Genomic DNA, 109,824 nt, shown 5'->3' on the forward strand with positions numbered 1-109,824 from the left:
GACGGTGCTGCCGGTCTGCGCCCCGTCGCTGATGGTGGGGGACAAGCCCATTCGCAAACCCGCCGATCTGATCGGCCACACCCTGCTGCACGACATGTCCAACGACGGCGACCCCAGCCGCCCGGACTGGGCCATGTGGCTGAAGGCGCGGGGCGTGCGCCATCCCGATCCGCGCCGGGGCTCGCGCTTCAACCAGTCCAGCCTGTTGATCGAGGCGGCGGCGTCGGGGCGCGGCGTGGCCCTGGCCAAACGCACCCTGGCCCAGGCAGACCTGGCGTCCGGCCGGCTGGTCGCCCCCTTCCCGGATGGATCCGAGGCGGTCGGGTTCGCCTATTATGTGGTCCAGCCGCGCGACCGGCCGGCCTCGCCCAGCGCGACCGCCTTCGTCGGCTGGTTGAAGAAACAGGCCGTGGACCACGACAATACGATGGGTCAGCTGTAGGCTGGCCTCGTATCCGCAACGAAAGCTCCCCGTCATGGCCAATGGAAAGCCCGCGCGCCTCGCCATCCTGATCGACGCGGAGAACGCCTCGCCCCGCATCGCCGAGGCGCTGTTCACCGAGATCGCCTCCCTGGGCGAGGCCTCCGCGCGGCGGGTGTACGGCGACTTCTCCAGCCCGCAGATCGCCGGCTGGACCAAGGTGCTGGCGCGCTGGGCGATCCAGCCGCAGCAGAACTTCGCCAACACCAAGGGCAAGAACTCGGGCGACATCGCCCTGGTGATCGACGCGATGGACCTGCTGCATTCGGGCCGGTTCGACGGGTTCTGCCTGGTGTCGTCGGATTCCGACTTCACCCGCCTGGCCGCCCGCATTCGCGAGGAAGGCGTGGACGTCTATGGGTTCGGCGAACAGAAGACGCCGGAAAGCTTCCGCCAGGCCTGCACCCGCTTCATCTACACCGAGAACCTGACCACCCAGGCCGAGCCGGACGGCGACACCGGCAAGAAGACCGCCGCCGAGCCCGCGCCGGCCAAGCGCAAGCCAAGCGAAGCGACACGGCTGATCGCCTCCGTCATCGCCGACATGGACGAGGACGGCGACGGCTGGGTTCTGGCCGGGGCCATCGGCAATCGGCTGCGCAACGCCTATCCCGACTTCGACCAGCGCACCTATGGCTACGCCAAACTGTCGGACCTGATCCGCGCGACGGGCCGGTTCGAGGTTGAGAGCAAGGGGCCGGGCGGAATGCGGATTCGCGACCGCGCCTGACGAGGTTTCCGGTCAGGCCCGCGCGGCGCGGCTGGCCGGCACGCCCAGGGCCTGCAGGGCGGAGGCGGCGATATGGTCGGCGTTCAGTCCGGCCTGGGCGTACATTACGGCCGGGGCGTCCTGATCCTGGAAGACGTCGGGCAGGTTCAGGGTGCGGATCTTCAGGCCGCCGTCCAGCGCGCCCTTTTCCGCCAGCAGTTGCAGCACGAAGGCGCCGAATCCGCCCATGGCGCCCTCCTCCACCGTGATCAGACACTCATGCTCGCGCGCCAGACGCAGGATCAGGTCGGCGTCCAGCGGCTTGGCGAAGCGGGCGTCGGCGACGGTGGCCGACACGCCCTTCGCCGACAGCAGGTCCGCCGCCTTCAGCGATTCCTGCAGACGGGTGCCCAGCGACAGGATGGCGACGGACGTGCCCTCGCGCACGATCCGGCCCTTGCCGATCTCCAGCGGCGCGGCCAGTTCGGGGATATCCACCCCCACGCCGTCGCCGCGCGGATAGCGGAAGGCGCTGGGCCGGTCGTCGATGGCCAGAGAGGTCGAGATCATCGCCGCCAGCTCCGCCTCGTCCGAGGCCGCCATCAAGACCATGCCAGGCAGGGCGCCCATGAAGCCGATGTCGAACGATCCGGCGTGGGTGGCGCCGTCGGCCCCGACCAGCCCGGCCCGGTCCATGGCGAACCGCACCGGCAGGGACTGGATCGCCACGTCGTGGACCACCTGATCGTAACCGCGTTGCAGGAAGGTGGAATAGATGGCGCAGACCGGCTTCATCCCGTCCGCCGCCAGACCGGCGGCGAAGGTCACGGCGTGCTGTTCGGCGATGCCGACATCATAGGTCCGCTCGGGGAAGGCCTGACCGAACAGGTCCAGCCCCGTGCCCGACGGCATGGCGGCGGTGATGGCGACCACAGTCGGATCGACCTTGGCGTGTTTGATCAGCTCGGTCCCGAACACCTTGGTGTAGCTGGGGGCGTTGGAGATGGCCTTGGCCTGTTTGCCCGACACCACGTCGAACTTGACCACCGCATGGAGTTTGTCGGCGCTGCTCTCGGCGGGGGCGTATCCCTTGCCCTTCTGCGTCACGACGTGGACCAGGACCGGCCGGTCCTCGATGGCGGCCGCCTTCTTCAGGATCGGCACCAGATTGTCCATGTCGTGACCGTCGATGGGGCCGACGTAGTAGAAGCCCAACTCCTCGAAGAAGGTGCCGCCGGTCACCATGCCGCGCGCATACTCCTCGGCCTTCTTGGCCGCCTTGCGGAACGGGCGCGGCAGGTGCTGCGCCACCGATTTGCCCAGCCGACGCACGTTCTGATAGGCACCGCCCGACACCAGCCCGGCCAGATAGGCGCTCATCCCGCCGACCGGCGGCGCGATCGACATGTCGTTGTCGTTCAGAATGACCATAAGCTGGCCGCTGGTCGCCTCGGCGGCGTTGTTCATCGCCTCATAGGCCATGCCGGCGGACATGGAGCCGTCGCCGATCACGGCCACCACGCGGTTCTTCTCGCCCTTCTGATCGCGTGCGGCCGCGAAGCCCAGGGCGGCGCTGATCGAGGTCGAGGCGTGGGCGGCGCCGAACGGATCGTATTCGCTCTCGCTGCGCTTGGTGAAGCCCGACAGGCCGCCGCCCTGGCGCAGGGTGCGGATGCGGTCGCGCCGTCCGGTCAGGATCTTGTGCGGATAGCACTGGTGCCCGACATCCCAGATCAGGATGTCCTTTGGGGTTTCAAACACATGGTGAAGCGCGGTGGTCAGCTCGACCACCCCCAGGCCCGCGCCCAGATGCCCGCCGGTGACGGACACCGCGTCGATGGTTTCGGCCCGCACCTCTTCGGCCAGCTGTTTCAGCTGGGCGATGTCGAAGCTGCGCATATCGGCGGGAAACTTGACGGTGTCGAGAAGCGGGGTGTCGGGCATCAGCCGAAAAACCTTGGAAAGTCTGATTGATCAACCCGCAGGTCGCGTCAACGTTTCGTATCAGGACCGGCGCTTTAGCACAAAGTCCACGCTGGCCCTGAGGATTTCCGCCTCTTCGCCGAACGGCTCAAGGTGCGAACGGGCCTGATGGGCCAGATGCGCGACCCTGTGCCGCGCCGCCTCCAGCCCCAGCAGGGTGACGAAATTGGTCTTGCCCAGCGCGGCGTCCTTGCCACCCGCCGCCTTGCCCATCTCCTCGGCCGACCCTTCCGCGTCCAGCAGGTCGTCGACGATCTGATAGGCCAGGCCGACGTCGTGGGCGAAGCTGATCAGGGCGTGGCGATGCTGGGCCGAGGCGTCGGCGACGATCAGCGGAATCTCGAAGGCGTAGGCGAACAGGGCGCCGGTCTTCAGCCGCTGCATCCGCGCCACCCCGCCCAGATCGTCACGCACGCCCAGAAGGTCGATCATCTGACCGCCAGCCATCCCGCGCGCGCCCGAGGCCAGCGACAGCCGCGCCGCCAGTTCGCACCGCACCGCCGCATCCTCATGCGTGTCTTCATGCAGGATGATGTCGAAGGCGGCGGTCTGCAGCGCATCGCCGGCCAGAACCGCCGTCGCTTCGTCATAGGCGCGGTGGACGGTCGGGCGGCCACGCCGCACGTCGTCGTCGTCCATGCACGGCAGGTCGTCGTGAACCAAACTGTAGGCGTGAACGCATTCCAGGGCGCAGGCGGCCCGCAGCACCGAGCGTTCGTCGATGTCGAACAACCGCGCCGCCTCCAGCGCGAAGAAGGGCCGCAGACGCTTTCCCGGCCCCAGGGCGGCGTAGCGCATCGCCTCGGTCAGGCGCGATTCCGGCCCCTCGGCGCGCGGCAGCAGTTCGTCCAGCGCGACCGTGACCAGATCGGCGACCTCGCCGACACGGTCGATCACCGCCTGTTCGGGCGAGTTGGCGGCGATGACGCGGGTCAAGACGACCGACCGCCGATCATCGCCACGGGACGACGCTGGTTCATTCGAACGACGCCGCCTCGACGCCCTTGGCCTGGCCGTCCGGCCCGACGACGATCTTTTCCACGCGCAGCTGGGCGGCCTTCAGCCGCGCCTCGCAATGCGCCTTCAGCCGCGCGCCCTCTTCGTACAGGGCGATGGATTCCTCCAGCGGGGCCTGGCCGGATTCCAGGCGGGACACGATGGTCTCCAGCCGCTGCAGGGCGTCTTCGAAACTGAGGTCGGCGGGGGCGGCGTCGGTCATGGCGCGGACCCTAGAGGGGGTCGCCGCACGCTTCAACGTCAGAAGCGGCTATCGCTTCTCGTAGCGACGCTGGGACCAGTATTTGAAGCCCTGATTCTGGACCAGCTTCCAACCGTCCTCCTTCAGGGCGCGGCCGACCATATGGTTGAAATAGCCGTGGGCGAAGACCAGCACGTCCTGGCCGCCTTCGGCGCGAGCGATCAGCTTTCGAGCCGCCTGATCGGCGCGCGCCTCGGCCTGGGCGCGGGTCTCCTGGCCGTCGTGGTGGTCGAAGGCGTGCCACCAGAACCGCGACACCACGCCCCACCATTTGGGCGACAGCCTGATCCATTCCGGCACGGGCGGCGGCGGCAGCGGCGCCTCGATGAACATGACGTCCGACATCACCTCGCGCCCCGCCGAGACGGCGGCGGCGGTCTCCTGCGCGCGCTGGCGGGTGGAGGCGTAGATGGCGCCGGCGCCCTGGGCCGCCGCGACCAGTTCGGCGGGCGGCGTCTGGCCGGCCAGCAGGCCGCCGATCTCGTATTTCGCCCACCAGTCGCCATACTGGCGCGCCGTGATCAGGCATTTTCGCGACAGGGCCGGCTCGCCGTGGCGGGTCAGGATGATGGCGCCGGGACGGGTCGCGACCAGGGCGCCGACGGAGGGCGCGGCGGTCGGAGCCACGGAGGGTTCGGTCGAATCGAGGGACAGGGCGGGGACAGACATGACGAGCGGACGGGCCTTTGATTTCAAGGCTTTGAACGTCCTCGGTCCTCCCCCAGCGCGGTGACGTATGCGACCGCAGAACGGCCTGATGCTTCAAGGTCGTAGCCCCCCTCGCGCGCGGACACAACCTCGCCTGAACACCTCCGTCTCGCGACCTCCAGAACGGCGACATCGGCACATCGGTCTTGCCGGCCGTGATTTCTCGCGCGCGCCTTGCGCCCGGCCTGTCGCAAGCCGATCTGGAGGACCACAAACCAAGCCCGAGGAGATCGTCATGAAGGCCATCGGCACGACCGGCCCCCGCCCCGCGACCGACCCCGCCGCCCTGGTCGCCTTCGACGCGCCCGAACCGACCTTGCGTCCCCGCGACCTGCTGGTTCAGGTCAAGGCAGTCAGTCTGAACCCGGTCGATACGAAGGTCAGAAACAGCCGTCAGCCCGAGGCCGGCCAGACCAGCATCCTGGGCTATGACGCGGCAGGGGTGGTGATCGGCGTCGGCGACGAGGCCAGTCTGTTCAAGGTCGGGGACGCGGTCTTCTACGCCGGTCAGATCGACCGTCCCGGCTCCAACGCCGAACGCCAGGCGGTGGACGAGCGGATCGTGGGGCCGAAGCCGACGTCCCTGACCTTTCCCGATGCCGCCGCCCTGCCCCTGACCGTGATCACGGCCTGGGAGCTGCTGTTCGACCGGATGAAGGCCGGGGCCGACGAGGGCGAGACCCTGCTGATCGTCGGCGGCGCGGGCGGCGTCGGTTCAGCCCTGATCCAGATCGCGCGGGCGACGACCCGGCTGCGCGTCGTCGCCACGGCCTCGCGCCCCGACACCCGCCAATGGTGCCTGGACCTGGGCGCCCATGCCGTGATCGACCATTCCGGCCCGATCGACGAGGCCCTGACCGCCGCCGGCGAGCGCGCGCCCCGCTACATCGCCGCCCTGACCCACACCCAGTCGCATTTCGAGGCCCTGACCCGCGCGGTCGCGGCCCAAGGCGTGATCGGCGCCATCGACGACTTCAAGGGTCTGCCGGTCGAACTGCTGAAGCCCAAGGCCGCCGGCTTCGTCTGGGAGTTCATGTTCACCCGTCCGGTGCAGCAGACGCCGGACATGGTCCGGCAGCACGACATCCTGGCCGAGGTTTCTCGCCTGGTCGATGCGGGCGCGATCCGCACCACATTGACCAAGAACCTGGGTCCGCTGTCGGTTCAGACCCTGCTGGACGGTCATCGTCGGCTGGAAAGCGGCGCGACCATCGGCAAGATCGCGCTGGACGGGCTCTGACCCTTGCCCTCTAAGGGCGAACCATGACCGCGCCCGAGATCCGCCCTGCCCGCCCCGAAGACGCCGCCGCGCTGGGCGCCCTGGGGCGCCGGACCTTTGTCGACACCTTCGTCGCCGGCTTCGGCATCCCCTATCCGCCCGCCGATCTGAACGCCTTTCTCGACGCCAGTTTCGATCTGGAGCCGACGTTGAAGAAGCTGGCCGAGCCCGGATGCGCCTGGTGGGTGGCCGAGCGCGACGGCCAGCTTCTGGCCTTCGCCAACGCCGGTCCCAACGGCCTGCCCCATGCCGAGGCCAGGAGCGGCGATCTGGAGCTTCGCCGCCTCTATGTGGCCAAATCGGCGCAAGGTCTCGGTCTGGGCACGGCGTTGCTGACCCTGGCGCTGGACTGGATGCAGACGAACACCGCCGGCCCGCTGTGGATCGGCGTCTGGAGCGGCAACGACAAGGCCCAGCGCCTCTACGCCGCCCACGGCTTCGAAAAGGTCGGCGAATACGACTATCCCGTCGGCGCCTGGCGCGACCGCGAGTTCATCTTGCGGCGGGGATAGACTATGTTGCCGACATGACCCGCGCCGAACTGCTGGAAAAGCTGCGCGACCTGAAGCCCTGGCTCGAAGAGCAGGGCATCGTCAACGTACGCCTGTTCGGCAGCTACGCCCGCGACGAAGCGGGACCGGACAGCGACGTCGATCTGTTGGTTGACGAAGCCGGTCCTGTCGCCGCGTGGGGCGCGTCGCCGGTGGAGGAGGCGTTGAGCCACAGGCTTGGCGTCAAGGTCGAACTGATCCTGGATCGTTCTTTGACCAATCCTTACATTCGCCACACGGCCGAAAGAGACGCCCTTGTGGTCTGATCCCCGAGACGCCGCCCATGTGCATGAAATGATGGCGCGCATCGGCGCGATCGAAAGCCTGGTCGCCGGTCAGGACCGTGACGCCTTTCTCTCGGACATCGCCCTACCTCACGCCTTGGCCCTGCATTTTCTGGTTCTGGGCGAAACGGCCAACAGGTTGTCCGAGCCGTTCCGGGCGGCGCTGCCACAGATAGAGTGGCGTAAGATCGTCAATCTCCGGCATTTGATCGCTCACGAATACCGTCGAATCGATCACGCCGAGCTCTGGCGTCTTTCGCTGACGCATATTCCAGAGCTGAAGTCAGCTTTGCCGTCGCTACCACCCCCTTCCGAAATCTTCTGATGCTCCTGCCCTTCTTCACCGCCCTGCGCGACGCCAAGATTCCGGTGTCGATGAAGGAATGGCTCCATCTGATGGAGGCCATGGATCGCGACTTGGCGGGACGCGAGGTGGAGAGCTTCTACCACCTGTCGCGCGCGGTGCTGGTCAAGGACGAGAAACACTATGATCGGTTCGATCAGGTGTTCGGGACGGTGTTCAAGGGCGTCGAGACGGTCGGTGCGGGCGAGGACCTGACCACCGACATCCCGGAAGACTGGCTGCGACTGCTGAACGAAAAATATCTGACCGACGAAGAGAAGGCCCAGATCGAGGCCTTGGGTGGGTTCGACAAGCTGATGGAGACGCTGAAAGAGCGGCTGGAGGAGCAGAAGGAACGCCATTCGGGCGGCTCGAAATGGATCGGCACGGGTGGAACCAGCCCCTTCGGACACGGCGGCTATAACCCCGAAGGGGTGCGGATCGGCGGGCCGGGCAAGCATGGGCGGGCGGTCAAGGTCTGGGAGAAGCGCGAGTTCAGGAACCTCGACGACACGGTCGAACTGGGCACCCGCAACATCAAGGTCGCCCTGCGCCGTCTGCGCCGTTTCGCGCGGCAAGGGGCGGCCGATGAACTGGACATCGACGGCACCATCGACGGCACGGCGCGCCAGGGCTGGCTTGACATCCAGATGCGGCCCGAGCGGAGAAACACGATCAAGGTGCTGCTGTTCCTGGACATCGGCGGCTCGATGGACGGCCATATCAAGATGGTCGAGGAGCTGTTCTCGGCGGCCAAGACCGAGTTCAAGAACCTGGAGTTCTTCTACTTCCACAACTGCCTCTACGAAGGGGTCTGGAAGGACAACCGCCGTCGGCATACCGAACGGATTGCGACCTGGGACCTGCTGCACAAATATTCCGGTGACTGGCGCGCAATCTTCGTCGGGGATGCGACGATGAGCCCCTATGAGATCACCATGCCCGGCGGATCGGTCGAACACTGGAACGAAGAGGCGGGCGCCGTCTGGATGAAGCGGGCGCGGGATCAGTGGGAGCGTTCGGTCTGGCTGAACCCGGTGCAGGAACGCTACTGGAGCTACACCGCCTCGGTCGGCCTGCTGCGCGAGGTGATGGATCAACGGATGTATCCGCTGACGCTGGACGGGCTGGACAAGGCGATGCGCGCCCTGACAAGGTGAGGCTGGCGCACACGGCGAACGGCCAAGGCGCTGAACGAGGGGTTCGACCGATGATCGCCGCCGCCTTCGCCATCCTGCTTCTGCAACAGACCGCGCCGATGGTGGTGTGGGATACGCCCGCCGCCGCGCCGACGGCCGCGCCCTCTGAGCCCGCCGCAGCGCATTCCGTACCGGCCTGGGGTCTGGCCGATCCGTTCGGGTTCGAGCGGGCCCGGTGCAGCCCGCTGGTGCGCGGCGATACGCCGATGCAGACCTGCCAGGCCGAGGTGCGCGCGCAACTGGCCCTGGCCATGGGACCGGACCTGCCCGAAGCGCTGCGGCCCAGCGGCATGGCCGGCGATTGCCAGATGATGCAGGCGTCCGCCGGGGGCTCCTCCTATGCGATTCAGTGCGGTCCCCAGTCACGGACGGCCAATGCGCCCTCCGGCCTTCGCGAAATGGACTGTCGCCCGCGCCCGACGCAGGGCGGTTTCACCTCGGAATGCCGGCCCGTGGATGGAGCGGACAAGAAGGGTCTGTCGCTGACGCTCTGGGGCGACAAGACCGACTGAACCAAAGAAAACGCCGCCCGCTTTCGCGGACGGCGCTTCACGCATTCAGTGAGATAGGCGGAGGATCAGCCCTTGTCGCGCAGGCTGTCCTTTACGCCGCCGACGGCGTTCTGGACCTTGCCCTCGACCTGGTCGGCCTTGCCTTCGGCCTGAAGCTTGGTGTCGCCGGTCACCTTGCCGGCGGCTTCCTTAACCTTGCCGCCGATGTTCTTGGCGGCGCCTTCGATGCGGTCGTGATCGGCCATGATCTGTCTCCTGATCCTGCGCCGCCGGTATGGCGTCGCGCGTTGATCTGAAAACGGAATCTCGTCGGCCTTGTTCCGTAAGGCTCAGCTTGCGCGGCGCAGCCAGACGGCCACCGCCCAGGCGTGCGAATCGTGGCGCAGTCTGGACAGGGCGAACGTCGGGTCCAGCCAGACCAGCGTATGATCGTCCTCGCATTTGGCGGTCGGGTCTTCCGCCACGACGCGCGCCGTCCAGAAGCCGCCGACATTGTTCAGCGGCTCGTCGGTGGAGCGTATGAAATACTGGCTGGCCTCGGCGATGCGGTTCAGGGGCGTGATCGTCAGCCCGGTTTCCTCGACGAACTCGCGCCGCAGGGCTTCGACTTCGGTTTCCTCGACGTCCAACCCGCCGCCCGGCAGGTCGAAATAGGGGCCGGTCGCGCGCTCCACGCGCACGCAGGCGATCAGGCCCTCGCGCTCGACCACGCCGAAGGCGACGGCGCGGTGGCGATAATCGGTTGCGGGTTTTCGAACGCCGAACTGCAGCATGAGAACGCCAACCCTAGAGGTCGAAGGCCAGTCTGGCGCGTACGCCCTTGTGCGCGCCGTCGAACTCGACCGCCGAACGCAGGCCGGACGCCATGGCCGAGATGATCTTGGCCCCCAGTCCCGTGCCCTTGGGCGCGCCGTCGCCCATGCCGGGACCATCGTCCTCGACCGTCAGGACGACACGACTGTCGCCCTCGCGGTCCAGATGAATGCGGATTTCGCCGGCCTGGCCCGGCGAATAGGCGTACTTGACCGCATTGGTGACCAGTTCGGTCACGATCACGCCGATGGATACGGCCTGGTCGGTCGTGACCGACAGCGGCGTGGCCTCCAGCCGCAGACGCGGCGAACTGTCGTCCGGCCCGATGGATTTGGACAGTTCGTCCATCAGTCCTTCCAGATACTCATGCATGGCCACCTGGCTCATGTCGCCAGACGTATAGAGGCGGCGGTGAACGTGGGCCACGGCCTCGATCCGGGCCTGCGATTCCCGCAGCGCGTCCTTGGCGCCCTGGTCCGACACATGACGCATCTGCAGCGACATGAAGCTGGACACCAGTTGCAGCGAGTTGCCGACGCGGTGGTTCACCTCGCGCAACATCGCTTCGGCCCTGTCGCGGGCCAGGCGGATTTCCTCCTGCGCCAGATCGTTCTCGCGTTGCAGGCGTCGGCGCAGCAGCGCGTCTTCGAGCGCCGCGCGCAACAGCGAGGTGAAGTCCTCGGACACGTCCTTGATGACATAGTCGGCCGCCCCGGCGCGCAGCGCGGCCACCGCGATGCGCCCTTCCTGCGCGCCGGTGACATAGACGACCGGCGGCGGCGCGGTCAGCGCCATGATGTCGGGCAGAACGTCCAGCCCGTCCCGCGTCGGCATATAGTGATCCAGCGCGCAGACATCGTATTCGTGCTGCTGCAACAGCGCCAGCCCGGCGTCGCCGTCGGGCGCGCAGGTGACGGCATAGCCGTGACGCGCCAGTTCCTTCTCGACCAATCGGGACAGGCCCCGATCGTCGTCGATGTAAAGCAGGCGAATGGGCTGGTGCGCCTCGATCACTCGATCTCCGGGGCCTGGATCACCGACAGGAACAGACCCAGTTGGCGGATCGCGCCGGCGAAGGATTCATAATCGACCGGCTTGGTGATGTAGACGTTGCAGCCCAGATCGTAGCACCGCTGAATCTCAACCTTATCGTCGGTGGTGGTCAGCACCACCACGGGCGCGCGACGCAGCCGCTCGTTGCCCTTCACCTTCTCCAGAATGTCGGTTCCCGACATGTCCGGCAGGTTGAGGTCCAGCAGGATCAACAATGGTCCGTTGGCCAGGATCTCGTCGCTGAACAAATACTCCAGCGCCGCGCCGCCTTCGTCGAAATGTTTGATTTCGTTATTGATGTTCGCGCGACGAATATTCTTTTCGATCAGTTTGGCGTGACCGTGGTCGTCTTCGACCATGATGATTTTGACGGGATGCGTCACATCGCGACTCCGGGTTCGGCTAGGATCAGTCGTTTGGGGAATTTCAGCAGGAAAGTCGAGCCTTTGCCCAGCTCGGATTCCACGTCGATCGTGCCGCCCAGCCGGCGAACGCTGTTGCGGACGAAGGCTAGGCCCAGGCCCTCGCCCGAGCGGTCCTGCTTGCCGGAGCGGCGGAACAGCTCGAAAATCCGCTCATGGTCGCGCGGCGCGATGCCCCGGCCATTGTCGGCGATGCGATAGACGACCCAGCCGCCCGGCACGTCCTCGCCGGACACCACGATCTCGCCCGGCCGGCCATGGTCCAGATATTTGACCGCATTATCAATCAGATTGCCGACGATCTGCTCCATCGAAATCCGGTCGCTTTCGACCTCCGGCAGGGGCTGGACCTCGATGCGCGCGCCCGACGCCTCGGTCTGGTGGTGGACGCTCTTGGCGATGTTCTCGGCCATCCCCGTCATGTCCAGGGTCTCGGGCAGCAGATTGCGCCGCCCTTCGCGCGAGAGCTTCAGGATGGCGTTGATCAGACGGTCCATCTTTTCCGTCGAGGCGCGGATGAAGCCGATGGCCTCGGGCATGTCCTCGCGTACGGCCATGACGACCTCGGCGTCGACGGACCGCGTCTTCTCCGCATCGGCGATGGCCCGGTCCACGACCTTGCCGGCCTGCTCCAGTTCGGAGGTGTAGCCCATGACGTTGACCAGGGGCGCGCGCAGGTCGTGGCTGACGATATAGGCGAAGCGCTGGATTTCCTCGTTGGCGCGCATCAGGTCGCCGGTCCGCTCCTTGACCTTGTCCTCCAGACTGGCGTTGGCGGCGTCCAGCGTGGCGCGGGCGGTCTGGATCTCGCCGACGTAGCGGCGCACCATCCAGGCCGACAGAAGCGCCAGAACCACCACCAGAAGCCCCGTGATCGCGTTCATCACCACGGTCAGCGTGCCGTATCGCTCCGACTTGATGGTGCGATCGGCGATGCGGCGGGACTTGATGGCGTCGAAATCGTCCACCGCCGCCCGCAACTCGTCCATATAGCGTTTGCCTTCGCCGGAGCGGACCGACTGGATCGACTGGCCGATGCGGCCCTGCTGCGCCAGCGTCAGGGTGTTGTCCATCTCCGCCCATTTCTGATCAGCCAGCCGATGAATGCGGTCGACGGGGGCCTTCAGCGTGGGGTCGCGCGCGGCGCCCTCGTCCAGAAAGGCGACGGCAGGGGCGATCTCGGACTGCGCCCTGCGATAGGGCTCCAGGAAGTCGCTGCGGCCGGTCAGCAGGAAGCCGCGCTGGGCCGTCTCTGCGTTCAGCATGGCGATCAGGGTCGTGCGTGACGCGCGCCGCATCTGCTGGGCGTGTTCGATGGTGTCGTTTACCGCAGCCGTGCGCTGGATCATCACGAAGGTCGTCACATTGACCACGATCAGCAGGGCGAACGCCAGAACCAGCATGGCCGAGATCGAGCGCGCCAGGGACGGCGTTCGCGCGAAGTCTCTGAAACGTAAAAGGCTGCGTCGCGAAGTGGGGATCATGGCGCAGCTTTAGCCGCGCTTGCTCCCACATGAAAGGCTTTGAAAGACGCCAAAAAATCTAACTAAAAATGCGCGCGTCGTTCCTTCAAAATCGTGAGAGTTTGACAACCTGAATTATTCATTGCCATCTATCCGGATGAGAAAGGGAGTGTAAAAATGAAGGCTATTATGATTGGCGCGACTTTTTCCGCTTTGTTGGCTGGAACAGCGTCTGCTCAAGCGAGCCCTACAATGCCGGATGGCTCTCAGCCCCAAGTGCCGTTGAAACCGGTTTTTGGATACATGCCGGTGGGCACCGCATCTTTGGACCGCGTTCGTTTCAACAGCTTGGTGTTAGAAAGCAGACCGACAAGTGTTGCTGCGCAAGAACGTCGAACGCGAATGGAACGTGCTGAACGGTTGGCCGCTCTCGTCAATCTTGGACGGTGTCACGATGCACGTGACACCGCGCTGGCGGAAAACGACCAACCTATGGCTGATCGGATCGTGGCCGTGTGTAGAGGCGAGCACTAGTTTTTATCGCTGAGCCGTCTCAAACCTGACCCAGCGTGCGCAACCGCGCCTTGGGGTGGATTTCGTTCTGGCTCATGACCACCGTCTGGCCCCGGAAGCGTTCGATGATGGAGCGGACATAGGGGCGGGTAATCGGGCCGGTCAGCAGGACCGGATTCTCGCCCGTCATGGCGATGCGTTCGAAGGTGTCGCGCACGGCGCGGATGAAGTCCTGCAGGCGCGATGGGGCCATAGCCAGTTGCTTGTCCTCGCCATTGCCGATCAGGCTTTCGGCGAAGGCGGCCTCCCACTCGGGCGACAGGGTGACGATGGGCAGCGCCCCCTCCCCGTCCTTGTTCTGCCAGCACAGCTGGCGGCCCAGGCGCGCGCGGACGTGTTCGACCAAGGTGGTGACGGACGCGCTGTGCGGCGCGGCCTCGGCCAGACCTTCCAGAATGGCCGGCAGGTCTCGGATCGACACCTTTTCGCGCAGCAGGGCCTGAAGCACCCGCTGCAGCGTGGTGACGGTGACGACGCTGGGGACCAGTTCCTCGACCAGCTTCTTCTCTTCGGCGCCTAGGTCCTTCAGCAGCTTCTGCACCTCGGCATAGGACAACAGATCCGCCATATTCTCCTTGAGAATCTCGGTCAGGTGGGTGGTCAGCACGGTCGACGGATCAACCAGCGTATAGCCCCGGAACGTCGCCTCTTCGCGCAGCCCCTCTTCGATCCAGGTGGCTGGCAGGCCAAAGGCGGGTTCGCGCATGTGTTCGCCCGGCAGTTCGACCTGACGCCCCGACGGGTCCATCGCCATCAGATGGCCCAGCCGCACCTCGCCCGCCCCGCTTTCCATCTCCTTGATGCGGATGGCGTAACCCTGGGTCGGCAGGCGCATATTGTCCAGGATGCGCACCTGCGGGATGACGAAGCCGTATTCCTGGGCCAGGGACCGGCGCAGGGCGCGGATCTGATCGGTCAGCCGGCGGCCTTCCAGATCGTTGATCAGGCTGAGCAGCGAATAGCCCAGCTCGATCTTGACCTCGTCTATGGTCAGGATGTTGGCGATCGGCTCCTCGACATCCTCCTTGGGCTTGGCGGCGGTCTCGGCGGCGGCGCGTTCGGCTTCGGTCGGCTGGGGCCTCAGCCGATTACGACCCAGCCGCCAGGCCATGAAGCCCGAACCGATGGCCAAGGCGGCGAAGGGGATCAGCGGCATGCCGGGGATCAGGCCGATCAGGCCCGCCGCCCCGGAAACGACGCCCAGCGACACCGGGTTGGTGGCCAGTTGCGTGACCAGGGCCTTGTCGGCGGTGCCCTCCACGCCCGCCTTGGACACCAGGAAGCCGGCGGCGATGGAGATGATGATGGCCGGCACCTGCGTCACCAGGCCGTCGCCGATGGTCAGCTGGACATAGGTGTTGGCCGCGTCCGGCAGGGCCATCTTGTGCTGCAGCGTCCCGATCAGGATGCCGCCGATCACATTGATGAAGGTGATGATCAGGCCCGCGACCGCATCGCCGCGCACGAATTTGGAGGCGCCGTCCATGGCGCCGAAGAAGGTCGATTCCTGTTCCAGCTCCTTGCGGCGGATCTTGGCCTGGTCCTCGGTGATCAGACCCGACGACAAATCGGCGTCGATGGCCATCTGCTTGCCGGGCATGGAGTCCAGGGTGAAGCGGGCGGACACTTCCGCGATCCGCGTCGACCCCTTGGTGATGACCACGAAGTTCACCACCAGGATGATGGCGAAGATGATCACGCCGATGATGAAGTTGCCGCCCATCATCAGCTGACCGAAGGCGTTGATGACCTGGCCGGCGGCGTCGTGCCCCTCCTGGCCGTGCGTCAGGATCAGCCGCGTCGAGGCCAGGTTCAGACCCAGGCGGAACAGGGTCGAGACCAGGAGCACCGTCGGAAAGATGGCGAAGTCCAGCGGCCGCTTCATCATCACGGCCGTCATCAGGATCAGCACGGACGAGACCAGCGAGATCGCCAGCAGCAGGTCCAGCAGCATCTTGGGGACCGGCAGGATCAGCAGCATGATCACGCCGATCACGCCGACGGCCATCAGCACTTCGCCGCGATTGATCCAGCCCAGGACGTCGCGCCCGGTGGGGCGCGCCATGCCGTCCTTCATCATGATGGGCGTATCAGTCACGGCCCAGCGCCCTGAAGACGCGACGGGTCGCCTCGGCGATCACCGCGTCGCGCTGATCGTCGCTCGCCTGGGTCGCGCCGGTGAAATAGGTCGCCAGGATCACCGGGGCCCCAGACAGGGGGAAGGCCACGCCGACATCGTTGGCGGTTCCGTTCGCACCCGTGCCGGTCTTGTGGGCGACGGTCCAGCCCTGCGGCGCGCCGGCCTTGATGCGGTTCGGGCCGGTCGGCGAGGCCGTCATCCAGCCCTGGATCATCTGGTCGTGCGTCGGGATCAGCCGGTCGCCGAAGGCCAACTCGCGAATATTGGCGAGACTCTGGTCCGGCAGGCAGGTGTCGCGCGGATCATTGGGCAGGGCGGTGTTCAGGTCCGGCTCCAGGCGCGAGATCAGTGTGGTGGTGTCGCCGAACGTCGGCCACCACGAACGCCATACGGCGATTCCGCCCATTTCACGGATCAGGATGTTGGCGGCCGGATTGTCGCTGACCTCCACGGCGGCCTGCATCAGCTCGCGGATGGTCAGGGTGCGGCCGATGGCCTTTTCGGTCACGGGCGCATGGGGGATCATGTCGGCGCGAACGACCGGCACGGCGCGGTCCAGCTGCTCCTCGTCGCGCTGCACCCGCTCCAGGACGGCGACGGCCAGAAAGGCCTTGAAGGTCGAGCAGAAGGGGAAACGCTCCTGCCCGCGCCAGGACACGCGGCGCTGGCTGCCGACGTCGAGCGCCGCCACGCCCAGCCGACCGCCGTGGCGCGCTTCCAGATCGGCGAGTAGAAACTCGGGCTGGTCGTCCTCGGCCTGAGGCTTTTCGCGCTTCGGATAGCAGCCGACGAGCGTCATCGCGCCCGCGCCGCCGATCAACGTCCTGCGATCAAAGCCCCGTCCCATGCCGTCAGGCCGCATAGCCCGAGGCGGAAACCCCGCTCTGGGGCGCCGGGATGGCCGCACCCTCGTCGGCGTATTCGTTCAGCTTGTTGCGCAGGGTGCGGATCGAGATGCCCAGGATGTTGGCCGCATGAGTGCGGTTGCCCAGACAGTGGGTCAGTGTGTCCAGGATCAGGGTCTTCTCCATCGCCGCCACCGTCTGGCCGACGAAGCTGCGGGTCACGGCGTCGGCGGCCTGGGCCGCGCGGGCGGCTATTCCGCCTTGCGGCGCCTCATAGGCCTGGCCCGCCATCACGCCCCCGCCCATGCCGCCCAGCGGCTGACCATCCGGCAGGCGGATGGCGTCCACGTCGATCTCCGGCCCGACCGCCAGCAGCACCGCCCGGTGCATGGCGTTTTCCAGCTCGCGAACGTTGCCGGGCCAGCGATGGGCGACGATGGCCTGGCGCGCGGCGGCCGACATGGGGCGAACCGGCACGCCATTGGCGGCGGCGTATTTCTTGATGAAGTGATCGGCCAGCACGCCGATGTCGCCGGGCCGTTCGCGCAGGGACGGCAGGCGCAGGTTCACCACGTTCAGCCGATACAGCAGGTCTTCGCGGAACACGCCTTCCGCCACGGCCTTGGAGAGGTCGCGGTTGGAGGTGGCGATGATGCGGATGTTGACGGAGACGGGCTTGGAGCCGCCCACACGGTCGATGACCCGCTCTTGAATCGCGCGCAGCAGTTTGGCCTGCAGCCGGGCGTCCATTTCGCTGATTTCGTCCAGCAGCAGGGTGCCGCCGTCGGCCTCCTCGAACTTGCCGATCCGGCGCGCGACGGCGCCGGTGAAGGCGCCCTTCTCATGGCCGAACAGTTCGGATTCCAGCAGATTGTCGGGAATGGCGGCGCAGTTGACGCTGATGAACGGGCGTTCGGACCGGCGCGAATGCTCGTGCAGATAACGCGCCATCACCTCCTTGCCGACGCCGCTTTCGCCGGTGATCAGGATGGAGGCTTCCGAGCGCGCGACCTGGTCGGCCAGTTGCAACACCGCCTTCATCGACGGATCGGCCGAGATCATCGGCTTTTCGTCGTCGGCGACGGCCGACAGGACCGCGGCGATCAGTTCGGCGTCGGGCGGAAGCGGGATGAACTCCTTGGCCCCCGCCTTGATGGCCGCCGCGGCCTCGCGGGCATCGGCGTCGACGCCGAAGGCCACCACCGGAATGGTGATCCGCTCGGCCTCGTTGGCGGCGATCAGTGCGGCGATGTCCAGCTGATAGTCGACCATCAAGAGGTCCGCGCCCTGCCCCCGCCGCAACTGCTCGGTCGCCTGATCGGCGCGCTCGACGTGATTGACCTTGGCGCCGTGCGCCATGGCCATCTTGACCGCCGAAGCCAGCTGGCCGCTCAGTCTGCCTACCACCAGAAGACGCATCGTTCTTCTCCTCTAATCTCTAAAGCCGGTCGCCGTCGTTCCTGCTGCGCAATGCCTGCGCGGCATTGCTTCAGACGCCCGAATCCTCGGTCTTGATGATTTCCGTCATGGTCACGCCCAGCCGGTCGTCGACGACGACGACCTCGCCGCGCGCGATCAGGCGGTTGTTGACGAAGATGTCGATGGCCTCGCCGACCTTGCGGTCCAGCTCCAGCACCGACCCCTTGTTCAGCTTCAGCAACTGGGCCACCGACATGTGGGATTTGCCCAGCACGGCCGAGATGTTGACCGGCACGTCGAAGACGGTGGCCAGATCGGCGGCGGTCTTTTCGCCCGCGTCGTCCACCGCCGGCAGATCGGACAGGGCGGAGAATTCCTCCAGGGCCAGATCGTCGGACGCCATCAGAACATACTCCGGTCGACGGGAAGGGTTTCGGCGTGTCCGGCCTCGGCCGCCAGGGCGGCGGTCAGGGCCTCGGCGACGCGCTGGGCGGACATCTGCGGATCATGATCGGCGCGGCCGTCCGCCCATTCCAGTTGGAAGGCGGCGGGATGCAGGCCCGGCTCGTCTCGGAAGGCGACCGCGCCGGTGAAGCCGCTGTCGGCGCAGGCCTGTTCGATCAGTCCGCGCGCGGCCTCGTCCAGGCTCGAGGCGCGGACCACCAGACGGGGCGAGGCGTCGATCTCCTGCGCCAGCATCTCCAGCGCGGCCTTCAACGGCGCATGGGGGAACCGATCCAGCGCCGCGCCGGCGATGGCGCGGGCGGCGGCCAGGGCCAGGTCGGCAGACTGTTCCCGATGCGCCTGGGCCGCAGCCCGCAGGGTCGGCATGGCCGAGGCGACCGCCTGGGCGATGTTGGTCAGGGCCATGGCGCGGATGTTTTCGATCTCGCCCAGGGCCTGCTGACGCGCCTCCAACCGCCCTTGCGCCACCAGGGCGTCCACCTCTGCGGGCAGATAGGCGCGCTTGGTCGGCGTCCAGGCGCTGGGGCGCACGACGGCGCCGTCCGCGTCGAACTCGGTGTCGAAGACGAAGGGGCGGCGATCGGGGGCGGGGGCAATCATGTCAGTAGATCAACTCGTCGTCGACGCCTTGGCCGGCCAGCATGATGTCGCCCTTGGCGGCCAGATCCTTGGCGACCTGGACCATGGCCATCTGGGCGGCGTCCACATCCTTCAGACGCACCGGCCCCATGGATTCCATGTCCTCGCGCATGATCTTGGAGGCGCGCTCGGACATGTTGGAGAAGAACATCTCGCGCAGCCCTTCCGAGGCGCCCTTCAGCGCCAGACCCAGCGAATCCTTGTCCACGCCGCGCAACAGGGTCTGCACCCCGCCGGGGTCCAGCTTGGACAGGTCCTCGAACACGAACATCAGGGCGCGGATGCGTTCGGCGGATTCGCGGTTGCGTTCCTCCAGCGCGCCGATGAAGCGCGCCTCGGTCTGACGGTCGAAGCTGTTGAAGATGTCGGCCATCATCTCGTGGCTGTCGCGCTTGGAGGTGCGCGCCAGGTTGGACATGAACTCGGTGCGCAGCGTCGCCTCGATCTTGTCCAGGATTTCGCGCTGCACCGGCTCCATGCGCAGCATCCGCTGCACGCATTCCAGGGCGAAGTCCTCGGGCAGGCTGGTCAGCACGCGGGCGGCATGGTCGGTGCGGACCTTGGACAGGATCACCGCCACGGTCTGGGGGTATTCGTTCTTCAGATAGTTGGCGAGCACCGCCTCGTTCACATTTCCCAGCTTGTCCCACATTGTGCGGCCGGCCGGACCGCGGATCTCCTCCATCAGCCCATCGACGCGCTCCTTGGGCAAGAAGGCGGCCAGCAGTCTTTGCGTCTGCTCATAGCTGCCCATCACCGAACCGGAGCCGGACAAGCCGGACACGAACTCGATCAACAACGCCTCGACCGCCTCGGCCGTGACATTGCCCAGGGTCGCCATGGCCTGGGAGATTTCCTTGACCTCGTCGTCGTCCAGCCGCTCCCACAGGGCGGTATGCTCCTCGCCCAGCGCCAGCAAGATGACGGCCGCCTTCTCGGGGCCCGACAGCTTGTTGGCGTCGTCGATCGAGGCCTTCTTGTTGACCAGCTTCGCCATCAGCCTTCGGCCACCCAGGTGCGCAGTATGCCGGCCGCGTCGTCAGGATGCGACTGGACGAAGTCGGCGACCTTCTTGACCGAGGACGCCTTCACCTGACCCTCGATGCGGGCGATGTCGATCTTCTGCTCCATCTCGCTGGGCGAAGGCAGCTGGACCAGCTGCGGCTGACCGTCCGGGCCGATGATGGTGGTCGTCACCGCCGTCACCGGCACGCCGGCCGGGGACACCACCGCCGGCAGGTTCGTTCCGCCCGCCGCCGTCTTCAGCAGCGGCCGAAGGACGAAGAAGATCAGCAGCACGCCGGTGATCAGCAGCACCAACAGTTCGACGCCCCGCATGATGTCGTCCTTGGAGAAGTCGAACATCGACGAGGCGCCCTCCAGACCGCCGGCGATGCCGGTGTCGTGGTTGAAGCGGACGTTGATGACCTCGATCTTGTCGCCACGGCTCTCGTCAATGCCGGCGGCGGCGGCGACCAGGGACTTGATCTGGTTGATCTCCTCGGCCGAGCGGGGGGCGTAGATCGCCTCACCCTTGCCGTCCTTGGCGGGCGTCCACTTGCCGTCCACGGCGACGGCGACGGCCAATTTCCTGACCTCGCCCGGCTCCTTGGTCGTGGTCGTGGTGGTGTTGGAGATTTCGTAGTTGGTGGTCTCGGCGTTCTGGGCGTTGGTCGAACCGGCCGGGGTCGCGGCGGGCGCGGCGCCGCCGGGGATGTTGTTGGTCGCCGTCACTCCGCCGTCCGGCTGCCCCGTCGTGTCGCTGGACTGCGAGCCGTTGGTGGTGGTCGAACGCACCACCTGGCCGTCGGGATCGAACTTCTGCTCCTGGGTGGTGGAACGGCTGTGGTCGATGTCGGCCGTGACCTGGACGCGGGCGGCGCCCACGCCCACGACGCCCTCGACGATATCCTTGATGCGGGCCTGAAGCTGGGCCTCGGCGTTGCCCTTGGCCTCTTCGGCCGAGGCGGAGTTGAAGCCCTGATCGTCGTTGCCGGCGGCCAGGGTGCGGTTGTTCTGGTCCGCCACGGTGACGCGATCGGGCTTCAGATTCGGCACGGACGAGGCCACCAGATTGCGGATCGCCCGCACCTGATCGCCGCTCAGATCGCGCCCGCCCACGCCCACCAGGACGGCGGCGGTCGGCTCTCCGGCGGCGGAGGTGAACATTTCGCGGCGCGGCAGGGTGATGTGGACGCGGGCGGCGGTGATGCCGCGCATCGACATGATGGTGCGCGACAGCTCGCCCTGCAGGGCGCGCTGTTCGTTCAGTTGCTGCTGGAACTCGGTCTGGCCCAGAACCGACTGGTTGTCGAACAGCTCGTAGCCGACCGAGCCCGACGTCACCAATCCCTTGCCGGCGACCAACATGCGGGCCGTGCCCACCTCGTCGCGGTTGACCATGATGGTCGAGCCGTCGCCCTTGGACGAATATTTGATGTTGGCCTGGTCCAGGGCGGCGGTGATCTCGCCGGCCTCGCGCAGGTCCAAGTTGGAATAGAGCAGCGCGTCGGGCGCCTGGCCCATGCGCAGCATGACGGCGACCAGCACGGCGGCCACGCCGGCGGCGACGCCGAGGACCGCCGCCAAGCGGCCGATCCCGAACTTCTGCAACGCCGCCGTAAAGCCGCCCACGCGATCCCGCCCCAAACTCGCGGGAGATGCCTACGCCCCGCTAGGCAGAAAATGCCGCCTGGATGGTAAACGTCGCGTTAAGAGTGGGGGCGGGCGCGGCTGGGCTGCGCCTCCAGCTGGGGCAGAACCGCCGGCGCGCCTGACGGAAGCGGCGCCTTGGGATCGCGCAGCCAGGCGGCCACGTCGCGATAGACGATCTCCGCATCCAGATCGCGATCCAGCAGATGCCAGCTGTGGGGATACCAGGCGGTCTGCAGCGTCCCGCCTTGCGCCTGGGCGCGACGCAGGGCCGCGCGCATCTGATCGCGCTTCACCACCTCGTCGTTGGCGCCGTACATCAGCAGGGCGTCGCCGCGAATGCGGCCCAGGTTCTGCGCCGAGGTCTCCATCAGATCGACCAGGCCGTAGATGGTGTCGAACCGCGTCGCCAGTATGCTGCGGGGGTCGCGCCCGTTCCGCACCAGCTCCAGCGTGTTGGACGAGGCGTGAATGCCGCGCGTGATGAAGGACGGCGGCTCCAGCGCCACATCGCCCAGAGCGCGCGCGGCCAGGGTGATCGCCGCGCTGTTGAACGGCCCCTGCGACGACCAGCCCCAGACGCCGGGCGACAGCAGCACGACCCGATCCGCATCCGGCGGATTGTCGGAGGCGAAGGCGGCGGCCGCGACCGAGCCGCCCATGCTTTCGCCCACCACGGCGATGACGGCGTTGGGATAGCGGGCGCGCGCCATGGCCACGGCCTCGCGAACGTCGTCGGTCATGCGCTGCTGACCGGCCCAGACCCCGCGTCCCGGCGCGCCGCCGAACCCGCGCTGATCGAAGGCCCAGGTCTCGATCCCCTGCTCGGCCCACCACGGCCCGGCCAGGCGGAAGCTGGCCCCATGATCGTTCATCCCGTGCAGCGCCACGATCACCGCCCAGGGCGCCCGATCCTTGGGCCCCCATTGCAGCAGCGGCAGGCTGGCGCCGTCGGACATGACCAGGGCCTTGTCCTCAACGTGCGGCCCGACGAACCCCGGCGGCGGGGTCAAGGGCGGCTGGATGTGGGGCGTGGCGCAGGCCGACAACGCCAGGGCCGCCGCCAGCGGGATCAGCCCGGAAACCCTCGACGCCATTCGCCCTACCCCTCGTCTCATGAAAGACCCGGCGCCCCGATGGTCGCTGGATCAGCGAAAGTCAGAATGCCGCGCACCCGTTCCCGCAGATAGGGCACGACCTCGGCCTCGAACCACGGATTCTTCCTAAGCCAGGCCGTATTGCGCCATGACGGATGCGGCAGGACCAGCACGTCCGGCGCATAGTCTCGCCACGCCCGCACCGTCTCCGTCATGTTGCGCCCGGCCCGGTCGCCCAGCGCCCAGGCCTGGGCATAACCTCCGATCAGTAGGGTCAGCTCCATGCGCGGCAAGGCGTCCATCAGCTGCGGCCGCCACAGGTCCGCGCACCGTGTCGGCGGCGGATAGTCCCCGCCTTTCGGCGCGGTTCCGGGATAGCAGAAGGCCTGGGCCGCCACCCCGATGCGGCGGTCGGCGTAGAAGGTCTCGTAATCCACGCCCATCCAGTCGCGCAGCCGGTCGCCGGACGGATCGGTGAACGGCAGACCGCTTTCATGCACCCGCCGCCCCGGCGCCTGGCCGCAGATCAGCAGCCGCGTCTCGGGAAAGACCCGCACCACCGGGCGCGGCGTATGCGGCAGCACGCCGGCGCAGGCGCGGCAGGCGCGGATGTCGGCAAGAATCTCGTCGAGGTCAGTCGTCATCGTCCTGGTCGACGACCGGCGGACGGCGGCTCAGCGCCAGGGCCGCCTCTTCCGGCGTGGCCTGACGCAGGCGCGTGACCCCCTTGAAGTCGTCGGGATCGACGGCCTTGCCCTTCTTGGTGATGGTCAGCTTGCCCTGACGCATCAGGGCCAAGGCGGCCGCGCGCACCTTGGGCAGCATCCGCTGCCATTGTTCGGGCTGTAGCGTCTTGGCCACTTCGGCGGGCTCGATGCTCTTGCCCGGCTCAAGGGAGGCGATTTTATTCAGGATTGCGGTTTCGATCGGATCGCTCATTGCGCCTATATGCTGCACCGCACGCCCAGAAGTAAGGCCGAGTCTGCATGCCGAAGAAAATCACCATCACCGAGGGCGAGTTCGCCGGTTGGCAGACCTATGATCTGCACGACACCTTCGACACCGTGGTCGGCCCCTTCTATGGCCGGCCCGACCCCGATGGACATATGCGCTGCGCCTTCCGCGCCGAGCAGAAGCATATGAACGCGGGCGGGCGGATGCACGGCGGCTGTCTGATGACCTTCGCCGACATCGCCATGTTCCAGATCGCTTATCAGGAGATGGAGGGCGCGTCGGGCGTCACGGTGCAACTGGACTCGACCTTCATCGACGGCGGCTATGTCGGCGAACTGATCGAGGCGACGGGCCAGGTGACCAAGGCGGGCAAGAGCCTGATCTTCGTGCGGGGCCAGATCAACACGGGCGAGCGGCTGCTGATGACCTTCTCGGGCGTGATCCGAAAGTTCACGCCGCGCGGCTGAACCGGGTCACAGCGGCCAGCACGAAGGCGAAGGCCGCCGCCGGCCACAGCGCCGCCAGCCCCAGCCGGCCGAAGGTCAGGGCGCCCACGACCGCTCCGCCCGTCAGCCCGGCCCACAGGACCAGATAGGGTGCGAACGCCCACCGCTCGCCGCCCGTCGCGGCGGCGGCCAGACTCTGGCCCAGCTTGACCAGGGTTCCGGTCATATAGGTCAGGCTGACGGCCGCCTCTCCGTTGCGCAGGAAGACCGAATTCTCTGTCGCCATCGCCATGACCATCAGGCCGATGGCGATCGGCTTGTATCCCAGGCCGGCCGCAGCCGCCGCCAGCGTCAGCAGAACGCCCTCGAACGCCAGAACGCGGCTGCGTGATCGCTTCTCCTGCCCGCGCGCGATCAGGGCGCCGCAGAACGATCCCATGACGAACAGGATCAGAATGCCGGCGAGGCCCAGCGCCGCCGCCCATCGCCCCTCGGCCAGGCTGGCCGCTAGACGGGTGGAGTTGCCGCTCATGAAGGAGACGAACACGCCGCCCAGTTGCAGGAAGCCCAGACTGTCGACGTAGCCGGCCAGCACCGCCAGCGACAGGGCCAACGCCTGATGCGACGGGGCCAGGGCGCGCATGGTCGGCTCAGACCCCGGCCTTGGCCGCCGGGCGCGCGCGGCAGGTCTCCAGCCAGCGCGCCAGATGCGCGAACTCGGCCGGGGGGCTGTATTTGACCAGTCGCGCGAAATCCAGACCCACCACGCCCACGATGTCGGCGATGGTGAACCGGTCCAGCGCCAGGAAGGTCCGCGTCGCCAGATGGGCGTCCAGCGTCTTCATGAACCGCTCGGCGGACAGGCGATTGTATTCGGCGATCTGAGGCGTCTGCGTCGCCTCGAGGGCCGCCAGCGCCGGGTGGGTGTGGCGCACGTTCAGCATGATCGGCGTGGCCAGATAGAATTCGCACCGCCGCGTCCACATCTCGACCTCGGCCTGTTCCAAGGGATCGCGCCCGAACAGGTTCGGCTCGGGGTGCAGCGCCTCCAGATAGCGGCAGATGGCGATGGATTCCGACAGGATCGTCCCGTCGTCCAACTCCAGCGCCGGCAGGTGGGGCACGCCGACGCGGTCGCGGAAGGCAGGCTTCTTGTGCTCGCCCGCCATGATGTCGATCTCGACCATCTCGACATCGGCGACGCCCTTCTCGGCCATGACCCAGCGGACCCGGCGCGGGTTGGGCGCGCGATTGGACGTGTACAGCTTCATGGCGCGACCCTCTTGGTCGAAGACGATGGAGCGAAAGGCTAGCTTCCGAACACCGCGGCGGGCAAGGCGCCCACGATGGCGGCGGTCATCAACGTGGCCAGGAAGCCGGCGAACAGCCCCTTCCAGATCATGCCGAGAACCTCTTCGCGCCGCTCGGGCATCAGAACCGACAGGCCCGTCACCGTAATGCCGACCGAGCCGATGTTGGCGAAACCGCACAGGGCGTAGGTCATCAGCATCCGCGTCCGCTCCGTCATCTCGCCCGCCGGCACCTTGCCCAGGTCGATGAAGGCGACGAACTCGGTCAAGGTCAGTTTGACGCCCAGCAGCCAGCCGGCGACGTCGGCGTCTTTCCACTCCACCCCGATCAGCCAGGCGACGGGGGCGAAGATCCAGCCCAGCATCCGCTCGACCGTCAGCGGCGCGTCGAACACCACCAAGCCGCCCAGCATGACGTTGGCCAGGGCGACCAGGGCGACGAACACGATGAGAACGGCCGAGATGTTCAACACCACCATCAGCCCGTCCGACGTGCCCTTCACGATGGCGTCGATGGCGCTGTCGTACTTCAGCGCGGAATCGTAGTCGGCGACGGCGCCGCCCATGCCCTCTTTCTCAGGGATGATGATGCGAGCCAGCAGGACCCCGGCCGGCGCCGAGACGATGGAGGCGACCAGGACGTGGCCCGCCGCATTGGGCAGAACCGGCGACAGTATGGTCGCATAGGCCACCATGGTCGAACCGGCGACAGTGGCCAGGCCCACCACCATCATCAGGAAGATTTCCGAACGGGTCAGCTTGTCCAGATAGGCGCGAATGACGATCGGGCTTTCGATCATGCCCAGAAAGATGTTGGCCGCGACGGCCAGGGCCGAGGCGCCGCCTAATCCCATCGTCTTCTGGAACAGGAAGCCGAAGCCCAGGGTGATCCACTTCAGGATCTTCCAGTGCCACAGCAGGGCCGACAGGGCCGAGATCACCAGGATCAGCGGCAGCACCTGAAAGGCGAAGGTGAACAGGGCGCCCTGGTTCTGCACCGCATAGGGCTGGTCACCGCCGGCCAGATAGCCGAACACGAACTTGGTGCCTTCGGTCGTCGCCACCGCCAGACCATCCACCGCCCCCGTCACCGCCGCCAGCACCCCTTGCGAACCGGGAATGGCGAACAGCGCCAGCACCAGCCCGGCCTGCACCGCGATGGCCCCGAGCGTCAGCCGCCAGGGAAAAGCGCGCCGGTTCTCCGAGATCGCCCAGCAGACCGCGACGATGACGACCAGACCCAGCAGGCTCTGGAGGTTCAGAAGGCTGAACATGAAAGACGATTCCCGTATCCGCTGCGTGCGGATTTGATCCCGCTTGAAGGCCAATATGTCGCATCTCGCAAGGGGTCGCCTTGCTTTGTGTCCAGCAAAGACTATCTTACATTTGTCTTACATGAGGTCATAATGGCAGCCGCCAAGGAAATTCTGACCACCGTGGTCTCCACCAAGGGTGAGGTCATTCTGCCCAAGCCTCTGCGGGATCACCTGCGTTGGCCCGCAGGAACGCGGTTGACGGTGGAGGACACCGCCGACGGCGTGTTGCTGAAACCCGCCAGAACCTTTCCCGCCACGACGACGGAGGAGGTTTTCGGCGTCCTGGCGCACCAGGGACCGGCCTTGACCATCGAGGACATGAATGCGGCCGTCGCCGCCGAGGCGAAGCGCCGTGCGCGCGATTGACACCAATGTGGTCGTTCGCTTCCTGACCGGCGACGATCCAGTTCAGGCGCAGGCCTCGCGCGCGGTCATCACGGCGGGCGATATCTTCATCGCCACAACGGTCCTGTTGGAAACCGAGTGGGTGCTGCGTAGCGGCTACGGCTTTGAGGCGTCGCGCATCGGAGCGGCTCTGCGGGCCCTCGCCGGCTTGGCGGGCGTGACGATGGAAGAACCGTTGGCCTTGGCGCGGGCGCTGGATTGGCATGAGGCGGGCATGGACTTCGCCGACGCCCTGCACCTGGCCAAGGCGAAGGATTGCGAGGTCTTCCTCACCTTCGACCGCCGCTTGGCCAGCGCCGCCAAGGGGCTTGCGCCGATCAAGGTCAAAAGCCCTTGATCGGCGCCTGATCCTTAAAGCTGGCCGCGCACCAGCTTGCCGTAGTGATCCATCAGGTCCAGCGACAACGCGCCGGGGGTGAAGCGATAGTCGCCCACCTCGGCGACCGGCGTGACCTCGACGGCCGTGCCGGTCAGGAAGCATTCCGAGAAGTCGGACAGTTCTTCCGGCAGGATGTCGCGCACCACCACCTCGATGCCCTTGGACCGGGCGATCTCGATGACGGTCTGGCGGGTGATGCCGTCCAGGATGTGGTCAACCTTGGGCGTGTGGATGACGCCGTCCTTGACGAAGAAGACGTTGGCGCCGGTCGCCTCGGCGACATAGCCGCGCCAGTCCAGCATCAGGGCGTCGGCGAACCCGCGCCGCTCGGCCGAGTTCTTGGACATTGTGCAGATCATGTACAGACCCGCCGCCTTGGCCGTCGTCGGGGCCGTCGCCGGATCGGGGCGACGCCACTTGGACCATTCCAGCTTCAGGCCGCGCGCCTTGACCTCCGGGTCGAAATAGCTGGGCCAGTCCCACACGGCGATGGCCAAGTGGACATTGTTGTTCAGGGCCGAGACGCTGGTCTGCTCAGGCCCCAGATAGGCGACCGGACGCACGTAGCAGTCGGTCAGACCGTTCTTGGCGCAGGTTTCGTTACACAGGGCGTCGATTTCGGCGACGCTGTAGGGTATCTCGAAATCGAGCAGGTTCGCGGACCGCTTCAGGCGCTCCGAATGCTGGGTGAGCTTGAAGATTTCGCCGCCATACATACGCTCACCCTCGAATACCGACGAGCCATAGTGCAGAGCGTGGGTCAGAACGTGCGTTTTCGCTTCCCTCCAAGGAACGAAATCGCCATTCACCCAGATCCAGCCGTCACGATCGTCGAAAGGAACGAAGGCCATTGAAATACGTCTCCCGCGAAACTGACGGTCTTAGAGCCTCACGAATCGTTCAGGTCAACGCCCGGAGCGGGGGAAACGTCGCATGAGCATGACGGAATCGCGTCCGCATGGCCGTTCGGGCCCCATCGCCGGCCCCGGCGTTGGGCGCCATCTGCTGATCGTCGACGACGACGATCGCATCCGCGAACTGCTGAAGGAATTCCTGGCACGCGAGGGCTACCGGGTCACCGGCGCCGCCCACGCCGCCGCCGCCAAGCGGATGATGGAGTTGATCGAGTTCGACCTGGTCGTGCTGGACGTCATGATGCCGGGCGAAAGCGGCCTGGACCTGACCTCCTGGGTCCGCGGCAAGGCGGAACTGTCCAAGACGCCGGTACTGCTGCTGACCGCGCGGGGCGATCCCGAAGACCGCATCGAGGGTCTGTCGCGCGGCGCCGACGACTATATGTCCAAGCCGTTCGAGCCGCGCGAACTGGTGCTGCGCATCGACGCAATCCTGCGCCGCACGGGGGGCAAGCCCATCGGCCCCAAGGAGATCAAGCTGGGCGCCGCCGTCTTCGACATGGAGCGGCTGGAGCTGACGCGCGACGGCGCCCCCCAGCGCCTGACCGAAGCCGAGGCGCAACTGCTCAAGACCTTGGCCCTTCACGCCCACGCCCCGGTCGAGCGCATGAGCCTGTCGCCCGACACCGCCGACATCACCGGCCGCGCCGTGGACGTTCAGGTCACGCGCCTGCGCCGCAAGCTGGAGGTCGATCCCAAGAACCCGCGCTATCTGCAGACGGTGCGCGGCGTCGGCTATATGCTGGCCCCCGACTGAGGCGCGACGCGACGCCATGCGGCTTCTGCCTGCCTATCTGTGGCCGCGGTTTCTGAAGCGGCGCCTGCCGACCTCGCTGTGGGGTCGGTCGCTGTTGATCATCGTCCTGCCGGTGCTGGTCATGCAGATGGCGGTGACGTGGGTCTTCTTCGACGCCCACTGGCAGACCGTGACGGCGCGCCTGTCCGAGGGACTGGCCGGCGACATCGCCTGGGCGGTCCAGAGCTATGAGGACGACCCGACCCAGGCCAATCTGGACAAGTTGGCCGACCGGGCCGAACGCTCCATGTCCCTGTCCATCGTACTGCAGGAAGGCCGCACCCTGCCGACCGAGACGCGGCGCGGCGCCATCGGCGTGGTGGACCGGGTGCTGGACCGGGCGCTGGATGCGCGGCTGGACCGCCCCTACTGGTTCGACACCACCCGCTACCCCGCCTATGTCGACATTCAGGTGCAGGAGCCGCAGGGCGTGCTTCGCATCATCGCCCCGCGCGAGCGGGCGGTGGCGACCCAGGCCCATATCTTCGTGCTGTGGCTGACCATCGCGACCGTGCTGCTGATGGGCGTGGCCATCCTGTTCATCCGCAATCAGGTCCGAGCCATCGAGCGGCTGGCCGATGCGGCCGAGGCCTTCGGGCGCGGCGAGACGGTGCCCCGCTTCAAGCCGCACGGCGCGCGAGAGGTCCGCGTCGCCGCCGTCGCCTTCATGGCCATGCGCGACCGCATCCAGCGCCACATCGACCAGCGCACCGCCCTGCTCGCCTCCGTCAGCCACGATCTGAGGACGCCCCTGACTCGTCTGCGCCTCGAACTGGCGCTGGCCCCGCCGTTCAAGCGTCAGGCCGCCATGCGCGGCGACCTGGACGAGATGGAGCATATGATCGACGAATACCTCGACTTCGCGCGCGGCGAGGCGGGCGAGCCGCCCAAACCCGTCTCCATCTCCGACCTGCTGAAGGCGGCGGCCGAGGACGCCCGGCGCGCCGGCGCCGTGGTCGAGGTGTCCGTGCCAGAGGGCATGACCGCCTCGCTGCGCCCCCTGGCCTTCAAGCGCGCGGTGGTGAACCTGGCCGGCAACGCCGCCTCGCACGGCGAACACGTGCGGCTGTCGGCGCGCGCCCTGACCTCCGGCGGGCTGGAGGTGGTGGTCGAGGACGACGGCCCTGGCATTCCAGAGGCGATGTACGACGAAGCCTTCCGCCCCTTCTCGCGACTGGACGAGTCGCGCAATCAGAACCGCAAGGGCGTCGGCCTGGGCCTGGCCATCGCCCGCGACGTGGCGCGCGCCCACGGCGGCGACGTCACCCTGGACCGCAGCGACCTAGGGGGTCTGAAGGCGACCGTGCGCTTGCCGGGCGCGGTCTCCATCGTCGAAAGCGCCTGAACCGCGCGGATTCCTTTGCGTACCCCTAGCGAAACCGGGGGTTCGGGGTCATCTTAGGCGGGACAGGGCCAGGAGATCATAGTGATGCGTAAACTCGCCTTCTTCGCGCCGCTGGCGGCCACCCTCGCCGCCGCCGCCATCGCCCAGGCGCAAGCCCCCGCTCCGACCGTCAACGTCACGGTCGGTCCCGAACTTCGGCGCGAGGTCGACAAGCTGGGCGACCGCGACGTCAGCCAGCAGATCGCCGGTCTGCAATCCGAGGTCGGCAAGGCCCTGGCCCAGCGCTATCCCGGCGCGACGGCCAATCTGGTGCTGGTCGATCTGAAGCCCAACCGCCCGACCATCGAACAGGTTCGCCGCACCCCCGGCCTCGATCCGATCCGCAGCGTCTCCATCGGCGGAGCTGCGATCAAGGGCGAGATCGTGCTGGCGGACGGTCAGACCCGGCCGGTCGACTATTCCTATTTCACGCCGGATCTGCGCGACGTCTGGGGCTACGGCGTCTGGCGCGACGCCGACCGCGCCTTCGAGCGGTTCGGCGATCAGATCGAGCGCGGCCGCTTCTAACGCCTCGATCTAGGCGCCCATTTCGCGGTTGCGGCGCACCGCCGCCGCAACCGTGTCGTCCAGCATCGTCTGCAGACGACCGTCCCGATCCAGGGCGTCCAGCCCCGCGCGGGTCGAACCGCCGGGCGAGGCGATACGGCCGATCAAGGCGTCCAGCGCATCGTCGCCCATCGAATCCGCCGCCGAGCGCAGGGTGGCGCGCGCCAGGATGTCGGCGGTCGTCGCGTCCAGACCGGCCGCCTCCCCCGCCCGCGCCAGGGCTTCGGTGAAGGCGTAAAAATAGGCCGCGCCCGATCCGGCCACCGCCGTCGCCGCGTCCATCAGGGCTTCGTCCGTCAGAACGACCGTTTCGGCCATCGCCGCGAACAGATGGCGCCCCAGCGTTTCCGCCCTCGGGTCGGCGGACCAGACAGAGGCGACGCCGCGTCCCCGCGACACCCCCGTGGTCGGCATGACCCGCACGATGGGCCAGCCGCCGATCCCTTCCGCCAGACTGGGCGCCGTAACGCCCGCCATCACAGACAGGATCACCGCCTGATCGTTCAGGAAGGGCGCCAGCGGGGCCATCACCGCGCGCCAGATCGCCGGCTTCACCGCCAGAACGATCACCGCCGCCTCGGTCAGCGCCTCCAGCGGCGGATTGATCCGCGCGCCCCTAGCCCGCGCCGCCTCGGCGGCCGGTTTCTCCGACGGGCTGAGAATGATCACGTCCTGGGCCGCCACCGTGTCGGTCAGCAGCCAGCCTTCCAGAATGGCCGATCCCAACCGGCCGCACCCGACCAGAACGACAGGCCCCGGAACGGTCATCAGGCGGTGCCGACGGTCTCGAACAGGCAGGCGTCGATGGCCTCCTGCGGCTTCTTGTTCCCGCGCACCATGAAGTCGAACGCCGGATAATAGCGGTCCGAGGCCTCGATGGCCGCGTCGATCATGGACGCCGCCTGGGCCAGGGTCGGGCGTTCGCCCATCGGCAGGGCCAGGGAGTGGCGGAAGACGATCTCGCCATCCTCGGCCCAGACCTCGAAATGGCCCATCCAGGTGCGCTGATTGATCAGACCGACCAGTTCATAGGCCGCCGTCTTGCGGCTCTTGGCCACCTTCAGGTCCAGGGCGCAGCACAGCTGAAGGCAGTCGCCCTCGGGCCGCCAGGCGAACCACAGCTCATAGTCCTTCCAGTCGCCGGCCAGGGCGAAGGCCAGGTCGCCGTCGTCGGTGCGGTCGAAAGGCAGGTTCTCGGCCGTCAGGACATGCTCGACGACCTCAAGCGGGTCGAACGGCACGTCCATTCCCTCTGGCCGGGCGATATCCATCAAAAGTCTCGATTCGAGCTGCGTCCGCGAGAATCGCGGGCGTTAACAGAACGGTAAGCCTGTTCGCAGATTCGGCTCAACCGGCTGCGTCCCCGGGTTGAGTTCCATCTGTGGACGTTCCCCCCACAGGCTTCGCGGCCGGCGCCTTGGCGGCCTTCAACTCCGCGATCTCGGCGCGCAGGGCTGCGATCTCGTCCTTAAGCACATCGAACTCGTCGCGACGGACCAAGTCCATCTCTGCGGCGATCCGGTCGGCCTGGGCGCGCCAGGCGGTCTTGGCCTCTTCGCCCGCCGCCTGGGCAAGGCCCATGGCGCCGGTCGTCAGCTTGGCGAACTCGTCCAGGATGGGATTGCGGGTCTGCATGGCGGCCTCCGACCTTGACGTCGTTAACGAAGGTTCACCGACTATGGTGAACGAAACCTTTCTTTCTGCTGCTTCGGGTCCGCCATCAAGGCGTCGCGATGCGTCTTCACAGGCGACGGACGCAGCGCCGCTTGCTAAACCGCCTTCAGAGACCGCCCTTCACAGGAACGCCCCTTGCCCTTTCCCGAATTCGACCCGGTTCTGATCCACCTGGGGCCGCTGCCGATCCGCTGGTACGCCCTGGCCTATGTGGCCGGCATCGTGCTGGGCTGGTGGTATGCGGCGCGCCTGGCCAAGACGCAGCGACTGTGGGCGCCGGGCAAGGCGCCGATCACCTCCAACCAGTTGGACGACCTGGTGCTGTGGATCGTGCTGGGCATCATCCTGGGCGGACGGCTGGGCTACGCCCTGTTCTACAAGCCGGTCATGTATGGCCAACTGTTCACCGGCCAGACGCTGGGTGAACGGTTCGAGCTGTTTCAGTTGTGGACCGGCGGAATGAGCTTCCACGGCGGCTTCCTGGGCGTCTGTCTGGCCATCGTCCTCTATTCTCGCAGCCAGAAGATCGACATGCTGCGTCTAGGCGATCTGGTCGCGCCGGTCGTGCCGATCGGCCTGATGTTCGGCCGGCTGGCCAACTTCATAAACGGCGAGCTGTGGGGCCGCGAGACGACCGTTCCTTGGGCCATCCGCTTCTGCAATGCGCGCATCGAACAGATGTACGGCTTCTGCCCCGCCGGAACCGCGCCGCGCCATCCCAGCCAGCTTTACGAGGCGGGGCTGGAGGGCGTCGTCCTGTTCTCCGTCCTGTCCATCGGAATCTGGAAGTTCGATCTGCTGAAGAAGCCCGGCTACATCACCGGCCTGTTTCTGCTCGGCTACGGCGTCTGCCGCGCCGCGCTGGAGAATGTGCGCGAGCCCGACTTCGGCATGCCGAACTTCCCGCTGGGCCTGACCATGGGGATGATGCTGTCGATCCCGATGATCCTGGTCGGCGCCTGGCTGATCTGGCGCGCCTGGAAGCGTCCGCCGGCCGCCGCCGAGGCATGAGCCAGGCCGAAGCCCTGAAGGTCCGTCTGGCGCGCGAGATCGCCCTGACGGGTCCGATGACGGTCGCCGACTACGTCACCCGCTGCCTGCACGATCCCAAGAGCGGCTACTACGCCTCGCGCCCGGCCCTGGGAGAAGGCGGCGACTTCATCACCGCCCCCCTGATCAGCCAGATGTTCGGCGAACTGATCGGCCTGTGGGCGGTCGAGACCTGGAACCGGCTGGGCGCGCCAGAGCGGTTCCGCATGGTCGAGGTGGGGCCCGGCGACGGCACATTGATGAGTGACGCCCTGCGCGCCGCCCGCCTCGCGCCCGGCTTTCTGGAAGCCTGCGACCTGATCCTGATCGAACCCAGCGCCCCTCTGCGCGACCTGCAGGCCAGGGCCCTGGCCGGCGCCGACCTGTCGCCGCGCTGGGTGCGGGATCTGGCCCGGATCGACACCGACGCCCCTGTCATCCTGATCGCCAACGAGGTGCTGGACTGCCTGCCCGCACGCCAGTTCGTGCGCACCGAAGACGGCTGGGCCGAGCGTCGCATCGGCGTGGACGACCGGGGCGAACTGATCTCCGGCCTGACCGCCATCACCGGCGGCTTCAGCAAGCCGGACTTCGACGTGGCGCCCGGCGGCGTGGTCGAGATTTCGGACCAGCAGGCGATCTTCGGCCGCGACCTGGGCCTGCTGGTGAAAGCCGCATCCGGCGCCGCCCTGCTGATCGACTATGGCCGCGCCCGACCCGAGGCGGGCGATACGCTCCAGGCCCTCTATCGTCACCAGAAGGTCGATCCCCTGGCCGATCCCGGCGCGGCGGACCTGACGCAATGGGCCGACTTCCCCGCCGTCCAGGAGGCCGCCGTCCACACCGGGGCCGACGTGACCGGCTGCCTGTCTCAGGGCGAGTTCCTGCGCCGCCTGGGCGTTCACGCCCGCGCCGAGGCGTTGAAGACCGCCCGGCCGGCAGCCGCGCCGGTGATCGACCGCCAGCTTCATCGCCTGACCGCCGACGATCAGATGGGCGTCCTGTTCAAGGCCGCCGCCATTTTCGCGCCCCGCGCCCTGGTCGTGCCCGGCTGGGACGTCTGATAGAAGGGCGGACATGACCGACCTGGCCCCCATCACCCATCCGCTGCTGACCGCCGCCGGCGTCCCCCACGGCTTCTTCACCCGCGCCGGCGGCGTCTCGACCGGCATCTACGAGGGGCTGAACGCCGGCGTCGGCTCAAAGGACGATCCAACCGCCGTTGCGGAGAACCGTCGCCGTGTCGCCGCCCATTTCGGGACCGAGCCGGGCCATCTGAACGGCTGCTATCAGATCCACTCCGCCGTGGCCCGCGTGGCGGAAGGCCCCTGGAACGGCGACCGGCCGGAAGGCGACGCCGTCGTCTCGGCCGAGCCCGGCCTGCTGTGTTCCGTCCTGACCGCCGATTGCGCGCCGATCCTGATGGCCGATCCCGAAACCCGCATCGTCGCCGCCGTCCACGCCGGCTGGAAGGGCGCCCTGGGCGGGGTGGTCCACTCCGCCGTCTCGGCCATGCAGGCCCTGGGGGCCGAACCGCGCCGCATCCTGGCCGTGGTCGGACCCTGTATCGCGTCCGCCAGCTATGAGGTCGGCGTGGATTTCGAAGACCGCTTCATCCACCACGATCCCGGCAGCGACCGCTTCTTCCATCCCGGCGAAACCGACGACAAGCGCCAGTTCGACCTGCCCGGCTTCGTGCTGTGGCGGCTGCAGCAGGCCGGCGTGGGTCAGGCCGTCTGGACCGGCCACGACACCTGTGCGGACGCCGACCGGTTCTTCTCCAACCGCCGCGCCTTCCAGCACAACGAACCGGATTTCGGCCGGCTGATTTCGGTAATCGGGGCCTAGCCGGCCTGCGCCAGTTCCGGCACGCGCGTCACTTCGCGCCAGGCGTGCGGGGCGGCCAGAAGCGCGCGAACCAGTTTGTTGTTCAGGGCGTGCCCCGCCTTGTAGCCTTCGTAACGACCCAGCAGCGGCGCGCCCAGCACATACAGATCGCCGATGGCGTCCAGCGCCTTGTGTCGCACGAACTCGCGCTCCATCCGCAGGCCGCTGGGGTTCAGGATGTCGTCGCCGTCGATCACCACGGCGTTCTCCAGCGAACCGCCACGCGCCAGGCCGGCCTTGCGCAGCGCCTCGACCTCATGGGCGAAACCGAAGGTGCGGCACGCCATGATCTCGCGCCGGAAGGTCGCCTCGTCCACGACGAAGTCGATGACCTGATTGCCGATGACTTTGGACGGGAAATCGATCTCGAACCGCATCTCGAAACGGTCGCATGGCATCAGGGCGGCGTGCTTGTCGCCCTCGACCACATGGACCGTCTCCAGGATCTCGATATAGCGCTGCGGCTGCGGCTGCGGGCGGAAACCCGCCCGGTCCAACAGGTTGACGAAATCCAGCGCCGATCCGTCCAGGATCGGCAGTTCCGGCCCGTCCACCTCGACCACGGCGTTCGACACGCCCAGGGCCGAGAAGGCCGCCATCAGATGCTCGATGGTCGACAGGCGCACGTCGTCGCCATTGGCGATCATGGTGTTCAGGCGCGCATCCACCACGGCCTCGCCCGAGACCGGAATGCGATTGTCGCGGTCGGTCACGTCGGTGCGCACGAAGACGATGCCCGTGCCCGAGGGCGCGGGCCGAACCGCCAGCCGCACCCGGCGGCCGGTGTGCACCCCCACGCCGGCGATGATGGCCGGCGCGACGATGGTGCGTTCGTGATGGTCGTTCCTGACCGACAAACCGAAAACTCGCTTCTTTCAATGCGTCCCGCACGTCGTGCGGACTACGCCCCGCCTTCCGTGTAGCGGCCGCGCCGCAACGACAAAACCAAAGTCCGGTTTCGGATTGTTTCGGTCTGACACACCCGGCCGGGGCGGTGCGAAACGCCGAACGCCCCGAGGCTCGCGGCCTCGGGGCGTCCTGATCGATCCTGGGTTCAGGATCGCGGTGTCTTAGTTCGCCAGCCGGCGGAGAAAGGATGGGATTTCCAGGTCGTCATCGGCCTGTCCCGCCTCCGGTTCCGGCTGCTGCGCGGCCTGGGCCGAGCCGCGCGTCTGATGACCATGCTGGGGCGCATAGCCCATGTCGGCCTGGGGCTGGGTGCGCTTGCCGCGGCCAAACAGGCTCCAGCCGCTGCGGCGATGGTCGCGGTCGTCATAACCGTCGTCGGCCTGCGGCTGCTGGTGCTGCGGTTGAGACGCGGAACGCTCGCCGTACAGGTCGCCTTGCGGCGCGCGGGCCGCGGCGGGGGCGCGGGTTTCGTATTCTTCGACCCACGGATCGACGATGGGGTCCAGGGTGCGCGGCTGCTGCTCGGCGACGCGGATCACCGGCTCGGGACGCGGCTCCGGCTCGCGGGCGGGCGGGGCCTGAAAGGTCGGCACGACCGGCGCCGGCTCGATGCGCGGCTCGGGCGCGCGCGGCGCCTCGGCGCGGACCGGCTCGCGATAGGTTTCGCGCGTCGGCTCAGGGGCGCGCGACATCTGGGCGCCGTACTGGCCGCCGGCCGAGCGACGCGCCTCATGGCTGGCCAGGGGCGCGGAAGCCGGAGCCTGCGGGGCGATCGGCTCGATGCGGCGCACCTCGCCCTCGTCCATGCCGGTGGCGACCACGGAGACGCGGATCTTGCCATCCAGCGCCGGATCGAAGGCCGCGCCGAAGATGATGTTGGCGTCGCCGTCCACTTCCGCCGAGATGGCGTTGGCGGCCTCGTCGACTTCCAGCAGGGTCATGTCCAGACCGCCGGTGATGTTCACCAGCACGGCCTTGGCGCCCTTCAGGCTGGTTTCATCCAGCAGGGGGTTGGCGATGGCGTTCTGTGCGGCCAGCAGGGCGCGGTCGTCGCCGGTCGCCTCGCCGGTGCCCATCATCGCCTTGCCCATTTCGGACATGACGGCGCGCACGTCGGCGAAGTCCAGATTGATCAGGCCGGGCAGGATCATCAGGTCGGTGATCGAGCGCACGCCCGAGTGCAGGACCTGGTCGGCCATGCCGAAGGCGTCGGCGAAGGTCGTGCGTTCGTTGGCGACGCGGAACAGGTTCTGGTTCGGAATGACGATCAGGGTGTCGACATAGCGTTGCAGCTCGGCGACGCCCGCGTCGGCCAGGCGCATGCGGTGACGGCCTTCGAAGGTGAAGGGCTTGGTCACGACGCCGACGGTCAGGATGCCGCGATCGCGCGCGCATTTGGCGATGACCGGCGCCGCGCCGGTGCCGGTGCCGCCGCCCATGCCGCAGGTGATGAAGACCATGTGCGCACCTTCCAGGTGCTGATGGATTTCGTCGGCGGATTCCTCGGCGGCGTTCATGCCGACTTCGGGGTGGGCGCCGGCGCCCAGGCCTTGGGTGATGGTTTCGCCCAGTTGAATGCGGCGATCCGTCTTGGCGAAGCTGAGGTGCTGCGCGTCGGTGTTGGCCACGACGAACTCGACGCCCTCAAGACCGGCGTCGATCATGTTGTTGACGGCGTTCCCGCCGGCGCCGCCGACGCCGAACACGACGATGCGGGGCTTCAGTTCAGTGTGTTGCGGCTTGACCAATGAGAGCGACATTTTCGTGTTTCCGACCTGCTGACCCGCCCCTTCCAACCAACCGACCGCCCCGCCGAATCGCTTTGGTTATGAGCGCGTTAAGGATTGCGCCCACGAAGGTTAAGAGAAGGTTACGGCGATAATGTGAGTCGGGCCGAACGCCACCCCCATCCAAAAGCTTGGCCGCAGTTTTCCTTGCACAAAAGAATAAGGGCGGCCCCGAAGGACCGCCCTTTCCCCAGTCGTTGATCGGCCGTCTTACCAGGGACGGTAGTTCAAGCCGATGGTGAAGCGACGACCGTAAGGGTCGAAGTTGGAATACAGCGTAGTTCCCAGCCAAGGCGATTGCTCGGCGTCGAAGATGTTGGTTACCCCGCCACGTATCGTCAGATCGTCACGAATGTTCCAACGGACCATCAAGTCGTTCCGAACGAAGGCGCCCGTGTCGATGCCTTCCAACGGGCGTTGATCCGGGTTCAGAATAAAGTCCCGAGGCTTGATGATCGACTGCGACGACTGCCAGTCGGCGCTCCATGTTACACGCCAAGCCTCGTTCGGCGCCCAGCTAAGAGCAGAAGTGAAGCGGACGCGCGGGTACGAGCCACCTGTAACGGCATAGCCAGCGTAAGACGTTACATCGCCCGGATCGTTGACGTTGTTGTAATTGTCCTGCTGGATCAGCCAGCTGCCATTGATCGAGTAGTCGAAGCGGCCCCAGTTGCGACCCAACATGTCCTGACTATCCAAGGAATAGCTGGCCCCGAAGTCAAGGCCGCGAACTTCCCGTTTGGCGTAGTTAAGTGGACGCTGAATGAAGGCCCCGATCGGATCGGTCGCCGGAGCGCCAACCTTAAAGGCCTCCGAGCGTTCCTGGGCGTTCCCCGGATTGGCAACGGCTGCGTTGTTACGGAAGATGTCGGCGCAAGCCAAAGCGTTCAGGCTTGGACCCTTGACGCAGTTTTCGGCGATCGTAACAGCACCGACCGCAGCGATGACGTCGTCAATGGCGATGTCATAGTAATCAAGGACCATGCTGAAGTTCGGAATAAAGCGCGGCTTCAATACGACTGAGAAGGTGAAGGATTTCGACTCCTCCGGCTTCAGGTTCACGTTGCCGCCGTTTTGGCCCGAGATGCCTGAAGAATACAGCGGCCGGTAGTCGTCCTCAGTCGACGCCGTAGTGCCGGCGAAGTCATAGGTCAGCCCCTTGGCCTCCGCCAAGGCGGTGCAGTTCTTGATCCGATTTGCCTTTTCCTCGGCCGAGATCGAACCATTTATCTGCCGGGTGTCGCAGGGATCTACGACATTATTCCAGAAGGTCTGGCTGAGTGGGCGGAAGCTCTCAGAAAGAGTAGGGACGCGAATCGACGTATTATAGCTGGTCTTGATCGCGATATCCGGGATCGGGCGATAGACCAGATTGACGCCATAAACATCCTGCCCGCCTACAGTCGTATAGTCCGAGTAGCGGTAAGATCCGCTCAATTCAGCGTACTGACCGAGGAAACTGTCGCGCAGTAGCGGGACCGAGACTTCGGCGAACCCTTCCGTTGTTTCGTACTCCGCCGGCAGGAAGTCTGCGCCAGTATTGAGTTGAAGACGACGTTGGCCGGTGTCAGCCGAACGGCCGATGCCTTGCGTGAACTCCTTGCGGTACTCCGCGCCGATCGCAACGCCGATCGGGCCAGCACCCCAGAAGTCCCAAAGCTGACCGGAGACCGAACCGACCGCGTCGTGCTGTTCGTTACGTTCCCTTACACGAATGGTCGCATCGATGTAGTTCAACGCCTCGGCGCTTTGGTTGCCGGCACCAAAGATATTCAGCGGCACGCATTGATCGATGGCTGCGCGGCCTTCAGCGCTGCCGCCGACAGTCCCGCCGCGAATCGGGTCGGGCAAGGCGATGCCCCGCTTATCTAACAGTTTGGCGCGGCACACGATTGCGCCCGGCGTTCCCAGCACGCCAGCGTTATCGAAGACCGAGTCTGCTGCGAAATGCAGACGCTCTACATCCACACCACGTTCAGCGTTGATGTTGTCCATCCGACCGTAGGTGTAGCCCAGATCCCAGCCGAAGTTCTTGATGAAACCGACTTGATCATAGTTGCCGCTGAGTGACGCGACATAACGCTGAATCTCACGGTTATTCGACTGAGTACGATCGGGACCGAAGGCGACGTGCCGCGCCCAAGGGGCAGCAACAGGCGTCAGTGTAGCGCCCGCGCCATTCAATGTCGGCGCGCCATAGTTCGTGACCATGTTGCCAGCGATCATGGTCTTCAGAGCAGCCGGAACAAAGGCGTTATCCGACCAGCGCATGACCGCGTTGTTGGCGCCGACATTGTTGCCCCCGATGCTGACATGGCGGGTGTCGGGCACAGCAGAATCGTTCAGATACCAATCGAAGAACGAAGGTTGCGTCGCGATGAACGTGTCCTCTGTCACATACTTGGCTTCGACATAGGCCGATATATTGTTTGTGACCTTGAGATTGGCGCCCACTTGATAGCGCTGCGATTCGGAGTCAGGCAGGCGGCTAAATCCTGAAACCTCAGCCACGTTCAGACCATCGCCACCGATGTTGTAGATGCGGTTGGCGCCGACATTGCCGATACGGGCGCCGAAGTTCGCAAGACGCGAATTCGCCCCATCAAAGTAGTAGGTCTTGCTCGGATCCACGCTATAGCAGGCCGCAGAAGAGAAGCTCGAACAATTCGCCAGGGTGATGTTTGGGTTCGAGGTGGCTGTGGGCTGCTGAGCGTTCGCGAGGGTGGTCTGCCCCCAACGCGGACGGTCGATGCGGTTCACGCCGAAGAACAACTGGTTGTCGTAGATGCCGTCGTTGTTCGGGCCGATCGCAAGACTGGTGGGATCGGCGTCCATGCCAATGACGATTGGCGCGCGACGCAGCCAATCGATGTCTAGGCTGTCGACGGGATCCTGCTTTTCGTATTCACCGAACGCATAAACGTTCAGACGATCATCAAAGAAATTCTTGCCGATCAAACCGGAAATACGTTGGGCCGCCTGGCCATCCTCGTTGATCTGCGAGTAGTTGCTGTCGATCTCGAGCCCCTCGAAGTCCTTTCTCAGGGTGAAATTAAGCACGCCCGACACGGCGTCGGCGCCATAGATGGACGAGGCGCCGCCCGTTATGATCTCGACGTTCTGGATCAGAAGGCGCGGAATGCTATCGATATCCACAGCAAGGGTGGCACCTTGCGACCCAACGTGACGTCGACCATCGACGAGAGTCAGCGTACGGCCGCTGCCAAGAGCCCGTAAGTTAGCCAGCGCCAAGCCGCCGGTGTTCAGATTGCCGGTGGTGTCGGAAGGAATTTGGGAGTTCGACAGCGCCGGAATCGTCGCCAGGTAGTCGATCATGGTCGCTGCGCCGGTTTCCAGCAGCGTTTCCCGATCAACCTGAATTAGCGGCGTCGGCGCAGTCGTGGGGTCACGCCGAATACGCGACCCGGTGACGACGATTTCCTCGACTTGGGTGGCGTCAGTCGCTTGCACACCCGCCTGCTGAACTTGGGCCCACGCGGGCGCGGAGATCGCGACGAGCCCGGCCAGAACGGTCGTCCCAAACAAATAGTTACGCTTCAGCTTCATATTGGTTAGCCCCCACTAAAATCAAAACCCAGCCAGCCGAGTCACAGTGCTCGACGGCTTCAAGGCAAATCGTCTAGCAAAATGTGTCAGCCAAGCAACCATTGTGTCCCAAATCGGGCCGTCACAAGTCGTTTATGTTACAGCTAAGACACAGTTATTTGAGATTCAGCTTGTGACACGTGGGAAGGAAGCCTGACCATGAGGACGGCTAACCGTGCGCGTCGCCCGATGCGTCAGAGATTATCCCGCAACCACCCCGCCACCCGTCCCACCACGTTGCCGCGGTGGATCTTCGGGGCGTCCGCCGCCGTAATCTGCCGGGCCATCAGCTTCCTGGCGGATACCGCTTCGCGGGGGCCGTAGGCGGCGCGGAGGAGGACGCCGGCGGTGGCGCAGAAGGCAGGGCCGGAGGCGGCGTCGGCCAAATGTGGCGCTCGTTGGGGTTTTCCGAGGCGGACGGGGCGGTCGAAGACGCGCACGGCGAGTTCGCGCACGCCGTTCAGCTGGCTGGCGCCGCCGGTCAGAACCAGGCCCGCGCCGGGCTCCAGGCCGACGCCGGCGTTTTTCAGACGATCACGGAGCAGTTCGAGGGTTTCCTCGACGCGCGGGGCGATCACGGTCTTCAGCATGGCGCGGGGCACGATGACCGGGCCGGCGGAGGCTTCCTCGCCGCGCGGGGGGGCCTCCAGCATTTCGCGGTCTTCATTGGCGCTGGCCATGGCCGAGCCGTGCAGGGTCTTCAGGCGTTCGGCGCCGACCTTGGACGTCGACAGGCCGCGGGCGATATCGGAGGTGACGTGGTCGCCGCCGACATTCAGGCTTTCTATATGCAGCAAGGATCGACCGCCCCAGACGGCGGCGCTGGTCGAACCGCCGCCCATGTCGATGCAGACGGCGCCTAGGTCCATCTCGTCCTCTTCCAGCGCAGCCAGGGACGAGACGACAGGTGCGGCGGCCACGCCCTGCAGGTCCAGGTGCGCCAGTTCAAGGCAATGGCTCAGGGTCGTGAAGACGTTCTCGGCCATGGAAACGACCAGCAGGTCCAGCCCCAGGGAGCCGCCGCGCATGGAGCGCGGATCGTGCACGCCGCGTGCGCCGTCCACCGACCAGGCGATGGGTAGGACATGGATCGGGCGGCGATTGGGCAGGCGGATCTGGGCCAGGGCCATGCCGATGGCGCGCGCCAGGTCGGCGTCCCCGACGGGATTGGCGCCGAGCGAAACGCGGGCCTGGACCCGGTGGCTGGCCATCTGGCCGATGGCGGTCGTGACGACGACGCCGGAGACCGGGCTCTGGGCCGCGCGTTCGGCGCGTTCCACGGCGTGACCGATCGCCTGGGCGGCCTCGTCCATATTGATGATGGCCCCGCCCTTCACGCCCTTGGACTGGACGTGGCTGGCGCCCGCGACACGGATGGTGCGGTCGGCGTGGCGCACGCCGTCCGGCTTCATGATGAAGCACGAGACCTTGGACTGACCGATGTCCAGGGCGGCGATCACGGGCGCGCGCCCGGCGCGGGGGTCCATGCCCCGACCCTGATCATTGGCTGCGCGCGGCTTTCCCGACATCTGGTTCCGGTCCTTAAGCGTCGCCGGTCGGTCGCACCGCGACCTCGTCCGGGGTTCTGAGATCGACCCGGGCGAAACCCAGGTCGAGCAGGCGTTCGCGCTGATCCAGCGCATCGAGGCGGATCAGGGCCGCCTCCTGTTCGGTGGCGGGCAGCTGGATCAGGCTGCCGTCCTTGAGCCGCAGGTCCCAGCGCCGCTCGTCCACGCGGACCAGGGCGTCGATCTTGTTCATCAGGCGCGGACGCTGGGCCAGAAGCGGCAGGATCTCGCCCGCCGCCACATCGGCGCCCTTGCCTACCACCAGCGGCAGGGTGGGATAGCGGCGGGCGTCGGCGCCGGTGATCACCTGGCCGCGCGCGTCGATGACCTTGATCTGTCCCGCTTCCTGCCAGACGGCCAGTCGGTCATGCTCCTTGACCTCGACGATCAGGGTGTCGGGCAGCAGGCGCACGACCCGCGCCGACTTGACCCAGCCCACGCCCTGCACGCGGTCGCGAATGGCGTCCAGCTTCAGGCTGGTGATCGGCTGGCCGGAATAAAGACCCAGCGCCTGGCGGATGGCCGGCTCGGCCTCGGCCGAGGCGCCGGTGACGTGCACCCGCTTCAGCGTCAGCCCCATGCCGGATGTCAGATTGTCGACGCCATGCGACACCGAGGCGCCGATCCGTTCGGCCCGTGCGCCGGTCGCCAGCACCCCGACCAGCAACAGGGCGCCGGCGCCCAGGGCGATGATCGCGGTGCGAGGCGAGATATCGACACGTCCGATGGCGGCCATCTTGCCCGGAATAGCCGAGGCGTTCTGGGCGCCGCCGCGCGAGCGCCCGCCGTTCCTGGGCGCCGCGCCGCGTCCTGGCGCCTGGCCCGAACCCTGTCGCCGACCGCCGCGAACTACCGCGGGCATGAGGCGTCCTCCACCATCCACCGAACCAGATCGTCATAGGTCATTCCGGCATAGGCGGCCTGCTCGGGCGCGAGCGAGGTCGGGGTCATGCCGGGCTGAGTATTGACCTCCAACAGGACCAGATCGTCCTTAACATCGTCATAACGGAAGTCGGACCGGGACACGCCCCGGCAACCCATGGCGGCGTGGGCCAGTTCGGCCTGGCGCAGGGCCGCCTCGAACACATGGGGCGGCAGGACCGCCGGCAGGACGTGGACCGATCCGCCCGGCGCATATTTGGCCTCATAGTCGTAGAAGCCCTTGGTCGGGGTGATGTCGGTGACGGTCAGGGCGCGCGGGCCGCCGGCCTCGCCGATCACCGTGACGCAAAGCTCCTTGCCCGGGATATAGGGTTCGACCACGACCTGTTCGCCATAGGCCCAGCCGGGCTCGCCCACCTCGGCGACCGGGCGGTTCGCCCCCTCGCGCACCAGGAAGACCCCGACCGAAGAGCCCTCGGCGTTCGGCTTGACCACATAGGGCGGATCGATGACGTGGCGGCTAGCGACCTCGTGACGATCATAAAGGCCGCCGCCCGGCACCTTGACGCCCGCCATCCGCAGCACGGCCTTGGACTTGTCCTTGTCCATGGCCAGGGCCGAGGCCAGGACGCCGGAATGGGTGTAGGGGATGCGCAGCGTCTCCAGCACGCCCTGGACGCAGCCGTCCTCGCCCCAGGCGCCGTGCAGACAGTTCAGCACCACGTCGGGCTTGATCAGGCCGGACAACACATTGGCCAGGTCGCGCCCGGCGTCCACGCGGCTGACGCGCACGCCCTGCCGCTCCAGCGCCTGGGCGCACTGTTCCCCCGACGACAGCGACACCTCGCGCTCGGCGGACAGACCGCCCATCAGGACGGCGACGTGAAGAGATTGGAAGGGGCGGGTCATGGGCGGCTCCAGAACCGTCTGGATGCCGCGCAGGTCGTTAACAGCCCGTCAACCAAACCCTCATGAGGTCATTGAAGTGTGGACGTGGCGACGGTTTCCGGCGCCGGCTCCACCGCCTCGACAGCGACGGCTTGCGTGGAAGGCGACGGCGTCACCTCGATCAAAGGCGCCGCCGCAGCGGCAGGGCGCAGGTCCAGCGCATAGAGATAGGCGCCCTCGCACGGCTGCCGGTCGCCATAGGTCCAGTCGGCGGCGCGGTGGCGCAGGCCGGCGACGGCGGCGGGCGACGTGGGCGCGAGCAGGTCGTCGCGCAGGGTCATGTCGGGACGCATCCGCTCGCCCGACAGGTCGAACGCCCCGGCATAGACCGCCTCCCCGTCCCGCGCCTCGAACCCGGACGCGCCCAGGCAGAAGTGGGTGATGTGCTGGCCCATGTTGATCCCGCTCAGCCGCCAGCGGCCGGGCGGAACGGCGAAGGTCTGGGTCACGGCGCGGGTGCGATCGCCCCGAGCGGCGGCGCGCGTCGGCAGGGCGACGGCGAACAGCGCCGGGCGGCCGTCGTTCTCCCACGGCTGGATATCCGGCGCCGGTCCCTGGCGGCTGAAGATCAGGGTGCGTCCGCCCTGTTCTGCCATGCCGGTCAGACGCACCGTCACCAGGGCGTCGCCCGGCTTGATCGCAATCTCTTCCGGTTTCAGGGCGCGCGGCGGACGGGCGGTGCGCGGCGCCTGGGGACCTCGGCGCGACGGCGCGGGCGCGGCGTCGGACGGCGGCAGGGCCTGCAGGCTCAAGGACACCTTGTCCAGATCGCCGGCGCGGCCGATCACCACCGTATCGCCGCGAACGGCGTCATTGTCGTAAACGCGAACGACCTGGCCCGCCGGCGTGGCGGCGCCCACGCGATCGGTCAGGGCGTCGTGAAGGGCGGGCTGCTCCATCGCATCCAGCGTCTTGCCCTCGGTTTCGTCCAGCCGCACCACGCGCCAGCCGTTCACGACCATGCAGTTCTCCATATTGGCGGCGACGCCCCGGCGCTCCTGCATCCCGTTCACCGCGCCCTGGATGACGCCGACCACCAGCGCGCCCAACAGGCCGCCGGCCGCCGCCGCACCGGCGGCGCCGTTGTCGTCCGGCTGGCGCATCCGCCCCGCCTCGACCATGCAGGCCCGCAGGGCCTCGTCATGCTGGGCCAGATCGGCGCCCGCGCGGTTGAAGTAGGTGTAGCCGGCGCTGGACCGCGTCAGGTCGATGCGCTCAGCCCCCGTCGCGGCCGCGCGCGTGACGATCTGGGCCTGGACCGGCTCTGCGGCCATGATCAACAGGCCGGCTGCGATTGCGATACGTTTCATCTGGATTCTCCCCCGAGAATCCGCCTCTAGGGCGCGGCGTTTTCGCGCGCAACCTTGGATTTACGAAAGAGCGCGCCCGATCCGCTTGATCTCCCAATCCAGCTGGACGCCGGTCTTTTGCAGCACGTCGGCGCGGACGGCCTCGCCCAGGCCCTCGATGTCGGCGGCGGTGGCCTCGCCCGGGTTGATCATGAAGTTGGAGTGCAGTTCGCTGAACCTGGCGCCGCCGCCGGTCACGGCGTGCAACCGGCCGCGCCAGCCGGCCTCGTCCACCAGCTTCCACGACGAATGGCCAGGCGGGTTCTTGAAGGTGGAGCCGCCGGTCTTTTCGCGGATCGGCTGGGTGGTTTCGCGGCGGCTGGTGATCTCGGCCATCCGGGCCGCCACGGCGTCGGGCGCATCGGCCGTTCCACGATAGGTCGCCTCGACCCAGATGATGTCGGCGGGCGCCTGGGAATGGCGATAGGTGTAGCCGAAGTCGGCCAGGGCGTAGTCGACCCGCTGGCCCTGGCGGTTCAGGCCCCATGCCGAGACCAGCACGTCCTTGGTCTCCGCGCCGTAACAGCCGGCGTTCATGGTCAGGGCGCCGCCGACCGCGCCGGGAATGCCGGCATAGAACTCCAGCCCGGCGATCCCCGCCTTGGCCGCCGCGCGCGCCACCATGGCGTCCAGCGCCCCGGCGCCGGCCGTGATCGTCAGGCCGTCGGTCGTGACCTGGCCCCAGGCGCGGCCGGCCAGCCGGATCACCACCCCCTCGACCCCGCCGTCGCGCACGATGACGTTGGAGCCGACGCCCAGCACCATGACCGGAACGGCAGGGTCCAGCGCCTTCAGAAAGTCCGCCAGATCGTCGGCGTCCGCCGGAATGAACAGCGCCTCGGCCGCTCCGCCGACACGGAACCAGGTGTAGGGGCCCAGCGGCTCGTTCAGCAGCAGCTTGCCGCGGACCGGCGGAAGATTGTCTTTCAAGGTCATTCCGACCCGATAACGCCAGCGGGCACGATGCGAAAGACGCCTGCTTTCAAATCGGACGACTGGTCACGTCGCCAGCGTGTCGCCTAGGGTGGCGTCATGAAGATCAGGAACGCCTTCGCCATCATAGCGCTCGGCATGGGGGTGACGGCGATCATCCTGTTCGGCTGGATCGGCTTCGTCTTCGCGATCAACACCTATACGCCGGTCGCGATGACGGCGGAGGCCGCGCTGAACCTGATTCTGGTCCTCCTGCTGGCGACGGCCGGCCTGCCCATCCTGCACGCCGCCGTCTATCGCTGGTTCTGGCATATCCGCCGCCGACGCGAGGCGGCCGCCTATTCGAGGGGCGAGCCGATCCCCGCCTTCGGATCGGAACCGACCGCCCCTCCCCCGCACGCCGCCAAGACGACAAGGCAACGTCTTCTTTATAGTGCGCTCTACGTCGTCGGAATCCTGTCGCTCGTCGCCGCCTATGCGCCGATCGGGCATCAGGAAGGGCTGACGGCCTTTCTGGACAGGTTCAGCGCAGGCCGCGCCTCCTTCACGAGCCTGGCGACCCTGATCGTCATATTCCTGCCGATGGCCATAAGCTTCGCCCTCCTCGCCCCGCTGGTGGAGCGTGACAGCCGGAGGCTGAACGCCGGCCTTGTCGATACTGCGGAGATTCTGCGACTTCAGGCGAAGCAGGAATGGCTGTTCAGCTTCGCGACCGACTTCGTCATGACGGGCTTCCTGGCCTTCTTCGCCGGGAACCTGATCCTGAGCTTCCTTTAGCCGCCCAAGGCCTCCAGTTGCGCCGGCAGGGCGTAGGCCCAGCTGGTGATGTCGCCGGCGCCCAGCAGGACGACCACATCGCCGGCCTTGGCCTCTTCCTTGATCAGGCGCGGCAGGACGGCGGCGTTCTCCAGCGCCTGGACATGGCGGTGGCCATACCGGCGCACGCCGTCGGCCAAGGCCTGCTTGTCCACCCCTTCGATCGGCTGTTCGCCTGCCGGATAAACGTCGGCGACGATCACGCTGTCGGCGTCCGAGAAACTGGTCGAGAACTCGTCCATCAGGTCGCGCAGACGGGTGTAGCGATGCGGCTGGACCACGGCGATCACACGCCCCTCGGCCACCTGACGCGCGGCCTTCAGTACGGCGGCGATCTCGACCGGGTGATGGCCATAGTCATCCACGATCCGCACGCCGCCCACGACGCCGGTGGTGGTGAAGCGACGCTTGACCCCGCCGAACCCGGCTAGGCCGGTGCGGATCGCCTCGTCCGAGACGTCCAGCTCGCGCGCCACGGCGATGGCGGCCAGGGCGTTGGAGACATTGTGCCAGCCGGCCATGGGCAGGTGCAGGCCTTCGATCCGGTGCGTCTCGCCGTTCTGGATCACCACATCGAAGCGGGCGCCGTCCGGCCCCATCTGACAGTTGTCGGCCCGCACCATGGCCTGGGGGTTCGTGCCATAGGTCACGAGCCGCCGGTTATCGATGGAGGCAACCAGTTTCTGCACCTCCGGGTGGTCCAGGCAGACGGCGGCGAAACCGTAGAAGGGGATGTTCTCCACGAAGTCCACGAACGCCTTACGCACCGCGTCGAAGTCGCCATAGTGGTCCAGATGTTCCGGGTCGATGTTGGTCACGATGGCGACGGTCGACTTCAGGCGCAGGAAGCTGCCGTCCGACTCGTCCGCCTCGACCACGATCCAGTCGCCGTCGCCCACCTTGGCGTTGGTGCCATAGGCGTTGATGATGCCGCCGTTGACCACCGTGGGGTCCAGGCCGGCCGCGTCCAGAAGGGTCGCGACCATCGAGGTCGTCGTCGTCTTGCCGTGGGTGCCGCCGACCGCGATTGAGAACTGCAGCCGCATCAGCTCGGCCAGCATCTCGGCCCGGCGCACCAGAGGGATGCGGCGCTCGCGGGCCGCCTTCATCTCGGGGTTCTCGGCCTTGACCGCCGTGGAATAGACCACCGCCGAGACGCCCTCGCCCACATGGGCGGCGTCGTGGCCGATGAAGATCCTGGCGCCCAGCTGTTCCAGCCGTTCGGTGTTGGCGCTGGCCTTGGCGTCCGAGCCCTGAACCGAATAGCCGATCTTCAGCATGATCTCGGCGATGCCGCTCATGCCGATGCCGCCTATACCGACGAAGTGGACGGGACCGAGGTCGAACGGAACGGGGCGAAGGCGTGCGATCATCGTCGCGTCATAAACGCCGCCTCGCGTCCTGCGAAGGGTGCGCCGCGTGCGGAGCGAACTTTTCTGCGGTCGGCTTGTGCGCTCTCGCACAGAACCATCCCAAACCCATGGCGTTAGCAAGGTGATGCGCGCCACGCCCCGTGGTCGCCGGCTTCCCCAAAAGGTTTTCAGATGGCCAAGACCCCTGCGCGCGCCCCCACGTCCACGCTGGGCGACGGCGGCGAACTGCACCAGACCGCCGCGACGCCCGAGACCCGCACCACCACCAACCACGGCGCGCCGATCAGCGACAATCAGAACTCGCTCAAGGCCGGCCCGCGCGGCTCGACCCTGCTGGAGGACTTCATCCTTCGCGAAAAGATCCAGCATTTCGACCATGAGCGCATCCCCGAACGGATCGTCCATGCGCGCGGCTCGGCCGCCCACGGCTTCTTCGAACTGACCGACAGCCTGGCCGACTTCACCACCGCCAAGATCCTGACGGAGGTCGGCAAGAAGACCGAACTGTTCACCCGCTTCTCGACCGTGGCGGGCGGGGCCGGTTCGGTGGACACGCCGCGCGACGTGCGCGGCTTCGCGGTCAAATTCTATACGGTCGAGGGCAACTGGGATCTGGTGGGCAACAACATCCCGGTTTTCTTCATCCAGGACGCGATCAAATTCCCGGACCTGATCCATTCGGTGAAGATGGAGGCCGACAAGGGCTATCCCCAGGCGGCCAGCGCGCACGACACCTTCTGGGATTTCATCGGCCTGATGCCCGAAAGCACCCACATGGTCATGTGGGCCATGTCGGATCGAGGCATCCCGCGCAGCCTGCGGATGATGGAGGGGTTCGGCGTCAACACCTTCCGCCTGATCAACGCCGAGGGCACGCCGACCTTCGTCAAATTCCACTGGCGGCCCAAGCTGGGGACGCAATCCACCTGCTGGGACGAGGCGGTCAAGATCGCCGGCGCCGATCCCGACTATCACCGCCGCGACCTGTATGAAGCCATCGACCAGGGCGACTTCCCCGAATGGGAGTTCGGCGTGCAGCTGTTCAGCCAGGAACAGGCCGACGCCCTGCCCTTCGACATTCTGGACGCCACCAAGCTGGTCCCGGAAGAGGATCACCCGATCCGCGTGATCGGCCGCATGGTCCTGGACCGCAACCCGGACAACTTCTTCGCCGAAACCGAACAGGCCGCCTTCCTGCCGACCAATATCGTGCCGGGCATCGACTTTTCCGAAGACCCGCTGCTGCAGGGGCGGCTGTTCTCCTATCAGGACACCCAGCTGTCGCGCCTTGGCACGGTCAACTTCCATCAGATCCCGATCAACCAGGCCAAGGGCTGCCCCTTCCAGAATTTCCAGCGCGACGGCCATATGCAGATGGCGGTGCCGAAGGGCCGCGCCAACTATGAGCCCAACAGTCTGGCCCAGGCCGGCGAGGACGGCGGTCCGCGCGAGGATCCCAAGGGCGGCTTCCGCACCGCCCCCGTTCCGGTCGAGGGTGAGAAGGTCCGGCTGCGCGCCGAGACCTTCGCCGACCATTACAGTCAGGCGCGGCTGTTCTTCCGCTCCCAGACCGAGATCGAACAGGCCCACCTGGCCAGCGCCATCGTCTTCGAACTGTCCAAGGTGTCCCTGCCCCACGTGCGCGAGCGCATTCTGGCCAATCTGCAGAATGTGGATCAGACCCTGGCCCAGCGCGTGGCAAACGGTCTTAACCTGCCCCTGCCCAAGGCGTCAGATCCCGGCGTCGCGCCCATCGACCTGGACGCCTCGCCCGCGCTTCGCATCGTGGGCAAATATCCCGAGACGCTGAAGGGGCGGAAAGTCGCCATCCTGGTCGCGGACGGTTCCGACGGCGCGGTCGTCGATGCGGTCCGGGCTGCGGTCGAGGGCGACGGCGGTTCGGTCTTCATCGTCGCGCCCAAGATCGGCGGCGCCAAGCTGAAGGGCGGAAAGACCCTGGCCGCCGACGGTCAACTGGCCGGCAGTCCGTCGGTCCTGTTCGACGCCGTCGCCATCGTCCTGTCCGAGGAGGGCTGCGCGCAGTTGCTGAAGGAAGGCGCGGCGGTCGATTTCGCCAAGGACGCCTTCGGCCACCTGAAGGCCATCGGCCATACGCCAGAGGCCCAGCCGCTGCTGGACAATGCGGGCGTCGAACCGGACGCCGGCGTGATCGACCTGTCCAAGGCGGCCGACGATTTCCTGGCCCCCGCCCGCACCCGCCAATGGGATCGCGAGCCGAAGGTGCGCATGCTGGCCTGAGACGAAGGCGACCGGCGCGATCATCTCGCGCCGGTTACCCGACCTTAACCACAAGGATTCACCATGACGGCTCTGTTTGTTTCGGGGCCGCGTTTCCATGTCCGATCTGAAGACCCCTGTCCTCGCCAAGGACGTCATTCACCGTGGCGACTGCATCGAGGTGTTGAAGAGCCTGCCCGACGCCTCGGTCGACATGGTCTTCGCCGATCCGCCCTATAATCTTCAGCTGGGCGGCGACCTGCTGCGTCCCGACAACTCCAAGGTCGATGCGGTCGACGACGACTGGGACAAGTTCGCCAGCTTCGCCGAATACGACGCCTTCACCCGCGCCTGGCTGGCGGAATGCCGTCGTGTGCTGAAGCCGGAAGGCTCCATCTGGGTGATCGGCAGCTATCACAACGTCTTCCGCCTGGGGTCGGCGATCCAGGACCTGGGCTTCTGGGTGCTGAACGACATCATCTGGCGCAAGTCCAACCCGATGCCGAACTTCAAGGGCACCCGCTTCACCAATGCCCACGAGACCCTGATCTGGGCCGCCAAGTCGCGCGACCAGAAGCGCTACACCTTCAACTACGACGCCCTGAAGGCCTTCAACGAAGACACCCAGATGCGTTCGGACTGGACCTTCGCCCTATGCACCGGCGAGGAGCGGATCAAGGACGCCGACGGCAAGAAAGCCCACCCCACGCAAAAGCCCGAGGCCCTGCTGCATCGTGTCCTGCTGTCGGCGACCCGCCCCGGCGACGTGATCCTGGACCCCTTCTTCGGCACCGGCACCACGGGCGCGGCGGCCAAACGTCTGGGCCGCCACTATATCGGCATCGAGCGTGACGAGACCTATGCCGACGTCGCCGCGACCCGCATCGCCTCGGTCATTCCCGCCAGCGCCGAGGATCTGATCGTCACCGGCTCCAAGCGCGCCGAGCCCAAGGTGCCGTTCGGCGCCCTGGTCGAGGCCGGCCTGCTGCAACCCGGCGACCGCCTGTATTGCCCCAAGGGCGAGCGCGAGGCGCGCGTGCGCGCCGACGGGTCGCTGGTCCACGGCTCCCTGACCGGGTCGATCCACAAGCTGGGCGCCCTGCTGGAAAACGCGCCGGCCTGCAACGGCTGGACCTACTGGCGCTTCAAGACCGACCAGGGGCTGAAATCCATCGACGCCCTGAGGTCAGAGGTGCGCGCTGCGATGTGACCGCGGGGTGCGACACCCCGTCGCGCCTGTCACATCAAGCACTTAGCGGATCGGAGTACGATTCCGCACACGAACCAAGGGTGCAGCTTCACTGTAACCTGCCGAAACCGTTGCGAAAATTCGCCGCGTAAGGTGGAACTTCGCAGTTGCGAGAACATTGATGTTCACGGCCCGCCGTTGCGGTGTCGGAGCACCCTCATGAAAATCGCGCAGATCACCCCGCTGTATGAAGCCGTCCCGCCCAGGCTGTATGGCGGGACTGAACGTGTGGTCGCGCATCTGACGGACGCCCTGGTCGATCTGGGCCACGACGTCACCCTGTTCGCCAGCGCCGACGCCCAGACCAAGGCGCGCCTGGTGCCCGTGCGCGATCAGGCGATCCGCCTGGACCCCGCGCCGCTGAAATCCGACCTGGCCGCCCACATGTCCATGCTGGGCGAGGTGCTGGACCGCGCCGAGGATTTCGACGTGATCCACTTCCACACCGACATGATCCACTTCCCGCTGTTCCAGAAATACGCGGACAAGACCCTGACCACCTTGCACGGTCGGCTGGACATGAAGGATCTGCCCGGCGTCTATGCCCGCTGGAGCGAGTTCGGCCTGGTCTCCATCTCCGACGATCAACGCAAGCCCCTGCACTTCGCCAACTGGAAGGCGACCGTCCATCACGGCATGCCGGGCGAACAATATATCTTCTCCCCGAAGTCCGAGGGCTATCTGGCCTTCCTTGGCCGCATCTCGCCCGAGAAGCGGCCCGACCGGGCCATCGAGATCGCCACCAAGCTGGGCAAGCGGCTGAAGATGGCCGCCAAGGTGGACGCCGCCGACAAACGCTATTGGGAGGAGACCATTCGTCCGCTGGTCGAGGGCAATCCCCTGATCGAGTTCATCGGCGAGATCGGCGACCATCAGAAGTCCGCCTTCTTGGGCGGCGCCGACGTCCTGCTGTTTCCCATCGACTGGCCCGAGCCGTTCGGCTTGGTGATGATCGAGGCCATGGCCTGCGGCACGCCGGTCGTGGCCTTCCGCTGCGGCTCGACGCCCGAGGTGATCGAGGACGGCGCCACCGGCTTCCTGGTCGATACGATGGAACAGGCCATCGCCGCCGCCGGTCGCGCGCATCTGCTGGATCGCGAGGCCGTGCGCGCCCGGTTCGACCTGCGGTTCTCGGCCACCGCCATGGCCCGGCGTTATCTCGACGTCTACGGCGACCTGCTGGCGCGCCGCCCCTTTGCGGAGGCGCCGCTCGATACCGTCGTCACGCCTTTGCGGCCCCTGGCGGAAGATCGCAGCTTCGCGGCCCTGGCCTGATCGTCGCCAGCCCCTGGTGGGCGAACGCCTTCTGATCGTGCGATAAAATATAGGCGGCGGAGGTGAACCCTCCGTCGCCTTCATCAGTTGACCATCCAAGCGGTCCTTCAGCGCCGCATTCGGGTGTGACACGTTCGGCCAAGGCCTCACAACGACGGGGAAGAGACCGCATGGACGACGCCTATTCCACCCAGCTGACCGCCGGCGAATCCGTCGAGGCCTCGGGTCTCGAACAGCTGATGGCGCTGAAGGACGGCGACACCTTCCTGGTCGCCGACGGCTGGGGCGACATGAAGGGCGGCGCAGACGGCCTGTTCGCCAACGACACGCGCGTCCTGTCGCGCTGGACCATGACAGTGGGCCTGCTGAAGCCGTCGCGCCTGTCGTCGGGCGTCAGCCAGGACAACGTCTTCTTCTCTTGCCACACCACCAATCGCCCCCTGCCGCCGATGGGCGGTCGGTCGGCCCCGGCCGGCGTGCTGCATATCGAACGCCGCCGCTTCCTGTGGAACCGCCGGATGTTCGAGCGGGTGCAGATGGTCAACCACGGGGTGGAGGACATCCTGCTGCCCCTGGCCTTCGACTTCGGGGCCGACTTCGCCGACATCTTCCAGGTGCGCGGCACACCGCGAGCCAAGCGCGGGACCATCCATACCCCGACCACCGATGGGCGGCGCGTCACCTTCCGCTACACCGGCCTGGACGATGTCGAACGCCTGTCCTGCCTGGCCTTTTCCGAACCGCCGGCCCGGCTGACGCATCAGCGCGCCGAGTTCATGTTCAGCCTGCCCAAGGGCCGGACCCTGGACCTCTATATCGAATGCGGCGTGGATTCCTGCGAGGCCCCGGACGACCGGCGTTGGCGGCTGAACGCCATCCAGGCGCGGTTGGCCATGCGCGCCAAGCGTCGGCGCGGCGCCTCGGTGCGCGGCCCGCGCAGCCCGCGCTTCAACGATTGGCTGGATCAGTCGCGCGCCGACATGGCGCTGTTGACCACCGACTTGCCGACCGGCCCCTATCCTTACGCCGGCACCCCCTGGTTCTCGACGCCGTTCGGGCGCGACGGCATCATCGCCGCCTGGCAGATGCTGTGGCTGGACCCGTCGCTGGCCCGGGGCGTTTTGACTTATCTGGCCAGCCGACAGGCGACCGAGACCTCCCTCTATCAGGACAGTCAGCCCGGCAAGATCATGCACGAGACGCGCGGCGGCGAGATGAGCGCCCTGCACGAGGTGCCGTTCGGCCTTTATTACGGCGGCGTCGACACCACCTGCCTGTTCGTCGCCCTGGCCGGGGCCTACGCCAACCGGACCGGCGATCTGGACCTGATCCGCAGGCTCTGGCCCAATCTGATCGCCGCCGCGAATTGGATGCGCGACTATGGCGACAGCAACGGCGACGGCCTGATCGACTATCAGCGCGGCGCCGACACCGGCCTGTCGAACCAGGGCTGGAAGGATTCCGAGGACTCCATCTTCCACGCCGACGGCCGTTTCCCCAAGGGACCGATCGCGCTGCTGGAGGTTCAGGGCTACGCCTTCGCCGCCTGGAAGGCGCTGGGCGACCTGGGCGAGCGGCTGCACGACGACCGCGCGCCCGAATGGCGGATGCGCGCCGAACAGGTCCGCGCCCTGGTCGAGGACAAATACTGGATGGAGGACGAGGGTTTCTACGCCGTCGCCCTGGACGGCGACGGGCAGCAATGCCGCGCCATCGCCTCCAACGCCGGCCATCTGCTGTTCACCGGCCTGCCGTCGCTGGAACGCGCGCGTCGGGTCAGCAAACGCCTGCTGTCGGCCGAGTTCCGCACCGGCTGGGGCATCCGCACGCTGGAGGTCGGCCAGGCCCGCTTCAATCCGATGAGCTATCACAACGGCTCGGTCTGGCCCCACGACACCGCCATGGCCGCCGCCGGCATGGCCAACTATGGCGAGCGTGACGCGGTCGCCGAAATCCTGGCCGAAATCTACGCCGCCGCCGCTCACTTCCATCTGCGGCTGCCCGAGCTGTTCTGCGGCTTCCCCCGCACGCCAGGCGAGCCGCCCATCGCCTATCCGGTCGCCTGCCTGCCCCAGGCCTGGGCCGCCGGTTCGGTCTTCCTGATGCTTCAGGCGACGCTGGGTCTGTCCGTCGACGCCTGGAACGAGACGGTCGATCTGGCCGATCCGGTGCTGCCCGCCGGCCTGGATCGCCTGAAGATCACCGGACTGGAGATCGGCGCCTCCGTCGTCGATCTGAACATCCAGCATCTGGAAGGCCGCGCCGTCGTCATCCCCCGCCACAAGACCGGCAAGGTCGCGATCCGCACCCTGCGCTAGACGATCAGCCCAAGAGATCGGGAGCGCCCGCCCGGTCCAGCGCCTTGGCGAACACGGTCGGCAGGGCTGCGCGGGCCGCCTCGACCGGCATCCAGCGCCACGTCGGGTGCGGCGTCGCCCCTTGCGCCGTCATCACCGTCAGGGTCAGGCTGAAGTGGGTGAAGACGTGCTCCACCGCCCCGGCCGTGCGCCAGTCCGCAGGCACGGGCGGCGGACACGATGGCTGCTCGGTGGCCCAATCGCTGGTCGGCAGGCCCAGCATTCCGCCCAGCAGCCCCTTGTCCGGGCGCGTCTCCACCGCCACCCGGCCGTGGTCGTCGAACACGACATAGGCCACGCCTCGACGGTGCGGGCGGTCCGCCTTCTTGGTCTTGACCGGAAACCGCGTCGGCTCGCCAGTCGCCAGACCCCGGCACTGGTCCGAGACGGGACAGACATCGCAGGACGGCGACTTGGGCCGGCAGATGGTGGCTCCCAGGTCCATCAAGGCCTGCGCCCAGTCGCCCGGCCGTTCATCGGCGACGAACAGGCCCGCCAGCCGCCGCAGTTCAGGGCGCTCGGCCGGAACCGGTGTCTCGACGGCGAACAGCCGCGCCATGACCCGCTCGACATTGCCGTCCACCACATTGGCCGCACGGTCGAAGGCGATGGCCGCGACGGCGGCGGCCGTATAGGCGCCCACCCCCGGCAAAGCCAGCAGCCCCGCCTCCGTATCGGGGAAGACCCCGCCGTGATCCTTCGCCACCGCCCGCGCGCAGGCCAGCAGGTTGCGCGCGCGGGCGTAGTAGCCCAACCCCGCCCAGGCTCCCATCACCTGTGCATCCTCGGCCGCCGCCAGGTCCGACACCCTGGGCCAGCGCGTAGTGAAGGCGTGGAAATAGGGCGTGGCGTGCGGCACCGTCGTCTGCTGCAGCATCACCTCCGACAGCCAGACGCGATAGGGCGCGGTCCGCGCCGCACCCACCGCCGCCCGCCACGGCAGGCTGCGTGCATGGGCGTCGTACCAGGCCAGGAGCCGGGCGCGGATCAACGAGATGTCGGGAGAGACGTCGGCCATGGGATCGCGCTATATAGGCCCATGCGCCGCCCCCTGCCCACAGACGCCGAGGTCCGCGAGATCCTGTCTCGCCGCCGCACCCGCCCGGCGCCGCGCCCCGCGCCCCGCGCGGGCAAGGCGCTGACGCCGCTGATCAAGAAGCTGGACGCCCAGTTCGGGCGCGGCGCGGGCGCCCTGGAGCCGCGCTGGCGCGAGATCGTCGGCGACCGCCTGGCCCGCGTCACCCGGCCCCAGAAGCTGACCAAGGGCAAGGGCGGAGCGCCCGGCGTGCTGGAACTGCGCGTCGCCGGCGCCGCCGCCCTGTTGGTGCAGCACCAGTCCGAGGACATACTGGCCCGCGTCAATCTGTTCCTGGGCGCCGGATCGGTGGATCGGCTTCGCATCGCCCAGGGTCCGGTCGCCCCGCTGAAGGAGGCCGCCGCCCGCCCGAAACGCAGCGCCAAGCCCGCCCCCCTGCCCGCCCAGGCCGAGGCCGATCTGGCCGCCTCCATCGCCGCCGCGCCGGACGAGTTGCGCGCCGCACTGACCCGCCTGGGCCGCGTCGCGCTTTCGCGCACCGACAGGCAGGATTGACAAAACTTCGCCGCACCTGTTCTCGACTAGTTCAGGGTTGCGCCGTTCCGGGGAATCGCGCCGCCATTCGCCAATGATCCGACCGAGGAAATCCCATGGCCGACACTGAAACCCGCTTCGCCCGCATGAGCCGCCGTGCGGCCATCACCGGCGCCGCCCTGGCGACCATGGCCCTGGCCGCGTGCAGCGGCGGCGCCAAGGGCGCGGCAGAGGGCGACATGAGCCAGGGCGCGGCCGAAGGCGCCAAGGTCACCGTGGTCGAATACGCCTCGGTCACCTGCCCGCACTGCGCTCTGTGGCAGAAGAACACCTGGCCGGCGTTCAAGGCCAAATATGTGGACACCAACAAGGTCCGCTACATCTTCCGCGAGCTGCCGACCCCGCCGGTCGACGCCGCCACCGCCGGCTTCCTGGTCGCGCGCTGCGCCGGCAAGGACAAGTATTTCGACGTGGTCCACCAGTTGATGGCGACCCAGCAGGAGATGCTGACCTCCTCGCCGCGCGACTGGCTGCTGCGCACCGCCCAGGCGGCCGGCCTGTCCGAGCAGCAGTTCAACGACTGCGTGACCGACAAGGAGGCCGTCGCCGCCATGGAGAAGCGGGTCCAGTTCGCCCGCACCCAGGGCGTGACCGGCACCCCGGCCTTCTACGTCAACGACCAGCAGGTCCTGACCCCCGGCGGCGAGGGCGCCAGCCTGGCCGACCTGTCCACCGCCATCGACGCCGCCCTGGCCAAGTAAGGCGACGCCGATGCTCCGCCGCGCCGTCCTGGCCCTGTCCTGCGCCGCCGCCCTGTCGATGGGCGCGGCGTCGGCGTCGTTCGCGGCCGAGGCGCCGCCCCCCGTCACGGCCCAGGATCACGTCCTGGGTCGGGCGGATGCGCCGGTGACGGTGATCGAATACGCCTCCTTCACCTGCTCGCACTGCGCGGACTTCCACAACACGGTGCTGCCGGCGTTCAAGGCCAAATACATCGACACGGGCACGGTGCGGCTGGTTCACCGCAACCTGCCCACCCAGCCGGCCAATGTCGCGGCCGCTGCGGCGGCCGTCGCCCTGTGCGCCGCGCCGGGCAAGTATTTCGACGTCGCCTCGGTCTTCATGCGCGATCAGGCGAACCTGGCCACGACCGGGGCTCAGCCCTGGTTCGCCGCCGGCGTCGCCGCCAGCGGCAAGCCCCGCGCCGAGATCGAGACCTGCCTGCAAGCCCCCGCCACCCGCGAAGCGCTGGAGGCCCAGATCGCCGGCGCCGAGGCGGCGGGCGTGACCGGCACGCCGACCCTGTTCGTCAACGGGACGCTGGTCGCGGACCATTCGCTTGACGCCCTGTCGGCCGCCATCGACCCGCTGCTGCGTCGGTGACGCTCTAGGCCGATGCAGTTCCAGCGGCTCCGGCTGGTCGGCTTCAAGTCCTTCGTCGATGCGGCGGAGGTCCAGATCGAATCCGGCCTGACCGGCGTGGTCGGGCCGAACGGCTGCGGCAAGTCCAACGTCCTTGAAAGCCTGCGCTGGGTCATGGGGGCGAACTCGGCCAAGGCCATGCGCGGCCAGGGCATGGACGACGTCATCTTCGCCGGCGCCGCAGGCCGTCCCCCGCGCAGCCATGCCGAAGTCAGCCTGACCATCGACAATGCGCAACGCCGCGCGCCTCAGCCCTTCACCGACAGTCCCATTCTGGAGGTGTCGCGCCGCATCGACCGGGGCCAGGGCTCGACCTATCGGATCAACGGCAAGGAGGTGCGCGCCCGCGACGTCCAGCTTCTGTTCGCCGACGCCTCGACCGGCGCCAACTCCCCCGCCCTGGTGCGTCAGGGCCAGATCAGCGAACTGATCGCCGCCAAGCCGCAGAACCGCCGCCGCATTCTGGAAGAGGCGGGCGGGGTCGCCGGTCTGCACACCCGCAGGCATGAGGCCGAACTGCGCCTGAAAGCCGCCGAGACCAACCTCGAACGCCTCGACGACATCGGCCGCGAACTGGAAACCGCGCTGAACCGCCTGAAGCGCGAGGCCCGTCAGGCCGAGAAGTACAAGAAGATCAGCGCCGAGATCCGCGCCCTTCAGGCCGCGCTGCTGTTCGTCCGCTGGAACGACGCCCGGCTGGCGGCCGAGTCGGCGGCCGCAGAACTGCGCGCGGCGGATGCCCATGTGGCTGAAACGACGACCGCCGCCGCCGCCGCCCAGACCGCCGCCCTGGCCGCACAGGAAGCCCTGAAGCCCGCGCGGGAAGAGGACGCCGTCGCCTCGGCCCTGCTGCACCGCGCCAGTCTGGAGCGCGACCGGCTGGACATAGCCGAACAGGCCGCCCGCGCCGAGGTGGACCGGCTGAAGGCCGAGGCCGCCCGCATCGCCGCCGACGCCGCGCGCGAAGACGCAATGGCCGCCGACGCCAACCGCGAACTGGACCGGCTGAACCACGAACTGACCCGGCTGAAGGCCGAGATCGCCGCCGCCCCGGAACGCGGCCCCGAACTGGACAAGGCGCTGCTGGCGGCGGAAGACGCCCGAAAGGCCGCCGACGCCGAGGTGGAACGTCTGGCCGGCACGCTCGCCGCCGTCGAGGCCCGCGCCAACGCCGAGACGGCCCGTAAACGCGACGCCGAGGCCCGCCTGTCGCGCGTCACCGGCCAGCACGATCAGGCCAGGCGCGAACGCGAGGCCCTGGGTCCGCTGGAGACGCCCGAACTGGAGACGGCGCGTCAGGCGCTGGAGACGGCGCAGGCCGACCTCGCCGCCGCCCGCGAAGCCGTCGAGGCCGCCGAGGCCAAACGCGGCGAACTGGCGCGCGCCGAACAGGAGGCCCGCACCGCCGCCCGCGCGGCCGAGGACCGGCTGGGCCGTCTGCAGACCGAGGCGCGGGGCCTGGCCCAACTGCTGGCGTCGGGCAAGCGCGACCACCCGCCCGCCCTGGACAGGGTGCGCGCCGACAAGGGCTATGAGGCCGCTCTGGCCGCCGCTCTGGGCGACGATCTGGACGCCGCGCTTGACGCCCGCGCCGCCGCCTACTGGGGCGGGGCCGACGCGCCTGCCCCGTCCTGGCCCACGGGCGTCACGCCCCTGTCGGCCCATGTGCAGGCGCCCGATCAACTGACCGCCCGCCTGGCCCTGTGCGGTGTCGTAACCCAGGCTGAGGCCGCGAAACTGGCTGAGACCCTGCCGCCCGGCGCGCGTCTGGTGACGACCGATGGCGACCTCTACCGCTGGGACGGCTTCGTCAGTCGCGCCGAGGCGCCCCGTCCCGCCGCCGTGCGTCTGGCCCAGCGCACGCGGCTGGCCGAACTGGAGGCCGACATCGACAAGGGCAAGCCCGCGCTGGAGCAGGCGCAGGCGGCCCAGAAGTCAGCAACCCACGCCTTCCGCGCCGCTGAGGAAGAGGTGAAGACCGCCCGCCTCAAGCCCTTCGCCGCCGACAAGGCCGTGACCGCCGCCCGCGACCGGGTCGAAACACTGGCCCGCGATCAGGCGCGGCGCGAGGCCCGCGCGCAGGCCCTAGACGACACCGTGACCCGGCTGGCCGCCGAGGTCGCGGAGGCCCAGACCGCTCTGGACGCCGCCCAGACCACAGACGCCCCGTCCGAAACCCTGGCCGATCTGCGGAACGAACTGGCGGCAGCCCGCGCCGCCGCCGACACGGCCCGCACCGCCGCCCAGACCGCCCGCTCAGACCGCGACGCCGAGGCCCGCGACCGTCAGGGCCGCGAACAGAGGCTGGGCGGGCTGACCCGCGCCCGCGACGGCTGGGTCAGCCGGTCAAAGGACAGCGCCGCCCGCGTCTCCGCCCTGGCGAAGGACGCCGACAAGACCGCCGCCCTGCTGAAACAGGCCGAGGTCGCGCCCCAGGGCTTCGCCGAACAGCGGGGCAAGCTGCTGGATACGCTGACCGCCGCCGAACAGCGCAGGCAGGCGGCGTCCGACGCCATGGCCCTGGCCGATGCGGCGGCGGGCGACGCCGACCGCGCCAGCCGCGCCGCAGACGCCGCCGCCGCGCAGGCCCGCGAGGCCCGCGCCGGTCTGGCCGCCCGCGCCGAGGCCGCCGCCGAGAAGCTGACCGAGGCCGAGACCACCCTGCGCGAGACGGCGCAGATGTCGCCGCAGGAACTGGGCCAGAAGCTGACCGACGACGCCATCGCCCGCCCGCCTGACGCGGCGGGCGCCGAGAGCCTGCTGTTCGGGCTGGAGCGCGAGCGCGAGACCCTGGGCGCCGTCAATCTGCGCGCCGAGGACGAGGCGGTCGAATATGGCGAGCGGCTGAACAGCATGAAGTCCGAACGCATCGACCTGACCCAGGCGATCGCCAAGCTGCGCGACGGCATCGACGAGCTGAACGCCGAGGGGCGCGAGCGGCTGGTCGCGGCCTTCGACGTCATCAACACCAACTTCAAGACCCTGTTCGAGGCCCTGTTCGGCGGCGGTCAGGCCGAGCTGAAACTGGTCGAGAGCGACGACCCGCTGGAGGCGGGGCTTGAGATCTACGCCTGCCCGCCGGGCAAGCGGCTGTCGGTCATGTCGCTGATGAGCGGGGGCGAACAGGCCCTGACGGCGGCGGCCCTGATCTTCGGCGTCTTCCTGGCCAACCCGGCGCCGGTCTGCGTGCTGGACGAGGTGGACGCCCCGCTGGACGACGCCAATGTCGACCGCTTCTGCCGAATGCTGCACGAGATGCGGAGCCGCACCGACACCCGCTTCATCGTCATCACCCACAACCCCGTCACCATGAGCCGAATGGACCGCCTGTACGGCGTCACCATGCCCGAACGCGGCATGAGCCAGCTGGTCAGCGTGGACCTGCATCAAGCCGAGACCCTGGTCGCATGATCGCCCTGATGCTGGCCCTTCTGGCCGATCCCGTCCTCGCCCCTGTCGGCGTCGGCCGTTTCGCCATCTACGCCGATGTGAACTCCATCGAGCGCAACGGCGACATCGCCCATATGCGCGAACTTCAGGTCGCCGAGACCGGCTTCAAGGTCGGCGACGTCGTCTATGTCGGCGGCTGGTCGCGCTGGGCGTTCGATTGCCGCGCGATGAGGGCGGACCGGCTGGACTTCGCCTCGCTGCGCGCCGACGGGACCGAAGGCCCCGCCACGCCCGACGCCGCCCCCGCCTATCCCGCCGCTCCCGGCGGCGACGCCGCCGAACTGCTGGCCGTGGCCTGCGCGACGCAAACGCCCGCCGAGACCCTGACGCCGGACGAGGCGATCAGGCGAGGACAGACGGCTCTGGCGGACTGACCTCTTGCCATCTCCCTCCCCTTCAGGGGAGGGTGGTCGAGCGCAGCGAGACCGGGTGGGGGCGGCCCAGAATGGCGAAGATCGCGAAGGCCAGGGCGATGCGAAAAGCCATGAGCCCGCCGGAAGCGCGGCTTTGGCTGGCGCTGCGCGACCTACGAAAGCAAGGCTTTCACTTCCGCCGTCAGCATCCTCTCCTGGGTTACTATCTCGACTTCGTTTGCCTGGGACGCGGCCTGGCGGTGGAGGTCGACGGCGGTTCGCACGAGGGTCGCGGCGACTGGGACGCCCGCCGTGACGCCGCACTGGCGCATCATGGGGTGAAGACCCTGCGCATAGCGGCCGCCGATGTTCGTGATCGGCTGCCGGATGTCATGGAGTTCATTCTTCGCGAACTGATGGCGGCCGCCCCCACCCGACCGCTTCGCGGCCACCCTCCCCGAGACGGGGAGGGAGACTAGAGGGTTCGCCCTGCGGCCACTCGATACGGTCGCGCGGAAGGGCCTCGCGGCATTCGTCGCGCATGAAGGCCATCAGCTTCTCGCGGATTTCGCAGCGCAGGTCGAACGCCACCCCGGCGGAGCGGGCGCTGGCCAGGCAGCGAACCTGGAGCACGCGCTCGGTGATGTCGGTGACCTGCATCACCTGCACGTCGCCGTCCCAGTGCTGGGACGCCTTGACGATGCCCTCGAAGGCGGTGCGCAGCCGGTCGATCGGCGCCTCGTAGTCAACGTAGAATAAGGCCACCCCTATCAGGCGGGCGTTCTCGCGCGTCCAGTTCTGGAAGGGCGTGGTGATGAAGTACGACAGGGGCAGCACCATCCGGCGCCAGTCCCACAGCTTGACCACCACATAGGTGGCGGTGATCTCCTCCACATTGCCCCATTCCTTCTCGACGATGACCGCGTCGTCTAGGCGGATGGGCTGTGTCAGGGCGATCTGGATGCCGGCGACCATATTGGTCAGGATGGGCTGGAGCGCCAGGCCGGCGATGATGCCGACGACCCCGGCCGAGGCCAGCAGGCTGACGCCCCACTGGCGGAAGCCCGCGATGGTCATCAGGGCCAGACCCACCGTGACGATGAACAGGATCACCTTGGCCACCCGTTGCAGGATGCGGGTCTGGGTCAGGTGCTTCCTGGCCAGCAGATTGTCCTCGACGGCGATGTTGTAGCGCCTCAGGTGCATGACGGACCACATGTCCAGCACCCCCGACGCGAGCCAGCCCAGCGTCAGGATGAACAGGAACAGCAGCACCGACCGGATGTCCGCCGAAGGCGCCGGGTCCATCGGCGAGACGGTCACACCCAACCCCACGCCCATGATGATGATCAGCACCCGCAGCTTGATCCGCGCCCGCTCGACAACTCCTCGCCAGAAGACGTCCTTCTTCCTGACCATGCGGCGCAGGATGGCGAAGGCGATCTTGTGCGTGACCCAGCCGCCGCCCACGAAGACCAGCAGGACCAGGCCGGTGACCGCCCATTCGGGCAGCCAGTCGAACCGATGCCACAGGGCGCGGACTTGGCGGGTCAGGGCGATGATTTCGGGGGGCATGGGGAACTAACGCGCCACAAGCTGAACGGTTGTGAAAGTCTCCTCCCCGCTAGGCGGGGAGGTGGCGCGGCGCCTCTTCGGCGCCGTGACGGAGGGGCTGCCGCCGCATTGCAGGCGCCTGTGGGACTTCAAGACCCCCTCCACCGCTTCGCGGTCCCCCTCCCCATTTCATGGGGAGCAGAGGAGATTTCACCGCCCCGCCGTCGCCTCGGTCAGGTCAGCCAGGCGCTGGGCGGCGTCTGGGATGGCGACGCTGCGGGCGGCGGCGGACATGGCCGACAGGCGCTGCGGGTCGGACAGGACGCCGGTCAGGGTCGAGGACAGGCGTTCGACGGTCAGGTCGTCTTCCAGGATGACCTCGGCCGCGCCGGCGTCGGTCAGGGCCTTGGCGTTCAGGCGCTGGTGGTCGTCGGTGGCGATCTTCAGAGGGATCAGGACGGACGGCAGGGCGGCGACGGCCAGTTCGGCGCAGGTCGAGGCGCCGGAGCGGCCCACGACCAGATGGGCCTTGGCCAGCCGTTCGGCCATGTCGCGGAAGAAGGGGGCGACCTCGGCCTCTATCCCCGCCTCCAGATAGATCTGGCGTGCGGCATCCAGCGTCTCGGGGCGTGACTGCTGCTGCACCTTCAGGCGACGACGCAGAGGTTCCGGCAGGGCGGCCAGGGCGCGGGGGGTCGTCTCCGACAGGATGCGCGCGCCCTGACTGCCGCCCGTCACCAGCACATGGATCGGGCCGTCATCGGCGGGGACGATGTAGGGACGGTCGAACAGGGCGCGGATTTCGGCGCGCACCGGCGAGCCGACGACGTGCGAGCGGCCCTGTATCTTGGCCGGCGCCCGCTCCAGCGTCGGGAAGGACGAGGCGACCTGGCCGACATAGGGGGCCAGGATGCGATTGGTGCGGCCCAGGACCGCGTTCTGCTCATGGATGACGGTCGGGCGCTGCGACGTCACCGCCGCCACTAGCGCAGGCGCCGACGGATAGCCGCCAAAGCCCACCACCACGTCTGCGCCCAGCCGGTCGAAGGCGTCGCGCGCCTGGATCACGCCCTTGAAGATGGCCAGGCCGGCCTTGACCAGACCCAGCGGGCCCGAGCCTGTGGCGGCGTCCAGGGCCAGCCGTTCCTCGGCCGGAAAGGCGTGGGCGTATTGCTCGCCCCGATGATCGGTCGCCAGCACCACGCGCCAGCCGCGCGCCGCCATCTCGCGCGCCAGGGCCTCGGCCGGGAACATATGGCCGCCGGTGCCGCCGGCGGCGACGACGCAGAGCTTGGACATGGGGTCTCCGTTCATGGGATCGCTTCCGACCCTGTCTCGCATTTACTCTTTTTCGTCATCCCAGGCCTCGTGCCTGGGATCCATGCGCCCGGTGTCGGCAGTCGTGCGTTCACGGTGAAGCTCGAGTTTATGGACTCTAGGCACAAGGCCTAGAGTGACGGTGTTTTTGGTTTCCTACAGCAACCGCCGGCCCATGGTCAGGCTGGCGCCCGGTTCGTAGGCGCCGGGGCGGCGGCGCGTCAGGGCCAGGGCGAAGCCCATGGTCAGGCCCATCGCCAGCATGGACGAACCGCCGTAGCTGATGAACGGCAGGGTCATGCCCTTGGTCGGAATCAGGTTCAGGTTCACCGCCACATTGATGCAGGCCTGAAGCCCGATCAGCATGAACAGGCCCGCCGCCGCCGTCTGTTCGAACGGATCGGTCAGTTTCATGGCCCGGCGCATCCCGCGCACGACGATGAAGGCGTAAAGGCCGATCATGATCAGGCTGAGGACCAGGCCGAACTCCTCGGCGCCGACGGAATAGATGAAGTCGGTGTGCAGGTCGGGCACGTGCCGCTTCATCACCCCCTCGCCCACCCCGCGGCCCAGCAGGCCGCCGGCGCGAATGGCCTCGGACGCGCTGTCGATCTGGTGGGTGTCGGTGGTCTCGGGCGAGAAGAAGCGGCTGAGACGGTCGCGCATATGGCCGAAGACGAAATAAAGCGACACCAGTCCCGCCATGCCCGCGCTGGCCAGGACCGCCATCCATTTGAACGGCACCCCGGCCATGAAGAAGACGGCCATGAAGGTGGTGGTGATCAGCAGGGTCTGGCCGATATCCGGTTGGATCAGCAGCAGACACACGGTCAGGGCGTAGAATCCAAACGCGATGGTCACGCCGGGCACCCCCTGCCCCTTCTGCGCCTCGGCGAACATCCAGGCGGCGAAGACGATCAGGCCGGGCTTGGCGAACTCGGACGGCTGAAGACTGAACGGCCCCAGGTTCACCCAGCGCGCGGCGCCCTTCACCGTGTCGCCGATGAACGGCAGGGCGGCCATGACGACGATGGCGCCGAACAGGGCCAGAACCGCGATCCGACGCACCCCGCGCGGCGACATCAGCGAGGTGGTCAGCATGACCGTCAGGCCGACGCCGGCGAAGATCATCATCCGCCAGGAATAGTGGAAGGGGTCGGTGATCGATTCATCGGCCAGGATGGCGGCCGGGCTGGAGGCGAAGCTGAGCGAGACGCCCAGCGCCATCAGGGCCAGGGCCGCGCCCAGAAGGCCGCGATCCACGGTCCAGAACCAGCGCGCGATCAGGCTCTGATCGTTGCGGGAGAAGGCGGGGGTGTAATGGGCGCTCATGCGGCGCTCTCCGGGGCGGAGGTCAGGTTCAGAACGGCGGCTCGGAAGGCCTCGCCCCGCGCCTCGAAATCGGCGAACTGGTCGAAACTGGCGCAGGCGGGCGACAGGAGGACGATCTGTTCGCCCCCGGCGGCTGCGGCGTCGGCGGCGGCGTCGGCGACGGCGGCGTCCAGGGTCTGGGCGATGACGTGGGGCGTGTCACCCAGGGTTTCGGCGAAGGCGGGCGCCGCCTGGCCGATCAGATAGGCCTTGCTTATGCGCGGGAAGAGGTCGGCCAGGGCGTCGATGCCGCCCGCCTTGGGCACGCCGCCCGCGATCCAGAAGACGGACGGATAGGAGGTCAGGGCCTGACGCGCGGCGTCGGCGTTGGTGGCCTTGGAGTCGTTGACGAAGCGCACGGCACCGACCTGAGCCACCGTCTCCATCCGGTGGGCGAGGCCGGGGAAGGTCAGCAGGCCCTTGACGGCAGCGGCGTGGGAAACGCCCAGCGCGCGGGCGGCGGCATAGGCGAAGGCGGCGTTCTGAGCGTTGTGGCGACCGGGTAAGGAACGGGCGGGGGTCAAATCCGCGAGGTTCCGGCCCTCGGCCCGGATCGCGCTCGGCACAGCCTCGATACCGCTCATCCCCGCGAAGGCGGGGACCCAGTTCTGTGGGCGTTCCGGCGTGTCTGTGGAAGACCGCTCGTGATCCCCGGCGCCCTGCCCCTGCGAAAGGACTGGGTCCCCGCTTTCGCGGGGATGAGCGGAGGAAGAAATCGTGATGACGCGGGAATTCAGGCCGGATGCAATCCCCCGCCCCCAATCCTCGTCCACGCCGATCAAGGCCACCGCGTCGGGCGCCTGGGCCGCGAAGATCCGCGCCTTGGTCGCGACATAGCCCTCCATGCCGCCGTGGCGGTCCAGGTGGTCGGGGCTGATGTTGGTCAGGATGGCGACATCGGGGGCGAAGGTCGTGGTCAGGTCCAGCTGGTAGCTGGAGACCTCGATCACATAGACGGCGTCCGGCGTCGGCTCCGGCAGGGCCAGGACGCCGATGCCGATATTGCCGCCGACGTGGACCGTCATGCCGGCGGACTTCAGCACCCAGCCGATCAGGGCCGTGGTGGTGGACTTGCCGTTGGTGCCGGTTATGGCGACGACGCGGGGTCGCTGGTCGGAGGGCCGGGCGGCCAGGGCGCGGGAGATCAGTTCGACGTCGCCGATGACCGGAACCCCGGCCTCGCGCGCCCGGTCCACGGTCCAGTGCGGCTTGGGGTGGGTCAGGGGGGCGCCCGGCGACAGGACCAGGGCGGCGAAGCCCGACCAGTCGGCCGTGGTCAGGTCTTGGACCTGGAAGCCTTCCGCCTCGGCCTGCATCCGGCCCGAGACGCCGTCGTCCCACAGTATGGGGATCGCGCCCCCGGCCTGGAGCGCGCGTGCGGCCGTGATCCCCGACCGTCCCAGGCCGAAGACCGCGACCCGCCTGCCCTCGAAACCGGGAACCAGGATCATCGGATCAACGCAGTTTCAGCGTGGACAGGCCGATCAGGGCCAGGGCGCCGGCGATGATCCAGAAGCGGATGACCACGGTGGATTCCGGCCAGCCCATCTTCTCGAAATGGTGATGGACCGGCGCCATCAGGAAGATGCGCTTCTTGGTCAGCTTGTAATAGCCGACCTGGATCATGACCGAGGCGGCTTCGGCGACGAACAGGCCGCCGACGATGCCCAGGACCAGTTCGTGCTTGGTCATGACGGCGATGGCGCCCAGCGCCCCGCCTAAGGCCAGCGAGCCGGTGTCGCCCATGAAGATCTTGGCCGGAGGGGCGTTGTACCACAGGAAGCCCGCGCCCCCGCCGATCATGGCGGCGCAGAAGATGGCCAGTTCGCCGGCGCCTGGGACGTGGTGGATCTGCAGATACTGGGCGAAGACGAAGTTGCCGGCCAGATACGAGATCACCCCGAAGGCGCCCGCCGCCATCATCACCGGCACGGTGGCCAGGCCGTCCAGACCGTCGGTCAGGTTCACGGCGTTGGAGAAGCCGACGATGGTGAAGGCGGCGAAGGCCACATAGAACCAGCCGATATTCAGCAGCACCGCCTTGAAGAAGGGGAAGGCGATGGACGTCTCAAGCCCCGGCGAGGTGGGCGAGACGGTCATCCACAGCACGGTCAGGACGCCGGCGACCACGGCGACGACCGTCTGGGCCAGCAGCTTCTGCTTGGACGTCAGGCCGGCCGAGGTCTGTTTGGTCACCTTGGCGTAGTCGTCGATGAAGCCCAGCACGCCGAAGGCGGCGGTGACCAGGCTGACGATCCAGATGTAGGGATTGGTCAGGTCGCCCCACAGCAGCACCGACACGCCGATACCGGCCAGGATCATCAGCCCGCCCATGGTGGGGGTGCCGACCTTGGACAGGTGGCTGACGGGGCCGTCGTCGCGGATCGGCTGGCCCCGGCCCTGTTTGGCGCGAATCCAGTTGATGAAGCGGCTGCCCATGGCGACGGCGACGATCATGGCCGTGGCCAGGGCCAGAGCCATCCGCACCGTCTGATACTGGACCAGATTCAGCAGTGGATACTGGTGCGCGATGTCGGCGTAATAGAGGTAGAGCAGGTAAAACATGGGTGTCCCCTATCGCGTCGCGGGCGCCGTGTCGCGGCCTTGCAGATCCGCCAGCGCCTGGGCGACCAGCGAGGCCCGTGAGCCGTTCGACCCCTTGACCATGACGACATCGCCGGGAGCGACCAGAATGGCGGCCTCGGCGGCCAGTTCGGCGGCGGTCTCGCGCCACAGGCCGCGACGCGACACCGGCAGGGCATCGTAAAGCCAGCGCATCTGCGGCCCGGCGGCGTGAACCAGATCCAGGCCCGCCGCGTCGATGGGACCGGCCAGGCCCTCGTGCAGGCTGCGGCTCTGGTCGCCCAGCTCCAGCATGTCGGTCAGGACCACAATGCGGCGGCCCGATACGGGGAGGGCGCCCAGGCTCTTGAACCCGGCGGTCATCGACAGGGGATTGGCGTTGTAGCTTTCGTCGATCAGGGTGAAGGCGCCGTCGACCAGGGCGACCTGGCGCGTCTGGCCCCGCCCGGCCAGGGGCTGAAAGTCCGCCAGGGCCTGAAGACCCGTCTCCAGCGACACGTCCAGCGCGTCCAGCATGGCCAGGACGCAAAGACTGTTCAGGCCCCAGTGGGCGCCCGACTGGGCCAGGCGATATTGCAGCGGCCGTCCGAACAGTTCGGCGGTGACGGTCGCGCCCTGCGCATCCGGGCGAAAGTCGATCAGGCGGGCGTCGCAACCCGCCTGGGTTCCGAAGACGACGAGGCGGGCATGCACCGCGCGGGCGGCCTCGGCCAGGACACCGGCGAAGGCGACATCGCCATTGGCTACCGCGGTTCCGCCGGGAACCAGGCCCTGGAAGATGGCCGCCTTCTCGCGCGCCACTCCGGCCTCGCCATCGGCGAAGGCCTCGATATGGACTGGGCCGACGGTGGTGACGCAGGCGGCGTGGGGGGCGACGAAGCGCGACAGGGGCGCGATCTCGCCCGGCGCGTTCATGCCGATCTCGAAGACCGCGCGCTGGGTCTGGGCCGGCATCCGGGCCAGGGTCAGCGGAACGCCGATATGGTTGTTGTAGCTCTTGATCGAGCCGTGGGCGGGGCCGGCGAGGTCGAGGCCAGCCTTGATCGCCTGGGTCACGCTGGTCTTGCCGACGCTGCCGGTGACGGCGCCGCGCTTCACCTGGGGCGCGCGTTCGCGGGCGGCGACGCCCAGCGCTTCCAGGCCGTGCAGCGTGTCGGGAACGACGATGCAGGGCCCGCCCTCGACCGGATGTTCGACCAGGGCGGCGGCGGCCCCGGCGGCGAAGGCGTCGCCTGCGAACTCATGCCCGTCGCGGGCGCCCTTCAGCGCCAGGAACAGGTCGCCGGGCGCAATCTCGCGGCTGTTGTAGGTGACGCCGGTGATCTGGCGGTCGTCGCCATGCAGCAGGCCGCCCGTGGCGGCGGCGACTTCGGCGGCCGTCCAGAGCGGGCGGGCGATGGTATCAGGCATAAAGGGACAGGGCCTCGGACGCGACGGTAGCGTCGTCGAAGGGGTGGGTCACGCCCGCGACGATCTGCCCCTGTTCATGCCCTTTTCCGGCGATGACCACCACATCCCCGTCACGCATCATTTCGACGGCGGCCGCGATGGCGGCGCGGCGGTCGCCGATCTCCAGCGCATCGGGGCAGCCGGCGCGCACCTCGGCGCGGATGGCGGCGGGGTCTTCGGAACGGGGATTGTCGTCGGTGACGATGGCGACGTCGGCCAGGCGCCCGGCGATGGCGCCCATCAGCGGCCGCTTGCCGCGATCCCGGTCGCCGCCCGCGCCGAACACCGCGATCAGACGGCCGGTCGCATGGGGGCGCAGGGCGTTCAGCACCGTCTCCAGCCCGTCGGGCGTGTGGGCGTAGTCGACATAGACCTCGCCGCGCCCGGTCTCGGCGCCGATGCGCTGCAGCCGCCCTTGCGCGCCCGTCAGCCCCTCCAGCGCGCCGATCACGGCGTCGGGGGCGTCGCCCGCCGCGATGCACAGGCCCGCCGCCACCAGGGCGTTGGAAGCCTGGAAGGCGCCGGCCAGGGGCAGCAGGATGTCGCGGACCTGGCCCCGCACGTCCAGGGTCAGGCGCTGCCCCTCGGGCGTCGCCCGGCGCCCGATCAGCGTCAGATCGCGGCCCCGCTCGCCCACCGCCATCACGCCCAGCCCTGCCATGATCGAGGCCGAGGCGAAGGCGGAATAGGCGTCGGAATCGGCGTTCAGGACGGCGGTGCGGCCGCGCGGCAGCAGGGTCTCGAACAGCCGCATCTTGGCGGCGCGATAGTCCTGCATCGTGCCGTGATAGTCGAGGTGATCCTGGGTCAGGTTGGTGAAGGCGGCGGCCTTCAAAGCGACCCCGTCCAGCCGGCGCTGATCGATGCCGTGGGACGAGGCCTCCAGCGCGACGTGGGTCACGTCCTTACGGGCCAGTTCGGCCATCAGGCGGGCGGCCTCGGCGGCGTCGGGGCTGGTCAGACCGGGGCCGGTCAGGGCGTAGGTCTTGTCGCCCTTCTGACCCACGACGCCCAGGGTGCCCATGCTGGCGGACTTATGCCCGACGCCGGCCCACAGCTGGCGGCAGAAGGCGGCGACCGAGGTCTTGCCGTTGGTGCCGGTCACGGCCACGCAGGTCTTGGGCTGGGCGCCGTAGAAGCCGCGCGCGGCGATGGCGTAGGCGCGACGCACGTCGCCGGACGTGACCAGGACCGGGGCTGCGGTTTCGGGCGTGTCGGCGGGGGCCAGAACGGCGGCGGCGCCCTGGGCCAAAGCTTGCGGGATGAAGGCGCGGCCGTCGGCGGCCGATCCCGGCAGGGCGACGAACAGGGCGCCGGGCGCGACCTTGCGGCTGTCGGCGGTGACGCCGGTGATGACGGGATCGGAGGCCACGTCGCGGCGCACCAGGTCGGACAGGTGAAGCGCGCTCACAGCCCGTCCCCCGCAACGTCCTGATATTCTGGCACCTTCTCGCCCATGGCGGTGCGCCAGCGGTCCTCGCGCCGTTCCACGCCCAGGAAGCCGGCGATGCGGTCGGCGATGTTCTTGACGGCCGGCGCGGCGACATAGGCGCCGGTCTTAGGATAGGTCCCCGGCTCGTCCATCACGATCAGTATGGCGTATCGTTTGCCGTTCAGCGGGCCGTCGACGGGGAAGACCGCCGCGAAGGAGCCGAGCGCGTGGCTGGGGTCGTAACGGCCGCCGACCAGCTTGTTGGCAGAGCCGGTCTTGCCGCCCACGCGCAGGCCGGGCGCATCGGCGAAGCCGCCCGAACCCTTGACCACATTGCGGCGCATCAGGTCCAGAATGGTGCGCGAGGTCTCCTCGGTGACGACCTGCTGGGGCTGGACGCCGCGCGCCCCGCCCTTGCGCAGGCTCAAGGGGATCATCCGCCCGCCGTTGGTCAGGGCGCCCATGGCCTGGATCATCTGGGCCGGGGTGATCATGATGCCATAGCCGAACGACAGCGACGCCAGGGTCGAGTTGTCCCAGCGACGCGGCACGACGGGCTTGGCCGATTCCTTCAGCTCGATCCTGGCGGCGTCCAGCAGGCCCAGCCGCTGGAAATAGCTGCGCATCACGTCCGGCCCCATCTGCACCGCCAGTTGCGAGGTGCCGATGTTGGAGGAGTGCAGATAGACTTCTTCCAGCGTCATCACCCGGTTCTGGGCGTGGAAGTCCTTGATCTTGCGGTCGCCGATCTGGAAGGCCTGGGAGGCGTCGAACAGGGTGTTCATGTCGGCCCGGCCGGTGTCCAGGCCGGCGGCGACGGTGAAGGTCTTGAACACCGAGCCCATTTCGTAGTGACCCGAGACGGCGCGGTTCAGCGTCGCCCCATCGGGCGCCGCGCCGCGATTGGCCGAGTTGAAGGTCGGCCAGGAGGCCATGCCCAGCACCTCGCCGGTCTGAACATCGGTGACGATGCCCACCGCGCCCTTGGCCTGGGCCTTGATCGCGGCGGCGGCCAGTTCGTTTTCCAGCACCCCCTGAACGCGCAGGTCGATGGACAGGGGGAATGCTTCGCCCCGTTGGCCCGCCGCGCGGATTTCGTCGTTGAAGGCCAGTTCGGCGCCGGACACGCCCCGCCCGCCCGTGTCGGCGTCGCCGATCAGGTGGACGGCCGAGGTTCCCAGCGGATAGGCGCGGCGATCCTCGGGCTCGAAGGTGACGCCGCCCAGGGCCAGGTCGTGGACGGCGGCCTTTTCCTGAGGCGTCAGGCCGGTCAGGGCGATCAGGCGGCGATCGCCGGCCAGAACCCGCTTCAGCCGGTCGCTGGAGATGCGCGGCAGGGCGCGGCGCAGCTGGCGATAGGCCAGGTCGCGATCCCATATCTCGGCCGGGTCGATATAGAGGCCGTAGTGGACGATGTTGGTGGCCAGCAGCTCGCCGTTGCGATCCGTCAGATCGCCGCGCACCAGGGCGTCGGGATTGACGCCGGCGCCGCGTCCGCCGCCGGGAGCCAGCAGCGCCTTGTAGGACGCGCCCAGCGCCAGTCCGGCGAAGACGCACGAAAAGACGATCAGGATCAGGAAGATGCGGACGCGCGTGTCCTCTTCCGGCCGGGCGTCGGCGCGGGCGCGTTCGAACCCATGCTCCAGCCGCCAGACCAGTTCGGACAGCCAGCGCCAGAACGGCGACAGGCGGCCCTGCAGCCGCTCCTGGAAATCGCCGCCCGGCGCGGGGCGGTGATAGCGATGGTCCTGCACGCTCATTGCGGCGTCTCATGAGCGGGCGCGGGCGCGGCGTCGTCGGCGATTGCGGGGGCGGCCGGCGTCGCAGCGGGGGCGGCGGCAGGTTTGGCGGCGGAGGCGGCCGGCTTCAGGGCGGTCAGTTGACCCTCCCCCGCCTGGCGGTGGACGTCGACCGGGGCCATGCCGATCTGGCGCGACAGGGCCTCCAGCCGGGCGGGCTGCTCCAGACGGGCGACCTCGGCGCGCAGCAGGCGGACGCGCTGGCCGTTCTCGCGGATGTCCTGCTCCAGCTGGGCGATGCGGCTGCTTTCGCGCGCGGCGGCGGCCTTGGCGGCATAGACGGACACGATCATGATCGCGACTAGGGCCACACCGATGATCTCGACCCAGCGCACGCCGCGCACCTTCCAGTCGAACAGACGCTGAAGGGCCGAGCGGGAATAGGTGAAGAAGGGCGCCGTGGTCATGCCGCCTTCCCGGAAATCTTGCCCCAGGCCGGGGCGTCGGTGCGGACGGCGGCCCGCAGCTTGGCCGAGCGGGCGCGAGGATTGATCGAACGCTCTTCGTCGCCCGCCTCGCGCGCACCCTTGAACTGAAGCGTGAAGCTGGGCTTGCGCGGATCGACGGCGATGGGCGCGTGGCGCGAACCGGCGGGGGCGTTGCCCGTCCGCTCGGTCAGGAAGGCCTTGACGATGCGGTCTTCCAGCGAATGGAAGGTGACGACGGCCAGACGCCCGCCGGGCGCCAGGGTCGCCTCAGCCGCTTCCAGCCCGCGCTCCAGCTCGCCCAGTTCGTCGTTCACAGCGATGCGCAAGGCCTGGAACACGCGGGTCGCCGGATGGATGGGCGCGCCGCGACGGCCGCCCAGGGCCTTTTCGACGACCTCGGCCAGATCCAAGGTGCGGGTGAAGGGCTGTTCGACACGGCGGCGCAGGATGGCGGTGGCGACGCGGCCGGATTGACGCTCCTCGCCATACAGTTTGAAGATGTGGGCCAGCGGCCCGTGGTCCCAGGTGTTGACGATGTCGGCCGCGGTCGCCCCATCATCGGACATGCGCATGTCCAGCGGCCCGTCGCGCATGAAGGAAAAGCCGCGCTCGGCCTGATCCAGCTGCATCGAGGAGACGCCGATGTCGAAGACGGCGCCGTCCAGCTTCGCCTTGCCGCTGTCGGCGAAGGCCTGGGTCAGACCCGAGAAGGGGGTGCGGATCACTTGGAATTGGCCGGGGAAGTCGCTGGCGACGGCGTCGGCGTGCGGCTGGACCGTCGGGTCGCGATCCAAGGCGATGACCTGGGCGCCGGACTTCAGGATGGCGCGGGTGTAGCCGCCGGCGCCGAAGGTGGCGTCGATCATCACATCGCCGGGCGCAGGCGCCAGGGCCTCGATCACCTCGGCCAACAATACTGGGGCGTGGGGCGCTTCGGTCACGATCCGCCTCCCGCCAGCTTCATCTGGGCCTGCAACTTCAGGGCGCCGATCTGGGCCATCCCCGCCTTGGCCAGGGCGCGCTGTTCGGCGCGGCGTGCCGCCCATTTCTCGCGCGACCAGATCTGGAAGCGGTCGTTCAGACCGACGATGACGACAGTGTCGTCCAGGCCCGCCTCGGCGCAGAGGCTTTCCGGCAGGGTGATCCGACCGCCGGAATCATAGGCCAGGCGCACCTGCTCGCCCATCACCTGCCACTCCAGCGCCGAACGCTCCTCGGAGCCGAACGGCAGGGCCTCGATCATTTCAGCATAGACGGCGAACAGGCGGTCGCCGCCCGCTTCCAGGCAGTCGGCCTCGATGGAGGGGAAGATGAAGACGCCGCCGGCCGCGCCGTTTTCGACCGTGCGGAAATCGTTGGGGATCAGGAGACGGCGTTTGCCGTCCAGCTGCTTCTCGTAGGTCGAGAGAAACACGCCCTGCCCAATCGGACCCTTCGGCCCGTCCCTAGATGCCTGACGAACGCCCGCCGCGCCCGCCTTTCAGCCCCAAATCATGATCTTGGGATAGCATGGGACGAAATGGGTCTCAATGGGATCGAGACCAAGATTTAACCATGTTTTGACGTGTGGCGAGCCGAACACGCCTATAGACATGGAACATACACAGAACAACCGAAGTATTCACAGCCTGTGAAGCGTTCTAACCTTCGTTGCGCAGACAAGAGGTTAACGGCCGCGGGACTGGGCTCAGGCTGCCAGAACGCTGAAATGCGGGGATAATCCGAACACGGACCACGGCGGCGCATAGGGGGTGCGCCCCCAACACCGCGCCAACGGGCCTGAAACAGGGCCAAGGCCGATAGACCCAAGTAAAAATATGCCAGACGGCCTGTAAGCCGGGTTTTGTTCCGCTCCGGAGAACGGCGACGATCATTCCTCTGGACCGACCATTGCTGATCGGTTCTCGCGACCTACCCGGACATCTGAGGCGGTGAACCCCGCGAGCGAGCCCGCGCGATGTCCCTATTTGGTCTTGCTCCAGGCGGGGCTTGCCATGCCGTCCCTGTTGCCAGGCACGCGGTGGGCTCTTACCCCACCCTTTCACCCTTACCGGCCTCGCGAGGCCGGAGGTTTGCTTTCTGTGGCGCTATCCCTCGGGTCGCCCCGGGCGGAAGTTATCCGCCGCCTTTTCACCGTGGAGCCCGGACTTTCCTCGACGGACGCAAAGTCCGCCGCGACCGCCCAGCCGTCTGGCGCGCGCTAGATGCGCCGCCGCGCCGCCCAGGTCAACCGACGGATGCGGCGGCGAACGAAATGGGTTATAGTCAGACATGGCCGAACCCGCCTCGAACATCGTCAGTCAGGAAAGCCCTGAGCGGCGCGAGCGCCGACTGACCTGGGAGCGCGCGCGTATCGCTGAAGGCGATGCCGACATCGCCGCCGGACGGGTCATTTCCGGCGACGAAGCGCTGGAATGGCTGGATCGCTGGGCCGCCGGCGAAGATCTCGAAGACCCCAGCCTTAGCTGAATGAAAGGCCCCTATCAGGTTATCTTCACCGCCCGGGCGCGCGGGGATCTGCTCGCGGTGCGGCGCTGGCTGCATCAACCCGGCAGCGGCCTGAAAGCGCGATTGCGATCCGCCCGCATCACGCGCGCCATTGTCGAACTGCAGTTCACGCCGTTCCGATGGCCTGAGCACGATGTCTCAGGCGTTCGGGAGCGCCCCATAGAGGGCCATCGCATCCTGTATCGTATCGACGACGGGGGCCGCACCATCTCGATCATCCGCGTCTTCGGCCCCTTCCAGGACCGCTCGCACGTTTAGTTCAACACGCCCGTCACGCTTTCGGCGCTGGCGAGTTGGAGCAGGCCGACCAGGCGGGCGCGGGTTTCGCCGTCGGCGACGCCGTCGATGCGACTGGGGCGCCAGTGACGCTGGAAGGCGCGGACGGCGGTTTCGGCATCCGCGTCATAGTCGCCGCCGGGTTTCAGGCCGTAACCCAGTCGGTGCAGACCGGCGCGCAGGACGATCACGCCGATGCCCTGATCGCCCTTCTGCAGCAGGCCGCCCAGGGCGTGGATGCGTTCGGGGGCGGGTTCGAACCACAGGCCATGACCGACCTCGGCCAGACGCCTCCAAGGGAAGCGTTCGCCGGGATCTTCCTTGCGGTCCGGCGCCAGGTCGGAATGGCCGATGATACGGTTGTCGGGGATCGTCCAGCGGCTGCGAATGTCGCCAATCAAGGCGATGACCGCCGCGATCTGGGCCTCGGGGAAGTCGCGATAGCCGAACTCATGGCCCGGATTGACGATCTCTATGCCGATCGAGGCGGCGTTGCAGTCGTCCTCGCCCTGCCAGACGCCGCGACCGGAGTGCCAGGCGCGGCGTTCTTCGGGAACAAGATGAAAGATACGGCCGTCTTCCTCGACCAGATAATGGGCCGAGACCTTGGCCTCGGGGTCGCGCAGGCGCGCCAGGGCCGCCTCGCCGGTCTTCATGCCGGTATAGTGGAGCACCAGCATGTCGGGCGGCGCACGGCGCGCGTCAAAGTTGGGCGAAGGCGCTTCGATGAAGGCGATCATGAAGGCGTCGGCTCAGCGGCCGTTGCGTTCCCAGCCGTAGGCGACCCAGGCGCCGTCCACCTTGTGCGCCTCGATCAGGTCGGGGTCGCCGGCGCGGCGGCGCGGCGTCATGGTGCGACGGGTCCGCATCACCAGACCGACCAGGAAGACCAGAACCCCGGCGAACAGGGCGATCACCGCTACCGCAGCGGCGGTGAAGACGGCCAAAACCGCGCCCACGGCCATGGCGGCGACGGCCGCGATCATGCCGGCGAGCCACATCACCGAGGCGACCAGACCGTTGGGACGGCGGCGGGCGGCGAAACCGATGGTGGCGAGACGTTCAGGCTGGAACATGGATCATCCTTTCAGGCGCTCCGGGGAACGCCTGAACCGCAATGTCGGTCCATCGGGCCCCGCGGTCAATGGACTGCGGCGCACGGCCGCGCTGCGAGGCCCCGTCAGAACATCGGCTGGTCGGCCAGGACCACGGCGCCCTGGCTGCGCATCCGGTCGCTGTCGATCCGCTGCATCACCGCCTGGGCCTGGGGATCGGCCATCACGCCGCCCAGCATGACCAGGGCCTTGGCGGCCTCGGTCTGGACGCCGAACATCTCCGAAATTGCCTGCCACGGCGACTTCTCCTTGGGGAAATGCTTGAAGCGCACGGACTGGTCGGCGGGAATCTTGGCCAACTGCTTGGCCTTGGCCACCGCCTCGGTCAGGCCGCCCAGCTGATCCACCAGCCCCAGCGGCAGGGCCTGGGCGCCGGTCCAGACGCGCCCCTTGGCGATCTCGCGCACCCGTTCGGCCGGCAGTTTGCGGCCCGTGGCGACGCGGCTGATGAAGTCGTCGTAGATGCGATCCATCTGGCCCGAGAAGGCCGCGCGCTGGCCCGGGGTGAAGCTTTGGCTTGGCGAGAAGGCGTCGGCGTATTCGCCGCCCACCGTCAGGCCGCGCATGTCCACGCCGAACCGGCCAAGCGCGTCGGCCAGCACGAACTTGCCGCCGAACACGCCGATGGAGCCGGTCAGGGTGGTGGGCTGGGCCACGATCCAGTCGGCTTCGGAACTGACCCAATAGCCGCCCGAGGCCGCATAGGCCCCCATCGAGACCACCACCGGCTTGCCGGCCGCGCGCGCCGCGCGCACGGCGGCCAGGATCTGTTCGGACGCCTCGGGCGAGCCGCCGGGCGAGGAGACGCGGAAGACGATGGCCTTCACGTCCTTGTCCTCGATGGCGTCGTAGATGGCCTCGGCCGTGTCGTCGGAATGGATGGAGGAGCCGCCGCCGAAGCCGCCCCCGCCGCCCCGGCCGGTGACGATGGCCCCCTCGCCGCCCACGATGGCGATGGCGTTCCGGCCCGAGCCGGCGCGCTCGCCCTTCTGGCTCAGATATTTGCCGAACTCGACGATTTCGGCGCCCTTGCCGGCGCGGGCCTTGACGGCGATCTCGGCCTCCTCGACCTGGCCGACCTTGTCGATCAGGCGGTTGGCCAGGGCCTGTTCGGCCGTATAGGGGCCGGCCTCGACCAGGGTCTTCAGCGCCGGGGCCGTGGTCTTGCGATCCTGGGCGGCGTGGCCCAGGGCGCTGTCGTAGATGGAGGTCATCCAGGCGGTCATGGCCTCGCGGTGCGGGCCGGTGTAGTCGCTCTGGGTGTATTCGTTGACGGCGTTCTTGTACTCGTAGCGCTGCTCGAACTCGGCCTTCACCCCATATTTCTGGAAGGCGCGGCCCAGGAACAGGCTGTCGGCCGAGAAGCCCACAGCCTGGAAGCCGGCGGTGTTCTGCATCCACAACTCCGACGCCGAGGCCCCGACCATATAGGTGGACATCACGGCCCCTGAGGGCACGAAGCCCTGGCTGTGGGCGACGACCGGCTTGCCCGAGGCGCGGAAGCGATGGATGGCCTGGCGCAGTTCGTCGGCGGTGGCGGGGGTCATGCCGCTTTCCGGCAGGCGGATCAGCACGGCCTTGACGCTGTTGTCGCCCTGCGCCTGCTGCAGGCCGTCGACCACCTGGGTCAGGGCCAGGCTGGAGCCGCCGAAGGCCGCGAACGGATTGGACGACGGCTGGTCGGTGATTCCGTTGCGCAGATCCAGCTCCAGCACCGTATTGGCCGGGGTCGTCGGCTTGGAGGTCGAGGCGACGGCGACCGTCAGCAGGACCACGGGAATGACGACCACGAACAGGATCAACCCGGTGAAGACACCAAGGACCGTCAGGAAGAATTGCTTCATCGGAGGGAAAACGCGCGCTCGCAGGCCGGAAATGGCCGGACCAGCATAGGGGGCGCGCCGCCGCCGTCAAATGAAGCTGTCGCAAGACGGGGCCGTCGCGGCCGCTCATGTTGCGATGCAGCGGCGGCGATTGATGCCGACGGCGGAAATCCCTATATGAGCGGCCTGTCGGCGCGGCCTGAAATCGCGCGTGTATTACGAGGAGACCGCACGATGCTGGTCACCCTGATGAAGTCCAAGCTGCACCGGGCCACGGTGACCCAGGCCGATCTCGACTACGAGGGGTCGATCGCCATCGACATGGATCTGCTGGACGCCGCGGGCATCTATCCGCACGAGCAGGTGGATGTGCTTAACATCACCAATGGCGCGCGCTTCACCACCTACGCCATCGAGGCCCCGCGCGGGTCGCGCGTCATCGGCGTGAACGGCGCCGCCGCTCGCCTGGTGCAGAAGAACGACAAGGTCATCGTGGTCACCTATGGCCAGATGCCCCAGGAAGAAGCCCGTCAGTGGAATCCGAACGTGGTGCTGCTGGACGACGCCAACGAGATCAAGCACGCGGGTTGATGCCGTCTCCTCCCCATGAAATGGGGAGGGGGAACGCGAAGCGGTGCAGGGGCTCTTTGCCACCCCACTGACCAATGAAAAAGGCCCGCCGTCGCCGGCGGGCCTTTCTTCGTTTCGGCCGATGCGATCAGCGGGCGATGTCGTAAACGCCCGAGATGTCGATCCGCACCGTCAGTTCGCCGGCCGAGACCGGGGTGCTGTCGGCCCGCTCCAACGACACCGCGCGGGCGGCGAACATCGGCATCGGCGGCTGGGGCGCATAGCCGCCGCCTTCCGTCAGGTTGCGGATGCCCGACAGTTGGACGTTCAGCGACTGGGCGTACAGCTGGGCCTTGGCCTGCAGATTGCGAACGGCCAGCTGGCGCGCCTGGTTCTCGGCCGCCGTGGGGTCCTTCAGGCCGAAGCTGATGCCGTCGATCTGGTTGACGCCGGCGGCGACTACGGCGTCGGCCGTCGTCCCGACCTTGGTCAGGTCGTTGATGACCACCGTCACACGGTTGACCGCCTGATAGCCGCGCAGCTTGGGCGGCTCGTTCTGCTGATAGTCATACTGGGCCGACAGATTCAGACCCGAGGTCTGGATGTCGCGTTCGGCGATGCCTGCGCGACGCAGAGCGGCGACAACGCGCGTCATCTGCGTGGCGTTGTCGCGCATGGCGGCCTGGGCGGTCGGCGCCTCGGTCTGAACGCCGAAGGTGATGGTGGCCATGTCGGGCGCGGCCTTGACCTCGCCATAGGCCGAGAGGTTCAGCGACGGCGCGGGCTGCATCATGTGCATGGCTCCCATTGACGGTTCGGCGGTCTGGGCCATGGCGCGCGGCGTGGCGGCGGCCATGAAGGCGGCGGCGGCGACCGCACCGCCCAGGGCCAGCGTCTTCAGCGCGGGCGTGGTCAGGCGGTTGGCGGGGGCCGTCAGGGTGCGGGTCATGCGGTTCGTCTCCGTATTCGATCCAGAAGCGACGGGGTCGTCGATCCGTTGCAACGACCTTGGCCGTTCTCGCCTGAATGAACGCCCTTCGCGGCTTTGCAGTTTCCGTTCATCTTCATGAATTCGACGAAAGACGACCTTCTGGCGCGCCGCCGCTTGGCAAGCCGCGCCCACGCCTGCTAGGCGAACCTCCTTCCGCCGAGGCGCGCCTTGGGGGCCTGTAGCTCAATGGTTAGAGCCGACCGCTCATAACGGTCTGGTTGGGGGTTCGAGTCCCTCCGGGCCTACCACCCCCTTTGTTTTGGACAGTGAAAACAAAGGGTTTAGACGGTTTGACACTCAGGGTTTGACACCGGCCGTTCTCTTTTCGGCCTTTTCGAGCTTGGCGATCGCCGTGTCTGCAAGCTTCGCCTGGTCCGCAGAGCGCGTGTAGGTCTCGACCTCGTCGAGGCTGGTGTGGCCCAGGACGGCGGCGATTTCTTTGGTCGTTGCGCCAGCTTCGGCCAGTCGCCGGCCCGCCGCCTTGCGCAGGCCGTGCGGGGTGCGGCCCATCACGCCGGCGAGCGTCGCGCGCTCCACGAACCAGCTAGTGAAGCCGGCCGGTGAAAACGGCTTGCCGTACTGGGTCAGGATGAATGTCATCCCGGCGCCATGCCGGGCGATCTCGGCCTTCAAACGCGGGTGGACCGGAATCCAGATCGGGACGTCTGTCTTGTCCTGAGTAACGGCGATTCGGCCGTTCTTGACGTGCTGCTGGCCCATGCCGACGACGTCGGACCGGCGGACACCCGTATAAAGCAAGAGGTACAGCGCGAGGCGTTCACGCGTGCCCTCCCCCCACTTCGCTTCGAACGTCTCGATCTCGGCTTCCGACCACGGGATGAAGCCCTTCGACTTGCGTTTGCGGGACTTGGTCTCGCGGACCGGGTTGTCCTTGCGCCAGCCCAGTTCGACGGCGACAGCGAAGGCCTTCATCAGACGCTTGCGCAGATTGCGCTGGGCGCCGGGCCGATCGGCCATCTGGTGGAAAATGCCGTTCAGATGCTGCGGCTCGATCGAGACTGCCGACCGGCCGCCCCAAGCCCCAGCCCGAAAGCGATCCAGGATCTGGCGATAGGTCTTCTGGGTCTGAGGCTCGAGATCGAGGAAGTCGGCCGAGCGATAGTATTCGACCATCAGGTGGTTGATCGAGCGCGGCTGGACTTTCGTCGCGGGGTCAGCCTTGGGCGCGCGGCCGTGCGCCACGGCATAGGCCGCCATGAACTCGGCCGAGCCTGGATCGCCCGGCAACCCCACAGTCGCGTAGCCCTTGCGGCGGTAATAATGGCGTATCCGCCCATGGCGGTCTTTGAACCGCTGGACATAGGCCAGGTCGATCGTCGCCATCCCGTTCATTGGGGCAGAACGTCATCCCACTCGTTCCGCCCGCTCGCCTTTGCTGCGGCGACGTCCATCCGGTCGCCCAACACCAAGCGAAACCCGCCTTCCTTGGGGAAGTCAACGGCGGCGACCTGATGGCCGCACTTCTCCATCACGCCCATAGCGCGCTTGATATCCGCTGCGGTGAAGGCGACGCGGCTGGTCATGCCGCCTCGTCGAGCAAGTAGCGGTCGACCAGACCTTGGAGTTTGCTCGCATCGGTTTGAGCCGCCTGCACGCCAAGCGCCGGATCGATGATGGCGTGAGCCTGGCTGGCCTTGACGCCCAGCACTTCCATGATCGGCGGGTCGGACCCGTCCTGGGCGACCAGATAGATGGCGGTTACAGGATCTGGATAGCAGCGCTGGCCCTCCCGATCGAGGCGGCCGATGCACTGGTGGTGGATGCCCGGCGACCAGTCGAGTTCGCCGAACACGACCGTCGAGGCGCGCATCTGAAGGCCATCGATGCCGGCGCCGGATCGCAGGCTCATGATCATCAGATCCGTTTCGCCTTCCAGGAAGGCGCGCTTGGTCGCTTCCTTGGCCTTGGGCGTTTCGGTGCCGGTGAACAGGCGCGGCTTGAGGTCCGCCAGCTCTTTCAGCCAGATGTCATAGACGGCGCGGTGCCAGCCGAAGAGCAGGATGGGTTCGCCCGATTCGACCAGAACGCGGACGGCCGCTGCGACCTGCTTGGCCTTGGCGACGCCGGTCGCTTGGCGGGCCAGCATGTCCAGTTTGCGCACGGCGTCGCCCCGCTCTGTGAACGCTCCGGTCGTTGCGGTGATGGCGAGGGCGCGCGCCGCATCCTCGATGCTGGCCAGGGCGTCGGCCGAGTGTTCGATCTCGCGGACCAGAATGTTCGGCCGGCCGTCACGATCCTTGGTCTTGCGGGTGAAGCTGTTGCAGTCCCGCAGATAGGCTCCGAGGGCGCGCGGGTCGTTGACCTTGTATTTGCCGTTGCCCAGCGCGGAGCACCATTCGCGCAGGAAGTCGGACTTCTCCCCGAGCACCTCGGGTCGCAGGAAGCGCATCACCTCCCAGATCTCGTCGCCGTAGTTATAAATCGGTGTGGCCGTCAGGCCCAGCTTCAGCCGGGCGACTTCAGCCAAGCGCAAGGCTGCCTTGCCCTTCTCGGCCTGCTCGCCGCGTCGCAGCTCCTGCATCTCGTCAAAGGCCAGCAAGCCGATCTCGGTCGCCTCCAGCACGTCGGCCCAGCCGGCGAGTTGGCTGTAGGCCAGGATGCGGACGTCGGGCGTCAGCAGGCCGCCTGAGGTGTTGGTCGGCGGCTTGCTCCCCTGAAGCACCTCGACTTGGAGCATGGTGAAGTCGCGCAGCTTCTGCGACCACTGTTCGCGAAGGTGGGGCAGGCACACGATCACTGCCGGCAGGGCGCCCTTGATCAGGGCGGCGGCGCCCGTGGTGTAGGTCTTGCCCTCGCCCACCTCGTCGCCGACCAGCAAGCCTCCGACGCGCTCCAGCAGAGCGACGGCGCGGCCTTGATGCTCGCGCACTTGCTGGCCGGGCCTGAGCCCGGTGAAGAGCGGGGGGAAATAGGGTTGCGTGCGGATGGTCTCGAGTTCGGCGACAATGCCGCGATAGCGGTCAGTCTCGCCGGCGAGACGTGCGCGATCCACCTCGGTCATGGCCAGCGGATAGCGGCTCTCAAACCACGTCAGATCCGCGCAGCGGTCGGGCGTGTCGGGGAAGGCATAGGGTCCGCCTGATCCCTTAGGAATGTGGGTGAAGATGGCCTTGAGCCGGATCTTCACGTGCGGCTCCAGCTGGTCCAGCAGCCAAGTGTCGTCCGTTAAGGAGAGTGAGCCGTACGTTCTCACAGCCAGGCCCTGCCCAAGCTGATGACGCAAAGCGGCTTGCCGTTGATTGAACCGGGTGCGCGGACGGCTCGGTTGGTCAGCAGGATCAGGTCCGTGACCTCGGGATGTTGGGCGTATCGGCCGAGCTGGCGCATGGCGTCCGCCTCGCGCGCCTTGTTCATCTTCACCTCGATCACGACGCCGAGGATGAAGAAGTCCGGAATGTCGCGGGTCGACAAGCGGTGCTCGGGTTTCAGGTCCGGCTGGATTTCGGCTGGCAGACGGTCCGTCAGCCATTGCCGAATCTGCGCCTGGCAAGCCTTCTCATCGTCGAGATCGAACCGACCGGACGACAGCCATCCGACCAGCGTGTGCACCAAAGGGCGAACCGGGTTTGTCATCGCTGGACACCGCAGTCTGCTTGTGCAGAAAGCGACGTATGACCACTCGCGCACAGATCATCACTTGGGCCGCATTCTGCGTGTTCTGCATCGTGCTGGTCTGGACAGCGATGTTCGGCGGTTCGGCTGAGCCTGTGTTGCAATGGATGGATCGCAACGAGAAAGCAGCCGCATGGGTGCAGGCGTTCGGTTCGATTGCTGCGATATTGGCGTCGGGTGCCGTAGCGGTGTGGGTTTTCTATCGGGAAGCCGAGCATCGGCGTGACGAGCGTCTCACCGCCCATCTTGAAACGCAGCTCGGCGCGGCCAGGGTCCTTCAAACAGCCATTATGACGATGACATCTGCCTTCGGAACCTGCCTCAAAAACACCGAAGCTGGTAATTGGACAATCTTTAAAGCGCGATTGATCGAGGAGGGGTTTCGTGTCGCCAGAGACCTGTTGATGTCTATCAATGGGACGGATTTGCCGCCTCGCCTGGAGCTTCAGCGCGGGGTGCTTTTCGCATCGATCGCAGGCGGTCTCGCATATATGGCGAGGGTGAGTGACGAATTGCCGGATCAGCCCCTCCGGTCCGCAACCGCATTGAGATCGTCCATTGATTCGCTTCGCGAGGTGCAAGCCATGGTGGACGAGTTCCTCTATTGATGCGGCCCTGAACATCATTCGCGCACCATGGCGTCGAGTTCGGCGCGCGATGCGTTCGGCAGTGGGTCTCGGCGCAGGATCGGGATAATCAGCTTCCCGCGCCGTTGCTTCGCCCGTTCGTTGGCGAGGTCGGTCTCGGCCCGATCGAGGCGGGCAAGGGCTGAGCGCGCGGCGGTACGGGCGGTGTGGGCCTTGGCGCGGCGGTCCTCGATCTCCTGCTGAAGGCGCGTCACCTCGGCGGCGGTGGCGTCGCGCTGGTCCTGGGTGAGGCCGGCCTCGGTGAGCAGCGCGGCAACCATCAAGCCCGCCCCTGTGGCCCGATACTCCTGACGGTCTGGGGCATAGTCCTCGGGCGCGGCGACAGGGGCGATCAGGCCCTTGCGCTCGAGGGCGGCCGTGGCGGCGCAGGCGTAGTGGCTTGCGCCGCTTGCGATCCGATGCAGGGCCATGACCTGGCTGCGGGCCAGCGACAGAGTGAAGGCGCCGGACGTCACATAGTCCTGGAAGCGGAAGTTGCTCATCAGACCCTCACCGGCATGACGATGTTGACCAAGCCCTCGGCGTTCTTCGCGCCGGGGCCGGGGTCGAGGCGGGCTGGGCTGCCGGGGTCGGTGACGCGGAACAGCATCTGGTCGGCGTCGGTCTGGTCCAGCAGGTCGAGAAGATATTTGGCGTTGAAGCCGGTCTCGAATGACGGTCCTTCGCCCCTGACCTCGATCTCCTCGGTCGCGACGCCGGCCTCCATATTGCGCACGGTCAGGGTCAGCACCTCGTCCGCGATCGTCATCTTCACCGACCGCGACTTCTCGCCGCTGATCAGGGAGACGCGCTTGATCGCCTCCTTGAACAGGGCGCGGTCGATGGTGATCTCGCGGTCCCACTGGCGGGGCGTGATCCGCTCATAGTCGGGATAGCTGCCGTCCAGGGCCTTGGTGATCAGGCGTCCCGTTCCGGTGTGAAGCGCGAGGCCCGTGCTGGCGACCTCCAGCGTCACCGCGTCCTTCAGATCGGCGAGGATCCGGCGCATCTCGTTGGCGGCCTTGCGCGGGATGGTGACCGACGGCATCCGTTCGCTGTCGCCGCACGGCGTCTGGTCGCGGACCATGCGATGCCCGTCCGTGGCGACGGTGCGCAGCACGCGCTCGCCCTCATCCGACACCATGCAGAGATGGACGCCGTTGAGGTAATAGCGGGTCTCGTCCGTGCTCTGGGCGAAGTGCACCCGGTCGAGAAGCCGGTGAAGCACGGCTGCGTCCAGCGTGAGCGAGACGGCCTCGGTGAGGTCGCCGCGAATGGGGAAGTCGCCGGCGGGCAGGACCGGCAACTGGTAGCGCGATCGGCCGAACTTGACCGTCGCGCGCGGGTCGTCGTGATCGGCCCACTCGATCGCCAGTTCGGCGCCGGGCGGGGCGTTGCGCGCGATCTCAGCCAGGGTGGCGGCGCTGACCGTAAACTCGCCCTCCTGGACAATCTCGGCCGGCAGCTTCTCGACGACCTCGATGTCCAGATCCGTCGCAGTGATCGACAAGCGATCGCCTTCGGCCCGCAGCAGGACGTTGGAGAGAATCGGGATGGTGTTGCGGCGTTCAACGGCGCTGACAACGCGGGCGGTCGCGCGTTGCAGCGCGGGTTGCTGGACAAGGACTTTCATTCGTCTTCCGCATCAAGGCATTCGTTGATCGTCAGCAGCTGGCGACGCAGGCTGCTGAGGTGTTCCTTCGCCGTGCTCATGACGGGGGCATCGCGATGGAGGGCGGCGTGAAGGTTGGCGGCGATTTCGGTTGCCCGGCTGGCCGCCTGAATGAGGCGTTCGCTGGGGCCGCTCTCATCCCAGTCAGGCGAGACGCCCTCAGCGTGGGTGAGTGCCGCTTCGCCCCAGTTCCGGGTCCAAGCGGCTTGTTCGGCCTCGCCGCCCCGGTCGATCGCCTTGTGCAATTCGTAGCGCGCCTGGGTCAGATTGCCGTCGAACGCCAAGTCGCGGTTGGATGGGATCATCGGGGACATCAGTAGTCTCCGACCGAGGTGACCACGGCATCCTCGTCCAGAACGATCTTGGTTCCGGCGGCATAGTAGGCGCGGATCCTGTCAGGCAGGCCGTAGTCACGCCCGATACGTTGGGTGTCCTTGAGGTCCCGTTTATCAAGCCGAGCGCTGCTGATCGTGCCGTCCTGGTTCAGCAGCAGGCTGTGCCGGCACTGGTACTTGTCGCGGGACGAATGGTGCTGCTCTTCGTCCAGATAGAGCCAGACCGAGCCGTACTCAGACCGCTCGACGATAACCGTGATGACCTCGCCATAGCCATCATCATGCCTGCCCTCGATCATGCCCTTGGCGATCTCCGACAGCTTGATCTCGGCGGGGGCTATGTTCAGCAGCTCGCGGATGTCTTCGGCCAGGCGCGCGTCGATCAAGGCGCTGGCGTGATCCGTGACCTGTTTCTCGATCATGCCGGTGACCAGAAGCCCGTAGGACGGAAGGTTGAGGTCGTTGACCGCAAGGCTGGCCTTCACCGCCTCTTTGATCTGTTTGCCGATGTCGCTGTAGCTGCGGAGCGCATCGTCGACCGCTTCGGTCACCAGCTTCCGGACGCGGGTCGCCACCTGATCTTTCACGAAGTCGGGGGTCATGACTTCGGCGACGGCCTTGTTGATCAGGTCAATGGTGTCCGCCATCAGGCGGCGTCCTTCATGTCGTCGGCCATGACCAGGCGGTTGCGGCGCAGGGCGGCTTGCAGGACGTCGCGGCCTTTGCCGTCGAGGTAGGCGTGGCCGATCAGGCGATCGCGGTCGTTGCCGGCGTCCAGGGCGAAGACGGAGACGGCGCGGCGGTTCTGCGTGTCGCCGTCGATTTCGAGGTCTTCGATCTCGACCAGTTCGAGGGCCTGAAGGCCGCGCTCACGCTGGATGTGACGGGCCAAGGCCTCGAGGTCGGGGAAGGCTTTCGGCTTGTCGGCGGGGTTCGCCGTCAGGATGGCGAAGCGGACGTCGTGGGACATGCGATATCTCCGGCGATACAGGTTGCGGGGTGCGGGGGTTGGGAAGTTATGGGCGGCCAGCAGGGCGGCGCCTTCGATCCAAGGGCGGTCCATCAGGCGGCCTCGTCCTGATCCGCGTCGGCGTCGGCCGTGCCGTCGTCGCCCGTCGGCGTGTCGCCGGCGGCGAGGTGTTCGTCGGTCAGGATGACGGCGCCCTCGTGGGTCCAGTCGAAGCCGTCCTCGCCGAACGCGACGCCATTGTCGTCAAGGAAGCTGGCCAGGATCTGTGCGGCCAGATCGGCGGCCTGCTCCTCCGTCAGATCGGGGCGGCGGTCGGCGGCGACGGCGGCGATCGCCTCGACGAACTCCTCTTCGCTGGGCGCGTCGGGTGCGGCGGGCGTCGGGGTCAGGACGCCGCCGGCGGCGTTGGCGGCGACAACGATCATCTGATTGATCGCCAGTTCCTGCTCACTCGGCGCGCCGTAGTGATCCCGGGTCTTGACCGTAGTTCCGTTGGCGGCTGCGATGATGCCTGAGGGCAAGGCCTGCCACGGCAAGGGGCGATCGAGGTCGCTGGCGATGCTGACGACTTCATCCGGCTGGCCCGCCTCCGGGCGTTCCTGGGCAGCGGTCAGAAGGCGCAGATGGCGCTGGCGCGCTTCGGCCCAAACCGCGTTGCGCGCTGCGATTGCGTCGGCGCGGTCCCGGTTCTCCTTATCCCGCTGCTCGGCGGCGGCGCGGGCTGCTTCTGCGAGCGCTGCGCCCTCTTCCGTAAGTTCGCCGATGTCTTCGAGCCAGGCGGTCAGATAGTGAGTTTCGCTGCTGGGCCACGGGACGTTCCGCGCATTGTTGACCTTGGCCTGTTCGGCTCGCAGGATGGCGTCGCGTTCCTTGCCGAGAAGGCCTTCCAGCGGGATTGGATCAGCGACAATCAGATGGTTGGCCTGGTAAGCGCGCCTGACCGTGAATCGGCCGACAAGAGGGTTGTGGGTCTTGGGGCCTTCGAGGCGAAGCGCGCCAATCTCGACAAGCTCTTGCAACTCCCAGGCATCAGCAGCCGACGCGGCGACTACGACCTCATTCCACAAGTTGCCCGGCGTGCTTTGTGACAGGGCGGCATGGGTCACCTCAATCCACGCGAGGCGGACCGTGGGCGTCATGTTGATCGGCTTCGGCGCATTGTCCTTCGCCGTCAGCTTCTGGCGGGCGTCGCGCACCGACAGGTGTTTGGGGTCGTCGCGGGGCAGAGTCATGCGCTGCTGGTCGGCCTCTTCCAGCTTCAGGAAGCGGCGATGCTGCTGGACGTGTTCGGGGGTGTAGCCGAGGCGTTCGGCGATCAGCTTGTTCTCGAAGCCCAGTTCCGCCAGCTGCTCGAAACCCTTGGCCTTCTCGATCGGGTTCAGCTTGCGACGCAGCAGGTTCTCGGCGATGGCGGCGAAGCGGGTTTCCTTGGCGTCGCGGTCCAGCAGGCGGGTCAGGATCGGCTCTTCGGCTTCCCAGTCGCCGTCGTTTATCGCCTCGCCGATGGCGCGCCAGCGGCGTTCGCCGGCGACCAGGCGATAGCGGGGCAGGATTTCATCGCCGGCCGGGGTCGTGACGGTGACGTAGGCGTCCTGAAGGTCGTCCTCGGCCATGGGCCGCACGACCAGGTTCTGAAGCAGGCCGTTCTTGACGATGTCGGCGCGCAGGGCGTCCAGTTCATCCTTCGCCTCGTCGCTGGTCCAGTCCTGACGGGCGTTGTCCGGATCGGGCAGGATCTGGTCGTGGCGCAGGGCCAGCAGGCCGTCAGGTAGGGCGTCGCCGCCTTCTGCGGTTTCGGCGCGGTTGATGGCCTCGAGCTGCAACAGGCCGTCCGACGTCAGGCCGTTGGCGAGCGGTTCGGCGAGCAGCAGGTCGGCGCCTTCGAGGATTTTCAGCGTCTTGGAGAGGTTCGACTTGTCGCGGCCGATGGCGGCTGCAAGCGCGGTCAGGGACGGAAGGGCGCGGCGGTCGGCGGGTGACGCAAGGGCGCGCAGGACGTCGGCGTTCTGGACGGCGAGGATGTTCAGTTCGAGCATGGTCAGGGTCCGGTCAGGCGAAGGCGCGCAGGGCCAGCAGGGCCGAGGCGATCAGGATGGCGATGATCAGGACGCGGGCGCCGGTGTTGTTTGGGCGCGGGGCCAGCGGCCCGCCGGCGGGGTCGCGGCGTTCGGCCTCGTCGGCGACATCGTCGAGGCGCAGGGCCGCGCCGAAGGCCCCGGCGAAGGCGTTGTCGGCGCGCAGCCGATGGGCGACGGCCCGCGCCTCGTCCGACGTCAGCAGGCGGTCGTAGCCCGGCAGGACGACGGCTACGCGGCGTTCGCGGGCGATGTTGCGCGCCGACAGGATGCACGGCTCGGTGTAGCAGGACGCCTCAAGCGCCAGGATGCAGTCGGCGACCCGGTCGAGGCCGGGGCGGGCTGACCGCGAAACCGCGGCGTCGATCCGGTGCGCCAGGCGCAGGGTCGATTTCGACGATAGCGGCGAGACCTCAGCAGCGCGTGCGATGGCGACCTTCGCTCGCCGCGCGGCGAACAGCATCATATGCCAGTAGCGACGCGCACGACGCACGGCATGCTCAACCGTCAGCGCTGCGATCCAGCGGTCGCCCCGGCGTCGTGCTTCGCGGGCGTGGTTCAGTTCATCACGGGCAAGCTCCCGATATCGGGATGCAAACTGAGATTCACGATCGGCAATGGTCCGATAATGGTCAGCTAGGTTCAGGCGACGAACCGGGTTTGTCGGGCAGGGCAGGACGTTGGACATGGCGCGGACGCTCCGAAATGAAGCGAAGTATGTGCACGGCATACCTAAGAGCGCAATAGAAAATATGCGGAGCGCATACCTACCAGTTGGGCGTCTACGTCAAAAACGGTCGTCGGATTAGTCGGGGGGACTCGACTCCGCTCCGGAGCTGGCGATTCGTTAACGCGACAGGAGGTGACCAATGGCGAGGAAGACCATTCACTGTGTCCAGATCTTTTGGCGGGTTGGTGGGCGGCTGGAAGGTGGACCTATCGAACAGTTTCTCACGGAGGATGCCGCGCGGGCCTACGGCGAGTTCAAGGCTGGCGATGCGTCAGGCGTCGCAGTGTTCACCCTATGCGGAGAGCCCGGAGCGGATCATTGGGATGAGGCGGAGGTGGTCGTCGTGCATGGGGATGCCCCAGCAGCCTAGGGCCATCTGTTCCGCTCGCGGATAGGCTGTGTAAGATGGATACCTGCACCAATGCAGTGGGCCTTGGAGGGGCAATGAAACATCTTATGCTTTTAGCGGCCTGCACGGCCTCAGTTGCTGTCGCCAGCTGCGCCACAATGCCAACTTCACCGCCGATTCCGTTGTCTTCGAGTTACGATCCGGCGGAGCAAGTTATTCGCCCCGGATCCAACTCGATATCAGGAAACGCCGTCCTTCGGACTGTCGGTGGCGATGTTCGGACGTGTGCGGGCTACCCGGTCACCATCGTGCCCGTGACAGCCTATGCTACCGAGAGGTTCACCGCGATCTATGGAAATTCCCAGAGTGGCTATATTCCGCTCAGCCAGGGAAAGACCTTTAGCCCCGCGAATCCTCACTACGAAAACGAAGCGGGCCGGACTGAGACGTGCGACAGTCAGGGCAACTTCTCATTCGCGAACATCGCTGACGGGTCTTACTACATCGTCACGATGGTCGTCTGGGGAGTCCCGCAGTCGGCATACTACACCGAGCGTCAAGGTGGCCCATTGTTTCAGAGGGTCGATGTCAGCGGCGGTGAGACCAAGCGAGTGGTCTTGACCCAAAACTAGTGTGAGTTGCGGCTGAGTTCCGATAACCCGGTTCTCAGCCGCTAGTCGTTTGTGCCTGTTCGCTTGAAGCTTTCCAACACGCGAAGAGCTGTTGGTTGATCTTCAGCAGGTATCGCTGCCCAAGTTTCGAGGACGCTGGTCGGCAAATCGTTCGGGTCATGATCTAGCAGCATTCCTGGCGTCGTCCCGAGCACAGGTGCGATCTTCACCAGCCATTTGTGGGACAGACTCATCCGTCCGACTTCAAGTTGCTGCACAACCGCTTTGGTTGAGTCGATCGCCGCAGCCACCTCGTCCAGCGTCATGTGCCGGAACTTCCGCCAAGCGCGCAGATAGTTATGCTCCATCCATACATTCTGCGCTTGTCGATGGCGGCTGTCGTTTCGCGCTGCGCATACTTTTGACCTTGCTAGTGAGTATGTTGATAGCATACCTTCGCCTGTATGAAGGTTCCTCCCGACATTAAGGCGGCTGATCTCCAACGGATCGGCATCAGCAAGCCCTACTCGCACCAGCTCATTAGCGGTGCGCGGATGCCATCTCTGCCGCTCGCTCTGCGCATCAAGGCTGAGCTTGGCGTGGCTGTTGAGTGTTGGTCCCATAATGGCGCGGCGTCCTCGTCTTCTGATGACGCGGTTGTGGCGCCCGGCGTCGATCATGGCGCCGAGAAAAGCTTGGCCGTTTTCTCCCCAGCCGGAGGTGCGGCATGATCGTTCTGGACCTTCCCTCGACGGCGGCGCTGGCGCTGGTCGCGCTGTGGATTTGGCGAGCCGCGCATAGGCGCTGGTCGCAGGCCCAACTTCTGCTCAGCGTGGACCTGTTCGAGGATGTCGCCGAACGGAGAGAAGCGGCGGCCGCGCTGGGCCTCAGTCCGAGAGCGCAGGAACGGCTGCTGCGACGATATTACGGCGCCGCTTCGTGGCGGCTGATCCGAGCGGCCGAGGCGCGCCAAGGGTTGTTCGAACCGGCGGCTGGCTCAGGCGGGCGGTCGTGCGACCCGGTGCATCGTCATGACTGAGTGCGACCAGATCGATCACCAGGGATGTGAGCGCATGAACCTGACGTTCGAGCGCATCGATGCGGTTGTCGACGGGGTCGGCCATGAAATTTCCTCCGGTGTTTGGCGACGCGGAGGAAACGCCGAGTCGCGGGCGGGTGGAAGCCCGCTCGCGGCGAAGTGGTCCAGGCTGGCGAGGGCGGCATGACCCCGACCGAACCCAATCGTTGGCTGAAGCTGAAGACCAAGCTGCTGATCAAGGCGTGCGGCGGGCTGGAAGAGGCCTCGGCCGCCTGCGAGGCGTCGTGCCGCCCCTATTCGGTGCCGCACCTGTCGCGATGCCAGAAGGTGGAGAAGCCCGACTTCCTGCCGATCGACATCGTGCATTGCCTGGAAGACTACTGCGGGCAGGCCATTGTGACGGGCGCCATGGCGGCCGCCCGGCCGACCGCGACGGGCGCCGGCTGTATTCGCGACGAGGTCAGCGACTGGGGCGAGCGCCACGGCGAGCTGTCCAAGGCCGTGCGACAGGCGCTGGCCGGTGACGACTTCATCGACGACCGTGAAGACCAGGCCATCCGCGCGATCATCGAACGGGGTCGCGACGACATGAACCACATCGAGGCGGCGCTGGATGCGCGGCGTCGGCGCGGATCGGCGGGTGCGGCATGAGCGCGAACGGGTTCAACGGCTGGGGCCTGGGGGTCTGTCCCACGACGCCCGAGGCGGACATGGCGGCGTTCGACGCCCTGCCGCCGGCGGTGCGGGCGCGGTTGCGCGATGCGCCGGTTCCTATCGCCAGTCAGCCGTTGCTGGCCTTCTGGCGCTCGGATGTCGGCGACGCCGGATCACGGCATGCCGCCCTGTGCGAGACGCTGGACGCCAAGTTGAGCGGGGCGGCGGCATGACCCGGATCGCGGATGTCAGCGCCCATTTCGTCGCCGAGAAACGAGCGATGCGCGCCAGCTGGTCCGCCATCGCGCGGATGACGGGCTGTTCCGAGACCGCGCTGCGGCGGCGGTTCGAGAACGGGGGCGTGGGGATGCTGGACGGGGCGGCGCCCGCTTCGCAGTTGACGGTGCGGGAAAAGGCCGAGCTGGCCCTGCAGCGCGCCGGGTTAAGGCGCGACGCCGCCGTGATCGTTGCGCGTCTGTGGCATTCCGGCGGCGGCGTGATTGGAAGTCAGGATCTGGCGAGGGGCGTTGCTGGCGGGGGTGCGGCCTATGATGAATGCAAGGCCGCCCGCACCGAGGCGAAGACCCGATTGGGTCTGACCTTCCGCGACAAGGGATTTGGTCTGACGGAGGGTGATCTGGTCGCCGTGTCGCGTCTGATCGGCGAATGGGAGCGCCGCCCATGAACCGTCGGCCGGCCATCGCGGCGCGCAAGCCAGCTGGATCGGTGCGCAGCCGGGCGGATTGGCGCGGCCTGGTCGAACTGGCCAAGGCCTGCGCCGACGACGCCGACGCAGGGTCGGAGGATCGGGAGGCCCAGCTGCGTCTGGCGCACCTGGGCAACCGGGTCAATGCGGCCTCGACCGAGGTGTTCGCGCGCGAGGCCGGGGCGGCGACGACGGACGCCGCGAAGGCTTTCGTGCTGGCGGCCAAGGCGTTCGCACGGCGCGAGACGCCGGGCGACCTGCGGCGTCGGCTGGCCGCCAGCGTGGCGGGCCTTTCGACCTTTCTGGATCAGCAACTGACCGGCCTGGCGGACCGGGATTTTCGACAGGCCCATCGCGGCCGTCCGGAGGTGTGGGGATGAGGCTCTTTACGTGGCGCTACCGGCCCTTGGCCTACTTGAGCGCGGTTTCGCCGTCGCGCCGGAGGCCCGCATGAGCGCGCAGATTTCCGCCGCCCATGTGGCGCTCGCGGTCGTGGCGGCGTGTCGGATGACGGGGGCGGATCCACAGGCCGTGTTCGGCCCTGCTCATGGCAACAAACGCGCGCGGCTGATCGCGGCGGCGGGCCTGATGACGGCGCTGAAGCTGAAGCCGCGCGATGTCGCCGAGGTGTTCAAGGTCGATCGGTCGCGGCTGGCCCCGTCCATGCTGCGCAACGCGGACATCGATGCGGATCACCTTCTGACCGTCGCCGAAGCGCTGCGGACTGGCGGCGTGCCGGATGGCGCGCGCCCTCAGCCAAAGGCGGCGGACGCGGATGCGTCGGCGCGTAAGCCCTCGCCGGTTCAGACGCGCCCGGATCGCCCGCTTGCCCCACCGCCTTCGCCCCCGCCACCGCCGCCCGCCCAGCCCCCCGAACCCGATCGCCCCCGTCCCGCCGCGACAAACCCGGTTCGTTCGCGGCCGACGCCGGCGCCGTCCGGCGCGGTCGAAACGCTGAAGGCCGTCAGCGACAACATGGTGCGCTGGTCGCGGATCTACCTCTCGCGCGGCGTGCCGATCGGCGACCTGGCTGACCTGTTTGACGTCGACGTCGAGGCGCTGGCTAGCCGCCTGAAGCCCGAACTGGCGAGGGCGGCATGACGCAATATCGCTATCCCAATGGGCAGATCGTCACGGTGATCGAACCCTTCTATCCGGCGTCATGCGACGGATGCGGATGGCAGGGTTCTTCCGGCGACTGCGGAACCGATAGCTGGGGCGACGACAGCGACGTCTACTGCCCTTCATGTTCGAGGAACGGCGCGGATTGCGGCAAGGCGGCTGAAGCGGCCGTCCGCATCAAAGCAAGCGGGCAGGCCGAGCCATGACCGCCGACATCGTCGAATTCCCCGCTCGCCCGGCCGGCGAGCCTGTCCGCGTGCGCCGCGTCGCGGCTGCGGGTGACATCGTCGTTGTCTGCCTGAACGCCACCGTCGGGCTGTGGGCGGCCTGGCCCGTCGCCGCCGTCGATGATGACGGGGTGGTGATGGGCGTCACCAGTCGCGCCGGCAAGATGCTGGGCGTCGGTCGGTTGAACTGCGCGCCGGACGTGCTGGCCTTCCGCGCCGCCGACCATGATCCGGAGGCCTTCGCCGCCCTGCGCTGGCGGACCTGGATGGATCAGGGCGATGCGGTGATCGCCTTCGCCAAAATCGCGAGGTCGCCAGATGTGTGAGCGATGCGACCTCCTGGCGGCCGAGCTGGCGCAGATGAAGGATGAGCTGGCCGAATGGCGGCGACAGGCGTCGGAAGAGCGCAACGTTGTCGTCCACGGCGAGCTTCGGGACCGCTGGTCCAGGACGCTGCGTCTGGCCCCGTTGCTGTCGCAGGCTGTCATCCTGCTGGTCGAGCGCGAGGGGCGCGCGGTCCGCTACGACGCGATCGCGAGGGCGACTTGCCGACACTTCGACGACCTTGCCGACCCCTGCACAAGCGCCAAGGTCACGGTGCACAAGGTGCGCCGGGCGATGGCGGCGGTCGGCATCAACGACGGGATCGAGACGGTTTGGGGCGTCGGCTATCGCATGCGCCCGAATGCAGCGGCCGCGCTGAGGCGGGTCGTATTCGGGCCTGACGTGCCCGCCATCGTCGAGGTGGCGGCATGACGAGCCTTCGCCACCAGCGGATTGGTCTAAGCGAGGCTCAGGCTTTTGTCCTGGCTCATCATCGTCATCACCCGCCGCCTGTCGGTCACCTCTTCAGCTTGGGGGCTTACCGCGATGCGGATCTCGTTGGGGTCGCCATCGTCGGGCGGCCGGTTGCGCGGATGCGGGACGATGGGCTGACGGCTGAGATCTCACGGCTGTGCGTGAGAAGCGATCTGCCGAGCGTCACGGATCGTCATGGGAGATCGCATGCCAATGGGACGGCGAGCTTCCTGCTGTCCCGTTGCGCTCGTGCCGCAATGGCCCTCGGGTATCGGAGGATCGGGACCTACACGCTGGCCCGCGAAAGCGGAGTCAGCCTGCGCGCGGCGGGATGGTCGATGATTGCCGCAGTCAAAGGCCGAAGTTGGGACACCCCGTCGCGCCGGCGCACCGATAGGCATCCGACCGAGGGCAAGCTCCTGTGGGAGTTGGAGCATGCGTGACCTGTTCGGCGAGACGCCTCGGCCGGCGGCGAAGGCGGGCGAGATCGCCCTGGCGATGGTGGTGCACGGGCAGACCGACAAGGCGTGGCTGCTGGCCGAGACCAACGATCGGCGCGACGCGCAGTGGGCGCCGAAGTCGCATGCGAAACGCGGCGAGGGCCGCGACGAGAACATCTGGACCATGCCGACCTGGCTGGCCCAGGAACGGGGGTGGATGTGAGTAAGCTTGGGGAGGCCGGCGCGTTCGAGGCGGCCTTGAACCTGCTGCGCGAGCAGCTGCGGGCGGTGGCGGACGTGCGCCGTCAGATCGCCAGCGATGAGGCGCTGCGGGCGGAAGATCCGAAGCATCAGCACGCGCTGATGGTCCAGACGCTGAACGAGATGGGGCAGCTGGGGCGGGCGATCAGCACGCTGGAAGCCGTCGAGGGCGGGCGGATTGTGGTCGCACCGGAGACGGTGCTGCGGCCCCGCGTGGCGGCGGCGGACCTGCCGCCGATAGAGCGGACCAGCGCCTTGGCCCTGAAGACGCCCAGCGCGCCGCTGGGGGCCTTGTCATGAGCGACGTGGCGGTGACGTGGGCCAAGGCGCAGGAATGCGTCGATGCGGCTGGCAAGAAGGATCGCAACGCCAAACAGACGCTGGTGCATCTGGCGTCCTACGTCGATGCGCTGGGCGTAGGCTGGGCCTCGGTGCCCGTCCTGGCCATGGAGATGGATGTCTCGGAGCGGTCGGTTCAGCGCGGCCTGAGGGCGCTGGAAGCCATGTCGCTGATCAAGGCGACGGGCGAAAAGAAGAACATGGAGGGGCGTCTGTACCCCTACTATCAGCTGCCGCTGGAGACGGGTCACGCAAGCACGGCGCGTCGTCGCAGGGCCGAACGGGCGGCGGCGCGGGGTGACAGGGTGTCACCCCAAGGCGGGGAAAATCCGGGGTCGCCGGGTGACACGGTGTCACCCCAAGATGTCGCATCTGTCACCCCACGGGGTGACACGGGTGTCACCCAAATAGGGAAGGGAATTACTCAAGGGTTTAAACCCTCCGCGAGCGTGCGCGCGAGTGAGGCTGCTGGGAAGGCTTGGGCGACGAAGGCGCCGGAGCGGGTCGCCCCGCCACGGGTCGAGGCGTCATGGCTCAACGCCGTCGAGCGCAGCCGTGAAACCGACGACCGGATGCTGAGCGCGGTTCGGGCCTGTGTCGCTCGTGATCCCGACTTCGGGCGGGGCAAGGCGATGAACCTGGACCGCTGGCTGGATGAGGATCGGTTCATGGCCTGGCTGCCGGACGACGGCGCGCTGGCGCAGGCCCCGATCGTCCTGGGCTGGGCGGGACCGGCGAACGTGAGGGCGGCCGTCATGGACGCGATGGGGGAAGCGGGCGTGGCCAGCTACCTCAACCACGCGGGCTGGGACGAAGGGCTCTGCGCGGTCGTCGCCGCGACGAAGATCGGGGCGCAGCGCCTGACGGATGGGGCGGGTTCGGCGCTGAAGGCGCTGGGCGTCCGGGTGATGACGAAGGGGGCGGCGCATGGGTAAGGCGGCGATGTCGATGCGGCTGAGCGCAGAGCAGCTGGCGCGCATGGAGGCCAGCCGGGCGCGGCGCGTCGCTGGTCCGGTCGAGGTGGTGGTGTCAGGCGTGACCCTACGCCCTTCGCAGCGGGATGCGCTGATGGAAGCCGAGCGTCTGGCCGGCGGCGGCCTGGCTGAGCGACGCAAGGCGGCCATGCTGGTCCGTCTGGTCGAGGGGCAGTTGAAGGCGGCGCGCGATGGGGCGGCCGTCGAGGCGGCGATCGAGGACACGCTGCTGCGGGCCGAGGCGCGCGGCGAGGCGTTCGAGGTCGAGACGGTGGCGGTCGGCGAGTTCCGGCGCGACGACAACGGCGGGCTGGCGCGGCTGAAGGGTCAGCCCGTCCTCGACGTTCAGACCGTCCGGCGTGCGCGGCGCATCGATGGGATCGCCAGCCTCTATCGGGCCGGGCACCTCGACGATGACCAGCTGCGGATCGCGGACGAGTATCGTCAGCTTGTCGAGGCGGCCCGCGCGCCGATCGGCGTCGCGACGATCGAGCCACGCGTGGGCCGGGCATGGGCGGATCCAGAGGCTCCAATGGCGGCGGCGATCGAGCGAGGACAGGCCGGCGCGCTGCTGTCGAGAAAGCACGCGGCGCTGACGCCGGAACAGGCCGCCGTGCTTCAGGCCGTCGCCGGTCGGGGTGAGAGCATTCGGGGGCTTACGGGCGGCGGTCGTCGGTGGCAGACGAATCGGTCGCTGCTGATCGAGGCACTTACACTTTCCGACAAAGTTCGATCGGTCGAGAAAATGTAGGTTGTCGGACGGGAACGCTAAGTGCATCCGTTCCCTCACTTCCAGAGGTGCGACCCCAGCCCGCCCGGCCCTGCCGAGGCGGGCTTCGCACTCCCCGCCCTGCGACCGGCTCGCATCACGGGTCCTTCCCCCTTCCCTGTGAGCAATACGGTCGTGCTGGGCGCGTAACTTCTCAAGCGAAGACCTAAAATGCGCATAGCACGGATCGCGCACGGATGGGGTTTAGCGCACGGGTGAACGCACATGAACGCACGGATGCAGTCAGCACCGTCCGGCTTTGTGACCGTCGCCCAGGCGGCGGCCGAACTGACGCGGCGCGGTGATAAGATCGACGCCTCGAACGTGTCGAGGTATCTCGCTCGCAACCCCGACATCGCCTCTCGAAAAGAAGGCCGATGCCGATACGTCGATCTCGCGGCGTTGATCCTTCATCGCTCGGGTAACACGCTGTCGATAGGGCGGCGCGACATGGTCCCGGAGGATGCTGCACCAACTGGCCTGGACGATGATGATGGCGGCGGCGTACCGCTGACGCCCGGCATCGCCTCGGAGATCCAGCAGGCCAACCTTCGCCTGAAACAGCTTCAGGTCCGCGACAAGGAACGTGAAGACGCACTGGCCGAGGGCGACCTTGTGCCGGCGGCTGACGTTCTGGCCGTCATCAACGGCGTGATGCAGACCTTCGTGACAGAGTTGGAGCGGGTCGAGATGTCCATCGCCACCCGCCACGGCCGCGTTGTCGCTGCTGATTTCCGCAAGGCGCGAAAGGATGCCCAGGCAGCGGCATCAGCCAAACTAAAGGTGGCGGCCGAAGCGCAGCTGCACCCGTCTGTCTCCGGCATGATCGCCGCCGACCAGGCCGCTGCGCCCTGACGCGATGACCGCAATGTCGCTGGCCGCTGCGGCGGTCTACGCGGGTGTGGCGGCGGCGATGGCGCCCGCCCCTGAAACGAGCATTTCAGAGTGGGTTGCGGGCGGCGCTGACGGCGGGCCGGTTATCCTTTCGGCGCGAACGAACACGCCCAAAGAGGGGCCGATCAGTTTCGACGGCGTCGAGTATCTGCGCGAGCCGCTGGATAGGCTGCACCCTGACGATCCGGCATCGCGGGTCACCATTCGAGGTGGGGCGCAATCCGCAAAGAGCACGGTCGGACAGCTCTGGGTCTGCTGGTCGGTCGAGAACAATCCGCGATCCTTCGCCATCGGCCTGCCTTCGGCGGGCGAGATCACGAAATACAACGAGCTGAAGCTCGAGCCGCTGCTGGACGATAGTCCCCGGCTGAAAGACCGCATCGACCGCCGCGTCATCCGTGGCCGGCCGATGTCGGACGGCAAGAAGAAGACGCTGAAGACGGGCGCGCAGATCCGCCTCTTCAACCTCGCGTCACCGAAAGAACTACAGATGATCTCGACCGGGAACCTGATCCTGGAAGAGGTCGGCAACGCCCTCGTCGATGTTGGTGAGCGCGGCTCCCCGGTCGCCCAGGCGCGTGAACGTCAGGCCGCCTATTCGGTGATCGGTTCCAAGGAACTGATGATCTCGACGCCGTCCGTACTGGGCGAGTGCGAAGTTTCAAAGGCCGAAGAGGCGGGCGACCAGCGCCGCTTCTATGGTCAGTGCCCTCACTGCACCGGCTTCTTCCACCTCGAGCCGGAGGATTTCAAACCGGCCTCGCCGAACGGCACGCCTCATCACTTCGTCTGCCCTCCCTCGGAGGGCGGATGCGGCGGCGTGTTGGAAGAGACGGACATGCTGACGTTCCGCCCCGCCGGGATCTGGCTGCCCACCTTCCCGAGCCAGAACGAGGATAACCCGGCGCCAGCCAAGTTCGTCGCAGCTGAAGACGTCCATGGCTATACGCGCCGAAACTGCGAAGGCCGCGAGCCCAGCTACTACATCTGGCAGGCGTACTGCGGCCTGATCAGTTGGGCGAAGATCGCCAAGTCCATCGCCGACGCCAAGTCGCCAGCGGAATTGAAGACCCTGGAGCAGCAGACCTTCGGCCGCGCTTGGGATCCTTCGGTCGAGGCGATGAGCTGGGAGGAACTTCACCGCCTACGCGAGCCATACGAACACTCCATCGTCCCGGCAGGGGCGGAATACGTCACGGCCTTCACCGACGTCCAGGGTGCCTACCTCGAAGGCGGGGCCATCGCCTGGGGGCCGGGCGGCGAGTGGTGGGTCATCGATCGTTGGGTCATTCCGGGCGACACAGCCGGCGACCAGGTCTGGTTCGAACTCGACGAGATCTACCGCCGAACCTACCCCCATGCCGAAGGCGGCGAGCTGGGGATCGAGGCGTTTGGCGTCGACACCGGCTTCAGAACCCAGCGCGCCTATTCCTTCTGTCGCGGGCGTCCCCGGTCTTACGCCATGGATGGCCGGCCGGGCTGGAAAGTGCCGATCCTGGGCAAGGCCAAGCCGGTCAAGGTGGTTGAGCAGGGCCGGGTCAAGGGGCGCGTCAAGCTATGGCCTTCCGGCACATGGGAACTGAAGGCCATGTTGGCCTGGTCCCTGAAGCTCTCGACCGAAGCGGGCTACGCGGTCCGTCAGCAAGGCCGGGGACACTGGTCCATGGCCGAAGACGAGGCCTGGGCGCAGCAGATCACGGCAGAGGGTCTGGCCGAGGAAACCGACGACCGCACCGGCGAGATCAAGCGTTGGTGGAAAAAGCTGCGGGACCGAAACGAGTGGGTGGACATCTGGGTCGGCGCCCGCGCGCTGGCGTGGAGCCTCGGGGTCGGCGCGCCGGCTAAGAACGGCGCAGAGAATGTGGATTGGGCCGCACGCGCCGCTGCGCGCGGCCAGGCCTCGGCATCGGCGCCTGACCTCTTCTCGGGTGAAAAGCCGTCGCCGAAGTCCGCAGTTGCGTTGGAGCCGTCCGATCCGACGCCGCCGGCGAATGACAAACCGGGTTCGTCGGAACGTCGGTTCTTCCGTAAGAAACGAGGCTGACCATGGCGCTGACCGATGACGATGTGATCCGTCTCGCCCGCCTGCGGGCTGACCGCGACGCCCAGATCAGCGGTCGGGCGGTGTCCAAGGTCGCTTCAAATGGTCGTTCAAAGGATATGGCGGCGGCGGATCTGAAGCGTCTGGATGGCGAGATCGAGGCTCTGGAAGCCAAGGCTCTCACTGGACGGTCGCGTCGTCGCGGTGCGATCACCTTCCGGTGGGGCCGATGAGCGGCGTGTTCGGCCTGCGCGGCCCTGCCTATCCTTCCACCCGTTCGGCGTCGGTGGCTCATGTGCCTACGGCGTTCGAGCGACCCTATGAAGCGGCGCGCCGCGAGGGCGTGCATGCAAACTGGCGGCCGGGCCTCCGCTCGGCGGATGCCGACTGGCTGGATGACCGCGATGAGGTCATCGCCAAATCGCGTGACATCGGTCGGAACGAAGGCGTCGGCGCGTCCGCCACCATGCGGGTCGTCAATGCGTCCGTCGGCTTCCGCTGGGATTTCACGTCAAAGCCGAACCATCGCGCGCTCGGCATCAGCTATGAGGCGGCGCGCGAGCTGGGCCAGGCGATCGGTGCTGAGTGGGAGCAATACGCCTACGGCATCCACTTCTGCGCCGACGCGGAACGCACCCTGACCTTCGGCCAGCTGCTGCGCCTGTCGGCCGCTCACATCTTCAACGACGGCGAGATGTTGGGCCTCGTCGAGTGGGCTGAGGAAGAGCTGACGAAATACAAGACGCGCCTACGTGTCGTGGATCCCGACCGCCTGTCGAACCCTCACGGCAAGCCGGACACGCCCACCTTGCGCGGAGGTGTCGAGAAGAACTGGAACCAGGCGCCAATCCGCTACTGGATCCGCGAGGGTCACCCCGACGACGTCGGCATGGGCGCCGGTCGCGTGTCCATGAACTGGACGTCGTGGGAGCGTTACTCGACCAATCTGGGGCGGCCCCAGGTGCTGCATGCGTTCGACAAGCTGCGTGCCGGTCAGACACGGGGCGTCACCCGGTTCGCCTCGGTGCTGAAGCTGTTCAAGAGCTTCTCGCGGTTCACCGACAAGACCATCGAGGCGGCGGCCCTCAACGCCCTCTTCCTCGGCTTCATCAAGTCCAATGCTGGTCCGTCGGCGGTTTCGGATTCGTTCGACACCGACGACATGTCGGGCTTTGCGGCGGAGCGCGAGGACTTTTACGACGAGAACCCGGTCGAGGTTCAGGGCGTCCGCTTCCCCGTTCTGGGACCGGATGACGAAGTCCAGATGCAGACGACGGCCCGCGACACCTCAGGCTTCGACGGCTTCACGCGGGCGATCCTGCGGCTCATCGCGGCGGCGCTCGGCGTCACCTACGAAGAGCTGTCCATGGACTTCTCGACGACGAACTATTCGTCGGCGCGGGCGGCCCTCATGATCGCCTGGAAGGAAACGCTCGCTCTGCGCGGCTTGATCGAGCAGCAGATTGTCTGGCCCTTCTTTGCGGCCTGGCTGGAAGAGGCGATCGACATCGGCGCGATCCAGCTGCCGGCAGGCGCTCCCGACTTCTACGACGCGATCGACGCCTATGTCGAAGGCCGCTGGCGCGGTCCTGGTCGCGGCCACATCGATCCCACGAAGGAGCTGCTGGCGGCGGCTGGTCGGATGGAAGAGGGCATCACGACCATGGAAGACGAGTGCGCCGAGTACGACGGCTCCAACTGGGAAGACAAGCTCGAGCAGAAGGCCCGCGAGAACGCCTACAAGCGCGAACTGGGCCTGCCGGTCGACGGCGATCCAGTCGTGCCGGACGATGATCCCGAGGCGGATCGCCAGCGAGATGAGCGACCGCGTTCCGCGCGCCGCTCAGCCATGTCGCGGGTCGCTGCGGTCGCCGACAGCGTCGATCACAACGCCTTCCTGGATGCCCGGCCCGTCGCGGCCTGACCGGCTTTCGAGCCATCTGAGGACACCTCATGTCGAACCTGACCAGTCTGGCGACCCGCCACGCGGGCCGTCCCCTTCTGCTCACGCCGCGCGCTGCTTTCGAGCTGGCCAACCGCGTGCGCGATGTCGATGCCGAAGCCAGCGTGAAGCCCGGCCGCTTCTCCGCCCTGATCCGCAAACTGGCGGGGCTGAACCGCCAGCCAACCGCCATGGACGACGATGGTGATTACACGCCCGTCCCCATGGAAACCCGTCTCGCCTACACGCCGCTGTATGCTGGCGAGCCTGACGACTTCGGCTTCTGCTGGACGCTGAAAGACGGCGTCGCCCTGATGCAGATCGACAAGCCGCTGCTCGATCGCGGCGAGATGTTCTGCGGCGAGGTCTATCACGGTTACGACACCATCCTTCAGGGTCTGCGCGAAGCCAACGAGGACGACCGCGTCCGAGCCGTCTTCATCCGTGAAGCGACGCCGGGCGGCGTCGTCGCCAGCGGCCTTCCCGCTTTGGCTGAATACATGCGCGAGAACAGCGCGCGAGGCGGCGGCAAGCCCATCCATGTCTATGCGGACATGGCCTGCTCCGCCGGCTACTGGATTGCTTCTGGCGCTGACAAGATCGTCGCCGGCCGCGTCGGATTGGTCGGTTCGATCGGTGCGGTGATCGTGCATGAGAACTGGTCGGGGGCCTTGGAAAAGGCCGGCGTCGAGATAACGCCTATCCAGTTCGGTGACGCCAAAACCGACGGAGCCTGGTTCGCCGCCCTGTCAGATCGCGCGCGCGCGGACCTTCAGGCCGAGATCGACCAGTGCGGCAGGGACTTCGTCGCCGACGTCGTCGCCGGCCGTCCTCAACTCTCGCCCGAGGAAGTTCTGGCGACCCAGGCGGCAGTCTTCATGGGTCACCACGATGACCCCGCCAGATCCGCCCTGGGCCTGAAGCTGGTCGATGCGATCGCTTCGGAAGAGAGCGCCTTCTCTGAGCTGCGCGATCAGGTCGCCGGCTCCAAAACCAACACCGTCCCGGGTTCACAAGCATCGGCCGGCAGCGCGCGGGACCGCGCTTCGGCTTCCCCTGCAAAGGAGGCCCCCGTGGCCAAGACACCGAAAGCGGGCGGCAAGCCGTCCGCGAGCACCGCTCTGGCTGCCGCCCAGGCCGTCGCCCGCTGGGCGCAAGCTGAAGTCGCTCGACTGAAGGCCGAGGCCGCCCAGGAGGCACCGCCGGCGGACGATGAAGACGACGCCGACGCGCCGAATGCCGAAATTGAAGACGACGGCACCGACGACAATGACGCCGATGCTGAAGCGGATGACGCCGCTGAAGGCGATGAAGACAGCGTCCAGACCGAAGCCGAGAAAATCGCTGGTTCGCCCGAAGCTGAAGCCAACCCGAAGGCGGCGACGGCGGCGATTGCAGCGGGGCTGACCTATGCCCAGTTCCGCAAGACGTCGGCTGCCTATTCCGGCGGCGGGGCGCGCCGTCTCGAAGCGACGCTGAAGGGCTCGCCGCGACTTGGCGCCGATGCTTCGACGTCCAGCAAGCCGGCGTCTTCCGGTCTCGACCCGTCGGCCATCTACAAGCGCCGCGCCGAGCGCGCCAAGGGCAGCGTCAAATAAGCCTCGCCTGAGCCTTCCAACCTCAATCGCCTGAAGGCGTCGCAGGTCGGCGCCGGATCTGGAGACCTCTCATGACCATCCTCAAGGACTCGCCGGGTGCGGGCCATTTCATCCTGTCCGAAGCCAATGGCTATCGGTCGCGCCAGCGCATGGTCGTCGGCTTGGCGCAGACGCTCCTCGCTGGCCAAGTGCTCGGCAAGGTCACGGCAAGCGGTGACTATGTGAAGCTGGCGCCGTCGGCCACCGACGGCAGCCAGACCGCCGCCGGCATCGCCTTCGACGACTACGTCACCACGACCGAGAAGGTCGATGGCGTCAGCTTCGAACGGGATGGCGAGGTGACCCTTGCCAAGTTGGTCTGGCCTGCCGGCGCCACGGACAACCAAAAGGCGGCGGCCGTCGCCCAGCTGGCCGCGAAGGGTGTCCTCGCCCGCTTCTGATCAAGGCGCCTTCTTCCCTCATCTCGGCCCGGCCAGCGGCCGGGCCGGTCTCTTTTCACCGACGTCGCCTTGACGGCCGTCGGCTGCCAACACGCAAGGAAACCGACCATGTCTTTGGTGAACGTCTTCAAGTCGAGCCTCTTCAAAACCACCACCCTGACGGCGGCGATCAACGCCACCGAGACCCCGCCGCAGCGCATCGCCCAGCTGGGCCTGTTCGAAGAGCAGGGCGTGCCGACGACGTCCGTTGTCATCGAGCGCAAAAACTCGCGTCTGGACATTGCCCCCGTCCTGCCGCGCGGCGCGGATCCCACGCCGATGAAGGATCCGACGCGCCAGGGCATTCCTCTGGTCATTCCGCACGTGCCCGTGCGCGACCGCCTGATGGCGGACGAACTTCAGGACGTGCGTGAGTTTGGGTCGGAAGACCAAATGGTTGGGATCGAGTCGGCCCGCGACGAGAAGCTTCAGACGATGGATGACACTCTGACGGTGACTGAGGAATATCATCGTCTCGGCGCCATTCAGGGACTGATCCTGGACAAGGACGGCAGCGTGCTGCTCGACCTCTACGACGAGTTCGAGGTCACCGAACCTGCTGCGATCGAGATCGACCTCGACCGCACCGGCTGGACGGCCGAAAAGTCCGGCTTGCTTCGTGCACAGTTCTCCGGCCTTCGCACGCAGATGCGTCAGATCCTTGGCAACAAACCCGTGCGCGGGGTTTGGGCGCCCTGCGGCGAGGATCTGTACGAGCAGGTCGCCAATCACCCCGAAGTCCGCGAGACTTATCTCGCGACGATGGAGGCCAAGGATCTGCGGGGCGATCCGTCCGAGTCCTTCGTCTATGGTGGGGTGATCTGGGAGAAGTATCCCGGTTACGGTGATGTCGAAATGGATGCGGACGAATGTCGCTTCATTCCCATGGGCATCCCCGGCCTGTTCATCAGTCGCTATGCCCCGGCGCCGTGGTTCTCGGCCGTCAATCGCAAGGGTCTGCCGCGCTACGCCATGGCGACCCTCGACCCGACGGGCGAGAAATACATCGACCTGGAAGGCCAGACGAACGGTCTGCACATCTGCACCCGCCCGGAAGCACTGATCCCCGGCCGTCTCAAGTAAGTCTCGCCCGCATCGCAGACCCCGCCGCCCGATCAGCTCGGGCGGCGGGATTTTCCGAGCGCGCAGCATCGCGCCCTCCGACAAGCCCGTCGAAAGGAACCCGTCATGGATAATACGAACACGCCGACCTCGACCTCACAGCTCGCTCTACAGGCCGCGTCCAGCCAGGCGCAGCCGTCGCTGGACGCGGCGGCCGATAAGGCGGCG

The 109,824-nt window shown here is 67.3% G+C and carries 118 protein-coding genes, 1 tRNA gene and 1 other RNA gene (1 of these 120 cut by a window edge); 56 read left to right on the forward strand and 64 right to left on the reverse strand.

Annotation, left to right across the window (positions count from 1 at the left end; translation table 11 throughout):
• Positions 1-442: the 3' end of a transcriptional regulator GcvA gene (gcvA, locus tag B3Z70_RS14725; protein WP_292021088.1), read on the forward strand. Its footprint begins 488 nt before the window's first position; the window shows 442 of its 930 coding nt (coding positions 489-930); the start codon falls outside the window, past its left edge; it ends in the stop codon at positions 440-442.
• 34 nt (positions 443-476) lie between these two features.
• Positions 477-1,211 (forward strand): NYN domain-containing protein, encoded by a 735-nt coding sequence (locus B3Z70_RS14730; RefSeq protein ID WP_292021085.1) that lies wholly within the window; start codon positions 477-479, stop codon positions 1,209-1,211.
• Positions 1,212-1,223: 12 nt separating this feature from the next.
• Here B3Z70_RS14730 and dxs read toward each other — a convergent pair whose 3' ends face one another.
• The 4 genes from dxs to B3Z70_RS14750 form a co-directional block, all read right to left on the reverse strand.
• Positions 1,224-3,137, reverse strand: a complete 1,914-nt coding sequence (gene dxs / locus B3Z70_RS14735; RefSeq protein WP_292021117.1) for a 1-deoxy-D-xylulose-5-phosphate synthase — start codon at positions 3,135-3,137, stop codon at positions 1,224-1,226.
• A gap of 57 nt (positions 3,138-3,194) precedes the next feature.
• Positions 3,195-4,070 (reverse strand): polyprenyl synthetase family protein, encoded by an 876-nt coding sequence (locus B3Z70_RS14740; protein ID WP_292021115.1) that lies wholly within the window; start codon positions 4,068-4,070, stop codon positions 3,195-3,197.
• A gap of 79 nt (positions 4,071-4,149) precedes the next feature.
• Positions 4,150-4,392, reverse strand: a complete 243-nt coding sequence (locus tag B3Z70_RS14745; protein ID WP_292021082.1) for an exodeoxyribonuclease VII small subunit — start codon at positions 4,390-4,392, stop codon at positions 4,150-4,152.
• A gap of 48 nt (positions 4,393-4,440) precedes the next feature.
• The gene (locus B3Z70_RS14750) at positions 4,441-5,100 is read right to left on the reverse strand and encodes a histidine phosphatase family protein (RefSeq protein WP_292021080.1); all 660 of its coding nucleotides are present in this window, start codon (positions 5,098-5,100) and stop codon (positions 4,441-4,443) included.
• 274 nt (positions 5,101-5,374) lie between these two features.
• Here B3Z70_RS14750 and B3Z70_RS14755 point away from each other — a divergent pair, with 274 nt between their 5' ends.
• The 6 genes from B3Z70_RS14755 to B3Z70_RS14780 are packed head-to-tail and all read left to right on the forward strand — an operon-like array spanning position 5,375 to position 9,307.
• Positions 5,375-6,379, forward strand: a complete 1,005-nt coding sequence (locus B3Z70_RS14755) for a zinc-binding alcohol dehydrogenase family protein (RefSeq protein WP_292021077.1) — start codon at positions 5,375-5,377, stop codon at positions 6,377-6,379.
• A gap of 23 nt (positions 6,380-6,402) precedes the next feature.
• Positions 6,403-6,930 carry a GNAT family N-acetyltransferase gene (locus B3Z70_RS14760; RefSeq protein ID WP_292021075.1) on the forward strand — a complete coding sequence of 176 codons (528 nt, stop codon included), beginning with the start codon at positions 6,403-6,405 and terminating at the stop codon, positions 6,928-6,930.
• Between the two features lie 14 nt (positions 6,931-6,944).
• Positions 6,945-7,235 (forward strand): nucleotidyltransferase family protein, encoded by a 291-nt coding sequence (locus tag B3Z70_RS14765; protein ID WP_292021073.1) that lies wholly within the window; start codon positions 6,945-6,947, stop codon positions 7,233-7,235.
• Positions 7,225-7,578 (forward strand): DUF86 domain-containing protein, encoded by a 354-nt coding sequence (locus B3Z70_RS14770; RefSeq protein ID WP_292021070.1) that lies wholly within the window; start codon positions 7,225-7,227, stop codon positions 7,576-7,578. Before B3Z70_RS14765 ends, B3Z70_RS14770 begins: the two co-directional genes overlap by 11 nt.
• Positions 7,578-8,756 carry a vWA domain-containing protein gene (locus B3Z70_RS14775; protein ID WP_292021068.1) on the forward strand — a complete coding sequence of 393 codons (1,179 nt, stop codon included), beginning with the start codon at positions 7,578-7,580 and terminating at the stop codon, positions 8,754-8,756. Before B3Z70_RS14770 ends, B3Z70_RS14775 begins: the two co-directional genes overlap by 1 nt.
• 50 nt (positions 8,757-8,806) lie before the next feature.
• Positions 8,807-9,307 carry a hypothetical protein gene (locus tag B3Z70_RS14780; RefSeq protein WP_292021066.1) on the forward strand — a complete coding sequence of 167 codons (501 nt, stop codon included), beginning with the start codon at positions 8,807-8,809 and terminating at the stop codon, positions 9,305-9,307.
• Between the two features lie 65 nt (positions 9,308-9,372).
• Here B3Z70_RS14780 and B3Z70_RS14785 read toward each other — a convergent pair whose 3' ends face one another.
• The 15 genes from B3Z70_RS14785 to B3Z70_RS14855 form a co-directional block, all read right to left on the reverse strand.
• The gene (locus B3Z70_RS14785) at positions 9,373-9,552 is read right to left on the reverse strand and encodes a CsbD family protein (RefSeq protein ID WP_292021064.1); all 180 of its coding nucleotides are present in this window, start codon (positions 9,550-9,552) and stop codon (positions 9,373-9,375) included.
• Between the two features lie 84 nt (positions 9,553-9,636).
• Positions 9,637-10,080 carry an NUDIX domain-containing protein gene (locus tag B3Z70_RS14790; protein ID WP_292021063.1) on the reverse strand — a complete coding sequence of 148 codons (444 nt, stop codon included), beginning with the start codon at positions 10,078-10,080 and terminating at the stop codon, positions 9,637-9,639.
• A 13-nt stretch (positions 10,081-10,093) separates the two neighbouring features.
• A complete protein-coding gene (locus B3Z70_RS14795) occupies positions 10,094-11,134 on the reverse strand; it encodes a sensor histidine kinase (RefSeq protein WP_292021060.1) in 1,041 nt (346 codons plus the stop codon).
• Positions 11,131-11,556, reverse strand: coding sequence for a response regulator (locus tag B3Z70_RS14800; protein ID WP_292021058.1), 426 nt, complete (start codon positions 11,554-11,556; stop codon positions 11,131-11,133). The genes B3Z70_RS14795 and B3Z70_RS14800 overlap by 4 nt, the downstream gene beginning before the upstream one ends.
• Positions 11,553-13,079: a sensor histidine kinase gene (locus tag B3Z70_RS14805; RefSeq protein WP_292021054.1), complete on the reverse strand. Its 1,527-nt coding sequence runs from the start codon at positions 13,077-13,079 to the stop codon at positions 11,553-11,555. Before B3Z70_RS14805 ends, B3Z70_RS14800 begins: the two co-directional genes overlap by 4 nt.
• A gap of 532 nt (positions 13,080-13,611) precedes the next feature.
• Positions 13,612-15,711 (reverse strand): flagellar biosynthesis protein FlhA, encoded by a 2,100-nt coding sequence (gene flhA, locus B3Z70_RS14810; protein WP_292021113.1) that lies wholly within the window; start codon positions 15,709-15,711, stop codon positions 13,612-13,614.
• A gap of 10 nt (positions 15,712-15,721) precedes the next feature.
• A complete protein-coding gene (bla, locus tag B3Z70_RS14815) occupies positions 15,722-16,570 on the reverse strand; it encodes a class A beta-lactamase (protein ID WP_292021052.1) in 849 nt (282 codons plus the stop codon).
• Positions 16,571-16,622: 52 nt separating this feature from the next.
• Positions 16,623-18,035, reverse strand: coding sequence for a sigma-54 interaction domain-containing protein (locus B3Z70_RS14820; protein ID WP_292021050.1), 1,413 nt, complete (start codon positions 18,033-18,035; stop codon positions 16,623-16,625).
• Between the two features lie 70 nt (positions 18,036-18,105).
• Complete coding sequence (fliN, locus tag B3Z70_RS14825) at positions 18,106-18,438, reverse strand: flagellar motor switch protein FliN (RefSeq protein WP_292021048.1); 333 nt, start codon at positions 18,436-18,438, stop codon at positions 18,106-18,108.
• On the reverse strand, positions 18,438-19,100 hold the full coding sequence (locus B3Z70_RS14830; protein ID WP_292021046.1) for a flagellar assembly protein FlbE: 663 nt from the start codon (positions 19,098-19,100) through the stop codon (positions 18,438-18,440). Before B3Z70_RS14830 ends, fliN begins: the two co-directional genes overlap by 1 nt.
• A 1-nt stretch (position 19,101) precedes the next feature.
• Positions 19,102-20,136, reverse strand: a complete 1,035-nt coding sequence (gene fliG, locus B3Z70_RS14835) for a flagellar motor switch protein FliG (protein ID WP_292021044.1) — start codon at positions 20,134-20,136, stop codon at positions 19,102-19,104.
• Positions 20,136-21,773 carry a flagellar basal-body MS-ring/collar protein FliF gene (gene fliF, locus B3Z70_RS14840; RefSeq protein WP_292021111.1) on the reverse strand — a complete coding sequence of 546 codons (1,638 nt, stop codon included), beginning with the start codon at positions 21,771-21,773 and terminating at the stop codon, positions 20,136-20,138. The genes fliG and fliF overlap by 1 nt, the downstream gene beginning before the upstream one ends.
• Positions 21,774-21,850: 77 nt before the next feature.
• Positions 21,851-22,888 (reverse strand): alpha/beta fold hydrolase, encoded by a 1,038-nt coding sequence (locus B3Z70_RS14845; RefSeq protein ID WP_292021042.1) that lies wholly within the window; start codon positions 22,886-22,888, stop codon positions 21,851-21,853.
• 17 nt (positions 22,889-22,905) lie between these two features.
• Complete coding sequence (locus B3Z70_RS14850; protein WP_292021040.1) at positions 22,906-23,532, reverse strand: uracil-DNA glycosylase family protein; 627 nt, start codon at positions 23,530-23,532, stop codon at positions 22,906-22,908.
• Entirely contained in the window at positions 23,522-23,827 is a 306-nt protein-coding gene (locus B3Z70_RS14855; protein ID WP_292021039.1) for a DUF3253 domain-containing protein, read from the reverse strand. The genes B3Z70_RS14850 and B3Z70_RS14855 overlap by 11 nt, the downstream gene beginning before the upstream one ends.
• A 47-nt stretch (positions 23,828-23,874) precedes the next feature.
• On the opposite strand from B3Z70_RS14855, the gene B3Z70_RS14860 reads away from it, so the two are divergent.
• Positions 23,875-24,309 (forward strand): PaaI family thioesterase, encoded by a 435-nt coding sequence (locus tag B3Z70_RS14860; RefSeq protein WP_087119729.1) that lies wholly within the window; start codon positions 23,875-23,877, stop codon positions 24,307-24,309.
• On the opposite strand, the gene B3Z70_RS14865 is transcribed toward B3Z70_RS14860, so the two are convergent.
• From B3Z70_RS14865 to B3Z70_RS14875, 3 genes are read right to left on the reverse strand one after another with little or no spacing between them, the layout of a single operon-like run.
• A complete protein-coding gene (locus tag B3Z70_RS14865; RefSeq protein ID WP_292021037.1) occupies positions 24,293-24,931 on the reverse strand; it encodes a YoaK family protein in 639 nt (212 codons plus the stop codon). The two genes, B3Z70_RS14860 and B3Z70_RS14865, sit on opposite strands and share 17 nt — an antisense overlap.
• Positions 24,932-24,938: 7 nt before the next feature.
• The gene (locus B3Z70_RS14870) at positions 24,939-25,559 is read right to left on the reverse strand and encodes a glutathione S-transferase family protein (RefSeq protein ID WP_292021035.1); all 621 of its coding nucleotides are present in this window, start codon (positions 25,557-25,559) and stop codon (positions 24,939-24,941) included.
• Between the two features lie 38 nt (positions 25,560-25,597).
• Entirely contained in the window at positions 25,598-26,872 is a 1,275-nt protein-coding gene (locus B3Z70_RS14875) for a NupC/NupG family nucleoside CNT transporter (protein WP_292021033.1), read from the reverse strand.
• Positions 26,873-27,004: 132 nt separating this feature from the next.
• Between B3Z70_RS14875 and B3Z70_RS14880 the strand changes: the two genes are divergently transcribed.
• Positions 27,005-27,280 (forward strand): AbrB/MazE/SpoVT family DNA-binding domain-containing protein, encoded by a 276-nt coding sequence (locus B3Z70_RS14880; protein WP_292045812.1) that lies wholly within the window; start codon positions 27,005-27,007, stop codon positions 27,278-27,280.
• Positions 27,267-27,656, forward strand: a complete 390-nt coding sequence (locus B3Z70_RS14885; protein ID WP_292021029.1) for a type II toxin-antitoxin system VapC family toxin — start codon at positions 27,267-27,269, stop codon at positions 27,654-27,656. The genes B3Z70_RS14880 and B3Z70_RS14885 overlap by 14 nt, the downstream gene beginning before the upstream one ends.
• Positions 27,657-27,670: 14 nt before the next feature.
• On the opposite strand, the gene B3Z70_RS14890 is transcribed toward B3Z70_RS14885, so the two are convergent.
• On the reverse strand, positions 27,671-28,549 hold the full coding sequence (locus tag B3Z70_RS14890) for a branched-chain amino acid aminotransferase (protein WP_292045813.1): 879 nt from the start codon (positions 28,547-28,549) through the stop codon (positions 27,671-27,673).
• An 88-nt stretch (positions 28,550-28,637) separates the two neighbouring features.
• Here B3Z70_RS14890 and B3Z70_RS14895 point away from each other — a divergent pair, with 88 nt between their 5' ends.
• From B3Z70_RS14895 to B3Z70_RS14905, 3 genes are all read left to right on the forward strand, one after another.
• Complete coding sequence (locus tag B3Z70_RS14895; RefSeq protein ID WP_265149629.1) at positions 28,638-29,369, forward strand: response regulator; 732 nt, start codon at positions 28,638-28,640, stop codon at positions 29,367-29,369.
• 16 nt (positions 29,370-29,385) lie between these two features.
• Positions 29,386-30,753, forward strand: a complete 1,368-nt coding sequence (locus B3Z70_RS14900) for an ATP-binding protein (RefSeq protein WP_292045814.1) — start codon at positions 29,386-29,388, stop codon at positions 30,751-30,753.
• 84 nt (positions 30,754-30,837) lie between these two features.
• Positions 30,838-31,320 (forward strand): hypothetical protein, encoded by a 483-nt coding sequence (locus tag B3Z70_RS14905; RefSeq protein WP_292021023.1) that lies wholly within the window; start codon positions 30,838-30,840, stop codon positions 31,318-31,320.
• Between the two features lie 9 nt (positions 31,321-31,329).
• Here the strand turns inward: B3Z70_RS14905 and B3Z70_RS14910 are convergent, their stop codons facing one another.
• The 3 genes from B3Z70_RS14910 to B3Z70_RS14920 all read right to left on the reverse strand — a co-directional run bounded on the left by B3Z70_RS14910 (position 31,330) and on the right by B3Z70_RS14920 (position 32,994).
• Positions 31,330-32,127 carry a pyrroline-5-carboxylate reductase family protein gene (locus tag B3Z70_RS14910; RefSeq protein WP_292021021.1) on the reverse strand — a complete coding sequence of 266 codons (798 nt, stop codon included), beginning with the start codon at positions 32,125-32,127 and terminating at the stop codon, positions 31,330-31,332.
• The gene (locus tag B3Z70_RS14915; RefSeq protein ID WP_292021019.1) at positions 32,127-32,630 is read right to left on the reverse strand and encodes a YbjN domain-containing protein; all 504 of its coding nucleotides are present in this window, start codon (positions 32,628-32,630) and stop codon (positions 32,127-32,129) included. The genes B3Z70_RS14910 and B3Z70_RS14915 overlap by 1 nt, the downstream gene beginning before the upstream one ends.
• Positions 32,631-32,706: 76 nt before the next feature.
• The gene (locus B3Z70_RS14920) at positions 32,707-32,994 is read right to left on the reverse strand and encodes an accessory factor UbiK family protein (RefSeq protein ID WP_292021018.1); all 288 of its coding nucleotides are present in this window, start codon (positions 32,992-32,994) and stop codon (positions 32,707-32,709) included.
• Between the two features lie 174 nt (positions 32,995-33,168).
• Here B3Z70_RS14920 and lgt point away from each other — a divergent pair, with 174 nt between their 5' ends.
• Genes lgt through pgeF form a run of 3 tightly spaced genes read left to right on the forward strand, consistent with a single transcriptional unit; the run spans position 33,169 to position 35,910 of the window.
• A complete protein-coding gene (lgt, locus tag B3Z70_RS14925) occupies positions 33,169-34,044 on the forward strand; it encodes a prolipoprotein diacylglyceryl transferase (protein WP_292021015.1) in 876 nt (291 codons plus the stop codon).
• On the forward strand, positions 34,041-35,126 hold the full coding sequence (locus B3Z70_RS14930; protein WP_292021013.1) for a class I SAM-dependent methyltransferase: 1,086 nt from the start codon (positions 34,041-34,043) through the stop codon (positions 35,124-35,126). Before lgt ends, B3Z70_RS14930 begins: the two co-directional genes overlap by 4 nt.
• Before the next feature lie 13 nt (positions 35,127-35,139).
• Complete coding sequence (gene pgeF / locus B3Z70_RS14935) at positions 35,140-35,910, forward strand: peptidoglycan editing factor PgeF (RefSeq protein WP_292021011.1); 771 nt, start codon at positions 35,140-35,142, stop codon at positions 35,908-35,910.
• Here the strand turns inward: pgeF and lpxC are convergent.
• The 8 genes from lpxC to murB form a co-directional block, all read right to left on the reverse strand.
• Positions 35,907-36,806, reverse strand: a complete 900-nt coding sequence (gene lpxC / locus B3Z70_RS14940) for a UDP-3-O-acyl-N-acetylglucosamine deacetylase (RefSeq protein ID WP_292021008.1) — start codon at positions 36,804-36,806, stop codon at positions 35,907-35,909. The genes pgeF and lpxC overlap by 4 nt on opposite strands.
• 213 nt (positions 36,807-37,019) lie before the next feature.
• The gene (gene ftsZ / locus B3Z70_RS14945) at positions 37,020-38,618 is read right to left on the reverse strand and encodes a cell division protein FtsZ (RefSeq protein ID WP_292045815.1); all 1,599 of its coding nucleotides are present in this window, start codon (positions 38,616-38,618) and stop codon (positions 37,020-37,022) included.
• A 237-nt stretch (positions 38,619-38,855) separates the two neighbouring features.
• Positions 38,856-42,212, reverse strand: coding sequence for a TonB-dependent receptor domain-containing protein (locus B3Z70_RS14950; protein ID WP_292022367.1), 3,357 nt, complete (start codon positions 42,210-42,212; stop codon positions 38,856-38,858).
• 233 nt (positions 42,213-42,445) lie between these two features.
• The gene (ftsA, locus tag B3Z70_RS14955) at positions 42,446-43,738 is read right to left on the reverse strand and encodes a cell division protein FtsA (protein WP_292022369.1); all 1,293 of its coding nucleotides are present in this window, start codon (positions 43,736-43,738) and stop codon (positions 42,446-42,448) included.
• Positions 43,739-43,793: 55 nt separating this feature from the next.
• The gene (locus B3Z70_RS14960; RefSeq protein ID WP_292045816.1) at positions 43,794-44,681 is read right to left on the reverse strand and encodes a cell division protein FtsQ/DivIB; all 888 of its coding nucleotides are present in this window, start codon (positions 44,679-44,681) and stop codon (positions 43,794-43,796) included.
• Positions 44,669-45,610 (reverse strand): D-alanine--D-alanine ligase, encoded by a 942-nt coding sequence (locus B3Z70_RS14965; RefSeq protein ID WP_292045817.1) that lies wholly within the window; start codon positions 45,608-45,610, stop codon positions 44,669-44,671. The genes B3Z70_RS14960 and B3Z70_RS14965 overlap by 13 nt, the downstream gene beginning before the upstream one ends.
• A 68-nt stretch (positions 45,611-45,678) precedes the next feature.
• Entirely contained in the window at positions 45,679-46,959 is a 1,281-nt protein-coding gene (locus tag B3Z70_RS14970) for a hypothetical protein (protein WP_292045818.1), read from the reverse strand.
• Between the two features lie 60 nt (positions 46,960-47,019).
• Complete coding sequence (gene murB / locus B3Z70_RS14975) at positions 47,020-47,934, reverse strand: UDP-N-acetylmuramate dehydrogenase (RefSeq protein ID WP_292020903.1); 915 nt, start codon at positions 47,932-47,934, stop codon at positions 47,020-47,022.
• A gap of 96 nt (positions 47,935-48,030) precedes the next feature.
• Here murB and B3Z70_RS14980 point away from each other — a divergent pair, with 96 nt between their 5' ends.
• Positions 48,031-48,708, forward strand: coding sequence for a hypothetical protein (locus B3Z70_RS14980; RefSeq protein WP_292020905.1), 678 nt, complete (start codon positions 48,031-48,033; stop codon positions 48,706-48,708).
• Here B3Z70_RS14980 and murC read toward each other — a convergent pair.
• The gene (gene murC, locus B3Z70_RS14985) at positions 48,705-50,120 is read right to left on the reverse strand and encodes a UDP-N-acetylmuramate--L-alanine ligase (protein ID WP_292020907.1); all 1,416 of its coding nucleotides are present in this window, start codon (positions 50,118-50,120) and stop codon (positions 48,705-48,707) included. The two genes, B3Z70_RS14980 and murC, sit on opposite strands and share 4 nt — an antisense overlap.
• Before the next feature lie 171 nt (positions 50,121-50,291).
• Between murC and B3Z70_RS14990 the strand changes: the two genes are divergently transcribed.
• The 4 genes from B3Z70_RS14990 to B3Z70_RS15005 all read left to right on the forward strand — a co-directional run bounded on the left by B3Z70_RS14990 (position 50,292) and on the right by B3Z70_RS15005 (position 57,200).
• The gene (locus B3Z70_RS14990; protein ID WP_292020909.1) at positions 50,292-52,379 is read left to right on the forward strand and encodes a catalase; all 2,088 of its coding nucleotides are present in this window, start codon (positions 50,292-50,294) and stop codon (positions 52,377-52,379) included.
• 97 nt (positions 52,380-52,476) lie between these two features.
• Positions 52,477-53,568 carry a site-specific DNA-methyltransferase gene (locus B3Z70_RS14995; RefSeq protein WP_292020911.1) on the forward strand — a complete coding sequence of 364 codons (1,092 nt, stop codon included), beginning with the start codon at positions 52,477-52,479 and terminating at the stop codon, positions 53,566-53,568.
• Positions 53,569-53,766: 198 nt separating this feature from the next.
• The gene (locus B3Z70_RS15000) at positions 53,767-54,882 is read left to right on the forward strand and encodes a glycosyltransferase family 4 protein (RefSeq protein WP_292020912.1); all 1,116 of its coding nucleotides are present in this window, start codon (positions 53,767-53,769) and stop codon (positions 54,880-54,882) included.
• Positions 54,883-55,052: 170 nt separating this feature from the next.
• Positions 55,053-57,200, forward strand: coding sequence for an amylo-alpha-1,6-glucosidase (locus B3Z70_RS15005; protein WP_292020913.1), 2,148 nt, complete (start codon positions 55,053-55,055; stop codon positions 57,198-57,200).
• 4 nt (positions 57,201-57,204) lie between these two features.
• On the opposite strand, the gene mutY is transcribed toward B3Z70_RS15005, so the two are convergent.
• A complete protein-coding gene (gene mutY, locus B3Z70_RS15010) occupies positions 57,205-58,257 on the reverse strand; it encodes an A/G-specific adenine glycosylase (protein ID WP_292020914.1) in 1,053 nt (350 codons plus the stop codon).
• A 21-nt stretch (positions 58,258-58,278) separates the two neighbouring features.
• On the opposite strand from mutY, the gene B3Z70_RS15015 reads away from it, so the two are divergent.
• From B3Z70_RS15015 to B3Z70_RS15040, 6 genes are all read left to right on the forward strand, one after another.
• Complete coding sequence (locus B3Z70_RS15015; protein ID WP_292045819.1) at positions 58,279-58,830, forward strand: DUF721 domain-containing protein; 552 nt, start codon at positions 58,279-58,281, stop codon at positions 58,828-58,830.
• A 95-nt stretch (positions 58,831-58,925) separates the two neighbouring features.
• The gene (locus tag B3Z70_RS15020; protein ID WP_292019292.1) at positions 58,926-59,570 is read left to right on the forward strand and encodes a DsbA family protein; all 645 of its coding nucleotides are present in this window, start codon (positions 58,926-58,928) and stop codon (positions 59,568-59,570) included.
• Between the two features lie 10 nt (positions 59,571-59,580).
• Entirely contained in the window at positions 59,581-60,192 is a 612-nt protein-coding gene (locus tag B3Z70_RS15025; protein ID WP_292019290.1) for a thioredoxin domain-containing protein, read from the forward strand.
• Between the two features lie 12 nt (positions 60,193-60,204).
• A complete protein-coding gene (gene smc, locus B3Z70_RS15030) occupies positions 60,205-63,642 on the forward strand; it encodes a chromosome segregation protein SMC (protein ID WP_292045820.1) in 3,438 nt (1,145 codons plus the stop codon).
• A complete protein-coding gene (locus B3Z70_RS15035; protein ID WP_292024562.1) occupies positions 63,639-64,055 on the forward strand; it encodes a surface-adhesin E family protein in 417 nt (138 codons plus the stop codon). The genes smc and B3Z70_RS15035 overlap by 4 nt, the downstream gene beginning before the upstream one ends.
• A 71-nt stretch (positions 64,056-64,126) precedes the next feature.
• Positions 64,127-64,513 (forward strand): endonuclease domain-containing protein, encoded by a 387-nt coding sequence (locus tag B3Z70_RS15040; protein WP_292024561.1) that lies wholly within the window; start codon positions 64,127-64,129, stop codon positions 64,511-64,513.
• Here the strand turns inward: B3Z70_RS15040 and B3Z70_RS15045 are convergent.
• The 12 genes from B3Z70_RS15045 to rnpB form a co-directional block, all read right to left on the reverse strand.
• Positions 64,434-65,609 carry a mechanosensitive ion channel family protein gene (locus tag B3Z70_RS15045; RefSeq protein WP_292024560.1) on the reverse strand — a complete coding sequence of 392 codons (1,176 nt, stop codon included), beginning with the start codon at positions 65,607-65,609 and terminating at the stop codon, positions 64,434-64,436. The genes B3Z70_RS15040 and B3Z70_RS15045 overlap by 80 nt on opposite strands.
• Positions 65,610-65,798: 189 nt before the next feature.
• Positions 65,799-66,887 carry an undecaprenyldiphospho-muramoylpentapeptide beta-N-acetylglucosaminyltransferase gene (murG, locus tag B3Z70_RS15050; protein ID WP_292024564.1) on the reverse strand — a complete coding sequence of 363 codons (1,089 nt, stop codon included), beginning with the start codon at positions 66,885-66,887 and terminating at the stop codon, positions 65,799-65,801.
• Between the two features lie 174 nt (positions 66,888-67,061).
• Positions 67,062-68,237, reverse strand: a complete 1,176-nt coding sequence (locus B3Z70_RS15055; protein ID WP_292024559.1) for a peptidoglycan glycosyltransferase FtsW — start codon at positions 68,235-68,237, stop codon at positions 67,062-67,064.
• Positions 68,234-69,727, reverse strand: a complete 1,494-nt coding sequence (gene murD / locus B3Z70_RS15060; RefSeq protein ID WP_292024558.1) for a UDP-N-acetylmuramoyl-L-alanine--D-glutamate ligase — start codon at positions 69,725-69,727, stop codon at positions 68,234-68,236. Before murD ends, B3Z70_RS15055 begins: the two co-directional genes overlap by 4 nt.
• Before the next feature lie 4 nt (positions 69,728-69,731).
• Complete coding sequence (mraY, locus tag B3Z70_RS15065; protein ID WP_292024557.1) at positions 69,732-70,841, reverse strand: phospho-N-acetylmuramoyl-pentapeptide-transferase; 1,110 nt, start codon at positions 70,839-70,841, stop codon at positions 69,732-69,734.
• A gap of 9 nt (positions 70,842-70,850) precedes the next feature.
• Complete coding sequence (locus B3Z70_RS15070) at positions 70,851-72,269, reverse strand: UDP-N-acetylmuramoyl-tripeptide--D-alanyl-D-alanine ligase (protein ID WP_292024556.1); 1,419 nt, start codon at positions 72,267-72,269, stop codon at positions 70,851-70,853.
• Positions 72,262-73,719 (reverse strand): UDP-N-acetylmuramoyl-L-alanyl-D-glutamate--2,6-diaminopimelate ligase, encoded by a 1,458-nt coding sequence (locus B3Z70_RS15075; protein WP_292024555.1) that lies wholly within the window; start codon positions 73,717-73,719, stop codon positions 72,262-72,264. The genes B3Z70_RS15070 and B3Z70_RS15075 overlap by 8 nt, the downstream gene beginning before the upstream one ends.
• The gene (locus tag B3Z70_RS15080) at positions 73,716-75,500 is read right to left on the reverse strand and encodes a peptidoglycan D,D-transpeptidase FtsI family protein (RefSeq protein ID WP_292024554.1); all 1,785 of its coding nucleotides are present in this window, start codon (positions 75,498-75,500) and stop codon (positions 73,716-73,718) included. Before B3Z70_RS15080 ends, B3Z70_RS15075 begins: the two co-directional genes overlap by 4 nt.
• A complete protein-coding gene (gene ftsL, locus B3Z70_RS15085) occupies positions 75,497-75,946 on the reverse strand; it encodes a cell division protein FtsL (protein WP_292045821.1) in 450 nt (149 codons plus the stop codon). The genes B3Z70_RS15080 and ftsL overlap by 4 nt, the downstream gene beginning before the upstream one ends.
• Complete coding sequence (gene rsmH, locus B3Z70_RS15090) at positions 75,943-76,908, reverse strand: 16S rRNA (cytosine(1402)-N(4))-methyltransferase RsmH (protein WP_292022212.1); 966 nt, start codon at positions 76,906-76,908, stop codon at positions 75,943-75,945. Before rsmH ends, ftsL begins: the two co-directional genes overlap by 4 nt.
• A complete protein-coding gene (locus B3Z70_RS15095) occupies positions 76,905-77,381 on the reverse strand; it encodes a division/cell wall cluster transcriptional repressor MraZ (protein ID WP_292022210.1) in 477 nt (158 codons plus the stop codon). Before B3Z70_RS15095 ends, rsmH begins: the two co-directional genes overlap by 4 nt.
• 402 nt (positions 77,382-77,783) lie before the next feature.
• Positions 77,784-78,161: RNase P RNA component class A (rnpB, locus tag B3Z70_RS15100), an RNA gene on the reverse strand.
• A gap of 77 nt (positions 78,162-78,238) precedes the next feature.
• Here rnpB and B3Z70_RS15105 point away from each other — a divergent pair.
• Together B3Z70_RS15105 and B3Z70_RS15110 are read left to right on the forward strand one after the other, a co-directional pair.
• Entirely contained in the window at positions 78,239-78,436 is a 198-nt protein-coding gene (locus B3Z70_RS15105) for a hypothetical protein (RefSeq protein WP_292022208.1), read from the forward strand.
• Positions 78,437-78,733 (forward strand): type II toxin-antitoxin system RelE/ParE family toxin, encoded by a 297-nt coding sequence (locus tag B3Z70_RS15110; RefSeq protein WP_292022205.1) that lies wholly within the window; start codon positions 78,437-78,439, stop codon positions 78,731-78,733.
• On the opposite strand, the gene B3Z70_RS15115 is transcribed toward B3Z70_RS15110, so the two are convergent.
• The 3 genes from B3Z70_RS15115 to sppA form a co-directional block, all read right to left on the reverse strand.
• A complete protein-coding gene (locus B3Z70_RS15115; RefSeq protein ID WP_292022203.1) occupies positions 78,730-79,491 on the reverse strand; it encodes an N-acetylmuramoyl-L-alanine amidase in 762 nt (253 codons plus the stop codon). The genes B3Z70_RS15110 and B3Z70_RS15115 overlap by 4 nt on opposite strands.
• A 12-nt stretch (positions 79,492-79,503) precedes the next feature.
• The gene (locus B3Z70_RS15120; protein ID WP_292022202.1) at positions 79,504-79,827 is read right to left on the reverse strand and encodes a hypothetical protein; all 324 of its coding nucleotides are present in this window, start codon (positions 79,825-79,827) and stop codon (positions 79,504-79,506) included.
• Between the two features lie 104 nt (positions 79,828-79,931).
• A complete protein-coding gene (sppA, locus tag B3Z70_RS15125) occupies positions 79,932-81,710 on the reverse strand; it encodes a signal peptide peptidase SppA (protein ID WP_292022200.1) in 1,779 nt (592 codons plus the stop codon).
• 213 nt (positions 81,711-81,923) lie between these two features.
• On the opposite strand from sppA, the gene panD reads away from it, so the two are divergent.
• A complete protein-coding gene (gene panD / locus B3Z70_RS15130) occupies positions 81,924-82,280 on the forward strand; it encodes an aspartate 1-decarboxylase (protein ID WP_135194957.1) in 357 nt (118 codons plus the stop codon).
• Positions 82,281-82,407: 127 nt separating this feature from the next.
• Here the strand turns inward: panD and B3Z70_RS15135 are convergent, their stop codons facing one another.
• A complete protein-coding gene (locus B3Z70_RS15135; RefSeq protein WP_292022198.1) occupies positions 82,408-83,208 on the reverse strand; it encodes an SIMPL domain-containing protein in 801 nt (266 codons plus the stop codon).
• A gap of 214 nt (positions 83,209-83,422) precedes the next feature.
• On the opposite strand from B3Z70_RS15135, the gene B3Z70_RS15140 reads away from it, so the two are divergent.
• Positions 83,423-83,498 (forward strand) — tRNA-Ile (locus B3Z70_RS15140).
• Positions 83,499-83,547: 49 nt separating this feature from the next.
• On the opposite strand, the gene B3Z70_RS15145 is transcribed toward B3Z70_RS15140, so the two are convergent.
• The 4 genes from B3Z70_RS15145 to B3Z70_RS15160 form a co-directional block, all read right to left on the reverse strand.
• Positions 83,548-84,594, reverse strand: a complete 1,047-nt coding sequence (locus B3Z70_RS15145; protein ID WP_292045822.1) for a tyrosine-type recombinase/integrase — start codon at positions 84,592-84,594, stop codon at positions 83,548-83,550.
• A 5-nt stretch (positions 84,595-84,599) separates the two neighbouring features.
• Complete coding sequence (locus B3Z70_RS15150) at positions 84,600-84,794, reverse strand: hypothetical protein (protein WP_165117885.1); 195 nt, start codon at positions 84,792-84,794, stop codon at positions 84,600-84,602.
• Positions 84,791-86,398, reverse strand: a complete 1,608-nt coding sequence (locus B3Z70_RS15155; RefSeq protein ID WP_292045823.1) for a DEAD/DEAH box helicase — start codon at positions 86,396-86,398, stop codon at positions 84,791-84,793. The genes B3Z70_RS15150 and B3Z70_RS15155 overlap by 4 nt, the downstream gene beginning before the upstream one ends.
• Positions 86,399-86,460: 62 nt before the next feature.
• Positions 86,461-86,898 carry a hypothetical protein gene (locus tag B3Z70_RS15160; RefSeq protein ID WP_292045824.1) on the reverse strand — a complete coding sequence of 146 codons (438 nt, stop codon included), beginning with the start codon at positions 86,896-86,898 and terminating at the stop codon, positions 86,461-86,463.
• On the opposite strand from B3Z70_RS15160, the gene B3Z70_RS15165 reads away from it, so the two are divergent.
• Positions 86,883-87,491 carry a hypothetical protein gene (locus B3Z70_RS15165; RefSeq protein WP_292045825.1) on the forward strand — a complete coding sequence of 203 codons (609 nt, stop codon included), beginning with the start codon at positions 86,883-86,885 and terminating at the stop codon, positions 87,489-87,491. The two genes, B3Z70_RS15160 and B3Z70_RS15165, sit on opposite strands and share 16 nt — an antisense overlap.
• 14 nt (positions 87,492-87,505) lie before the next feature.
• Here B3Z70_RS15165 and B3Z70_RS15170 read toward each other — a convergent pair whose 3' ends face one another.
• Genes B3Z70_RS15170 through B3Z70_RS15200 form a run of 7 tightly spaced genes read right to left on the reverse strand, consistent with a single transcriptional unit; the run spans position 87,506 to position 93,054 of the window.
• Positions 87,506-88,012 (reverse strand): hypothetical protein, encoded by a 507-nt coding sequence (locus B3Z70_RS15170; RefSeq protein WP_292045827.1) that lies wholly within the window; start codon positions 88,010-88,012, stop codon positions 87,506-87,508.
• Positions 88,012-89,142: a DNA polymerase III subunit beta gene (dnaN, locus tag B3Z70_RS15175; protein WP_292045828.1), complete on the reverse strand. Its 1,131-nt coding sequence runs from the start codon at positions 89,140-89,142 to the stop codon at positions 88,012-88,014. The genes B3Z70_RS15170 and dnaN overlap by 1 nt, the downstream gene beginning before the upstream one ends.
• On the reverse strand, positions 89,139-89,495 hold the full coding sequence (locus tag B3Z70_RS15180) for a hypothetical protein (protein WP_292045829.1): 357 nt from the start codon (positions 89,493-89,495) through the stop codon (positions 89,139-89,141). Before B3Z70_RS15180 ends, dnaN begins: the two co-directional genes overlap by 4 nt.
• Positions 89,495-90,163, reverse strand: a complete 669-nt coding sequence (locus B3Z70_RS15185) for a hypothetical protein (RefSeq protein ID WP_292045830.1) — start codon at positions 90,161-90,163, stop codon at positions 89,495-89,497. Before B3Z70_RS15185 ends, B3Z70_RS15180 begins: the two co-directional genes overlap by 1 nt.
• A complete protein-coding gene (locus B3Z70_RS15190; RefSeq protein WP_292045832.1) occupies positions 90,163-90,579 on the reverse strand; it encodes a hypothetical protein in 417 nt (138 codons plus the stop codon). The genes B3Z70_RS15185 and B3Z70_RS15190 overlap by 1 nt, the downstream gene beginning before the upstream one ends.
• Positions 90,579-92,522 carry a ParB N-terminal domain-containing protein gene (locus B3Z70_RS15195; protein ID WP_292045833.1) on the reverse strand — a complete coding sequence of 648 codons (1,944 nt, stop codon included), beginning with the start codon at positions 92,520-92,522 and terminating at the stop codon, positions 90,579-90,581. The genes B3Z70_RS15190 and B3Z70_RS15195 overlap by 1 nt, the downstream gene beginning before the upstream one ends.
• Positions 92,523-92,535: 13 nt before the next feature.
• Entirely contained in the window at positions 92,536-93,054 is a 519-nt protein-coding gene (locus tag B3Z70_RS15200) for a hypothetical protein (RefSeq protein ID WP_292045834.1), read from the reverse strand.
• Positions 93,055-93,696: 642 nt separating this feature from the next.
• Between B3Z70_RS15200 and B3Z70_RS15205 the strand changes: the two genes are divergently transcribed.
• Positions 93,697-94,272, forward strand: a complete 576-nt coding sequence (locus tag B3Z70_RS15205; RefSeq protein WP_292045835.1) for a hypothetical protein — start codon at positions 93,697-93,699, stop codon at positions 94,270-94,272.
• A gap of 41 nt (positions 94,273-94,313) precedes the next feature.
• Here the strand turns inward: B3Z70_RS15205 and B3Z70_RS15210 are convergent, their stop codons facing one another.
• The gene (locus tag B3Z70_RS15210; protein WP_292045836.1) at positions 94,314-94,931 is read right to left on the reverse strand and encodes a helix-turn-helix domain-containing protein; all 618 of its coding nucleotides are present in this window, start codon (positions 94,929-94,931) and stop codon (positions 94,314-94,316) included.
• Between the two features lie 47 nt (positions 94,932-94,978).
• Between B3Z70_RS15210 and B3Z70_RS15215 the strand changes: the two genes are divergently transcribed.
• The 22 genes from B3Z70_RS15215 (at position 94,979) to B3Z70_RS15315 (ending at position 109,617) form a co-directional block, all read left to right on the forward strand.
• Positions 94,979-95,290: a hypothetical protein gene (locus B3Z70_RS15215; protein WP_292045837.1), complete on the forward strand. Its 312-nt coding sequence runs from the start codon at positions 94,979-94,981 to the stop codon at positions 95,288-95,290.
• 34 nt (positions 95,291-95,324) lie between these two features.
• On the forward strand, positions 95,325-95,477 hold the full coding sequence (locus tag B3Z70_RS15220) for a hypothetical protein (RefSeq protein ID WP_292045838.1): 153 nt from the start codon (positions 95,325-95,327) through the stop codon (positions 95,475-95,477).
• Positions 95,474-95,941 carry a hypothetical protein gene (locus B3Z70_RS15225; RefSeq protein ID WP_292045839.1) on the forward strand — a complete coding sequence of 156 codons (468 nt, stop codon included), beginning with the start codon at positions 95,474-95,476 and terminating at the stop codon, positions 95,939-95,941. The genes B3Z70_RS15220 and B3Z70_RS15225 overlap by 4 nt, the downstream gene beginning before the upstream one ends.
• Positions 95,938-96,177, forward strand: coding sequence for a DUF6525 family protein (locus B3Z70_RS15230; RefSeq protein ID WP_292045840.1), 240 nt, complete (start codon positions 95,938-95,940; stop codon positions 96,175-96,177). The genes B3Z70_RS15225 and B3Z70_RS15230 overlap by 4 nt, the downstream gene beginning before the upstream one ends.
• Positions 96,174-96,629 carry a hypothetical protein gene (locus B3Z70_RS15235; RefSeq protein ID WP_292045841.1) on the forward strand — a complete coding sequence of 152 codons (456 nt, stop codon included), beginning with the start codon at positions 96,174-96,176 and terminating at the stop codon, positions 96,627-96,629. The genes B3Z70_RS15230 and B3Z70_RS15235 overlap by 4 nt, the downstream gene beginning before the upstream one ends.
• Positions 96,626-97,030: a hypothetical protein gene (locus tag B3Z70_RS15240; RefSeq protein WP_292045842.1), complete on the forward strand. Its 405-nt coding sequence runs from the start codon at positions 96,626-96,628 to the stop codon at positions 97,028-97,030. The genes B3Z70_RS15235 and B3Z70_RS15240 overlap by 4 nt, the downstream gene beginning before the upstream one ends.
• A gap of 70 nt (positions 97,031-97,100) precedes the next feature.
• Entirely contained in the window at positions 97,101-97,751 is a 651-nt protein-coding gene (locus tag B3Z70_RS15245) for a hypothetical protein (protein WP_292045843.1), read from the forward strand.
• Positions 97,748-97,978 carry a hypothetical protein gene (locus B3Z70_RS15250; protein ID WP_112863723.1) on the forward strand — a complete coding sequence of 77 codons (231 nt, stop codon included), beginning with the start codon at positions 97,748-97,750 and terminating at the stop codon, positions 97,976-97,978. Before B3Z70_RS15245 ends, B3Z70_RS15250 begins: the two co-directional genes overlap by 4 nt.
• A complete protein-coding gene (locus B3Z70_RS15255; RefSeq protein WP_292045844.1) occupies positions 97,975-98,325 on the forward strand; it encodes a hypothetical protein in 351 nt (116 codons plus the stop codon). Before B3Z70_RS15250 ends, B3Z70_RS15255 begins: the two co-directional genes overlap by 4 nt.
• A 34-nt stretch (positions 98,326-98,359) precedes the next feature.
• On the forward strand, positions 98,360-98,755 hold the full coding sequence (locus B3Z70_RS15260) for a helix-turn-helix domain-containing protein (protein WP_292045845.1): 396 nt from the start codon (positions 98,360-98,362) through the stop codon (positions 98,753-98,755).
• Positions 98,752-99,240, forward strand: a complete 489-nt coding sequence (locus B3Z70_RS17220; protein WP_349679896.1) for an XF1762 family protein — start codon at positions 98,752-98,754, stop codon at positions 99,238-99,240. The genes B3Z70_RS15260 and B3Z70_RS17220 overlap by 4 nt, the downstream gene beginning before the upstream one ends.
• Positions 99,233-99,460, forward strand: coding sequence for a hypothetical protein (locus B3Z70_RS15265; RefSeq protein ID WP_292045846.1), 228 nt, complete (start codon positions 99,233-99,235; stop codon positions 99,458-99,460). Before B3Z70_RS17220 ends, B3Z70_RS15265 begins: the two co-directional genes overlap by 8 nt.
• A complete protein-coding gene (locus B3Z70_RS15270; protein WP_292045847.1) occupies positions 99,457-99,798 on the forward strand; it encodes a hypothetical protein in 342 nt (113 codons plus the stop codon). The genes B3Z70_RS15265 and B3Z70_RS15270 overlap by 4 nt, the downstream gene beginning before the upstream one ends.
• The gene (locus B3Z70_RS15275) at positions 99,795-100,772 is read left to right on the forward strand and encodes a hypothetical protein (RefSeq protein ID WP_292045848.1); all 978 of its coding nucleotides are present in this window, start codon (positions 99,795-99,797) and stop codon (positions 100,770-100,772) included. Before B3Z70_RS15270 ends, B3Z70_RS15275 begins: the two co-directional genes overlap by 4 nt.
• On the forward strand, positions 100,765-101,562 hold the full coding sequence (locus tag B3Z70_RS15280; protein ID WP_292045850.1) for a hypothetical protein: 798 nt from the start codon (positions 100,765-100,767) through the stop codon (positions 101,560-101,562). Before B3Z70_RS15275 ends, B3Z70_RS15280 begins: the two co-directional genes overlap by 8 nt.
• Positions 101,563-101,805: 243 nt before the next feature.
• Positions 101,806-102,435 (forward strand): hypothetical protein, encoded by a 630-nt coding sequence (locus tag B3Z70_RS15285; protein ID WP_292045851.1) that lies wholly within the window; start codon positions 101,806-101,808, stop codon positions 102,433-102,435.
• Between the two features lie 13 nt (positions 102,436-102,448).
• The gene (locus tag B3Z70_RS15290; RefSeq protein ID WP_292045852.1) at positions 102,449-104,518 is read left to right on the forward strand and encodes a terminase gpA endonuclease subunit; all 2,070 of its coding nucleotides are present in this window, start codon (positions 102,449-102,451) and stop codon (positions 104,516-104,518) included.
• Positions 104,519-104,520: 2 nt separating this feature from the next.
• Positions 104,521-104,748: a hypothetical protein gene (locus B3Z70_RS15295; protein WP_292045853.1), complete on the forward strand. Its 228-nt coding sequence runs from the start codon at positions 104,521-104,523 to the stop codon at positions 104,746-104,748.
• On the forward strand, positions 104,745-106,439 hold the full coding sequence (locus B3Z70_RS15300) for a phage portal protein (protein ID WP_292045854.1): 1,695 nt from the start codon (positions 104,745-104,747) through the stop codon (positions 106,437-106,439). Before B3Z70_RS15295 ends, B3Z70_RS15300 begins: the two co-directional genes overlap by 4 nt.
• A gap of 29 nt (positions 106,440-106,468) precedes the next feature.
• Complete coding sequence (locus B3Z70_RS15305) at positions 106,469-108,055, forward strand: S49 family peptidase (protein WP_292045855.1); 1,587 nt, start codon at positions 106,469-106,471, stop codon at positions 108,053-108,055.
• 71 nt (positions 108,056-108,126) lie between these two features.
• On the forward strand, positions 108,127-108,495 hold the full coding sequence (locus B3Z70_RS15310; RefSeq protein WP_292045856.1) for a head decoration protein: 369 nt from the start codon (positions 108,127-108,129) through the stop codon (positions 108,493-108,495).
• 117 nt (positions 108,496-108,612) lie between these two features.
• Positions 108,613-109,617 (forward strand): major capsid protein, encoded by a 1,005-nt coding sequence (locus B3Z70_RS15315; protein WP_292045954.1) that lies wholly within the window; start codon positions 108,613-108,615, stop codon positions 109,615-109,617.
• Positions 109,618-109,824 lie beyond the last annotated feature (207 nt).

The organism is Brevundimonas sp. UBA6550 (assembly GCF_002434505.1).
Lineage (GTDB): Bacteria > Pseudomonadota > Alphaproteobacteria > Caulobacterales > Caulobacteraceae > Brevundimonas.

Coding starts and splice junctions, on each gene's coding strand:
- B3Z70_RS14745 (WP_292021082.1), bottom strand. CDS start 4,392: ATGACCGACGCCGCCCCCGCCGACCTCAGTTTCGAAGACGCCCTGCAG.
- B3Z70_RS15290 (WP_292045852.1), top strand. CDS start 102,449: ATGTCGCTGGCCGCTGCGGCGGTCTACGCGGGTGTGGCGGCGGCGATG.
- B3Z70_RS15190 (WP_292045832.1), bottom strand. CDS start 90,579: ATGGACCGCCCTTGGATCGAAGGCGCCGCCCTGCTGGCCGCCCATAAC.
- B3Z70_RS14930 (WP_292021013.1), top strand. CDS start 34,041: ATGAGCCAGGCCGAAGCCCTGAAGGTCCGTCTGGCGCGCGAGATCGCC.
- B3Z70_RS15110 (WP_292022205.1), top strand. CDS start 78,437: ATGAAAGGCCCCTATCAGGTTATCTTCACCGCCCGGGCGCGCGGGGAT.
- murG (WP_292024564.1), bottom strand. CDS start 66,887: ATGTCCAAGCTCTGCGTCGTCGCCGCCGGCGGCACCGGCGGCCATATG.
- B3Z70_RS14890 (WP_292045813.1), bottom strand. CDS start 28,549: ATGGCCTTCGTTCCTTTCGACGATCGTGACGGCTGGATCTGGGTGAAT.
- B3Z70_RS14730 (WP_292021085.1), top strand. CDS start 477: ATGGCCAATGGAAAGCCCGCGCGCCTCGCCATCCTGATCGACGCGGAG.
- B3Z70_RS14755 (WP_292021077.1), top strand. CDS start 5,375: ATGAAGGCCATCGGCACGACCGGCCCCCGCCCCGCGACCGACCCCGCC.
- B3Z70_RS14850 (WP_292021040.1), bottom strand. CDS start 23,532: ATGACGACTGACCTCGACGAGATTCTTGCCGACATCCGCGCCTGCCGC.
- B3Z70_RS14845 (WP_292021042.1), bottom strand. CDS start 22,888: ATGGCGTCGAGGGTTTCCGGGCTGATCCCGCTGGCGGCGGCCCTGGCG.
- B3Z70_RS15055 (WP_292024559.1), bottom strand. CDS start 68,237: ATGAGCGCCCATTACACCCCCGCCTTCTCCCGCAACGATCAGAGCCTG.
- B3Z70_RS15040 (WP_292024561.1), top strand. CDS start 64,127: ATGGCGAAGATCGCGAAGGCCAGGGCGATGCGAAAAGCCATGAGCCCG.
- B3Z70_RS14905 (WP_292021023.1), top strand. CDS start 30,838: ATGCGTAAACTCGCCTTCTTCGCGCCGCTGGCGGCCACCCTCGCCGCC.
- B3Z70_RS15150 (WP_165117885.1), bottom strand. CDS start 84,794: ATGACCAGCCGCGTCGCCTTCACCGCAGCGGATATCAAGCGCGCTATG.
- ftsL (WP_292045821.1), bottom strand. CDS start 75,946: ATGACCACGGCGCCCTTCTTCACCTATTCCCGCTCGGCCCTTCAGCGT.
- B3Z70_RS15045 (WP_292024560.1), bottom strand. CDS start 65,609: ATGCCCCCCGAAATCATCGCCCTGACCCGCCAAGTCCGCGCCCTGTGG.
- mraY (WP_292024557.1), bottom strand. CDS start 70,841: ATGTTTTACCTGCTCTACCTCTATTACGCCGACATCGCGCACCAGTAT.
- mutY (WP_292020914.1), bottom strand. CDS start 58,257: ATGGCCGACGTCTCTCCCGACATCTCGTTGATCCGCGCCCGGCTCCTG.
- B3Z70_RS15170 (WP_292045827.1), bottom strand. CDS start 88,012: ATGAGCAACTTCCGCTTCCAGGACTATGTGACGTCCGGCGCCTTCACT.
- flhA (WP_292021113.1), bottom strand. CDS start 15,711: ATGATGAAGGACGGCATGGCGCGCCCCACCGGGCGCGACGTCCTGGGC.
- B3Z70_RS14775 (WP_292021068.1), top strand. CDS start 7,578: ATGCTCCTGCCCTTCTTCACCGCCCTGCGCGACGCCAAGATTCCGGTG.
- B3Z70_RS15015 (WP_292045819.1), top strand. CDS start 58,279: ATGCGCCGCCCCCTGCCCACAGACGCCGAGGTCCGCGAGATCCTGTCT.
- B3Z70_RS14895 (WP_265149629.1), top strand. CDS start 28,638: ATGACGGAATCGCGTCCGCATGGCCGTTCGGGCCCCATCGCCGGCCCC.
- B3Z70_RS15305 (WP_292045855.1), top strand. CDS start 106,469: ATGTCGAACCTGACCAGTCTGGCGACCCGCCACGCGGGCCGTCCCCTT.
- B3Z70_RS15235 (WP_292045841.1), top strand. CDS start 96,174: ATGACCCGGATCGCGGATGTCAGCGCCCATTTCGTCGCCGAGAAACGA.
- B3Z70_RS15135 (WP_292022198.1), bottom strand. CDS start 83,208: ATGACCCGCACCCTGACGGCCCCCGCCAACCGCCTGACCACGCCCGCG.
- B3Z70_RS15215 (WP_292045837.1), top strand. CDS start 94,979: ATGATCGTTCTGGACCTTCCCTCGACGGCGGCGCTGGCGCTGGTCGCG.
- dnaN (WP_292045828.1), bottom strand. CDS start 89,142: ATGAAAGTCCTTGTCCAGCAACCCGCGCTGCAACGCGCGACCGCCCGC.
- B3Z70_RS15005 (WP_292020913.1), top strand. CDS start 55,053: ATGGACGACGCCTATTCCACCCAGCTGACCGCCGGCGAATCCGTCGAG.
- B3Z70_RS14870 (WP_292021035.1), bottom strand. CDS start 25,559: ATGAAGCTGTACACGTCCAATCGCGCGCCCAACCCGCGCCGGGTCCGC.
- smc (WP_292045820.1), top strand. CDS start 60,205: ATGCAGTTCCAGCGGCTCCGGCTGGTCGGCTTCAAGTCCTTCGTCGAT.
- B3Z70_RS14805 (WP_292021054.1), bottom strand. CDS start 13,079: ATGATCCCCACTTCGCGACGCAGCCTTTTACGTTTCAGAGACTTCGCG.
- B3Z70_RS14995 (WP_292020911.1), top strand. CDS start 52,477: ATGTCCGATCTGAAGACCCCTGTCCTCGCCAAGGACGTCATTCACCGT.
- B3Z70_RS15115 (WP_292022203.1), bottom strand. CDS start 79,491: ATGATCGCCTTCATCGAAGCGCCTTCGCCCAACTTTGACGCGCGCCGT.
- B3Z70_RS14785 (WP_292021064.1), bottom strand. CDS start 9,552: ATGGCCGATCACGACCGCATCGAAGGCGCCGCCAAGAACATCGGCGGC.
- B3Z70_RS14990 (WP_292020909.1), top strand. CDS start 50,292: ATGGCCAAGACCCCTGCGCGCGCCCCCACGTCCACGCTGGGCGACGGC.
- B3Z70_RS14875 (WP_292021033.1), bottom strand. CDS start 26,872: ATGTTCAGCCTTCTGAACCTCCAGAGCCTGCTGGGTCTGGTCGTCATC.
- B3Z70_RS14855 (WP_292021039.1), bottom strand. CDS start 23,827: ATGAGCGATCCGATCGAAACCGCAATCCTGAATAAAATCGCCTCCCTT.
- B3Z70_RS14900 (WP_292045814.1), top strand. CDS start 29,386: ATGCGGCTTCTGCCTGCCTATCTGTGGCCGCGGTTTCTGAAGCGGCGC.
- B3Z70_RS14820 (WP_292021050.1), bottom strand. CDS start 18,035: ATGCGTCTTCTGGTGGTAGGCAGACTGAGCGGCCAGCTGGCTTCGGCG.
- B3Z70_RS15230 (WP_292045840.1), top strand. CDS start 95,938: ATGAGCGCGAACGGGTTCAACGGCTGGGGCCTGGGGGTCTGTCCCACG.
- B3Z70_RS14970 (WP_292045818.1), bottom strand. CDS start 46,959: ATGAAACGTATCGCAATCGCAGCCGGCCTGTTGATCATGGCCGCAGAG.
- B3Z70_RS14765 (WP_292021073.1), top strand. CDS start 6,945: ATGACCCGCGCCGAACTGCTGGAAAAGCTGCGCGACCTGAAGCCCTGG.
- B3Z70_RS15165 (WP_292045825.1), top strand. CDS start 86,883: ATGACCACTCGCGCACAGATCATCACTTGGGCCGCATTCTGCGTGTTC.
- sppA (WP_292022200.1), bottom strand. CDS start 81,710: ATGAAGCAATTCTTCCTGACGGTCCTTGGTGTCTTCACCGGGTTGATC.
- B3Z70_RS15245 (WP_292045843.1), top strand. CDS start 97,101: ATGAGCGCGCAGATTTCCGCCGCCCATGTGGCGCTCGCGGTCGTGGCG.
- B3Z70_RS15205 (WP_292045835.1), top strand. CDS start 93,697: ATGGATACCTGCACCAATGCAGTGGGCCTTGGAGGGGCAATGAAACAT.
- B3Z70_RS17220 (WP_349679896.1), top strand. CDS start 98,752: ATGACGAGCCTTCGCCACCAGCGGATTGGTCTAAGCGAGGCTCAGGCT.
- panD (WP_135194957.1), top strand. CDS start 81,924: ATGCTGGTCACCCTGATGAAGTCCAAGCTGCACCGGGCCACGGTGACC.
- murD (WP_292024558.1), bottom strand. CDS start 69,727: ATGATCCTGGTTCCCGGTTTCGAGGGCAGGCGGGTCGCGGTCTTCGGC.
- B3Z70_RS15285 (WP_292045851.1), top strand. CDS start 101,806: ATGAACGCACGGATGCAGTCAGCACCGTCCGGCTTTGTGACCGTCGCC.
- fliN (WP_292021048.1), bottom strand. CDS start 18,438: ATGGCGTCCGACGATCTGGCCCTGGAGGAATTCTCCGCCCTGTCCGAT.
- B3Z70_RS15195 (WP_292045833.1), bottom strand. CDS start 92,522: ATGCTCGAACTGAACATCCTCGCCGTCCAGAACGCCGACGTCCTGCGC.
- B3Z70_RS15180 (WP_292045829.1), bottom strand. CDS start 89,495: ATGTCCCCGATGATCCCATCCAACCGCGACTTGGCGTTCGACGGCAAT.
- B3Z70_RS15000 (WP_292020912.1), top strand. CDS start 53,767: ATGAAAATCGCGCAGATCACCCCGCTGTATGAAGCCGTCCCGCCCAGG.
- B3Z70_RS14910 (WP_292021021.1), bottom strand. CDS start 32,127: ATGACCGTTCCGGGGCCTGTCGTTCTGGTCGGGTGCGGCCGGTTGGGA.
- B3Z70_RS14750 (WP_292021080.1), bottom strand. CDS start 5,100: ATGTCTGTCCCCGCCCTGTCCCTCGATTCGACCGAACCCTCCGTGGCT.
- pgeF (WP_292021011.1), top strand. CDS start 35,140: ATGACCGACCTGGCCCCCATCACCCATCCGCTGCTGACCGCCGCCGGC.
- B3Z70_RS14760 (WP_292021075.1), top strand. CDS start 6,403: ATGACCGCGCCCGAGATCCGCCCTGCCCGCCCCGAAGACGCCGCCGCG.
- B3Z70_RS14960 (WP_292045816.1), bottom strand. CDS start 44,681: ATGCCCGCGGTAGTTCGCGGCGGTCGGCGACAGGGTTCGGGCCAGGCG.
- B3Z70_RS15300 (WP_292045854.1), top strand. CDS start 104,745: ATGAGCGGCGTGTTCGGCCTGCGCGGCCCTGCCTATCCTTCCACCCGT.
- B3Z70_RS15260 (WP_292045845.1), top strand. CDS start 98,360: ATGAAGGATGAGCTGGCCGAATGGCGGCGACAGGCGTCGGAAGAGCGC.
- B3Z70_RS14880 (WP_292045812.1), top strand. CDS start 27,005: ATGGCAGCCGCCAAGGAAATTCTGACCACCGTGGTCTCCACCAAGGGT.
- B3Z70_RS15295 (WP_292045853.1), top strand. CDS start 104,521: ATGGCGCTGACCGATGACGATGTGATCCGTCTCGCCCGCCTGCGGGCT.
- B3Z70_RS15255 (WP_292045844.1), top strand. CDS start 97,975: ATGACCGCCGACATCGTCGAATTCCCCGCTCGCCCGGCCGGCGAGCCT.
- ftsZ (WP_292045815.1), bottom strand. CDS start 38,618: ATGTCGCTCTCATTGGTCAAGCCGCAACACACTGAACTGAAGCCCCGC.
- B3Z70_RS15080 (WP_292024554.1), bottom strand. CDS start 75,500: ATGAGCGTGCAGGACCATCGCTATCACCGCCCCGCGCCGGGCGGCGAT.
- B3Z70_RS15070 (WP_292024556.1), bottom strand. CDS start 72,269: ATGCCTGATACCATCGCCCGCCCGCTCTGGACGGCCGCCGAAGTCGCC.
- B3Z70_RS15210 (WP_292045836.1), bottom strand. CDS start 94,931: ATGATCGACGCCGGGCGCCACAACCGCGTCATCAGAAGACGAGGACGC.
- B3Z70_RS15265 (WP_292045846.1), top strand. CDS start 99,233: ATGCGTGACCTGTTCGGCGAGACGCCTCGGCCGGCGGCGAAGGCGGGC.
- B3Z70_RS14865 (WP_292021037.1), bottom strand. CDS start 24,931: ATGCGCGCCCTGGCCCCGTCGCATCAGGCGTTGGCCCTGTCGCTGGCG.
- B3Z70_RS15250 (WP_112863723.1), top strand. CDS start 97,748: ATGACGCAATATCGCTATCCCAATGGGCAGATCGTCACGGTGATCGAA.
- B3Z70_RS14920 (WP_292021018.1), bottom strand. CDS start 32,994: ATGCAGACCCGCAATCCCATCCTGGACGAGTTCGCCAAGCTGACGACC.
- fliG (WP_292021044.1), bottom strand. CDS start 20,136: ATGGCGAAGCTGGTCAACAAGAAGGCCTCGATCGACGACGCCAACAAG.
- B3Z70_RS15185 (WP_292045830.1), bottom strand. CDS start 90,163: ATGGCGGACACCATTGACCTGATCAACAAGGCCGTCGCCGAAGTCATG.
- B3Z70_RS15225 (WP_292045839.1), top strand. CDS start 95,474: ATGACCCCGACCGAACCCAATCGTTGGCTGAAGCTGAAGACCAAGCTG.
- B3Z70_RS15280 (WP_292045850.1), top strand. CDS start 100,765: ATGGGTAAGGCGGCGATGTCGATGCGGCTGAGCGCAGAGCAGCTGGCG.
- B3Z70_RS14830 (WP_292021046.1), bottom strand. CDS start 19,100: ATGATTGCCCCCGCCCCCGATCGCCGCCCCTTCGTCTTCGACACCGAG.
- B3Z70_RS14915 (WP_292021019.1), bottom strand. CDS start 32,630: ATGGATATCGCCCGGCCAGAGGGAATGGACGTGCCGTTCGACCCGCTT.
- B3Z70_RS15025 (WP_292019290.1), top strand. CDS start 59,581: ATGCTCCGCCGCGCCGTCCTGGCCCTGTCCTGCGCCGCCGCCCTGTCG.
- B3Z70_RS14780 (WP_292021066.1), top strand. CDS start 8,807: ATGATCGCCGCCGCCTTCGCCATCCTGCTTCTGCAACAGACCGCGCCG.
- murC (WP_292020907.1), bottom strand. CDS start 50,120: ATGATCGCACGCCTTCGCCCCGTTCCGTTCGACCTCGGTCCCGTCCAC.
- B3Z70_RS14860 (WP_087119729.1), top strand. CDS start 23,875: ATGCCGAAGAAAATCACCATCACCGAGGGCGAGTTCGCCGGTTGGCAG.
- B3Z70_RS14980 (WP_292020905.1), top strand. CDS start 48,031: ATGAAGATCAGGAACGCCTTCGCCATCATAGCGCTCGGCATGGGGGTG.
- B3Z70_RS15220 (WP_292045838.1), top strand. CDS start 95,325: ATGAACCTGACGTTCGAGCGCATCGATGCGGTTGTCGACGGGGTCGGC.
- B3Z70_RS14965 (WP_292045817.1), bottom strand. CDS start 45,610: ATGACCCGCCCCTTCCAATCTCTTCACGTCGCCGTCCTGATGGGCGGT.
- ftsA (WP_292022369.1), bottom strand. CDS start 43,738: ATGGACCCCCGCGCCGGGCGCGCGCCCGTGATCGCCGCCCTGGACATC.
- B3Z70_RS15240 (WP_292045842.1), top strand. CDS start 96,626: ATGAACCGTCGGCCGGCCATCGCGGCGCGCAAGCCAGCTGGATCGGTG.
- B3Z70_RS15145 (WP_292045822.1), bottom strand. CDS start 84,594: ATGGCGACGATCGACCTGGCCTATGTCCAGCGGTTCAAAGACCGCCAT.
- B3Z70_RS15105 (WP_292022208.1), top strand. CDS start 78,239: ATGGCCGAACCCGCCTCGAACATCGTCAGTCAGGAAAGCCCTGAGCGG.
- B3Z70_RS15120 (WP_292022202.1), bottom strand. CDS start 79,827: ATGTTCCAGCCTGAACGTCTCGCCACCATCGGTTTCGCCGCCCGCCGC.
- murB (WP_292020903.1), bottom strand. CDS start 47,934: ATGACCTTGAAAGACAATCTTCCGCCGGTCCGCGGCAAGCTGCTGCTG.
- B3Z70_RS15310 (WP_292045856.1), top strand. CDS start 108,127: ATGACCATCCTCAAGGACTCGCCGGGTGCGGGCCATTTCATCCTGTCC.
- B3Z70_RS15035 (WP_292024562.1), top strand. CDS start 63,639: ATGATCGCCCTGATGCTGGCCCTTCTGGCCGATCCCGTCCTCGCCCCT.
- B3Z70_RS14790 (WP_292021063.1), bottom strand. CDS start 10,080: ATGCTGCAGTTCGGCGTTCGAAAACCCGCAACCGATTATCGCCACCGC.
- bla (WP_292021052.1), bottom strand. CDS start 16,570: ATGACGCTCGTCGGCTGCTATCCGAAGCGCGAAAAGCCTCAGGCCGAG.
- B3Z70_RS15020 (WP_292019292.1), top strand. CDS start 58,926: ATGGCCGACACTGAAACCCGCTTCGCCCGCATGAGCCGCCGTGCGGCC.
- B3Z70_RS15275 (WP_292045848.1), top strand. CDS start 99,795: ATGAGCGACGTGGCGGTGACGTGGGCCAAGGCGCAGGAATGCGTCGAT.
- B3Z70_RS14950 (WP_292022367.1), bottom strand. CDS start 42,212: ATGAAGCTGAAGCGTAACTATTTGTTTGGGACGACCGTTCTGGCCGGG.